The following is a 115343-nucleotide window of genomic DNA, read 5'->3' as shown; positions in this document are numbered from 1 at the left end:
AGAAGGGCTGGTTCAAGGGGTAGGGAGCTTGCTTGCGCAAATGAAAAAAGCCGGAGACCGGGCATCGTAGCCCTTATCTCCGGCTATATTTCGTTACGCTTCGGCGCAGCGCGCTCTGAACTGTTCGGCGGCAGCGACCATGTTGCGCAGGGAAGCGACTGTTTCTTCGACGCCTCTCGTCTTGAGCCCGCAATCCGGGTTGATCCAGAACAGCTCCGGCTCCAAAACGGACAGTGCGCGTTCGATCGTGCGGGCCATCTCGTCAACGGCCGGCACCCTCGGGCTGTGAATGTCGTACACGCCCAGACCGATGCCCTGATCGTACGTGTGCTCGTCGAAGCTCTGCATCAGCTCGCCGTGGCTGCGCGACGTTTCGATGGAAATGACGTCCGCATCGAGAGCGCGGATCGCGTCGATAATGTCATGAAACTCACAGTAGCACATATGCGTGTGAATTTGCGTCGTATCCTTCACGGCGGCGGAAGTCAAGCGGAAGGCATGAACCGACCAGTCCAGGTAATGCTGCCAATCCTGCTGTTTCAACGGCAAGCCTTCGCGCAGCGCAGGCTCGTCGATCTGGATCATGCCGATGCCCGCGTTCTCCAACGCTTCCACCTCCTGGCGCAGCGCCAAGGCGATCTGATAGGAGACTTGCTCCCGGGAAATATCGTCGCGGACGAACGACCAGTTCAGGATGGTGACCGGACCGGTGAGCATGCCTTTGACGGGCTTGCCCGTCAGCGACTGCGCATAGACCGTTTCTTCCACCGTCATCGGTCGGACGAATTCGACGTCGCCGTAGATGACCGGCGGCTTGACGCAGCGGGAGCCGTACGATTGAACCCAGCCGTTCCGGGTGAACAGGAAGCCGTCCAGCTTCTCGCCGAAAAACTCCACCATGTCCGTCCGTTCGAATTCGCCGTGTACCAGCACGTCCAAGCCGAGCTCTTCCTGAATCTTGATCCAGGTTTGAATTTGCTCCTGAACGAAGGTCCGGTACTGCGCTTCGTTCCATTCCCCGGTTCTCCAGTGTTTGCGCGCTTGTCTCACTTCCGGCGTCTGCGGGAAGCTGCCGATCGTTGTTGTCGGCAGGAGCGGAAGCTGGAATTTATTTTGCTGGAGAATATGGCGCACGGAATAAGGGCTCTGTCTGGCCGATGATCCCCCGGCAATATGTCGGGTAGCCGCACGGACGGTTGACCGGTTGCGGAACGAAGAGGCGTTCAGCTCCCGAACGAGCCGTGCGCTTGCTTCCAGACCGGACCGTACGGTGTCCGTTCGATCTCCGGCCGCCGCCTTGCTCAGCAGAACGACTTCGTCCAGCTTCTCGTCGGCGAAGGCCAGGAAGGGCAGAAGGTCGGCGTTCGCCTGCTCTTCCGTCCGGGTCGTCACCGGAACGTGCAGCAAGCTGCTGGAAGGCTGAACGATCAACGTCCCCGACGGGACGAGAGCGGACACCTCATCCAGCAGCTGCAGTTTAGCTTCGAGGTCAGCCAGCCATACGTTGCGTCCGTCGATCAATCCGACGCCCAGCGCTTTGTCGGCCGGGAATCCATGCGCGCGCAGGGCGGCGATATTCCGGTCCGCCCCGTGGACGAAATCGAGTCCGATGCCTTGCACCGGCAGGGCGACCGTCTGCTCGTACTGCTCGACAGAATCGAAATACGTCTGCAGCATCAGCTTCAGTCCGGGAGCGGCTGCGTGCAGCTGCGCATAAATGTCTGCGATTCGCTCCATATCGGTCTCGGATAAAGACGTAACCAGAATCGGCTCGTCGATCTGTACCCATACGGCGCCTTCCCGCTCCAGCTCAGTCAAAATTTGTTTGTACAACGGCAGGAACAATTCGATCAAGGCGTCCAGCTGCTCCGGCGCATACCCTTTGGACAGCTTCAGGAACGTATACGGTCCAATCAGGACCGGCTTCCCGTCGATGCCGAGCTTACGCTTCGCTTCGCGGTAAGCCTCCAGCGGCTTGTTCACGGTCAGTACCGGGGTCAGACCGTTCAATTCGGGCACGATGTAGTGATAGTTTGTATTGAACCATTTGGTCATCTCGCACGCCGGAGCGCCTTGCGTTCCGCGGGCCATGGCATAATAGGTTTGAAGCGGAACAGGACCTCCGTCGTAAGCAAAACGCTTCGGAACGAGCCCGAACATCGTCGCCGTATCGAGCATATGGTCGTATAACGAAAAATCGCCTACCGGAATCAGCCCGATTCCTTTTTCCTGCTGAACCTTGAGATGCGCCAAGCGGAGCGTTTCCAGCCCGCTTACAAACTGCTCCTCCGGCAATTTGCCCGCCCAGAACGATTCCAGAAGCTTTTTCCATTCCCGTTTCGCGCCGATGCGCGGGTACCCGATATTGCTGCTTACGATCCGACTCATGTTTAAAAGCCCCCTCAAGTTTTTTGACTTCCATGTTAATTATGAACATACAAAAAAAGGCATCTTTACCCTGAAGCGAAAAAGGATAAAGATGCCCCTCGTCTAATACCCACGGCGGCTGCCATCTTTAACACATCCCTATCTCCCGTAGGTAAAAGCAGTGCTGTCAGAACAGGCAGGTCTCCTGGCTCCGGAATCATGGTCTTGCGCCGGCCTTCCCAATCCGAAGATCAGTGGCTAAGTATGGCGTAAGACTCCTCCGTTACAGTGGCGGGACCGCGCCGGTATTTCACCGGCTTCCCTTTTAAGCTCCGATACGCGAACGTAGAGGAGCACCTGTTCCCACGATATTCACTTGTGATTCTGTATCAATATACAACTAAACCGATCGATGAGACAAGTATTATTTTTAAGCGGCGATAGTTCTGGCGACGACGGGGCCGCTTGTTTACTGCTAAAGAGCGCCTGCGGACATATAGCCGGATTGCAAAAAAGCTTTCATCGCTTCGATGCTGCGGGGTGGGGCATGGCTTTTGCGGACGGCGGCCGGGAGCGCTTGCCAAAGCTCCAGCAGCATAGGCGGCTCCAGTCCGAGGCGGCGGAGCTTCGCTTCGTCGGCAAACACTTCGTGCGGCGGTCCCGCCATACAGCATGCGCCTTGGTCCATGACCAGCACCCAATCCGCCCAAGCGTAGGCGAGATTCATATCGTGGGTCGCCATCGCTACCGTAATTCCCTGTTCTTGGGCAAGGTCCAACTCCTCCAGCAGCTGCCGCTCGGACAAGCGGTCGAGGTAAGCCGTCGGCTCGTCCAGCAGCAGCAGTTCGGGCTCCAGCACGAGCACGCCCGCCAGCGCGACGCGCTTCTTTTGCCCCAGACTCAGCTGGTGGAGCGGGGTGTCGGCGAGAGGCTTCAGCCCCATAGAGAGCAGCATCCGCTCCGTGCGGACGGCAATCTCGTCCTCCGGGAGTCGGGCATTGCGCAAACCGTAGGAAACGTCTTCGTATGGCGTATTCAAAATCAGCTGCTGCTCCGGGTCCTGGAATACAAGACCAACCTGCCGGCGAAGCTGCAGTAGGTCGTCGCGGCGGTACGATAGAGGCGCGCCCTTCAGCTTCAGCTGTCCCGAAGCGGGGCGGTGGATGCCAATCGCATGCAGGAAAAAGGTCGATTTGCCGGATCCGTTATGGCCGCAGATCGCCGTCTTTTTTCCTTGTGGTATCGTTAAGGTCAAGCTGCGCAGCGCTTCCTCCCGGGTGCCCGGATAACTGTACCGGAGGTCCAGCGCTTCCAAAATCGGTTTCATTCGATTCCCCTCCAGCGGAGCCAACACTCCAGCAGCAATAAGATCGCGACGCCGATGCCGCTTTCGAGGCGGTATCGGACGGGAACCGCGCCGGCCCGGTAAGGGGCCGGACGGATTTCCTCGGTAAATCCTCTGGAGACGAGACCGTGCGACAATCCTTTGTAGCGGTGCATCGTCTTGGCGAACAGCCGGACGATCAGCAGCGCCGTGTCGTTCAGCCTGCCGCGAAAGCCGTTGTGTCCTCCGCGGGCCCGCTGCGCGGTATACAGATCGTGCGCCGTCTCCGTCAAAATAAACAGGAAGCGGTAGGTGATCATCATAAGCTCAAGCGCCAGAGCCGGAACCCGCAGCCGTTTCATCACTTGAAACAGTTCGGCCACTGGGGTTGTAAACATGACGAACGACACGGCCGACAAGCAGGCCGCCGCCCGCATGAACAATGCCGCAGCCGTATGCAGTCCTGTCTCCGTGACGTAGACCGACCCGTACGGCCGGGACCAGAGAACGAACACAGAGGAGCCGGGAGCGGCGGCGCTTCCCGGCTGGATCTCGAAGAGCAGGGCAGGCAGGCTGGCGATAAAAAACAAGCAGGCCGTTCCCAGCATAACCAGATGAGCTTTCAGCGGAATTCGGGCATACCGGACGACCCACACGATCATCCAAGCAAAGATTGCCGCTTGGACGGGGGGATGCGACCCGTACGACAGCATGAACAGCGCGGCCGCGAAGCCGCATTTCCACATCGGGGACATGCCGCGCAGCCGGTTGCCGTAAGAAAGCGAATCAATGAGTCGGATCATTGCGGTTTCGACTTGGATGCCTTACCCCGGAACAGGCCGATCACGTACCCGATAAATCCGGCTCCGATGGCGGCCTGCAGTGCGAACAGCATGCTTTCGGTTTCGGGCGGCGGCTCCAGCAGCGACGAGAACCAGGGCTCGTAGGACGGCTGGATCGTCTTGATCATTTCTTCGGCGGCGCCATCCGCGCCGCCGAACTCCGCATTCACGAAGAGCAGCGGCAGTACGGCCAGCAGGACGACGCCGGCAAGCAGCAGGATGTTTTTGGTTCCGGTTTTCACAGCTCGCGCGCTCCTTTCATTTTGCGCTGCAGCAGCGACAGCTCTTCCGAGTTGTGGGCCTGCAGCCAGTTCCAGATTAATACGGTCAGCAGCCCTTCGCTGATCGCCAGCGGAATTTGCGTTACGGCGAAGATGCCGCCGAATTTGAGCAGCGAGGCCGCCACGCCGCCTTGCTCGGCGGGAAAAGCGAGCGCCAGCTGAAGCGACGTTACGATATAGGTGGACAGGTCGGCGAGCGCCGCCGCCGTGAAGATGGACAGCTTCTGCTTGCCGGTCGACTTCATCATTCCCTTGTACACCATGTAGCCTACGAACGGACCCGCGACGGCCATGGAGAATGCGTTGGCCCCGAGGGTCGTCAGCCCGCCGTGGGCAAGCAGCAGCGACTGAAACAACAGCACGATGGAGCCCAGCACGCTCATCGGCAGCGGACCGAACATGACCGCTCCGAGTCCCGTGCCCGTCGGATGCGAGCTGCTTCCCGTCACAGATGGAATTTTCAGCGCCGACAGCACGAAGGTAAAGGCGGCGGCCAGACCGAGCATAATTTTCAGCTCCGGCGTTTCCTTCGTTATTTTTCTGAGCGCCCGCAGCCCGAGAATGAAGAAGGGCAGAAAGGCGGCCCACCAGAAAACGGCCCAGCTGAACGGCAGAAATCCTTCCATAATATGCATGGCGTATGCGGATTTGGGCGCGTTCAACGACAAATACAGCGTTAAACCGCTTACCAAAAGCAGGGTGCCGATCGTCTTTTTCTTGTTCATAATCCTTCCTCCTGAACGATACTAAGGTAATCAAAAAAAAGACCGATCCTGTAGGATGGGTCTTGGGTACGCACGCCGATAAACGACAATGCGCGCAGGTCATTGTTCGGCTATGTTCGTACACCTCTCCTTTCCGCGAAGGGCTTCGGGTGCATCCATAAGGTAGGTCTCCTGGCTCTCGGATCGTCGTGTTCTTTCGCCTTCCCCGACGGTGAATCGAGTGACGTCATGGAAAGAAAACTCCCCGAATACAGTGGCGGGACCGCTCGGGATTTGCACCCGATTCCCTGTTACCCTTTGCTCTGCGCAAAGGCACCTTATCGATTTCGTTATGCGGTTGTATCGATGCTTGAAGAAAAAATAGTTCGCTACAAAACTATTCGCTACAAACAGGACATTTCCTTTCAAACGTCCAAAAATATTTTACTCGTAGCATCCTTCGGTCGATTTGCGGAATGTTTTGAACTGATTCGCATCATGCCCGAACCATACTTGGGACTTCGTTCGGTTGGCCAGCGTGCGGATTTTCTCCACCGCGCTCCGGTAACCGAGCGAATCGTACAAAATGCCCGGCGGCTTGACCGGCGGGCCGAAGCTTTCCGCCGTATAGACGGCATCGGAAGCGAGGATGATCCCGCCCGTTTCCGGCATATCGACGTGCAAGCCTAGCATGCCCCAGGCATGGCCGCTTCCAAAGTTAAGAATCTTGATGCCTTCGGCCAACTCCAGGTTATCTTCACTGCGCTTGACCGTTTTCCACTGCAAGTGGTTTTTGATCCACGCGTCGATGTCTGCCCAAATATAGCCGCCTTTTTTTTCGTTGCGGGCATAGGACTGCAGCGCGCCGTTCAGCTCGTCCTCATGAACGATAATCGTAGCGTTCGTGAACATCTCCAGGCATCCGGCATGATCCAGATGCAGGTGGGAAGCAATGACGTACTTGATGTCCTCGGGTCTTACTTTCAGCTGCTCCAGCCGGTTGTGCAGATAGCATTCCTCGCTTGCCGTCCAAGGGAACAACTGCTGGGTCGAGCGGGTCCAGCGTCCTTCAGTGCCCATCGAGTTCGGGTTACAGGACGTATCGAACAAAATTTTCCCTTCCGGATGATCGATCAATACGGTATAGATTGGAAATTCCACGAACTGCGTCTGCGCGTTGGGATTGCTGATCGTCGCCGGATTGTGCATGGATATCAGCCAGTTTTTGTCCATGCTCATCCGGCCGTTGTCCATCACATACAGCTTGGGCCGGGCTTTCATTCGATTTGACATGTTCATTCCTCCCATTCTTAAAGAAATATATTCGCTTGTTTACTCGCTCATGCTTTCTGTATGAGGGGAGCGTTTCCAGTAAATTTTGAAAAAAATCTTGACTGACGCATTCTTATTGTCTAATATAGTTTAAGATTGTTTATTAAGAATGATTCTCAATATCGTTTGATTGATAATGAAAATCATTATCGAATTATTTACTACTAAACTTATTGTTAGGAAACGTCATGAGAAAAACTTATTTGGTCCTTGCCCTGATTGTTTTATCCGTTGCTTCTTTATTCATCGGCGTGAAAGATTTGACGCTAACCGATATCGTGCAGTGGAACGAGGAGAAGGTCGAGGTGCTGATGATCAGCCGGTTCCCGCGTTTGATCAGCATTCTGATCGCCGGCATGAGCATGAGCATCGTGGGCCTCATTATGCAGCAGCTCAGCCGCAACAAATTCGTCTCCCCGTCGACCGCGGGCACGATGGATTCGGCCAGTCTGGGCATCCTGGTCGCCCTGCTGATCTTTACGGAGGCGACTCCGCTGCAGAGGATGTCCGTCGCTTTTATATTTTCGCTGGCCGGTACATACCTGTTTATGAAAATTCTCGACCGGGTGAAATTTAAGGATGCGATCTTCATTCCGCTCGTCGGTCTTATGCTCGGCAATCTCATCGAATCGATGACGACCTTTTTCGCCTATAAATACGATCTGATTCAAAGCATGTCGTCGTGGCTGCACGGAGACTTCTCGGTTGTGCTGAAAGGCCGCTACGAGCTGCTGTACATCAGCATTCCCGCCACGGTGCTGGCTTACTTGTTCGCCAATAAGTTTACGGTCGCGGGGATGGGCGAGGATTTCTCCGTCAACCTCGGATTGAATTACAGACAGGTGGTCAATATCGGACTTGTGATTGCGGCCCTGGTGACTTCGGTGGTCGTGCTGACGGTCGGCATGATTCCGTTTCTGGGCTTGATCATTCCGAACATCGTCACGATTTATCAAGGGGACAACCTGAAAAAAAATCTTCCCCATACCGCTTTGCTCGGAGCCGTCTTCGTTCTGGCCTGCGACATTTTCGGGCGGGTGATCATTTATCCGTATGAGATTTCGATTGGATTGACCGTGGGGGTTATCGGAAGCGGGATTTTTCTTTACCTGCTTATGAGGAGAAAGAAATATGAGCAATAAAGTCAAGTTAACCTTGCTTGCCGTGGTCGCGGTGGCTTTGGTTGTGCTGTTTATGGTCATACAGTCGGGTGGCAACTGGGATTACATTCTTCCCAGCCGAGGCAGGAAGGTGCTCGCGCTGCTGCTTACCGGCTTCTGTATCGCCTTCTCGACGATGGTGTTTCAGACGATTACGAACAACCGGATTTTGACGCCCAGCATGATCGGGCTCGATTGGCTCTATATGTTGCTCCAAACCGCGATCGTCTTTATTTTCGGCGCAGCTAGCATAACGATGATCAGCAATCAATGGAACTTCGTTCTGTCCGTCGGATTGATGGTGCTGTTCGCGCTTCTGCTCCATAAGCTGATGTTCCGCAGAGAGGGAACGAACATTTATTATTTGCTGCTGGTCGGACTTGTTCTTGGAACGTTGTTTCAAAGCTCGTCTTCGTTCATGCAGATGCTGATCAATCCCAACGCGTTCATGGTTTTGCAAGGCAAGCTGTTTGCCAGCTTCAGCAGCGTCAACTCGGATCTTTTGACGATCTCGGTCGTCGCGGTGCTGGTCATTACGCTGTATTTCAAGAAGCTTCTGACCTATTTGGATGTGATCTCGTTAGGCAAAGAGCATGCGATCAATCTGGGCGTGCCTTACGACAGCATCGTGAAACGGCTGCTGATTGTCGTTGCGATTTTGGCTTCGATCGCTACCGCTCTGGTCGGGCCGATTACGTTCTTCGGTCTGCTTGTCGCCAACGTCACACACCAATTTTTGCGCACGTACCGGCACAGTCAGCTTATTCTCGGAGCGGTCCTGATCGGGATGATCGCCTTGGTCGGCGGACAGTTGATGGTGGAACGGGTGTTCACCTTTACGACCACGCTCAGCGTCATCGTGAATTTCATCGGCGGGTCTTACTTTCTATATCTTCTGTTGAAGGAGAACAAATCGTGGTAGAAGTACGCAACGTAACGAAAACCTACGGGAACAAGCGCGTCGTCGATCAAGTCTCCGTCAAGGTCAACAAAGGAAGCATCACCGCTTTTATCGGGCCGAACGGCGCCGGCAAAAGCACGCTGCTGTCCATGATGAGCCGCCTTCTGACTAGGGATGAGGGAGAAGTGTGGATCGAAGGCAAAGAAATTGGGCAGTACAAGAGCGGCGAGCTGGCCAAAAAAATCTCGATTCTGAAGCAGTCCAACCACATCGGCATCCGCTTGACGGTTCGCGAGCTTGTCAGCTTCGGCCGCTTTCCTTATTCGCAGGGCAAGCTGACGAAGGAGGATTGGACGTTTGTCGATGAGGCTATCCGCTACATGGAGCTCGAAGACATGCAGCACAAGTATATCGATCAATTGAGCGGCGGCCAGCGGCAGCGGGCTTACATCGCCATGGTCATCGCGCAGAATACCGAGTACATTTTGCTGGATGAGCCGCTCAACAATCTGGACATGAAGCATTCGGTCCAGATTATGAAGGTGCTGCGGCGGCTGGTCGACGAGCTGGGCAAGACGATTGTCATCGTGATCCATGACATCAATTTTGCCTCCTGCCATGCTGATTACATCGTGGCGCTCAAGGACGGGAAGCTGGTCCGCGAAGGCCCGACGGCGGAGATCATCGAGGAGTCCGTGCTCAAGGACATTTACGATATGGATATCCATATCGAGGATATCAACGAGAACAGGATTTGTGTGTATTTTGCTTAGCCGATTGTCCAAGGGACGCCATACCGTCCTTTGCAATAAATATTACGATTATCGAGGTGGTCAAAGATGAAAAAATTTTCATGGATGCTCATGATCGTGCTGCTGGCCGTTATGGTTGCGGCGTGCGGAACGAACGGTTCGGGCAGCTCCAATAATGCGGCAGGGGGCGCCAACAGCGGCGGCGATGCGAAGAACGCGAACACGGCCGCCGCAACGAAAGACAACGAAGAGCTGACGGTTAAACATAAGCTTGGGGAAACGAAAGTCAAGAAAAACCCGAAAAAGGTCGTTGTGTTCGACTTCGGCACACTGGATTCACTGGATAAATTGGGCGTTGATGTGACCGGCGTTCCGTCGAAAAACCTGCCATCCTATTTGTCCAAATACAAGGACAGCAAGTATACGAACGTAGGCGGCCTGATGGAGCCGGACTTCGAGAAGATCAACCAGCTCAAGCCCGATCTGATTATCATCTCCGGACGGCAATCGTCCAAATACGATGAGTTCAAAGCGATCGCTCCGACGATCTTTATGGGCGTAGACGACAAAAGCTACATGAAATCGTTCGAAGACAATGTGAAGCTGCTCGGCCAAATTTTCGGCAAGGAAGCGGCAGCGGAGAAGGAGTTCGCCGCCATCGGCGACTCCATTAAGAAGCTGAAAGAAAAAGCGTCCGCTGGCGGCAAAACCGCATTGGTCATCTTGACGACCGGTGGCAAGACCAGCGCTTACGGCCAAGGCTCGCGATTCGGCATTATCCACGACGTATTCGGCTTCACGCCTGCAGACAAAGATATCAAGGTGGAGACGCACGGTCAAAGCGTAACGTTCGAGTACGTGGCGCAGAAAGACCCGGACTATCTGTTTGTCGTCGACCGCGACGCCGTTGTTGGCAAAGGAACGCCGGCGAAGCAGGTCGTGGAAAATGAGCTGACGAAGAAAACGAAAGCCTACAAAAACGGCAAAATCATTTATTTGGATTCGAACTACTGGTACCTGTCCGGCGGCGGCTTGCTTTCCGTGGCCGAGATGGTGAAAGAAGCGGAAAAAGCGGTGCAATAACCGCGCCCGCCGCCATAACACTGCAGCATGAACAAACTCCCTTTGTTGCCACCGGCGATAAGGGAGTTTGTGCTGTTAAGTGAATAATTATAGTGCCGGGCGTCAACCCTATCTTCATCTTGGCAGGTGGAGGTTTGGCGATGAACCGGGAAGAAGAAGAAGGGTATTTCGAACATTTTACGAATAACAGCATTACGACGCCTCCGGATCAGGAGGATATGGCAGCGACCGATGGTATCAGCGAATTCGTGGAGCAGGTGATGGACAGCCTCGCCGGGGAAGCGGACAATTCCAGTTCGGAGCGGGCGCACTCGTCGTCGGAGTAACATAGGTTCAATACACGTCCGCGAAAGCGGCTTTTCCCGAAAGGGAGGAGCCGTTTTTTTCGCGTTTTATCGCGGGTTTGGAGCATGCAGCAAAGCCTATTTTGCATATACTGTTATAAAACAGATAAAAAATTTAAAAAACAGTATTGAACAGTTTGGTATGTTGTTATATAATAATCTCATCAAACAAAAACACTGTACTATAATAATAACAAATGGAGGTAGTTCACATGAATTGTCCGATATGTCACGGTCATGGCGAAATTGAATCCCCTAATTTTCATTCCGGCGGCGTATCTAAGAACGACGAAAAGCAAACTCCGGAATACCGGGACGCTTTCGGCACGAAGGTTACCATTTGCTTCTGGTGCTGCGGCAACGGCTACGTAGAAAGCCACGAGTAGTCCGCAACGATTTCAATCGTTTATTACATCGTAATCACTCATATGACTCATAACCAATTTCAGGAGGGCAAAAGGGATGACAACCACTAATCGTAAAACGCAATCGGAACAGCTTCGGCAAAAATGGAGTTCCAAACGGTATGAGGGAGTACGGCGCCCTTATAGTCCGGAAGACGTACTTCGCTTGCGAGGCTCGGTACTGATCGAGCACACGCTGGCGCAGCGGGGAGCGGAGAAGCTGTGGAAGCTGGTTCATACGGAGGATTACGTTCATGCCCTTGGCGCCCTGACAGGCAATCAAGCTCTCCAGCAGGCGAAGGCCGGACTGAAGGCCATTTATCTCAGCGGCTGGCAGGTGGCGGCGGACGCCAACCTGAGCGGCCAGATGTATCCCGACCAAAGCCTGTATCCCGCGAACAGCGTACCTGCCGTAGTCAAGCGGATCAATCAGACGCTGCAAAGAGCGGATCAGATCCAGCACGCGGAGGGGAAAGAGAACATCGACTTTTTCCTGCCGATCGTGGCCGACGCCGAAGCGGGCTTCGGCGGACCGCTCAACGTCTTCGAATTAATGAAAGCGATGATCGAAGCGGGGGCGGCGGCTATTCACTTCGAGGATCAGCTCTCCTCGGAGAAGAAATGCGGACATATGGGCGGCAAGGTGCTGCTGCCTACCCGGCAGGCGGTCCGCCATCTGATCGCCGCCAGACTTGCCGCCGACGTTATGGGCGTCGATACGATGATCATCGCCAGAACGGATGCAAATGCGGCCAAGCTGCTGACCAGCGATATCGACGATAACGACAAGCCGTTCCTGACAGGCGAGCGTTCGCCGGAAGGCTTCTATTATGTCAAAGACGGGCTGGACCAAGCCATTTCCCGAGGCCTCGCGTACGCTCCTTATGCCGATATGGTCTGGTGCGAAACGGCCGAGCCGAATCTGGAGGAAGCACGGCGGTTTGCGGAAGCGATCCACGCGAAGTACCCCGGCAAGCTGCTGGCGTACAACTGCTCGCCTTCGTTCAACTGGAAGCGAAAGCTGGACGATACGACGATCGCGGCGTTCCAGCAGGAATTAGGAAAGATGGGCTACAAATTCCAATTCGTGACGCTGGCGGGCTTCCATTCGTTGAACCACAGCATGTTCGAATTGGCCAGAGGGTACCGCGACCGCGGAATGGCCGCCTACTCGGAGCTGCAGCAGTCGGAGTTCGCCAGTGAGCGTTACGGCTACGAAGCGACCCGGCACCAGCGCGAGGTCGGAACCGGCTACTTCGATGAAGTGTCGCTTGTCCTGTCCGGAGGCGATTCCGTGACGACGGCGCTCACGGGTTCTACCGAAGCGGAACAGTTTGCGGGCTAAGGAGGCCAAGGCGATGACTTATCATGCGGTTTCACAAGGCGTGCTGCTGAAGGGCCGAATGCATAACCCGGCTTATTTTGAAATCTTGACTCCGGACGCGCTGGCATTTGTGGCGGAACTGGAGAAGAAGTTCGGTCATCGGCGTCTCTCCTTGCTGAAACAGCGGGAAGAGCGGCAGGAGAGGATCGATGCGGGAGAGCTGCCCGATTTTTTGAAGGAGACGGGGGATGTTCGCAGCGGGGATTGGCGCATTGCGCCGATCCCGCCCGATCTGGCCGACCGCAGAGTCGAGATCACCGGGCCTGCCGGCGACCGGAAAATGGTCATTAACGCGCTGAATTCCGGCGCGAAGCTGTATATGGCGGATTTTGAAGATGCAAACTCGCCGCAGTGGAGCAATTGCATCGAAGGACAAATCAACATGCGGGACGCCGTGCAGCGAACGATTCGCTACGAGTCCCCGGAAGGCAAAACGTATGCGTTGAACGAACAGACGGCCGTACTGAAGGTCCGCCCACGGGGCTGGCATTTGGAAGAGAAGCACGTATGGATCGATCAGCGTCCAATGTCGGCGGGACTATTCGATTTCGGCTTGTTCTTCTTCCACAACGCGCAGGAACTGCTGGATCGGGGGAGCGCCCCGTACTTCTACTTGCCGAAGCTGGAAAGCCATCTGGAAGCGAGATTGTGGAACGATGTCTTCACCTTTGCCGAGCAGAAGCTGGGCATCCCCGCAGGCACGATCAAAGCGACGGTGCTGATCGAGACGATTCTGGCGGCTTTTGAGATGGACGAAATTTTGTATGAGCTGCGGGAGCACAGCGCAGGCCTCAACTGCGGACGTTGGGACTATATTTTCAGCTACATTAAAAAGCTCAGAAACCAGGAGCATGTCATTTTGCCGGACCGCGGCCTGGTGACGATGGAATCGCCGTTCATGCGGGCCTATTCGCTGCTCGCGATCCAGACGTGCCACAAGCGGGGAGCGCCCTGCATCGGAGGTATGGCCGCGCAAATTCCGATCAAGGACGATCCCGAAGCCAACGAGGAGGCCATGCGGAAGGTCCGTGCGGATAAGACGCGCGAAGCGACGCAAGGGCATGACGGAACCTGGGTCGCCCATCCGGGCCTTGTGCCGGTCGCCCGGGAAGTGTTCGACCGCCTAATGCCGGCGTCCAACCAGATCGACCGGCAGCTGACGGACATCGAAGTGACCGCCGCCGACCTGCTCGAAGTTCCGCAGGGGCCGATTACGGAAGCCGGCGTTCGTACGAACATTCATGTCGGTCTTCACTATTTGGAAGCGTGGCTGCGGGGCTACGGCGCGGTGCCGATCCGCAACCTGATGGAGGACGTAGCCACCGCGGAAATTTCGCGGGCGCAGTTGTGGCAGTGGATTCATCATCCAAAGGGCATTCTGGAGGACGGGCGCAAAGTAACGGCCGATCTGTTCCGAGAGCTGCTTGAAGAAGAGCTGAAGGCGATTCGGGAACGCATTGGCGCCGACCGGTTCGAGCAAGGACAATACATGCTGGCGAAGACGCTGTTTAGCGATATGACGTCGTCCCCGGCCTTTGAGGACTTTTTAACGATCCCAAGCTATGCGCATTTATAAGAATGGAGGAGAAGGAATATGCTTCAATCATCGACGAAGTTTTACGAGCAGCTTCCCGCCAAATGCTGCAGCCGCTGCGGCGAAACGGTAGAGGAGATGGCGGACTGCCATCACACGGAGTGCTATAAATGCTCGGAAACGGTATTTTATCCGCTGTCGCCCATCTTTCTGAGCATGTACAATTCGGCGATTCAAGAGTAGCGGGCCGTATCGACTCGCACAAAGCAGCTCCTTTCCTGCGCGGAAGGGAGCTGCTTTGTGTGAAGATGAAAGTCGTCGCCGAGGAAAAACCGCGTTTGGGCTGCAAAATCCGCAGCGGTGACGGTATGCCCGTGCTTGTTCATAAAGACAAGGTGGTCCCGGATCAGCCGGGGCTCTATTTTTGTGTATCCGCTTATAGTATAATTGTTAAAGATTGTTACGTTGTCAACTAGGCGGGTGAAGCGATGCAGGAAGAGACGCTGACCAAGCATGAACAGATCATTCGATATATTGAGGAATTGAGCATAGGAACGCACATCTCCGTCCGTAAAATTGCTCAGGCCCTCGAAGTCAGCGAGGGAACGGCCTACCGCGCGATGAAGGAAGCGGAGACGTTGGGCTATGTCAACACGAAGGACCGTACGGGCACGGTGCGGGTGGAGAAAAAAGAACCGCAGCCGATCGACAAGCTGACGTTCGCCGAGGTAGTCAACATTGTGGACGGCGAGGTGCTCGGCGGCACGAGCGGCCTTCATAAGTCTTTGAATAAATTCGTGATCGGGGCGATGCAGCTCGAAGCGATGAAACGCTACATCGAGCCGGGCAATCTGCTCATTGTCGGCAACCGTACCCAGGCGCATCTCTATGCGTTGGGGCAGGGCGCGGGCATACTCGTGACGGGCGGCTTCCAGACGCTGGACGAGGCGAAGGAGCTGGCCGACGAGCTCGAGCTGCCGATTATCAGCACCAGCTACGATACGTTTACCGTGGCGACGATGATCAACCGCGCGATTTACGACCAGCTGATCAAGAAAAAAATCATGCTCGTCCACGACATTATCCGGACCGATGCCCGGGTCTATTCGCTGCGTGCCGAGGATACCGTCTCGGACATGCAGCATTGGATGGACGAAACCGGGCATACCCGCTTTCCGGTCGTGGACGAACGGAACAAGCCGATCGGCATGGTGACGGCGAAGGACGTCGTCGGAGCCGAAGCGGGACAGCCGATTCACCAGCTCATGACGCTGGACCCGCTCACCGTGGGCGACCAGGCGCCCGTCGCTTCGGTCAGCCATACGATGGTGTGGGAAGGCATCGAGCTGCTGCCCGTAGTAGACAAGGACGGAAAAATGGTCGGCGTGATCAGCCGTGACGATGTGCTTAAAGCGATGCAGTATTTGCAAACGCAGCCGCAGCATGGGGAAACTCTTGAGGATCAAATCTGGTCCGGGATGGAGAAGGCGCGGGGCAAGGACGGCGAATTTTATTACCGGGGAACCGTAACCGCCCAAATGACCAATCCGGTCGGGACGGTGTCGGAAGGCATTTTGACGACCCTGATGAGCCAGGTTGCGATCCGCACGATCCGGGAACAAAAAAGAGGCGACTTGATCGTGGACAGCTCCTCGAATTATTTTCTGCTGCCGATCCCGATCGATAGCGTGATCGAATGCGTGCCGAACGTGCTGGAGATGAGCCGCAAGTACGGGAAGATTGAAGTGGACATTTTTTGCGACGGGAAACGAATGGCGAAGTCGACGTTTACTTGCCGTTTGACGGATTGAAGGTTATGAACATGCAAGCCCCTTGACCGTAATTCAGGTTAAGGGGCTTGCTTTTTTTGGCAGAGGTCTGGGCCTGTCGTTTTAAGCGAGCACTTTCTTGAACTCTTGAGTGAGCAGCGGGACGATCTCGAACAGATCGCCGACGATGCCGTAATCGGCGATTTTGAAGATCGGCGCTTCCGGGTCTTTATTGATCGCGATAATGACGCGCGACTGGCTCATCCCGGCCAAATGCTGGATGGCGCCGCTGATGCCGCAGGCGATATAAACCTCCGGCGTTACGACTTTGCCGGTCTGTCCGATCTGCAGCGCGTAGTCGCAGTAGCCTGCGTCGCAAGCGCCGCGGGAGGCACCGACGGCGGCGTTCAGCGCTTCGGCCAGCGGTTCAAGCGTGCGGAACCCGTCGGCGCTCTTCACGCCTCGGCCGCCGGATATAACGATTTTCGCTTCCGTCAGATCGACTTTCCCCGACGCTTTGTGCACCACGTCCTTCACGACGGAACGCAGGTCGGCAGCGGGGGAGAATGGAGTGGCCGCCATTTCCGCTTGCGAGCCGGAGACGGCCTCGGCGGCGGGCACGTTATTCGGCCGAATCGTCATGACCATCGGGCCTTGGGTAAACCGTTTCTTCTCGAACGCTTTGCCTGCGTAAAGCGGACGCGTGAAGGAAAGGCCGTCGCCCGTCTTCTCCAGCGCGATGACGTCGGAAATTTGCCCGGCCTGCAAGTGTGCGGCGATCTTGGGCGCCAGGTCGCGGCCGATGGCGGTGTGGCCGAACAGAACGGCGTGCGGATTCGTCGTGTCAAGAATGCCAGCCAATGCGGAGAAATAGGTCTCCGGATTATAGTGAGCGAGCTCTGCGTGGTCGACGGACACGACCTGGTCGACGCCATAGCCCGACAGTTCCTGGGCAAACGCGGACAGTCCGTGGCCGAGAAGCGCCGCCACGATCCGGTCGCCGTCGTCTTTGGCCAGCCGGGCCGCTTGAATCGTTTCAAAGGTAACTTGACGGAGCTTGCCGCCCCGGATTTCCGCAAAGATCACATAGGTTTTGCTCATATCGATTTCCCTCCCTTTGGCATTAAAGCGCTTTGGCTTCCGTACGAAGCAGGTGAACGAGCTGCGCGACTTGCTGCTGCGGATCGCCCTGCAGCACTTGTCCCGCTTTGCGCTCCGGCGGGAGTGAGAGGGTATCGCGCGCCGTCTTCGAGGCGATGTCCGCTTCGGTTAAGCCCAAGTCATCCAGCGTTAGCTGCTGGAACGGCTTTTTCTTCGCTTTCATGATGCCGGGCAAGGAAGGATAGCGGGGCTCGTTCAAGCCTTGCTGCGCCGTGAACAAGGCAGGCAGCGCGACCTCCAGCGTCTCGGTGTCCCCTTCGGCGTCACGCTGCGCCGCCGCTCGGCCGCCGCTCAGTTCCAGCTTCACGACGGAGGAGACGTGCGGGATGTTCAGCAGGTGGGCGACGCGGATCGCAACCTGTCCTGCGCCGTGATCGACGGAGAAATTGCCGCCGAGCACAAGATCGTACGATTGCTTCCCGAGGTAAGCCGCAAGCACCTTGGACACGGCGAACTCGTCGCCGGAGATGCGCTCGTCCGAGATCAGCACCGCTTCGTCCGCGCCCATCGCCAGCGCAGTCCGGAGCGCTTCGGCGCAGCGCTCCGGACCGATCGAGACGACGATAATGCTGCCGCCATGCTCTTCCTTCAGCCGGATCGCTTCCTCTACGGCATATTCGTCGTACGGATTGATGACGAATTTCGCCCCGTCCTCGGATACCTCGCCGTCACGGATAACGATTTTTTCCTCCGTATCGAACGTTTGCTTCATCAATACATAAATGTTCATAAGTCCAATGCCCCTCCCATACAAAATAAAGACAATATAACGTATTAAGCCTTCAACCCTTGTATGAAAAACTCTACGGTTTTATCGACCTGCGCCGTGAGCGAATATTTACGGCCGGCGATCAACCATGAAGTGACTACCTCGTCCATGGAGCCAAACACGAGCAGGCGCGTCAGCTTGACGTCCAGGTTGGCCCGGAAGATGCCTTGTTCGATGCCTTGGCGCAGCATCTTTTCGATCAGCTCGATATACGTTTTGACGACAAGGCCGATTTCCTTGCGCAGCGCCAGCGAGCTTTGCCGCAGCTCGATTTGGGTGACGAACGCCAGATCGACGTTTTGCTCCAGCATCGTGTAGTGGATCTCGCAAATTTTGCGCAGCGCCTCGTCCGCAGAGTCCGTCTCCTTGATGCTGCTGTGAAATTGACCGACTAGGTCGCCCAATTTTTTTTGGAAGAGAGAAATAAGAATGTCTTCCTTGTTTTTAAAATATAAATAAATCGTTCCGTCTGCTACGCCGGCTTCCTTGGCAATCCGGGAAACCTGCGCGTTATGATAGCCGTTTTCGGCGATGACTTTCAGCGCCGCATCCAGTATCAAATTGTGCTTCTCCATTTTTTTGCTTGCCATCCAATCACCACCATGTTATTATTCAGTCAGAAACTGAATGAGTATTCATTCATTTCAATTTCATCTTATGAGAAACGCTGCTGCTTGTCAATGTGTTTTGCTCATAAGATTTTTATGGGGGCCTAATGTTATCGCTTTCAAACAAGCATGCCACAGCTTGGACCTAATCGGACGGAAAGGATGGATATAACAAATGATGTGGCTCATCGTGAACCTGCTTGCCTTTCTTGCTGTAACAGCGTACGCAATCCGCCTGTTTTGGAAAGCCGTGTCTCACCGCTACGTTTATATGAAGCTCGGGCAGCCCGTAGATTTCCGGCAGCAGGGCAAGGAGCGGCTGGGCGAGTTTATGGCCGAAATATTCGGCCAGAAGAAGCTGCTGAAGGACAAAAAAAGCGGAATCATGCACTTTGTTATTTTTTACGGCTTCATCATCCTGCAGTTCGGTGCTCTGGATCTGATCGTGAAGGGGCTGCGCGGAGGGGCAAGCGTATCCTTCCCCGGGTACGCCGTCTTCGGTCTGCTGCAGGAAATTACGGTATTCTCGATCCTCGTGGCGATGGGGTATGCAGTCTACCGCCGCTATGTGGAGAACCTGCCCCGCCTGAAAAAAGGCTGGAAGCCGAGCATCGTCGTCTTCTTTATTTTCGGCTTGATGCTGTCCGTGTTGCTGTCGCTCGCCTTCGAGCGGCTCTGGCTTGGCTCGCATACAAGCGCAGCCTACACGCCGATCTCCTCCGCGATTGCGGCGGCGTTCGAAGGCTTATCCGGCCAGACGGCGGCGGTGCTGTTCTATGTATGCTGGTGGCTCCACCTGCTGATTTTGCTGGCATTTCTCGTATATGTGCCGCAATCGAAGCATTTTCATATTTTGACCGCGCCTATTAATATATGGTTCCGCCGCAAGGAGCCGGTAGGGCGGCTGAAAAAGCTGGATCTGGAAGACGAAGAAGCCGAGTCGTTCGGCGTCGGCAAGATCGAGGATTTTACGCAGAAGCAGATGCTGGACTTCTACGCCTGCGTCGAATGCGGGCGCTGTACGAATGTGTGCCCGGCCTCGAACACCGGCAAGACGCTTTCGCCGATGCACTTGATCGTCAAGCTGCGCGATCATCTGACGGAAAAAGGCACGGCGGTGACGTCCAAGTCCCCGTGGGTGCCGGAATACGCGTTCTCCGCTGCGGGGGCCCATTCGATGGCGGCGGCCGAGCCGGGCGTCCGGTGGGAGACCGAAGGGATCACCGATATTCGTCCGACGCTGGCATGGCAGCAGAACGCATGGAAGGTGCGGGAGAAGCCGGCAGAGGAAGCCGAGCTGATCGGCGATGTGATGACCGAGGACGAGATCTGGTCCTGTACGACATGCCGCAACTGCGAAGACCAATGTCCGGTCGGCAACGAGCACGTGGACAAAATTATCGATCTGCGCAGGCATCTCGTCCTGATGCAGGGCAGCATGCCGCATGAAGGCCAGCGCGCGATGCAAAATATCGAGCGGCAGGGCAACCCGTGGGGACTCAGCCGCAGCGACCGGGTGAAGTGGACCGGGGAAATCGACGGCATTGCGGTTCCGACGGTCAAGGAAAACCCGGATTTCGAGTACTTGTTCTTCGTCGGCTCGATGGGCTCCTATGATTTGCGCAGCCGCAAAATATCGCGGGCGTTTGTCCGGCTGCTTCACGAGGCCGGCGTCAGCTTCGCGATTCTCGGCAACGAGGAGAAAAATTCCGGCGACACGCCGCGCAGGCTTGGCAACGAAATGCTGTTCCAGCAATTGTGCGCGGAAAATATCGCCGTTTTCGAGAAATATGGCGTCAAAAAAATCGTCACCGCTTGTCCGCATACGTACAACACGCTCAAAAACGAGTACCCGGACTTCGGGCTGGAGGGCGTGGAGGTGCTTCACCATACGGAGCTGCTGGACCGGCTTATCCGGTCGGGCAAGCTGACGCCGCGCCATGCGGTGAACGAGCGGATCACGTATCACGATTCGTGTTACCTAGGCCGCTACAACAACGTTTACGAGCAGCCCCGCAACGTGCTGCGTGCGATCCCCGGCGTCGAGCTCGTCGAGATGGAGCGCACCCGCGAGAACGGGATGTGCTGCGGAGCGGGCGGCGGCATGATGTGGATGGAGGAAACGTCGGGCAAGCGCGTCAATCTGGCGCGGACCGAGCAGGCGCTCGAAACGAACCCGACGGTCATCAGCAGCGCGTGCCCGTTCTGTCTGACGATGATGGAGGACGGCACGAAGATGAAGGAAGCGGAAGACCGCGTCAAGGCGAGAGATATCGCCGAAATACTGGAGCAATCCGTATTCGGCGAATCCCATATACAACCGGCGAACGATGCAATCGGCGTGGGCGGATCATAAGACCGGCCTCCGCTGTCCCCGCAAGGCGAATGCTTAGTGGGGACGGCGGGTGCTGATAGGTTACGCAATGAAATTCGCCTGCCCGGCTGCAAGACGCCGCCGAATGCTTTACTCACACGTTTGTTCAAGCAATCTATATCAAAAACGTATTGGGAGGTAAGCAATATCATGATGAGATCGATACGCAAAGCAGCCGTCATCGGGTCGGGTGTCATGGGCTCCGGCATTGCCGCTCATCTGGCAAACGCTGGAATTCCCTGCCTGCTGCTCGACATCGTTCCGAAGCAGCTGACGGAAGAGGAAGCGGCCAAAGGGCTCACGCTGGAGCATCCTGCCGTGCGCAGCCGATTGGCTGTTCAAGCGATAGCCAAGCTGAAAAAGACGAAGCCCGCGCCGCTGTACGACGCTACTTTCGCAGAGCGCATCACGCCGGGCAATCTGGAGGATCATTTGGCGCAAATTGCGGACGTCGACTGGGTCATTGAAGTGATCGTCGAAAATTTGGACGCCAAGAAACAACTGCTCAGAAAGATTGAGGCGCACTGGAAAGAAGGCACCGTCGTCAGCTCGAATACGTCCGGCATTTCGATCAATGCCATGTCCGCCGAATGCGGCGAAGCGTTCAAGCGCCATTTTCTCGGCACGCACTTTTTCAATCCTCCGCGTTATATGAAGCTGCTAGAGGTGATTCCAGGCAAGCATACCGACCCGGCCATCGTCAGCGGCATGAAGCAATTTTGCGAGAACCGCCTCGGCAAAGGCGTCGTACTGGCTAAAGATACGCCGAACTTCATTGCCAACCGGATCGGTACGTACGGGCTGCTCGTCACGCTGCAGGAAATGCAGGAGAAGGGGTACCGCGTCGAAGAGGTGGACGCCGTGACGGGTCCGGCGCTCGGCCGCCCGAAAAGCGCGACGTTCCGAACGCTCGATCTCGTTGGACTCGACACCTTCGTGCACGTGGCGAATAACGTATATGAGAACGTCTCGGACGAAGCCGAAAAGGCCGTGTTTGCCGAATCGCCCGTGCTGCGCGGCATGGTGGACAAAGGCTGGCTCGGCGAGAAGTCGGGACAAGGCTTTTATTTGAAGAAAAAAGGGCCGAACGGCAGCGAAATTTTGTCGCTCGACTTCTCGACCATGGACTATGTGCCGCAGAAAAAAGCGGCATCCGCCTCGCTGGAAGCGGCGAAGCTGGCGAAGGGCGCGCGGGAGAAAACGAAGGCGCTGCTCGGAGCGGGCGACCGTTATTCCGAGCTGGCGTGGAACATTTTGAAGAAGGTGCTTGTGTACTCGGCCGCCAAGCTCGGTGAAATTGCCGATTCGATCCGCGAAATCGACGAAGCGATGAAATGGGGCTTCGGTTGGGAGCTCGGTCCGTTCGAAACGTGGGACGCCATTGGACTGGTCCGGTCGGTCGAGCGGATGGAAGCGGAAGGTACGACCGTTCCCGGCTGGGTGAAGGAGTGGATCGCGCAGGGCAACACGTCGTTCTACAAGAAGCAGGAAGGCGCAACGTTCTATGTACACGGCGGGCAGCATAAGGAGCTGGAAACGGCGCCGGAGGTCATCTCGCTGCGCAGCCTGAAGGAACAGAACCGCGTCGTGAAATCCAACAGCGGCGCCAGCCTGATCGATCTTGGCGACGGGGTCGCGTGCCTCGAATTCCACTCGCCGAACAATGCGATCGGGGCGGACATTTTGACGATGATCCAGCAAAGCCTGAACGAAGTGCGAAGCAACTACGACGGGCTTGTCATCGCCAACCAGGGGCGGAACTTCTGCGTGGGCGCGAATCTGATGATTTTGCTTATGGAAGCGCAGGACGAGGAATGGGATGAAATCGACAGCATCATCCACCAGTTCCAGAACACGATGTACAAGGTAAAACGGTTCGAAAAGCCGGTCGTGGCGGCGCCGCACCGGATGGCGCTTGGCGGCGGCGTGGAGGCGTGCATGCCGGCGGATCAGATCGTCGCTTCGGCGGAGACGTACTTCGGCCTGGTGGAGGTCGGCGTTGGCCTGATTCCGGCCGGGGGCGGCTGCAAGGAGATGGCGCTTCGCATAAGCCAGCATGCCGCGCATCCGGACGCCGATCTGCAGCCGTACTTGAACCAAGCGTTCGAGACGATCGGCACGGCGAAGGTATCGGCCAGCGGCCACGATGCGTTCAAGCTGGGGCTGTTCAAGCCGGCGGACCGGGTCGTCATCAATCAGGACCACTTGATTCACGAAGCGAAGCAGTCCGTTCTGGGTATGGTGAAGGCAGGCTACGAGCCGGTTCGCGAAGAAAAAATCCGCGTCGCGGGAGCCGACGGCAAAGCGGTGCTGCAGCTCGGCGCTTATTCGATGCGGCAGAGTGGCTATATCAGCGATCACGATGTGAAAATTGCCAATAAGCTGGCGCACGTGCTGGCCGGAGGCGATGTGCCCGCAGGCTCGCTGGTGACGGAGCAGTACATGCTCGATCTGGAGCGCGAGGCGTTCCTGAGCTTGTGCGGCGAGCAGAAAACGCGGCAGCGCATACAGCACATGTTGTCCAAAGGCAAAGCGCTGCGCAATTAATAATCCCGGGAGAGGTGAAACCCATGAGAGAAGCTGTAATCGTATCGGTTGCCCGCACCGCGGTCGGCAAAGCGAAAAAAGGCCAGTTGGCCCAAACGCGCGCGGAGGATATGGGCAAGGCCGTGCTCGAAGCCGCCGTGGAGCGGGCGCCTGGTCTGAAGAAAGAGGATGTCGAGGATATCATTATCGGCTGCGCGATGCCGGAGGGCGAGCAAGGGCTGAACTTTGCCCGCATCATGTCGCTCTATGCCGGTTTTCCGGTGACCGTTCCGGCGCTCACAGTCAACCGGTTCTGCTCGTCCGGCCTGCAATCGATCGCCTTCGCGGCAGAGCGGATTATGCTCGGTTCAGCCGACGTGATCGTTGCCGGCGGCGTCGAGAGCATGAGCCACGTGCCAATGACCGGATTCAAGCTTTCGCCGAATCCGAAGATCGTGGAACAAATGCCGGAGGTCTATATCGGCATGGGCCATACGGCCGAAAATGTCGCCGAACAGTTCGGCATTTCCCGTGAGGATCAGGACCGGTTCTCCGCGCGTTCCCACGAAAAAGCGGCGGCTGCAATCCGCGACGGGAAATTCCGTGACGAAATCGTTCCGGTGCAGACGCAATGGACGCAAGTGGGCGACAACGGGAAGGTCAAAAGCGAGGCGTTCGCGTTTGATACGGACGAAGGCGTCCGCGCCGAAACGACGGCCCAAGTGCTGGGCAAGCTGAAGCCGTCCTTCAAGCTGAACGGTACGGTAACGGCAGGCAACTCGTCGCAAATGAGCGACGGCGCGGCCGCAGCCGTAGTGATGAGCAAGGAGCGCGCGGAAGCGCTCGGCTTGAAGCCGCTCGCGACGTTCCGTTCGTTCGCGCTGGCCGGGGTGGACCCGGAAATTATGGGCGTCGGGCCAGTGGAGGCGATTCCTAAAGCGCTCCAGATGGCTGGCCTTTCGATCGGCGACGTCGATTTGTTCGAAATCAACGAGGCGTTCGCGTCCCAATGCGTGCACATCATCCGTCAGCTCGGCTTGGACGAAGAGAAGGTCAATGTGAACGGCGGCGCGATCGCGCTGGGTCACCCGCTTGGATGCACGGGCACGAAGCTGACCGCGACGCTGATTCACGAGCTGCGCCGTCGGGGCGGCGGCATCGGCGTCGTCTCCATGTGCATCGGCGGCGGCATGGGCGCGGCCGGTGTGTTCGAGGTTCATGCAGGCTAAACGAAAATCCCAAGAAACGAAGGAGAGATTCGGACATGAGCAAAATGATCAGCAAAGTGGTCGGCGGAAGCTTTATTATCGAAGATATCGATTTTACCCGGGTCGTGACCCCGGAGGACTTTACGGAAGAGCATCGGATGATCGCGCAGACAACGGAAGACTTCGTCGCCGGCGACGTTGCTCCTCACGACGAGGAGATCGAGAAGCTCGATTACGAGTTGTCCGTAAAAATGCTGCGCAAGGCCGGGGAGCTCGGCCTGCTCGGCGCCGACGTGCCGGAAGCGTACGGCGGGCTCGGCCTTGACAAGGTCAGCTCGACGCTAATCAACGAACGGCTGACCAAGGCTTCTGCTTTCGCGCTGACCGTAGGCGCGCACGTCGGAATCGGCACGCTGCCAATCGTGTATTTCGGCACCGAAGCGCAGAAGAAAAAATATTTGCCGCAGCTTTCGACCGGCCAGAAAGTCGCCGCCTACTGCCTGACGGAGCCATCCTCCGGCTCCGACGCGCTGGGCGCCAAGGCGACGGCAGTCTTGTCCGAGGACGGCAGCCATTATATTTTGAACGGGACGAAGCAGTTTATTACGAACGCCGGCTTTGCCGACGTGTTCATCGTGTACGCGAAAGTGAACGGAACCGACTTCAGCACGTTCATCGTCGAGCGGACGATGGAAGGCGTGAGCATCGGACCGGAAGAGAAGAAGATGGGTATCAAAGGCTCGTCCACATGCCCGCTCATTCTGGAAGATGTGAAGGTGCCGGTAGAAAACCTGCTGTGGGAGGCTGGCAAGGGCCACCTGATCGCCTTTAACATCTTGAACATCGGCCGCTTCAAGCTTGCCGCAGGCTGCGTCGGAGCCGCCAAGGATTCGATTGAGCTTTCGGCCAAATATGCCAACGAGCGGACGCAGTTCGGACGCAAAATTTCGTCCTTCCCGCTCATCGGAGCCAAGCTGGCCGACATGAACACCCGTACGTACGTGCTGGAAAGCATGGTGTACCGGACCGCAGGCTTGTTCGACGAAGGCTTGAGTGAAGTCGATCATGGCAGCGCCAACGTTGGGCAGCAATCGGCCAAGGCGATCGCCGAGTATGCGCTGGAATGCTCGATCAACAAAGTGTTCGGCTCCGAGACGCTGGACTTCGTGGCCGACGAGGGCGTGCAGATTCACGGCGGCTACGGGTTTACTCAGGAATACCGGATCGAGCGCATTTACCGGGATTCCCGCATTAACCGCATTTTCGAAGGCACGAACGAAATTAACCGGCTGCTGATCCCCGGAACGCTGATCAAGCGCGCCATGAAGGGGGAACTGCCTTTGATGCAAAAAGCGATGGGGCTGCAGTCCGAGCTGCTGTCTCTGGTGCCGGGGCAGACGTTCGAAGGAACGCTGGAGCAGGAGAACCACTTGCTGGCTATGGCGAAAAAAATATTTCTTATGGTCGGTGCGCAAGCGGTGCAAAAATATCAAACGAAGCTGGACCAGGAGCAGGAAATTTTGAGCCGCCTGGCCGATATCATGATTTCCGTCTTCACGATGGAAAGCGCGCTGCTGCGCACGAAGAAGCTGATCGCCGCAGGCGGCGAAGGAAAAGCCCTGAACGCCATCGACATGACGACCGTCTTCTTCCACGAATCGTTCGCGCGGATTGAGGAATGGGCGAAAGAAGCGCTGGCCGCGATGGAATCCGGCGACATGCTGCGCACCCAATTGTCCGTCCTGAAAAAACTGACCCGCAAAACCCCGATCAATGCGATCGAGATCAAGCGTGAAATCGCTTCTCGCGTCATCGAAGCTGAAAAATACGTAGTTTAAGCTTGAAACCTGACAAATGGGGTGGTCGAACTTGTCCGACAAGCCATGGTTAAGACATTATCCTGTCGAAGTACCATCGACCTGCGAATACCCGAAGCAAAATTTAGCGCATTTTTTGGTACAAACGGCTTCGGACTATCCGAACCATACGGCCTTATACTTTTTGGGCAAAAAAATATCGTACCGTCAACTGCTTCAATCCGTTTACCGCTTTGCGAACGCCCTTGCGAACCTGGGCGTTCGCAGGGGGGACCGGGTCGCGGTAATGCTGCCCAATTGCCCACAGGCGGTTATCGCCTACTACGGAACGATGCTGATGGGCGGCATCGTCGTCATGACCAATCCGATGTATATGCCGCGGGAGCTGGAGTACCAGATGAAGGACTCCGGCGCCCAGGCCATCGTTACGCTCGATCTGCTGTATGAACGCGTCGCGAAGGTGGTCCCGCTGATCGGGATCAAGCATGTGATCGTCACTTCCATCAAAGACTATCTTCCTTTTCCCAAGAACGTGCTTTATCCGTTAAAGGCCAAAAAAGACAATCTGAAACGCGACGTTGTCTATGGAAACGGCGTCGTTGCGTTTATGGAGCTGCTGGAGCAGGCGACGGTAACGCCTCAGGAGGCGAAGGTCGATGCCGACCGCGATCTGGCGCTGCTTCAATATACCGGCGGCACGACCGGTATTCCGAAGGGCGTCATGCTGACGCACACGAATCTGATCGCCAATACGATGCAAAGCCGGCTTTGGTCGTACCGTTCGCAAATTGCGAAAGAAACGTATTTGGCGGTCCTGCCCTTTTTCCATGTGTTTGGGATGACGGTGCTGCTGAATCAGTCCATTTATATGGCAGGCACCTTGATTTTGCTTCCCCGCTACGAGGTCAATCAAGTGCTGCAAACGATCGACAAGCTGAGGCCGACCATTTTTCCCGGCGCGCCGACGATGTATATTTCGCTCATTCATCATCAGAATATTAAGCGTTTCGACTTGTCGTCCATCCAGTTCTGTATCAGCGGCTCGGCTGCTTTGCCGCTGGAAGTGCAGGAATCGTTCGAATCGATTACGGACGGCAAGCTGATCGAAGGGTACGGCTTGACCGAAGCGTCCCCTGTGACGCATGCCAATAACATTTGGGAGAAGCGGAAGCTGGGCTCCATCGGGATTCCGTTCCCTGATACGGAGGCCCGGATCGTGAACCCGGAGACAGGCGAGGAACTGCTGGTAGGCGAAATCGGAGAGCTGACGGTCCGCGGCCCGCAGGTCATGAAGGGCTACTGGAACAAGCCGGAGGAAACCGCGAAAGTATTGAAGGACGGCTGGCTGTATACGGGAGATTTGGGCCGAATGGACGAGGAAGGGTATTTTTACATTTTGGACCGGCGCAAGGACATGATTATTGCGAGCGGTTACAATATTTATCCGCGTGAGGTAGAAGAGGTATTGTACGAGCATCCCGATGTCGAAGAGGCGGTCGTCGCCGGAATCATCGACACCTACCGCGGAGAAACGGTCAAGGCGTATATCGTGCTCAAGCCCGGGGCGAAGGGCGATGCCGATGCGTTCAAGGCTTGGTGCAAGGAGCGGCTTGCGGCGTACAAGGTGCCGAAGCAGTACGAGTTCCGGGACAGCTTGCCGAAAACGATCGTCGGAAAAGTGCTTCGCCACAAGCTGGCGGAGGAAGAAGCGGAGAAGCTCAAGAAAAACGGCTAGGACGCTACATTTTATTTTCCGGGAGGGCCTGGTATGGACAATCAAGCATCGGCATTTCTCAACCGCCTGGAACAAGCGGCACGCGGATCGTTCTGGGAACATATCGGAGCCCGGATCGATACGTTCGCTCCGGATCGGGCGTCCGTATCGCTGAGCATCCAGCCGCATCATCATAATTTGATTGGCATTGCTCACGGCGGCGTTCACGCTACGCTGCTCGATTCCGCCATGGGGCTGGTCGCCATGGCAGTGAAGCCGAACGAGAACGTCGTCACGACGAACCTGAATCTGCATTATTTGGCCCCGATCGCCCAGGGGGAGATGAGAGTCACCGCCGAGATCCTACACAGCTCGGGACGGATGATCACCATGCAAGGGCATGTGTATGACGAAGATGGGCAGCTCTGTGCCTTCGGCACCGGAACGTTCCGTATCGTCGAATGGCGGGGGAACCAGTAACCGGATCGGTACGGCCCTATCATTTGGGAGGAAGGAGAGTAGGACGGCAAATGTCGGTTAAGGAATGTTTAAAGGAGATGGTAGAGCGGATGCAGGCGAATCCGGAGCCGATCCAGCCGCTTCATTACGTGTATCAGTTCGATCTGGACGAAAACGAGCCGTTTCAGGTCCGCTTCGATTCCGGCACCGTCGAAGTGCTGGAAGGAACGCCCCATCCGGCCGACTGCACGCTGAAGCTGTCGGCGTCCAATTTCGTTAAGCTGCTTCGCAACGATTTGAACACGACGATGGCGTTTATGCTCGGATCGCTCAAAGTGGACGGACGTGTAGGCTTGGCTTTGAAGCTTCAGGAAATTTTGAAGGCGTATTGAATCGGCGGCCGCCCCCGGCATTTCACCGGGAGGCGGCTTTCTTTACATCTCTTATTTTTCCGATATAGGCAGAACGGTAGAATATTTAATTTCTCTTAACGCCAGACTCGTTTGAATTCGCGCTATGCCGAGCTTATTTAGCTTTCGGATAAAGCTTTCCAATTCCTTGCGGTCTTTGTTCGTTACCTTTAAAAGATAGTCATACTCGCCTGTTAAACAATGACACTCCAATACTTCAGGCATGGAGCTTAATGCCTTCTCCAGAACTTCCAGTTGTTCGGCTTGATGGATATTCGTACTCATAAAAATAAAGCACAATAAATCAAAGCCGAGCTTCTCCTGATTTAAGATTGCAACTTGGCGCTTGATAAACCCTTCACTTTCTAAACGTTTTACCCTTGCATGTGTAGCTGGCGGAGACAAGTTCACCCGTCTTGCAAGCTCGGCATTACTAAGTTGTGCTTCTTTTTGCATCGTATCCAAAATTTGAATATCGACATCATCCAAGACTTTACTTACAAAAGATTCCACGCAGTCTTCTCTCCCTTTACAATTATTCGGAAAACAGGACGGATTCAATTTGGAAAACGAATATAATTCAATAAAATGGCATCTTTGACTTGTATTATTTTGAATTAACTACATCTTACAAAATGATACGCTTTTCAATCAATAAAAATGGTATGATTATTAGTGAATTCAATGTAAATGTCATTGTGCACAATGGCTTCCATTTTTCGCTGTAACGGTGAAAATTTAAAGGAGCTAATGACATGCCGAATAAGTATGTGTTGCTGCTGCTTTTAACAAGCTTGCTGTGGGGAGGAAATTTTGTAGTTGGAAAATCGCTTGTTGGTCATGCTTCACCGATGACTTTGACGAGCATCCGATGGATGATTGCCGTTTTGTGTCTGTTCCCACTCGTCTGGTGGAAAGAAAAAACAATATTCCCCTCGCGGGCCGCCCTTCTTCCGTTGTTTTTGATGGGAGTTACAGGCGTTGTGCTATTTAACCTCTTTCAATTTATGGCGTTGGAACGGACAACCGCGACGAATGCGGGGTTAATTTCCACATTGAATATGATTTCGATTTCCGTTTGTTCCTTTTTGTTTCTAAAAGAAAGAATCAATGTTCTTCAAATATTTTCTATGCTTTTTTCGCTTGTTGGCGTGATTCTTGTTCTTACCAAAGGAAATCTCGATCTGCTTCTGTCTCTTCATTTTAATACGGGCGATTTATGGATGATGGGTTCCGTATGTGTGTGGGGAATCTATTCCGTTTGCAGCAGATGGGTCATGAACAAGACATCGCCCATGAAGTCTACACTTTACTCCGGGATATTCGGACTTATCGTTCTTCTTCCGTTTAACTTCTCCGACTTCACCGTGTCCGACATAAACCTTTCGTTTATTCAATCGATTTTATATACAGGCGTAATCTCTACCGTAGTTTGTATCGTATTTTGGAACATCGGGGTCCAAAAATTAGGCGCGACAACAGCCGGAATGTTTTTGAATTTTAATCCGGTATTCACGGCGGTGTTGGCGTTTATATTTTTAGGAGAACAAATGACGTGGAACCAAGGGATCGGGGGCTGCATGGTGATCATCGGATGCTATTTGTTCTCAGCCTTTAAAACAAAAGCGGTCCCGGAAAGCAATAAACGGCACGATCTTGCTCATTAGCAAACCAGCCAGCTACGGACATAACGAAAGCTAAGCGGTCGTAGTAAAAAAGGGATTCACATAGTTGGAGATAACCAATATGCGAATCCCTGAACCGCCGGATACGCGGTATGCATTTATCCGTTCAAGCTTTTTTCTATGCGCTCCAAAGCCTTTGCTAAAGTCTCTCTGGGACATGCAAAATTAAGCCGTTGAAAGCTTTCGCCGCCGGAACCGAAAATATATCCGTCATCCAATGCTATTTTTGCATTTTTTTGCATGAGCTGCTGCAGCTCCGAGTCAGTATAGCCAAGGGCTCTAAAATCCAGCCATGCCAGATAGGTCCCTTCAGTCGGTATAAGCTTCACTTTAGGCATTCGCTCCCTCAGGAACTTCTCAATAAACTCTAAATTCGCTTGAAGATAGTGAAGTAATTGTTCCAACCATTCTTCCCCATCATGATAAGCTGCAATTTGAGCTACGGATGCGAAGACTCCCGGGTCAATATCAATTGCTGCAAGCTTATGGTTCAACTCTTCTCGAATCGTTTTATTAGGAATAATGATGTCGGAAATATGCAAACCTGCCAGGTTGAATGTTTTCGAGGGTGAAGTGCAAACGATAGAGTTCATTTTAAAATCTTCAGAAATGCTGGCGAACGGAATGTGACGATGAGGAAGGTAAATTAAGTCTGAATGAATTTCATCCGAAATGACCAGCACATTATGTTTTAAACAAATTTCACCCACCCGTTTTAGTTCGTCATATGACCATACACGTCCGACCGGGTTATGGGGGCTGCAAAGAAACATTAGTTTCGTGCGAGAGTCTTGAGCGATTTTTTCTAATTCTTCAAAGTTCATTTTGTACTCGCCATCGGTGAGCACTAGCGGATTGTTTGCGATTTGACAGCCATTGTTGGTGATAATCTTGGCAAAAGGGTAATAGACAGGGCTTTGAAGGATCACTTTATCGCCAGGCCGGCAAAACGTTTCTACAATAAAATTAAGTGCGGGTATGATTCCTGGAGTAAAAAGAATCCATTCCTTCTGTATGCTCCAACCATTTCTCTTTTGTTGCCAATGAACGGCAGCCTCCAAAAAAGCATCGCTTTTATGCCCATATCCAAAAATTCCATGCTGTGCCCGCTTTATAATTGCATCAATTATCGGCTGCGGAACTTTAAAGTCCATATCTGCTATCCACATCGGAAGGCTATCTTCGTCTCCGAAGTTCTCTTCTAAATACTTCTTTGACCATTTGATGGAATCGGTTTCTCTGCGGTCAATAATTTCATCGAAGTTATACGTTGTCATGATAGCTCCTTTTTCGTGTTTAGGATTCATATAAAAATCAATTATATCAGCGCAAATGATAACGTTCAATATTTGCCGTAGGCATCATTTCTTAGGGCCAGGGCCTTTTGACATCTTCCATGATTTACAAACAAATATTGACAAAAGAAAAATCCATGCTATGATTCAATTATTAACACCATTGGATTAATTATAGATGTTCAATTCATTTTAACCGCTTTCAGTTTGGTGATCCGCATTTTTATGCCTAACGATGATCAAGGATTAGAGCTTGTCAAGACTTTAATTAACATGGGTGGAATAAAGAGGTTTCGGCGTATGAAAAAAATTGTGAAGCACGATCAAGACGTCATCCGACAGCATAACAAGCAGATGATCCTTGATATTATCAAGGAAAAACGGCCCATTTCGCGGGCGGAAATCACGAAGATTACCAAGCTCAGTCCGACCTCCGTCGGGCGCATTGTCGGCGAACTGTGCGAGCAGGGGCTCGTCCGGGAAACGGAGCTTTCGTCCGGCGGTGTCGGGCGCAAGGCGATTATGCTCGATATCGATCCGCAGGCCGTCTTTTCCATTGGCATCGATATCGGCAAAAATATCGTACGCTTCGGCATCATGGAGTTTAGCGGCAAGCTGCTGTATGAGCTTCTGGTCGGGCATACCGCCATCGACACGGAAGCCGGACGCACGATCGATCTCATTGCCGACACGATCAACCGGCTGGTGAAGGAGCAGGGACTGGAAAGTTCGAAATTGATCGGCATCGGCATCGGCGTGCCCGGCGTTATCGATCACGAGCGGGGTGTCGTGCAGTTTTCGTCGACCCTTGGTTGGAGAAATGTGCTGCTTGCCCGCCATATGAAGGAGCGGACGGGGATCGACACGGTGATCGACAACGACCTGAAGGTCAAAATATTGGCCGAGTACTTGTGCGGCTCCGCCCGGGGCTCCAAGAAAACGGCGTTGATCGAGCTTGGCACCGGGGTCGGCTCTTCGCTCATCATCGACGGGGAGATTTTTCGCGGCGGCTCCAATAGTGCCGGGGAGCTCGGACATACGACGCTCGATCCGAACGGCAATTTATGCGAATGCGGCAAGCGGGGCTGCCTGCAGACGTACATCGATGAATCGGCGATTTTGCACGAAGCGAACCGGATCGTCGAGATCGGCGATATCGGACAACTGTTCGAAGCGGCCCGCAGCGACGAGAGCTGGGCAAAGGAAATTATATCGCGGACTTCGCTGTATATCGGCATTGCGATCAACAACATCGTGTGCATGTACAACCCCGACGCCGTCATTTTGAGCGGCAACATGGTGGAGAATTATAGCGATATTGTCCCTCTGATCGAGGAGCAGTGCGCACAGGTCGTCTGGGAGCCGTTCCGGGGCGGGTTCAAAATCCTCGCTTCCGATTTGAAGGAGCAGTCCATCGTCATTGGCGCGGCATCGCTTGTGCTGAATAATTACGTGAACCAAAGCTGAGCGCCGCCTCCCGCAAAGGGAGCAAGAAGGCAAAATATCCGCTTTACTTTTTAAGGTCGCAGCCGTATAATAACTTTAAAATGTTGCCCCAGCGCAAAAATGATGCGCCAATACAAAAATGAAAATCATTCTCACTACCATGCTGTTCCCTAATTAGGGAACAGCATGAGTCATTTTTAGGGGAATAAAAACGATAGTCATTCTCAATGAAAAAGGAGTTGCTGAACATGATCCACTCGGTAGATACAGCCCAACCTATCGACAAGCCGGAAGTAAAGAGGAAGAAAGGCCATATCGTTTCCGTGCTGTCGCGTTACGGCGAGGCGATCGCCGCTTTGGCAAGCGGCGTATTGATTGCGGCCGCCTGGGTCGCGGGGCACTCGTCCCCGTCCTTCTCGATATGGCTTTATTGCTTCGCGTTTCTTATTGGAGGATTCGTCAAGGCCAAGGAAGGATGGCTCACGCTTGTCCGCGAAAAGGATCTGGATGTCAACCTACTCATGATCGTCGCGGCCATCGGCGCAGCCAGCATCGGTTACTGGATGGAAGGAGCGGTATTGATCTTTATCTTCTCGCTCAGCGGCGCCTTGGAGACATTCACGATGGAGAAGAGCTCCAGAGATATTTCGTCCTTAATGGATTTGAAGCCGGAAACGGCCATCGTGTGGGAAGAAGGGGCGGAAAAGCGGGTTCCCGTCGAACAGCTGCGGATTGGCGATCTGGTGCTGGTCAAACCGGGCGAGCGCCTTCCCGCCGACGGGATCGTCCAAGAAGGAAGCTCGGCCGTCAACCAGGCTTCGATTACCGGCGAGAGCATTCCGGTGGATAAAACGGCGGGAGACGAAGTGTTCGCCGGCACCCTGAACGGTCAGGGCGCGTTGTTTGTGCAAGTGACAAAATCCAGCGAGTCGACGCTTTTCTCGAAGATCATCCGTCTGGTTCAAGAAGCGCAAAGCGAAATGCCGAAATCCCAGCGGTTTATCGAACGCTTCGAACGCATGTATGCCAGAGTTATCATTTTGGCGACGCTGCTTCTCATTGCGCTCCCGCCGTGGCTGTTCGGCTGGAGCTGGAACGATACGCTTTACCGGGCGATGGTGTTTTTGGTCGTAGCCTCGCCGTGCGCGCTGGTCGCTTCCATCATGCCGGCGATGCTCTCCGCGATATCCAACAGCGCAAGAAAAGGGCTGCTGTTTAAAGGCGGCGCCCATTTGGAGCGTGCATCGCACATTCGCGCCATTGCGTTCGACAAAACCGGCACCTTAACGTACGGCAAACCGTCGGTGACGGATTTCCTGACTTACCAGGCGTGGAGCGAAGAGGAACTGCTGCGGATAGCAGCTTCCGTTGAAAGCTTATCCACGCATCCGATTGCCAAAGCCATTGTAGACAAGGCCGAACAATTGTCGCTGGAACTGGAGCGGCCTTCCGATTTTCAGGCGCTGGCCGGGTGGGGCGTTCAAGCCGGGTTGGCCGGGGAATTCTGGAAAATCGGAAAGCCGGGCTTCTTTGAAGAAGCCGGGATTGACGGGCAGGTTCTCTCCGATGTCTGCAAGCTTGAGCAGGAAGGAAAAACCGTCGTCTTGATTCAAAACGCCGCCGGCATTGCTGGGATTATCGCTCTTCAGGACGCCATCAGGCCGCAAGCCAGAGAGACCGTCGCCAAGCTGAAGGAACTGGGCGTGCAAGTCGTCATGCTGACGGGGGACCAACGGCTGACGGCAGAGGCGATTGCCAGAGAGGCTGGAATCGATCAGGTGTATGCCGGGCTGCTCCCGGAAGACAAATTGAACATCGTCAAAACCTTGAAAGAGAAGTATACGCACGTCGCCATGGTTGGAGACGGGATCAACGACGCTCCGGCCTTGGCCGCGGCATCCGTCGGCATAGCGATGGGGGCGGCAGGCAGCGATGCGGCGCTGGAAACGGCCGATTTGGTGCTGATGAACGACGATTTGGACAAAATCAAGGAAGCGATTGTTTTGGGAAGACGCACGACGCGAATCATCAAGCAGAACATCGCTTTTGCCGTTACGGTGATCGCCTTCCTGATTGCCGCCAATTTTTTCAAAGGAATTCCACTGCCGCTCGGGGTCGTAGGCCATGAAGGAAGCACGATTCTGGTCATTTTGAACGGACTACGGCTCCTGCGCTCCTAAGCGGCTGCAATGGATGCAATGGTGTGATCCGGGCTGCGGCCGGACCGTCGCCCCCTGCGAAAGCAGGGGGTTTTTTGTTGCCTTTCTAGCGAATTCGTGCCTTCTTTCCGACGATCGTAAAAAACAATTGTATTTTTGAAAAAATGCGCTACAATGATGATAATGATTATCATTTTTACAACGGGAAGACAAGGGAGAGAAAAAGGATGGATCTGTTACTTCCGATCATTACGGCCGTGTTGGTTATCTTGGGAAGCGTCTGCTTGTTCATCTCCATTGAAAATGACCGGCGCGTCCGCGAATTCCGCTCGAACGGACTCACCTCGCGGCGGATGCGGGAATCGGACGATCCGTCCAAACGAAGCAACGAGAGCTTCGCTTAAGCCGATCCGGAAGCTTTGGTCTTACACTTGACCATAGAACAACAATAAATCGCTGCCACCGGGAAACCGGTGGTTTTTTGCGCTGGCCCCGAAGCCAACACGAAGCGGGCGGTCGCCTCGATGGAAATGGGCGTGAACGAAACGTCCAAAGGAACGGCGTCGGCGGTCTCCTCCGGACGCTTAAAGATTCTAAAGCCCCTTTTTCCCGAATAAGCTGTAGTGTGGAGTATTCGGAACGGGGAGGAATGAAAATGAAGCGAATCACGGCACGGCGGATCGGATGGGTCATCTTTGGCTGCATGCTGGCCTCCGCCGCCGTGTTGCTGTATCTTCAAATCATAGGCGAGCTGATGTTTGGAATCGCGCTGGTGGGCATAACGTTTGCGCTATCTATGGGCCTGTTGTGGATGTCCGAGCTTGAAGACGAGGCGGCTGAACGTGAGAAGAAAGAGGGCCGTACAAGCCGGTTCGAGCGATCAAGGTAAAAATTGTGATGACCTACTTCAATGACAGCGCTTGCGAAATCGTGTGATTTGATTTACAATTCGATTATGAAAACCATAAAAAAATAGCATGAAGGCAACGGTGCCTTTGGATTGGAGAACGCTTTCGCACGTTCTTTGGTCCGGGGCGCCTTTTTGTCGTCTTTTGATGTATGACAGCGGAGGTGAACCTAGTGAAGCAGCCGATTCGAGCCGTGCCGCTGGCCGTCCGCATCATTCCGAATGTGGACCCGGAGCTGGCCCGGAAGCTGGAGCTGAAGCCGGACATCCGAAGTTTGGGGATACTAACGTCGAGTATCGACGACGTCGGCTATACGGCGCTGGACGAGGCGACCAAGAAAGCGGCGGTGGAAGTGGTATATGCCCGTTCCTTTTACGCGGGGTCGGCGCATGCCTCGGGCCCGCTGTCGGGGGAATTTATCGGGATGCTGGGCGGCCGGACGCCGGACGAGGTAAAAAGCGGGTTGGACGCGGCGATCGCTTTGATGGAAAACGGCGCGTGCTTTTATTCCCTGAACAGCGAGGGTACGCATGCGTACTACGCTCACGTCATTTCGAGAACGGGTTCCTACTTGTCCCAGGTGGCGGGCATCGCCGAAGGCGAGCCGCTCGCATATTTAATCGCGCCGCCGCTCGAAGCGGTGTACGGCTTGGATGCTGCATTGAAGGCGGCGGACGTCAGACTGTGCCAATTTTACGGCCCGCCGACGGAGACGAACTTCGGCGGCGGTTTGCTGACGGGCAGCCAGTCCGCTTGTACCGCGGCGGCGAGCGCTTTTGCCGATGCGGTTCTCAGCGTCGCGCGAGAGCCGAAATAATCTGGTTAACGAAAGCGGGTGATGGAGATGACACAGTCGAGAACAGCGCTGGGACTGATTGAGACGATCGGCGTACCCGCCTTGATCGCTGCGGCCGATGCTGCGGCGAAGACGGCGGACGTCCGAGTTATGACGTTTGAAAAAGCGGATGCAGGACTCATTACCGTATATATCGTAGGAGATGTCGCTTCCGTCCGGGCGGCCGTAGAGGCAGGCGGAGAAGAAGCCCGCAGGGTAGGCAAGCTGGTCGGGACGCACGTGATTCCGCGGCCGGATCTTTCCGTTTCAGCGATGCTGGAAAGCATATGGCGAAAGAACGCCCCGGCGGAGCCGAAGCCGTCTGCGGAGCCGTCTGCCGACGAGGCGGCAGCGGACGAAGCGGCGGGCCTTTCCGGGACGGGAGACGGGGATGCAGTATCCGCAGAGGCGTTGGCCAAGCTTTCGCTCCAGCAGCTGCGGGAGCTTGCCCGCAATACCCCCGGATTCCCGTTGAACGCTTCCGGCATCGGCACGGCGGCGAAGGCCGAGCTGATCCGGCTGCTTACGGAGAAGAAGGACTGAAGGGAGTGAGAACCCGATATGAAGCTGGACGCCGATTTGCAGGCGATACAGGATGTGCGCAGCCTTCTGCAGGAAGCGAGTCAGGCCCAGAAGCTGCTGGAAAAAATGACCCAGTCGCAGATTGACGACATCGTCGCTGCGCTGGCCCGGGCGGCCAAGGCGGAAGCCGTACGGCTGGCCGAAATGGCTGTGGAAGAGACCGGGTACGGCAAAGTTGCCGATAAGACAGCTAAAAATCTTTTCGTCGCCCGAAACGTTTACGAGTCGATGAAAGACATGAAGACAGTCGGGATCGTGCGCAAGGATGACGAGCGCAAGGTGTGGGAGGTGGCGCAGCCGGTCGGCGTTGTCGCCGCGATCATCCCGTCGACCAATCCGACGTCGACCGTTATGTTCAAGTGCATGATCGCGCTGAAGGCGCGCAATGCGATCGTCATCAGCCCGCATCCGTCGGCGCTGCGCTGCTCGCAGGAAGCGGCCAAGGTGATGCGTCTGGCGGCAGAAAAGGCGGGGGCTCCCGCCGGTTTGATCCACTGTTTGTCGAAGCCCTCGGTCGAGGCGAGCAACGAGCTCATGCGGCACAAGCGGACGGATGTGATCCTGGCGACCGGCGGCACGGCGATGGTCAAGGCCGCTTACAGCTCGGGCAAGCCCGCGTATGGCGTCGGGCCGGGCAACGTCCCGGTGTACGTGCACCACAGCGCGAACCTGTCCCGCGCGGTCAGCTTGATTTTGCAAAGCAAGACGTTCGATTACGGCACGATTTGCGCTTCGGAGCAAGCGATTGTCGCCGACGCGTCGATCAAGCCGCAGCTCGTCGAAGAGCTGAAGCGGCAGGGCGCTTATTTTCTGGACGAGGAGCAGAAGCGCAAGGTCGGCTCGATTTTGACGATCGGCAAAGGGTTGAACCCGAAGGTCGTCGGCCGGTCGCCGCAGGTGATCGCAGAGATGGCGGGCTTTACCGTTCCGCCGGAGGCGCGGGTATTGATTGCGGAAGAAACGAACGTCGGACATGAGTACCCGTTCTCCGTGGAGAAATTAAGCCCGGTGCTGGCGCTCTACACCGTAAAGGATTGGCTGGAGGGCTGCAGCCGCTGTATGGAGCTGCTAGAGCTCGGCGGACTCGGGCATACGCTCGGCATTCACTGCGAGAACGAATCCGTTATCGAAGCGTTCGGGCTGGAGAAGCCGGCCTCGCGCATCGTCGTCAACTCGGGCACGACGTTCGGCGGCATCGGCGCTACGACCGGCATTACGCCGTCGTTTACGCTGGGCTGCGGCTCGTTCGGCAACAATATTACGTCGGACAACATCGGTCCGCAGCATCTGCTCAACATCAAGCGTGTCGCCTTCGGCATCCGCGAGATGGATATTGCCCCTGCGGCGGCGCAGGCGGTAGAGCGGACGATGGAAAAGCTTCAGCCGGAAGCCTCCGGCAATCCGGGGATTTCGCGGGAGGATGTTCTGCAGATCGTCCGCAGCGTGCTGTCTGAATTGCAACTGGAAGCCAAGTAAATTTAATCCGGTAAGTTCAATCCGATAAGTTCAATTTTGAATCATCGACTAAAATTTTATTCCAGGGAGGAATAGACAATGGCAGGAGAAATGGCGGCACTCGGAATGGTAGAAACGAAAGGACTCGTAGGATCGATTGAAGCGGCGGATGCCATGGTGAAAGCGGCCAATGTCAAGCTGATCGGAAAAGTGCATGTCGGCGGCGGTTTGGTGACGGTGATGGTACGCGGCGATGTAGGCGCAGTGAAAGCGGCAACGGATGCCGGGGCGGCAGCCGCGGAAAAAATCGGCGAGCTGGTCTCCGTACACGTTATTCCGCGTCCTCACACGGATATTGAATTCATTCTGCCGAAGCTTGAAGGCTAATCCCTATGGCGCTGATTACGGAAACGAGTCTGCGCAGCCGGCTGGCGCAGGGGCTCCCAAATCCGTATCCGATTGCGGCCGGGGACCTGCTGACGCCGGCGGCCAATGATTTTCTGAAAAGCCGGGGCATCGCCATCCAGCGTCTGAAGGCCGAAGCTCCGGCGGCCTTGCCTGCGGAGCCGGCGCCCGAAGCGCTGCTCCTTCCCGTCGGCGTCTCGGGCCGGCACGTGCATTTGTCGCCGGAGCATGTCGAGGCGCTGTTCGGCGAAGGGTACCAGCTTACCCCGCTGAAGGAGCTGTCGCAGCCCGGACAATTTGCCGCACAGGAAACGGTTACGCTGATCGGTCCGAAGGGCGTTTTGCAGAACGTGCGCATTCTCGGGCCTTCGCGCGGGGCGTCCCAGGTGGAGATATCCCAGACGGACGGCTTTGCGCTCGGCGTGAAGCCCCCGGTCCGGCTGTCGGGCGATCTGGAAGGCACACCCGGTATCACAGTGGCCGGCCCGAAGGGCGCGGTCGTGCTGGCGCAGGGCTTGATCGTCGCCAAAAACCATGTCCATATGTCGCCTGACGACGCTCAGAGGTTTCAGGTGTCCGAGGGGGACCGCATTATTCTGCAAACCCGCGGCGACCGGCCGCTGGCGTTTACGGACGTTGTGGTCCGGGTGAATCCGCGTTACGCGCTTGACGTTCATCTCGATACGGACGAAGCGAACGCCGCTCAACTGAACACCGGAGATACGGTGCAAATGATCGGCAAAAACGGCGTGTTCACGCGTGCGGAAAGGGGGTAGCGAAGGATGGAGATCAAACCGATGATCGAATCGATCGTCCGTGAGCTGGTGCAGGCGATGCAGGCGGAGCAGATGAAAAAGCCCAAAGTGCTGTATCTGTTTTGCGACAGCACCGCGCACGAGGCGTTCACGGACCATTTTATATTGCTCAAAAACAGCGGAATCTGCTACGATCTGCTGTTTCTAGACGGAGAAACATCTGCATGGCTCGGCCTGCACAAAATCGAAAGCAGCGGTCCTGGCAAAATTATTGCCGCCGACGAGTATGCGCCCGCGCCGCTGGAGCTGCCGCTTGAATACGATGGAATCGTCATTCCCGAGATCGATGTGGATAACGCCGCACGGGCTGCGCAGGGGCTGAAAGGGACGGTGAAGGCGGAGATTTTGTTTTCCGCGCTCGTCTTGAATAAGTTCGTGCTGATCGGGGACGATATACCCGGATTGAAACGGGCGGACCGGCGTACGCTGAAAACGCTGACGCTGCCGAAGCCTTACGTCAAGCTGTTCGAGCGGTACAAGCGCGAGCTTGCGGCCCTCGGCGCGGAGTTCGCTCCGCAGAAGCTGCTGGCGGAAGCGGTCGTGCGCAAATGCGGCGCGGCGCAGCGCCAGACGGGCAACGATGCGTCGGCTAAGGGCTCATCGTTGCCGGAAGCGGCCAGCGCTCACGCTGGAGCCGCGAACGGCCGTGCGGCAGCGGCAGGCAGCGCCGTGTTCGAAGGCAAGCTGCTGACCGCCGAATGGGTGAAGCGGCAGACGGATACTGCGCCGGACGTGCGGAAGCTGATCCTTAGCAAGGGAACGATCGTTTCGCCGCTGGCAGCGGATTTGCTGAAGGAAAAAGATGTCACGGTCCAGTATGCGGATAAAGGGTGAGTTCCTATGTTTATGGGGAAAGTGATCGGCAGCGTGTGGGCCACACAGAAGGAAGAAGGCATGGACAACCTGAAGCTGATGGTCGTCCAGCCGATCGATTTCAAGGACCGCGAAGCGGGGCAGCCAGTCATCGCCGCAGACCGCATCGGAGCGGGCGTCGGCGAGAAGGTGATTATATCCCGGGGAAGTCCGGCCCGCGTGCTGTTCAGCGGCAAAATGGTGCCCATCGACGCCATGATCGTCGGTATTGTGGACAGCTTCGAGGTCGGCGACGACAGCGGAGGTTAGGAGGGGACGTATGGAACAGGACAAACAGCGGGTCATTCAGGAATACGTGCCGGGTAAGCAGCTCACCCTGGCACATGTCATCGCTAACCCCGATCCCGTGCTGTATACGAAGCTCGGGATCGAGAAGGCGAGCGCGATCGGCATTCTGACGTTGACGCCGACGGAAACGGCGATCATCGCAGCGGATATTGCCACGAAAGCCGCGAATATCGATATCGGCTATTTGGACCGCTTCACCGGCTCTCTGGTTATCGTGGGAGACGTATCCGCGGTCGAAATGGCGATCGAATCGGTCAACAACTTTTTGCACGAGAAGCTGAAATTTTCCATCGCTCCTTTGACGAGGTCGTAAGCCATGCGTAAAGTCATGATCATCGGCGCCGTCGGCGCCGGCAAATCGACGTTGGTCAAAGCGCTGATGGGCGAGCAGGAGCCGGCGGTCAAAACGCAAAGCCTCGTGTTCCGCGACTGGCTGATCGATACGCCCGGCGAGTACAGCGAGAATCCGCTCTACTATCGTTCGCTGATGGCGACATCGTATCAAGCGGCGGCGATTTTGCTCATACAGGATGCGACCCGCAACCGGAACTATTTTCCGCCCGGCTTTGCCGAGGGCTTTCCGATTCGCGCCATCGGGGCCGTCACGAAAATCGATCACCCGAAGGCCGATCCGGACCGGGCAGTCTCGCTGCTCCGGTCATCGCTGCCTAAAGGGGAGATCCTCTTGACGTCGGCGGCCGGCGGCGATGGCATCGCAGAGCTGAAGGAGCTGCTGCTGGGCATCGTGAACCGATAGCTTCGAGCGTGTAGCAACGGGTACAAAAGGAAAACCTGCCGGGAAGCGCAACATACCGGAAGAAATTTACCATGTGTAAGGGCTTTCTTCGCAGCGCGGTTTGTGTGACAATAAAATCGGTGCATGTATAAATCAATACGTCGTGAGGGATTGCTTATGCCATCGATTGCCGAACTGTGCGCGGAGCGCACCCTGTTATCTGTAGAAGAAGTGAAAGTTATTATAGATTTGTCGCAACATTTGCAATTGTTCGCCGACGTGTTCCAGTCGGACGTGTTCATCGACTGTCCGCTTGCGGATCAGGGTACGGCGCTTGTCGTAGCCGAGGCCAAGCCGACAACGGCCCCGTCGCTTTACCATTCGTCGGTGGTCGGTCTGCACGCTTATGCGCACAACGAGCCGGCCGTCATGTTTTGCCTGCTTTCCGGCCAGCCGGTCATCGGTTCCCGGGGGATATCCCAGGAGCAGATCGCGATGCGGCAAAATGTCGTTCCGATCCGCGCCAAAACCGGCCGCGTGATCGGTGTGCTGATCATGGAGCAGGACATTTCGGAGATCGTCGAGCAGGAAAAAAATGTGGAGCGGCTTCGTGAAACGACGGAGCAGCTCAGCGAAACGCTGCTTGCGGTCGCTTTATCAGAAAGCAGCGTCCAGTCGCTCATGCACGAGGGCATTGTGCTGTTCGACGGACAGGCGCATGTGACCTATGCGAACCCGCGCGCCCGGAAAATGCTGCAGGAGATCGGGCACAGCGGCGCTCCGGAAGGCTCAAGTCTGGTCGAGCTGTTTTACGGCAGGCTCGATCACGCTTCGCTGCTTGCGCCAGCCGGAATCGTCCGTCAAGAGCTTGTGATCGGGCATGTCGCGCTGGAGCTGAAAACCGTCTCGATCAACCGGCAGCAGCAGGGCGCCCTCGGGCTGATGCTGATCCGGGACATCTCGGACTTGAAGGAAAAAGAGAAGCAGCTTGTTATTAAATCGGTTGTCATCAAGGAGATTCACCATCGGGTCAAAAACAATCTGCAGACCGTTTCCAGCCTGCTCCGGCTGCAAATGCGCCGCACGAAGCTGGACGAGGTCGAGAAAATATATCGCGACAGCATCAACCGCATCAACAGCATCGCCGTTATCCACGAGATGCTGGCCTATGACGGGCTGGAAACGATCCAATTCAACGATGTGCTGGATCGCATCGCCAAAAACGTCGTCTCCTCCACGGCCAAGCCGGATCAAGTGATCCGCATCGCCATTTCGGGGGACACCCTGACGCTGCCGTCCGACATCGCCACCACGCTGGCGCTCGTCTCCAACGAGCTTGTGCAAAATTGCGTGACACATGCGTTCGTCGACCGCGAACAGGGAGACATTCGGATCTCGCTGTATGGCAGTGGGCAGATCGTCCGCATGGAGGTAGCGGATAACGGCATCGGGCTGCCCGCTGCAGGCGATAGCGCCGACCGGAAAGGCCATCTCGGCTTGAAAATTACGGAAACGCTCGTGCGCGAAAATCTCGGAGGCCTCCTGCAGATGGCTTCCACCGGGGAAGGCACACAGGTCACGATTACGTTTCCGCTTTTCCCGGCGGAGCCGAAACCGGTCTAAGCGCCCGCCCCACAAGCGGCGTCTTATTCGCCGGACTTATTAAGGAGGTGTCAGGATGAAGAACTCGATCGTCGTCGTGGATGACGACCCGATCATTCGAATGGATATCCGCGAAATGCTGGAGGAAGAAGGTTATGCGGTGGCAGGGGAAGCGAAGAACGGCGAGGAAGCGATCGAGCTCGTCGCCGCGCTCAAGCCCGACCTAGTTATCATGGATGTGAAAATGCCGGTGATGAACGGCATCAAAGCGTCCCGCATCATTCGCAGTCTGCATGACACGGAAACGTCCGTCCTGCTGCTGACGGCGTACAGCCAGAAGGAGCTTGTGCAGGATGCCCGCAGTGCGGGGGTTGCCGCCTATTTGGTCAAACCGGTGTCGGAGGAGGATTTGATCCCGGCGGTCGAGATTGCGCTCAGCCAGAAAGAAAGAATCGACTCGCTCAAAAAAGACCTGGAGCAGCTCAAGCAGTCGATTGAGGAGCGGAAACGGATCGAGAAGGCGAAAGGGATCGTCATGAAAACCTTCGACCTGGATGAAGAAGAAGCGTACCGGAAAATGCGCGCCGTCTCGATGGCGGAAAGCATGCCGCTGATCAAGCTGGCGGATGGAATATTGAAGGACGGGCCGAAGCGCTGGCTTGGTCCTTGAAAGAGCGGTGAGCGGACGCATGGAGCCACAATGGATTACCAGCGTAGGCATCGATATCGGCACGAGCACGACCAAAATGATCGTCAGCCGTCTGAAGCTGGTGCGGACGTCAGGCGCGCTCAGTCTTCCCCGCTTTGACATCGCACAGCGGGAATTGATCTACGCGAGCCCGATCCACAGCACGCCGCTGCTCGGCGAAGACGAGGTAGACGCGGATCGGATCTGGGCCATTTTGACCGAGGAATACGAGCGGGCAGGTGTCCGGCCGGAAGAGTTGAAATCGGGCGCGGTGATCATCACCGGCGAGACGGCGACGAAATCGAACGCGCGCCGGATCGTGCACCTGTTGGCCGAGCGGTCCGGGGATTTTGTCGTCGCGACGGCCGGGGCCGATCTCGAAGGGCTGCTTGCCGGCAAAGGCGCCGGAGCGGACCGACGCTCGCTGGAGGTGCGCGGCGCCGTCGCCAATATTGATATCGGCGGAGGGACGGCCAATGCGGCCGTGTTTTACCGGGGAAAAGCGGTCGGCACGGTGACGTATCATATCGGCGGACGCCTGATCGAGCTGAACGCCGGGGGAACGGTGACGAGCGTTTCGCCATCGATCCGCCCGTGGCTGGCGGCTGCCGGATACCGGCTGGAGCCGGGGCATACCGTCAGCTATGCGCTGCTTGAGGACCTGTGCCGGGCAATGAGCCTCGCCATGCTCGACGATTTGGCGGGCATGACGGCTCCCGAAGAGCGCGATGCGGTTCGCAAGCTGACGCTCGGCGCTCCGCTGTCGCAGGTGCCGCCGATTGAAGAATGGACGGTATCCGGCGGCATCGGGCGGCTGATGGAAGAAGCGAAGCCGCAGAGCTTGGCCGAAGCCGCCAAGCACGGCGATATCGGACCGCTGCTGGCGCATACGCTTAAAGCATGCGCCGCGCGATACCCGATCCGGTTGGCGGCGCCCGATCAAACCGTCCGGGCGACGGTCATCGGAGCGGGCATGCAGAGCACGGAAATCAGCGGAGCTACCGTCCATTTGGACCCTTCGCTGCTGCCGATCCGCAACCTCCCGGTGAGCAAGCTGGAGCTGACGCTTTCGCTGCTCGAACAGCCGGCCTCGCTTGCCGCGGCCGTCGGGCAGACGATGCAGAGCGGCGCAGCCTTGTTCGAGCGGGACGCTTCGCCGCCGTTCGCGCTGGCTTTGGCCGGGCTCGAGCATTGCGGCTACGCTTCGCTCCAGCGATTGGCCGACCAGTTGACCGCAAGCTTCACGGACTATTTTCCGGACAGCCGGGTGATGGTCGTTGTTTGCGATACCGACATCGCCAAGGCGCTCGGCCAATCGCTCGAAAAACGGTTAAAGGAACGGACGAAGATCGTGTGCATCGATCAGATCAAGGTCGAGCATGGCGACTACATCGATTTAGGGGAACCGATTGCGGGCATTATGATTCCCGTGGTCGTCAAGACGCTGGCGTTTCACGGCAGAGAGGGGGACCGACGTTGAAGCTGAAAACCGCTTTACTCGGCAAAACATTTCAATTTCGCGATTTAAAAGACGTGATGGCCAAGGCTAACGAAGAAAAATCCGGAGATCAGCTTGCCGGTATTGCGGCCGAGGATGCCAAGGAACGGATGGCGGCCAAGATGGTGCTGTCCGAGCTGACGCTGGCGGACATTCGCAACCATCCGCTGCTGCCGCCGGAAACCGATGAAGTGTCACGGATCATCGAGGAAGGCGTCAACGAGAAAATCTTTATGGAAATCCGCAACTGGACCGTAGCCGAGCTGCGCGAAACGCTGCTGCGGCACGAGACGGGCAACTCCGAAATACGCCGCATCAGCCGGGGGCTTACCAGCGAAATGGTGGCGGCCGCCGCCAAGCTGATGAGCAACCTCGATTTGATGCAGGCGGCGTCCAAGATGGAAGTGACAACCCACTGCAACATTACGATCGGGCAGAAGGGCGTTCTCGCCGGCCGGGCCCAGCCGAATCACCCGACGGATAACATCCAAGGCATGAAAGCGTCTTTGTTCGAAGCGCTAAGCTACGGAATCGGGGATGCCGTTCTTGGCATCAATCCCGTCATCGATTCGGCGGACAGTGTGAAGGAGCTATTGAACGCGACCAAAGAAGTGATGACCAAGTGGCAAATTCCGACCCAAAACTGTGTGCTCGCACATGTGAAAACGCAGATCCGGGCGATCCGGCAGGGCGCTCCCGCCGACATGATGTTCCAAAGCCTGGCGGGCACCGAAGCGGGCAACAAAGCGTTCGGTATCGACGTGGCGCTGCTCGACGAGGCAGACGACCTGATCCGGCGCGACGGAACGGGAACCGGTCCGAATCTGTGGTACTTCGAGACGGGGCAAGGCTCCGAACTGTCCGCCGAGGCGCATTACGGCATCGACCAGGTGACGCTCGAATCGCGGTGCTACGCACTTGCCAAGAAATATAACCCTTTTATGGTCAACACGGTTGTCGGCTTCATCGGACCGGAATATTTGTACGATTCGAAGCAGGTCATCCGCGCCGGACTGGAAGACCATTTCATGGGCAAGCTGCAGCAGCTGCCGATGGGCGTGGACGTCTGCTACACGAACCATATGAAAGCGGATCAGAACGATATGGAAAATTTGTCCGTGCTGCTGACCGCCGCCGGCGTCAACTTCGTCATCGGCGTGGCTATGGCGGACGACTGCATGCTGAATTACCAGTCCACGAGCTTTCATGATATCGCCACGCTGCGGGAAATGATGGGGCGGCGCCCCGCGCCGGAATTCGAACGCTGGCTGGTCAAGATGGGCATTATGGAAAACGGACGCCTGACCCCGCTGGCCGGGGACCCGACACTGTTTATGTAACCATTCGTACAGCGCTGCGAGAGGAGGAGAGAAGCGATGACCATTTCATTAGACCGACTTGTCGACCAAGTGATGGCGGAGCTGGAGAAGAAGCTTGGAGCGGGCACGGTCGGCCTGCCAGGCGAAAAAGATGCGCTGGCTTATAAAGGCACATCGGACGCCGTCGATTCAAGGCAGACGAAGGAAGACATGGGCTCAAGCACGGTTAGTGGAAGCAAGGAGCATGCTCGCCAATCTCCTGCGATGGACAACGGTTCCCTCGCGGAGGAACCGGGCGCCCTTGGCTTCGGCGATGCGGCGGCGTATAATGTCCCGAACCCCAAGTGGGCTGAGGGCATGAACGAACTGCTGGCCAACACGCCCGCGCGGATTGGCGTATGGCGGGCGGGAACGCGGCCGCTGACCCGGGAAATGCTCAAATTCCGCTGCGATCACGCCGCTGCCGTCGATTCCATTTACGGCGAGGTCAATCAAGCGGTGCTGGACGAATTCGGCATGTTTACCGTGGAGACGCGCTACGGGAACATCGAAAATTATTTGAAGCGCCCGGACATGGGCCGTATCGTGACGGACGAGGGCGTAGAGCTTATCCGCAAAAAGTGCGTCATGAAGCCGCAGGTGCAGGTGGTCGTCTCGGACGGCTTGAGCGCCAACGCGGTCGATGCCAATTTGCACGACGTCTATCCGTCCTTGCTGGATTCGCTCGAGGCTTACGGCTTGAAAACCGGCACCCCGTTTTTCGTGCGCGGCGGGCGCGTTGCCGTCATGGACCAGATCGGCGAGCTGCTGCAGCCGGAGGTGCTCGTTCTCTTGATCGGCGAGCGGCCCGGACTCGTGTCGTCGAAATCGATGAGCGCCTATATGTGCTTCCGGCCCCGGCAGGGAACGGTGGAAAGCGATCGCACCGTCGTCTCCAACATTCACCGCGGCGGCACGCCTCCGGTCGAAGCGGGCGCGCATATCGGCACGATCCTGAAGAAAATGATTGAACAGCAGGCAAGCGGAGTCCGCTTAGAAATCTAACAAATCCGGCGTCCCGTATCTGCCGCAGATGAAAAATAAAAAGCGATTCGGCATCGCAGCCGTTCCTTTTCAATCATTTCGACAGGTTCAGAACAGCAAGCCTTGCTCGACTTTGCCGACCATGCCTTCGATCCACCGCAGTTCGGCTTCCAGCCGCGCCGAGAAGAGCCGCAAATTTTCGCTTAAATAATGCGGAGAATTGGCGGGAAAAAGGTTGAATTCGGCGGTGGCTTTAAAGCTCTCGATATCGGCGCGGAGCAGGTTAATTCGATGACGGAAGGCACCGAGCAGATGATCCTTCGAAATGCGGTTCATGAACATCAGCGCGATATGGAACGAATCGCACTCCGGCTTGTATTCCCATATGGCCTTGTCCAGCAGCCGCTCGAATTCCTGCCTTCCCTTCTCGGTTACTTGGTAAGCGATTCGGGCAGGTCCTTTTTTATTTTCGATGGTTTTCTCGGAGGAGGCCGTTTCCGCAAGCCCTTCGGAAGCCATTTTATTCAGCGCAAAATAGATGGACCCGTAAGCGATGTTCGCCCACTTGCCGGCATGCCAAATTTCTAACTCCTTGCGCACATCGTATCCGTGAATCGGTTGACGTTTAAGCAGAACGCCCAAAATAAGCAGACGGGTTGACGACATGATTCGTGTCCTCCGTTAACAAAATAAAAAAGACATCAATGCGCCAGGCGCCGAAACGGAGTAAGCTTCGAGGGCAGGGCGCAATTATGTCTCTCCAATGGATTGGTAGATAATTCATAATTTCGATGTAAAAAGTTGGAATACGATTCATATGTATCATATCTGTGCTTGTTTTGGTTGTCAATGCCAAATTTGCTGTGTAAACCTTACGCGGCAAAGGCGGAAAAGAAAGCAGCGGCGTTTTTCAAGTGCAGCTTAAATGGTTTAAGAGCAACCGGGTCATTCTGGCGACGCATGTTGTGCCGCACGGGAGCTGCCGCACGCTTTTACGACGATTGAGATCGGCTGAGTTTGCAAAAAAACTTGAGTCTGCGCCCGTTTCCCAGTATATTGGGGATATCCATATTTCACGGGGGGAGAACATGAGTCGAAACGACGAACTTACCGGGTATGGCCGCCATCATCTCCAGATGGAATCGTACGGAGCGGCCGCCTTTTGCTTTTATCGGGCTACAAAAGAAAACGAATTCAACGGAAACGCGTGGAACGGATTGATTCTTTCGCTGAGTCTGATGCGCCGGGAGGAAGAGATCCGCACGGCGCTCGCCCGCTTCGCCCTGCAGCCGGGACTGGATTTCGACCGCGACCTGCTGACCTTCGTCTTCATGATGTGGCAGCAAAATCCGCGCGCTTTGGCCGAATGGCTTCGCCGCGTCGTGCAGTTCAACGGCATCCCCGAAAAGGACAAGCTGGCGTTCACGGAAATTGCGGAGGACGCCGAACAGGCTTACGTGGATCTGGTCGCGAAATACGGTGCGGAATCGTTGCACAGTGGCGGCATGCTGACGCTTGAAGAGTATGCGGTGCGTCCAATTCAGTTGGACTGGCTGCTGGAAGCGCCGGTCGATACGATTTACGAGCAGCTGCAGTGGTGGCTTGAGGATAAGGATTCGGCGCTCGCTGCGGTGCGCCTGCTTTGCATGCTGCCCGACACGCGAAGCGAAAAGCTCCTGCGCCGCGTCTGCCGGAACGTCGCCATCGAGCCGAAGGTGCGGACGCACGCGCTTCTGGCGCTCCGCTGGCTCGGCGTCCGAGGCAACGCGCGGCTGTACAAGTTCAACGAGTCGTTCGTTATTGACTTGGACAACCCGAAGCCGGAGCTGACCATTTCCGTTCCGGCCGTTTACAAGCCTGCGCTGGACCGCGTGAAGCTGTGGGCGGCCAAAGAGAAGGGGCTCGTGACGTCCGAAGTGTACGAGCGGTACGCTTCGACGGACGAGGTCCAACTGCCGCCCGAGATCGTCGAAAAGATGGAAGAAGCGGAGGTTCCGCCGCTTCTGCAGGAAGTGTCGCATGCGCTCATACGCGCGGCCCACGACGAATACTACCCGCTGGTGCCGACGATCAGCGGCACGAGTCAATGGAGCGCCGCCCTGCTCATGCTGATGAAGGATTATGCCGTCGGCATCGGGGAAGGGTGGCCGTACGGCGAGCCGGAGCAGGACGAAACGGCGAAGCAGCACCGCAACTGGCTGTTGAGCGCGAGCCCGGATTTTTATCCGAGCATCGAGGAAGTGCGCAAATTGAAAGAAAGCTGATCCTCGCGAATGTGTCCGTCGCTTATGAAGGCGGGATGGCAGCTTCTCATGCAGCATATTCCATGTGGGAAGGCGGGGCAGGGAACTAACCGACGGGCGCAAAATACTAATCGCTACAGACCTGACCGCCCGTATGGATTAACGCATTCGTGTCCCGCTATTTTTTGAATCGTTTCAATGGCAAAACGCCAGCCGATATGACGGTTGGCGTTTTTGGTTTGTGTTGGCGAATGGAAGAACGCCGGACGGTCAACGCGCGTCGGGCAAGCTTTCGTTTATTTGTCCGTCAGGTGTGCTATACTTGTTATATTGCCTGCTATCGATTTCCGAAAGGATGGTTACCATGTTTACAAGTATATTGGTTGCTTACGACGGTTCTGAGTTGTCCCAAAGAGCCTTGACTAAAGCGAAAGAGCTGGCGGGAGAGTCGAACGCCAAGCTTGAGGTCGTACATGTTCTGCATCATCCCGTTGTCGTCATCGGCGAAGCGGTCGTATCTCCTCCGCGAAGCTACGTGGCTGAGTACATACAGCAAGCCCAATCACTCATCGACCAAGCGGACCGGGAAATCGCCGGGCTTCCGAACGCGAAAGCCAGCTTGCTGCAAGGTCAACCCGCGGACTCTGTTTTGGATTATGCAGGGGAGATCGGGGCGGATCTCATCGTGATCGGAAGCCGAGGTTTGTCCGGCCTCAACGAGTGGGTGCTTGGAAGCGTGAGCCATCATGTCGTGCAGCATGCCCAGATTCCCGTCCTTGTCATTAAATAGGGGCAAAACGCGTTCATGACCGGCAGTTGTGAGAAATAAAGCTTTTGATAGACCGGGACAATAGGAGTACACATTCTTCATATTTAATTTATCGGAAATCTACCGGATCGCCGGAGACCGGAGCCTGAGATGAAGGCTGCCAGGTCTCTTTTTTATTCCGGGGTACAGCGCCGCCGCGCAGTTATTCATCCTGATACAGGTCGGTCGACAAGTACCGCTCGCCCGAATCCGGCAGCAGCACGACGATCGTTTTTCCCTCATTCTCGGGCCGGATCGCCAGCTCCGTAGCGGCAAAGGCTGCGGCGCCCGACGACATGCCGACCAGCAGTCCTTCCTGCTGCCCCAGCAGCCTGGAAGTCCGGTAAGCATCGTCCGTGCGCACTTTGACGATCTCGTCGATGACGGACCGGTCGAATACTTCGGGTACGAAGCCCGCGCCCAGCCCCTGGATCTGGTTAGGCCCGGGCTTGCCGCCGGACAGTACGGGCGAATCGTGCGGCTCCACCGCAACGATGCGTACGGCCGGATTGTGGCGCTTCAGCACTTCGCCGACGCCCGTCACCGTTCCGCCGGTCCCGACGCCTGCGACAAAAATATCGACTTTGCCGTCCGTGTCCGCCCATATTTCCTCTGCCGTCGTCTTCCGGTGGATCGCCGGATTGGCCGGGTTATTAAACTGCTGGGGGATGAACGAATGCGGGGTTTCCGCCGCCAGCTCGTCCGCTTTGCGGATCGCGCCCGGCATCCCTTCGCCGCCCGGCGTCAGCACGACCTTTGCGCCGAGCGCCTTCAGCAGATTGATCCGTTCCCGGCTCATCGTATCCGGCATGGTCAGGATCAGCTTATAGCCCCGGGCGGCCGCTACGGAAGCGAGGGCGATGCCGGTATTACCGCTTGTCGACTCGATGATGACGGATTCCTGCGGACGAATAAGTCCCCGCTCCTCTGCGTCGATGATCATGGCGTAGCCGATCCGGTCTTTGACGCTCCCGGCCGGGTTGAAAAATTCCAGCTTGGCCAGCAAGGTCGCTTTTAGTTCTTGTTTTTTATGATAATTGGACAATTCCAGCAAAGGGGTATTTCCGATCAGATCCGTTAAGTTTTTCGCGATACGGCTCATCTGTATTCCTCCATTCATTCCGATTAACCCTATTCTTTTAATTACAATATATCATGATACTGCAACAACGCTCGCGAGGTCAAACGACGCCCGGACGGCAAGGCTGCTGCAGGGGGAGCTGAACGAAGCGGGGGCGCTCGGCTGTGAGTCCGGTACCTGTCAATGGGCATGCATGTCCGGCGATTTTGAAGTCGCGATTGAAGAAGGCGCTACATGGCTCGGGCTTCGGCTCTGTCCTGTGCAAGCAGGAAGGTCAAGCCCGACGCAAAAGCGGCAACCCCGTAAGGCGGCATCGTCATGCCCTCGGAGTTGCCGCTATTATTTTCTGCCGGCCGGGTTATCCCAAATGAAGCTCCTTCATTTTGTTGTACAGGGTTCCCCGGGAAATGCCTAACAGCTTGGCTGCGGCGCTCTTGTTGCCGAGCGTCTTCGCCAATGCGTCTACGATTAACGATTTTTCCTCTTCCTCGGTATTCCTCGTTTTTAATATTCTCAAATGCTGGTCGGGCTGCTCCGCGTTGGGCTTGTCCAGCTGCGGCTGCTCCTTTTGCAAATGCGGAGGGAGATTGGTCATCGTAATGCGTTCGTTTTCGCTGAGAATCAGGCATCGTTCGATGACGCTCATCAGCTCGTTGATATTCCCCGGCCAATCGTAATTGGAGAATGCCAGCATAACTTCGGGATCAAGCTGCGGAACCGGCTTTTGATATTGCAGCGCAAATTGCCTGACGAACGTTTGAACCAGCGAAGGGATGTCTTCCTTTCGCTCGCGAAGCGCAGGCAGCGCGATGGAAATGACGTTCAGCGCGTAATATAAATCGGACCGGAACAGCTGCTTTTCGACCATCTTCTGCAAATCCTGATCAGTCGCCGCGATAATGCGGACGTGCACCGGAATCGGCGAAGTCCCGCCTGTCCGGACAACCGTTTGCGTCTGAATATATTGCGACAGCTTTGCTTGAATGTCGGGCGGCAGCCGGTCGATCTCGTTCAGGAACAGCGTACCTAGATCGGCCAATTCCAATTTTCCGGCGCTGCCGGTCGGGTTGCCCGAGAATGCGCCTCCCTGAAAGCCGAAAAGCTCCGTTTCCAGCAATCCGGCCGGAATGGAACCGCAATGCAGCGTCATGAACGGCTTGTCGGCCCGCGGGCTGGCTTGATGGATCACTTGGGCGAGCTGTTCCTTACCCACCCCGGCTTCCCCAATGACCAGCAAAGGATTTTCAGCCCCGGCCACTTTTCGCGCCAGCCGGATCGCATTGCCGATGAGCTCGCCTTTGCCCTTGATGAAGGAAAAGGGGTCCTCTTGGCTCGCTTGTTCGTCGAAGCGCGCCATATGGGTCGAAGAAAGCTCATCGTTCAGGCGGACTAGTTGGGTGATGTCTTGCTCCGTGGCAATCCCGCCGATAATTTGGCCCTTATAATCCACAACGGGAGAAGCGTTAACGAGCACGTGATTGCCGGGACGCGGGCGGTGATACGTATTGCGGATCATCCGGCCTTCATCCAGCATCCGGAGCACCATAAGCGCTTCCGGCTGGAAATGCTCGCCGATGCGTCTGCCCAATATATCTTTCTTCGCGATGCCGTACGTCTCTTCGGCGACGGTATTCCAGCAGATTACCGTGCCGGTTTGGTCGACGACCGTGACCGCATCGGTTACCGTTTCGGCCAGCGTGAAGAAGTAGGAGGCAAGCCGCTGCTGTTCTTTATAAACGAAGGTCAGCAGCTCGGCCATATAGCTGTAGCCGACCACCGTTCCGTCCGCTTCCCGAAAGACGACAGGCCGCTGGGTCGCGGCAGGCAGCCCCATGAAGCTTTGATAGTTCCCGGCGGATGCCTCCGAATAAGGGAGTACGGGAGATAATAGATTCAGGCTGCCGGGCAATTCGTCAACCGTTTTATCGTGCCCGTACTCGAAAAGCCAAAGATCCCCGGTAGTAAACAAGTAAGCGCCGTTATCCTTCAGGATGCAGACAGCGGTGTCCTGACGCAGGCGTGTCGAAATTTCGCCGATTGTCGAATGAAGAGGAAGCATATGCAGTTGTCGATGAATAGGTAATTGTTCAGCATTGAACATAGGCGGCCTCGCATAGGTTTTATAATTAAATTAACATGAAAGAGAACGGGTTACAACTGAATGCAAGCGGTCTTTTGGATTATTTCCCGTATAAAACATGTTCATTTTTGAACATAAAAACAAATAATACAAAGTTTTTTCATCAATAGTATGTACAAAATAATGAATAGTATGTATAATTGGTGCGGTAAAGATGAAAAAAATGAAAATTAAGACAAATAAAGTAATATGAAAGCGATTTTGTAGAATGGTGCCGTCTCATAGAAGAATCTCTGCAAACTTTAACTACATGCCATTCATCCGTTTCGAAACTTCATTGCGAAAATCCACTATACTCCATCGGTTGAACCAACCTTCTCTCCGACACCACGCTGCTCATCAAGCCATTCATGCTTTGTTGCCCATACTTGATGTACCCATTTGCTTTAATCTTGCGCTGCTTTGCTGTGTGATGGTAGCGGAAGCTTGCTGAGAATCCCATACAGAAGGTTTTGAAAAGATTGCTTTATCGCTTCATACAAAATAAAGTCTCGGGAGGTCGTCTAAACGATGAAAAAGCAAACGTCAATTGGAATTGGGGCCGTTATTTTAGGAATGTTATCGCTTACAGCATGCGGAGGAAATCCCGACGGAACGAAGCCTGCGACAGGTGCGGCAGAAGGGTTGGCCTCGGGCAAGGAAATTAAAATCGGAATGATGTTCCCGTTAAGCGGCAACGAGGCCAAAATGGGCCAGGACATGAAGCAGGCGGCAGAACTGTCGGCCGACGAGATCAACGCCGAGGGCGGAATTAACGGCAGCAAAATAAAGCTTGTCGCTCAAGACGACGCTTGCGATCCGCAGACCGCTACGGCTGCCGCCAACAAGCTCGTATCCGAAGGCGTAACCGCCGTCGTCGGCGGCTATTGCTCCGGTGCGGTGATCCCGGCCACCGGCGTGTTCCATCAAAACGGCATCCCGATGGTCGTTACGGCCGCCGACTCGCAAAAAATCGCCGATCAGAAATTTCCGGAAATCTTCATGATCAACGGCACGGGGCTGCATCAGGCGCAGGTGGCGACGAAGCATATGGTCAATAAGAGCGAAGCGAAAAAAGTTGCGATTATTCACGACAACTCCGCTTTCGCCAAAGACTTGGCGGAAGTGACGAAGAAGCAGGTGGAGAGCGCCGGTTCGAAAGTCGTCGTATTTGACGCCGTGAACCCGGACGAAACGGACTTCTCCTCGCTGGTGTCCAAGCTGAAGCAAGCGAAGCCGGACGCGACGTACTGGACGGCGTACTATAAGGGTGGAGGCCTGTTCATTAAGCAGTTCAAGCAGCAAGGCGTTTCCGGCATCATTGGAGTCGGCGACGGAGCGAACGACAAGATGCTGATCGACATTGCCGGTAAAGATGCGGCAGAAGGTACGTTCATCACCGGCAGCCCGGCGGCGGAATTCCTGCCGGAGGCGAAGAAATTCATCGATGATTATAAAGCCAAGTTCTCCCAGGAGCCGGGTCCGTACTCCGCTCTGCAATACGATGGAATCAAGGTGATGGCCAATGCCATCAAGCGCGCAGGCTCCACCGACAAGAAGGCGATTACCGAAGTTTTGGCCAAATCCGATTTGAAAACGCTCACCGGACAAGTTTCCTTCACCCCGCAGGGCACGTTGAAGAAGTCCAATTTCGTTGTACTGCAAGTCAAAGAAGGCAATTTCGCTCCTTCGAAGTAAGATCGAACGTTGAAGCTCAAACGCGCGACATGCGAGGATCGTGCCGCGTATTTTTCAAAAAGGAGCGGTCCGATGGAATTTCATCTTACCACCGACATTTTTGTGCAGCAGTTGATTAACGCTTTGATCGTAGGTTCCTTTTATGCCTTGATCGCGCTTGGTTATTCGATGGTATACGGCATCATTAAACTGCTCAATTTTGCGCATGGCGATCTGTTCATGGTCGGCGCTTTCGTCGGCTACACGGTATTGGCCAAGCTGACCGGTACGGGAGAAAGCTTGCTGGGGTTGGGATTGGCTTTTCTCATCGCGATGGTCGTCACCGGATTTTTAGGGATGGGAATCGAACGGATTGCCTACAGGCCGCTGCTGAAGGCTCCCCGTTTATCGATATTGATTACCGCGGTAGGCATGTCACTGGTGCTTGAAAATACGATTATGGCGGCTTATGGCGCCAAGCCGTATATTATGCCCGTAACGCTGCCGACGGCTGGGTTCTCGCTGCTCGGCGCCAAAATCACGTATGCCCAGATCGGAATCATCGCCGTCTCGGCACTCCTTATGGTCGCTTTGCAGCTGTTCGTCCACCGGACGATTTACGGCAAGGCGATGCGAGCGATTGCGATCGATCCGACGGCCAGCAGTCTGGTTGGCATCAACGTGACGAAAGTGATTTCGTTGACGTTCTTCGTCGGCTCTTTCTTGGCCGCTGCCGCCGGCATGATGAATGCGAGCTATTACGGCAGCCTTACGTTTACGATGGGCTTTATTTTTGGCATGAAGGCCTTTACGGCCGCCGTCATCGGCGGAATCGGCAGCATTCGCGGGGCAATGCTCGGCGGCTTGACGTTGGGCGTGCTGGAGACGATCGGCACGTACCAATTTGGCGGCGAATGGAAGGATGTTTTTGCGTTCTTCATTCTCATCGCTCTGCTGGTTGTCAAACCGACGGGCATTTTAGGCCAAAAAGCGACGGAGAGGATGTAGCGTATGGAAAATGCGACGAAGCAAACCGTTGTTTTAAATCGCCCCAAAATCAATGCCAAATCGTCGGCGCTCGCGGCGCTGATGGTGCTGGCCGCATTTTTCCCTTTCTTCGCCGGGCCTTATTGGCTGGACGTCGGCTTTCTCGCCGTGTTCTATATCGTTCTGGGGCTCGGACTGAATGTCGTTGTCGGCTACGCTGGGCTGCTAGACCTCGGGTATTCCGCATTTTTCGCGGTCGGCGCTTACACGACGGGCATTTTCATGACGCAGTTTCAAATGAATTTTTTCCTGGCCCTTGCGCTTAGCGGAATATTCGCCGCCGTGGCCGGCCTCATTATCGGGGCGCCGACCCTCCGGCTACGCAGCGACTATCTGGCGATCGTCACGCTGGGCTTCGGTGAAATTGTCAAAATATCGGCCAAAAATCTCGAATTTACCGGCGGAGCCTCCGGGATTTACGGCATCCTAAGCCCATTTCCTGCTCCGACGACTTTCCTGGGCGTTACGATCAACAACCTGACGTACTGCTATTGGGCGATACTGATTTTGGCGGTCGTTGCGATCGTGGCTTCCAAGCGGCTCGGGCAATCGAGAATCGGGCGTTCCTGGGCGTACATCCGGGAGGATGAGGACGCGGCGGAAGCGATGGGCATTAACCGGGTGCGCAGCAAGCTGGCCGCTTATTCGGTGGGAGCCTTTTTCGGCGGACTGGCCGGCGCGGTGTTTGCGGTCAAAATGACGGCAATCGCGCCCGAAAGCTTCAACTTTATGCAGTCGGTCATGATTTTGCTGGCCGTGGTCTTGGGCGGTCTGGGCCGGATTTCCGGCGTCGTGATCGGCGCGATTATCGTCATCGTTCTTCCCGAGTCGCTTCGGGATCTGAATAAGCTCATTCATTTGGATGTCGATATCGAACGTTACCGTTTCCTTGTCTTTGGCGTCGCGCTGGTGATCCTGATGATTTTCCGCCCGCAAGGACTCGTTCCCGAGAGCCGGGGTAAAGAATAAGCAATCCGAGGTGAGCGAAATGGCGAATATGCGAATTTCCAATCTGCATCTCCAATTCGGCGGATTGACGGCCGTGAACAATCTGAGCTTCGACATTCCGGACAATGCCGTGATGAGCGTCATCGGGCCGAACGGAGCCGGGAAAACGTCTTTGTTCAATATGATTACGGGCTTTTACCGGCCGACACGCGGCGAAATTTTATTCCACGGCGTGAATATCGTCGGGAAGAAGCCGAGCCGAATTACATCGATGGGCATGGCCCGCACGTTCCAGAACCTGCGCGTATTTCCGAACCTGACCGTGCTGGAGAACGTGATGGCCGGTATGCACTCCAGAACGAAGCAAGGGCTGGTGGGAGCGCTGCTGCGCACGCCTGGTCATCGCAAGGAAGAAGCCTGGATTCGGCAGGTGGCCGAGGAGTGCATCCGTTTTGTCGGGATTGAAGCGTACACCGACAGGCTGGCCAAGAACCTGCCTTACGGGGCCCAGCGCTATCTGGAAATTGCGCGCGCCTTGGCGATTCAGCCGAAAATCCTTTTTCTGGACGAGCCGGCAGCGGGCTTCAACTTCAGCGAAAAGCGGGATTTGATCGGTCTGATCGGACGAATCCGCGAAGCTTACCGCATTCCCGTCGTCTTGATCGAGCACGATATGGGGCTGATCAACAAAGTCTCCGATCACATGATGGTGCTGAATTACGGGCAAAAGCTGGCGGAAGGCACGCCGCAGGACGTGCTGAACGATCCCCGGGTGATTGAAGCCTATCTGGGCAAGGAAGAGGAGGATGAGGCGGTATGAGCATCATTCTCGACGTGAAGCGCATGGAAACCTTTTACGGCAAAATCCAGGCGGTCCGCGGTGTCGATTTTACGGTGCAGCAGGGGGAAATCGTCGCGCTGCTTGGGGCCAACGGCGCGGGCAAAAGCACGATTCTGAAAACGATATCCGGGCTGATTCGTCCGGCTCGAGGCAGCATCGCATTTATGGGCGAAGACGTGACGAAAAAAGAGCCTCATGCGATCGTGCAAATGGGCGTCGTACACGTGCCGGAGGGGCGGAGGGTGTTCGGAGGCCTCACGGTGACGGAGAACCTGGAGCTCGGATTTTTCATCAAGAAGAGGGACAGGGCGAAGCTGACGCAAAATCTGGACATGGTCTTTCAAATGTTCCCCCGGCTGGCCGAGCGCCGCAAGCAAATGGCGGGAACGCTAAGCGGCGGGGAGCAGCAGATGCTGGCCATCGGCCGGGCTCTCATGTCGGAGCCTAAGCTGCTGATGCTGGACGAGCCTTCCATGGGGCTTGCCCCGATCGTCGTCATCGACATTATGAAGATCATCAAACAGATCAACCAACGGGGGGGCACGACGATTTTACTGGTCGAGCAGAACGCGAAGGCGGCGCTCAAATTGGCGCATCGCGGCTACGTGCTGGAAACGGGCTCCATTACGATGGAAGACAGCGCCGCTAACCTGCTTGCGGACGACAACGTGGTCAAGGCTTACCTTGGGGTTCATTGATGGCTCGTTCTTTTTCCGTCCATGCTGTACAGCCTGTTTGTTTTTATCATTGCCGCATTGCTGTTGATTGTGTTTAATGTGTTCAAAAATGGACAAGTTAATCAAAATAAACAAAATTATTGTTAAATATATGTACAAATTCGTCTTTTAATTGTATAATTTTAATACGGATAACGTTTTCATTAGACAACAATGCATGATTCTAGAAGGAGGATTCGGTATTCCATGGAAGTGCTCATGCGGAATATGTTTCAAGCGATAGGAAAAAACCGCTCCGCGAATCAATTGGCAAAACGGTACGGATTACGCTTCGGCGCGGCCCGCTTCGTCGCAGGCGAAACGATCGCGCAGTCGATTGAAGTGGTTCGCAAGCTGAATCAGTCCGGCCGGGTCGTCACGTTGGACCATTTGGGCGAATTTATTTCCACCGAGGCCGAGGCCATGGAATCAACCGAAATGTGCCTGCGAACGTTGGACGCGATCGCGGAATCGGGCGTTCAATCCAATCTTTCCCTGAAGATGACTTCGCTTGGGCTGGATATCGACAAAGAGCTGTGCATGAGCAACATGCGCAGGATTTTGGACAAAGCCCGGGAATACGGCAATTTCGTGCGGATCGATATGGAGGATTACGCCCATTGTCAAGTGTCGCTTGATATTTACCGCGAGCTTCGTCAGACCTATGATAATGTCGGCATCGTCATTCAGGCGTACTTGTTCCGCACGGAGCAGGATATACAGGATTTGAACGAGCTTCAAGCGAATTTGCGTTTGGTGAAGGGGGCCTACAAGGAGTCTCCGAAGGTGGCCTTCCCGGAAAAGAAAGATGTCGACGAGAATTACAAGAAGATCATCAAAATGCACCTGCTGAACGGAAACTATACGGCGGTTGCGAGCCATGACGAGAACATGATCTCGTTTACGAAGCAGCTTGTCAAAGAGCACGGCATTCCGAACGACCGCTTCGAGTTTCAGATGCTTTACGGGATTTGCGAGGAATTGCAAAACCGGCTGGTCAGCGAAGGCTACAAGGTGCGCGTCTACGTTCCGTACGGGATCGATTGGTTCGGTTACTTCATGCGGCGGTTGGCGGAGCGTCCTGCGAATGTCTGGTTTGTGCTAAAAAATATGTTTAAATAATTCATTCCGATCATGGAGAGGGGACTAATCGATGAATACGTTGACAAATGTTACGCCTTTTGTAAATGAGCCTTTTACGGATTTCAGCAAGGAAGAGAACAAGAAGGCGATGGAAGCCGCGATCGCCAAGGTCAAGGCCGAGCTTGGTCGGGTTTACCCGCTGCATATCGGCAGTAAAAAAGTGATGACCGAAGCGCAAATCGTATCGATTAACCCGGGAGACAAGGATGAAGTGATTGGACGCGTCAGCAAAGCGGACCAGGCTTTGGCCGAAGAAGCGATGCAGGTGGCTTTGCAGGCGTTCGAATCGTGGAAACGAGTTCCGGCTGCGGAGCGCGCGGACTATTTGTTTAAAGCGGCGGAGCTGATGCGTCAGCGCAAACATGAGTTTTCCGCGCTGATGATTCTGGAATCCGGCAAAAATTACGCTGAGGCCGATGCCGATACCGCGGAAGCGATCGACTTCATCGAGTTTTATGCCCGGGAAATGCTGCGTCTGAGCCGTACTAACGAAACCCAGCCTTTGACGAAAATCGCGGGCGAGACGAACAACCTGACGTACATTCCGCTTGGCGTCGGCGTCGTGATTCCTCCGTGGAACTTCCCGCTGGCGATTTGCGTAGGTATGACGACGGCTGCCGTCGTATCCGGCAACACCGTTCTGCTCAAGCCTGCGTCCACGACGCCTGTCATCGCCCATAAATTCGTGGCGTTGATGGAAGAAGTGGGACTGCCTGCCGGCGTCATTAACTATATTCCGGGCAGCGGCGCGGAAGTCGGCGATTACTTGACGACGCATCCGAAAACGCGCTTCGTCAGCTTCACCGGCTCCAAGGAAATCGGGCTGCGCATCAACCGCTTGGCGGGGGAGACGGCTTTGGGGCAAATCTGGATCAAGCGCATCGTTGCGGAAATGGGCGGAAAAGACGGGATTGTCGTCGACGAAACGGCCGATCTTCAAGCGGCGGCCCAAGCGATTGTCGCTTCGGCCTTCGGCTTCCAAGGCCAGAAATGCTCGGCCGGCTCGCGCGCGTTTATCGTCGAGTCCGTGTACGACGAAGTGGTCGAGAAGGTCGCCGAATTGACGAAAGCCCTGCAAGTCGGGCTGCCGGAAACCAACGCCCCGGTAGGACCTGTTATCGATCAAGGCTCCTACGACAAAATTTTGAATTACATCGAAATCGGCAAGACGGAAGGCAAACTGCTTGCCGGCGGCGGCAAGGCGGAAGGCAACGGCTATTATATCGAGCCGACGGTATTTGCTGACGTGGACGGCAAAGCGCGAATCATGCAAGAGGAGATTTTCGGTCCGGTGCTCGCCATCGGCAAAGCGAAGGACTGGAAAGAAGCGATTGCGCTGTATAACGATACCGAATTCGGCTTGACAGGCGCATTCTTCTCCTCGGACGAAGAGCGGATCGAGGAAGCGCTGGAAACGATGCACTGCGGCAACCTGTACATTAACCGCAAGTGTACCGGCGCTTTGGTCGGTGTACATCCGTTCGGCGGGTTCAACATGTCCGGCACGGATTCCAAAGCGGGCGGCTACGATTACTTGCTGCTGTTTACGCAAGCCAAATTAACCTCCCGGAAAAACTGATCTCCTGCCGACGAACGTAAAAGCGCAGAAGCCTATCGCATTGCAAGGCAAAACGAAGCCCGGTACCGATTAAGGTGCCGGGCTTTTTACTAGTGGACGCGGCCATCGCGCCTTACGTACAATCATAAATGACATACCCTTTTTCTTTCTTACTAGGAGATAACCTTTGACGCGTCTTTGTGTTGACGGATTCCCCAGAGCGTGAACAAAATGCCAACCACCGTCACCAGAGCGGCGGTGTATGGAACGGCGCGAAGTCCTCCGCCAAGCTGCATGTCGATCACCACGCCCCCCAGATAAGCGCCCAAGGCATTGCCGAGGTTAAAGGCTGCGATGTTCAGCGTAGAAGCCAAAGTGGGCGCTTCCTTAGCCGTATTCAGCATATGAAGCTGCAGCCCCGGTACGCTCCCGAATGAGGCTATGCCTAAAATAAACAGGGTGATTAACGTCAGGATCTTATGATGATCCGTCAGCCCGAACAGGGTGAGAACAGCTGCGAGCAGAACCAGAATCCCCATGAGCGAGGGCAGCAGCTTCCGGTCCGCCAGTTTTCCTCCGTAAATATTGCCTATCGTAATCCCGAGGCCGAACAAGACAAGAATGTACGATACCGAACCCGGCGAGAACCCGGTGATGTCCACCAAAATTGGTGTGATGTAGGTGAAGGCCGTAAAAACGCCTCCGAACCCAAATACCGTCATCAGCAGCGCAACATGAACCGTGGGTCGGCGCAGCACGCCGAGCTCTTGCTTCAAGCTCGATTGGGCGGCTTTCACCTTGGGCACCAGCAGGATGACGCCAAGCAGTGCCACGAAGCCGATCGCGGTAATGGCCCAGAACGTCGAGCGCCATCCATAGGCTTGGCCCAGGAACGTCCCGATGGGGACACCCAGGATGTTCGCCAAGGTCAACCCGGTAAACATGATGGCGATAGCGCCGGCGCGCTTTTCCTTCGGAACCAGGTCGGCCGCGACGACGGAGCCGACACCGAAAAAGGAGCCGTGCGTCAACGCAGCCACAATGCGGGCCACCATCAAAACCGTGTAATCCGGCGCGAGCGCGGCGAGCGCGTTCCCGGCGATAAAGATCGCCATGAGCAGGAGCAAAAGCGTTTTACGCTGCATCTTGTGCGTAGCCATCGTGATGAACGGAGCGCCCAGGGCGACTCCCAGAGCGTAGCCGGTAATGAGCAGGCCGGCTGCCGGAATGGAGACTTGAAGATCCGCCGCTACTTCCGGAAGCAATCCCATGATGACGAATTCCGTCATCCCGATGGCAAACGCGCCTACCGTTAGGGCGTATAAAGCCAAGGTTGAGCCTTTGTTCAATGCCGCTATCGATTGATTCTCTACACTATGCGATCCCAAGAAAGTCCCTCCTGACAAGTAAGGAAGGCGATTTATTCGTTATCAGCCTTCCTCCCGGTTGAAATCGATAGTCTAGATTTTAAATCGAGATCACACATAAAACAAATTATGAAATAACGATTCATTCATAAATTTATTTATAATTCGTTTTCGTGGATAAGCTTCATCAGCTCGTGAATTTCGGGCAGATGCTTATGCTTCATTTTATAGGCGAAAAAGATTTCGTTTTTTACGGACAAATCCCCGTAGATCACTTTGGTCCGCTCGCTCATCGATTTTTCCAGCAGGTAGGTAGGCATCATGCTTAAACCTTCGCCGATCTCGATAGCTTTTAAAATGATATGTAAATTAGGAATGACATGGACAGGCTTAATAAGCGGGCGTTTTTTAAAGTGCTCTCTCCAAAACCTTCGTATAATCGGCAGCTCCAAGCCGTAGCTGATCCAATTTTGGGCGGCGAGCCACTGTTCTCTTCGCTTCAGACTATCCGTTTCAAGCACTTCCAGCCGGACAGGGGCTATCACGACAAACTGTTCGTCGTACAGCTTCACATACTCAATTCCCGGGGTCACAACCTTTTTGGATGTAATGAGGATATCTACTTTATCTTCCTTTAGCAGCTCCAGCAACTGATCGGCCGTTCCGAACTGGTTAATGGTGCAGGTGCTTAGCTTAGGAAGCCGGGGAATAACTTCTTCAAGATAAAATTCATGCGCCGACCCGATTCGGATCGTTCGAAGACTCGGCAGGGAAGCGGATTTGAATCCCATCGTCGTTTCCTCCAGCGATTCGATCAGAGGCGCCAGCTGCGAGTACAGCTGTTTTCCTCTTTCCGTCGGGATGATTTTTCTTGAAGTTCTTATAAATAAGGGTTCCCCAACCTCCGCTTCCAGGGAAGCTAAATGCTGGCTCATGGCCGGCTGCGTCATGATGCGGGATTTGGCGGCTTCCGACACCGAGTTATGCTTGTAAATCGCAATAAAGCTTCGATACCATTCAAAATCGACCATGTTATCAGTTCCACCTTACTTTCATCGGATCTCTATACATTGTGTGAAGTCCCGCTATCATTTTAACCAATATTACGGAAAGGCGCGCTAGAAAAATATTTTCCGGATAGCCGGCAGCTGCAGGCAGACAAAAAAATTCCCCGTACCGATCGTATTGTGTCCCTCTGCTGAATACGAATAGTAGTAACATGCTTCGCAAAGGAGAAGACCATGATTACTTATGTTGTTCAACGGGGGGATTCCCTCTATTCGATTGCGCAAAAGTACGGGACGACGTACCAAGCGATCATGATTTTGAACGGATTGACGTCAACGGCTTTGCAGGTCGGACAAAGGCTCCGTATTCCTGTCTATACGGAGGCCATTGTTAATGCGAACACGGCGAACATCCGCAAGTATCCGGGAACGACATCGCCTCTCATCGACCAGATGGACCGGGGAGCCAGACTGCCGGTGACGGGAATCGAAGGCGACTGGGTGCAGGTGCGGCTGTACGACGGAAGAATAGGTTGGGTGCTCCGGGACCTTGTCCGGGTCGTTCCTCACGGCGGGGAACGCCCGGTGCAGCAGGTGCTGGGCTTTTACACGGAGAAGGAAGGTCCGACGCTCCCCAGCTCGCATCAGGTGTTCGTGGAGCATACCGCGCAGCTGTCCGCTGTGGGCATGTTTCATTTCCGCATCAACCGGGCCAATCCGACGGAAATTGAGAAATTTCCGGCAACGTTCACCGACGCCTACATGCGGCAGGTCGTGGATCACGGGCATCGCCACAATGTAAAAATGCTGCCGACGATACATAATTTGTTGTACGAAAGAGGGCATCAGGAGGTCAACAAGGAAGTCATCCGCGGGATGCTGGCTACACCGGATACGCGCAAGGCGTTCATCACGAACGTGATCGCGCTGATTCAGCGTTACAACTTCGACGGGGTCAACATCGACTTCGAGGATGTTCGTTTCGAGGACCGGGAGCGTCTTTCGGCCTTTTACCGGGAGCTCGGCAGCGCTTTGCGGGATCACGGCTATTTTTATTCGGTCGATACGCCGTCGCGCACCTCGGACGAACCGACGAACCCGTTCTCGGCGCCGTTCAACTATTCCGTACTGGGCCAGGTGGTCGACGAGCTTGTGGTCATGCTGTACAACGAGCATGGCTGGCCGGGAAGCGGCCCGGGGCCGGTCGTCTCGATCGGCTGGATGGAAAGCGTGGTCAAATACGCGCTGACCAAAATGCCCGCCTCCAAAATTACGGCCGCCGTGTCGGTGTTCGGCTTCGATTTCAACTTAACGACGGGACGCAACACGTATGCGACCTATTCCATGGCGATGAATTTAGCCAAAAAATATAATAAAGAAGTCATCTTCGACGAGAAAACGCAGACGCCGATGTTTGCATATACAGATGAATCCGGCAACAAGCACGAGGTTTGGTTTGAAAATGCGGCCAGCATCCGGTCGAAAATGCAGCTTGCCGATCGTCTGGGCATTCGAGGCATCGCTTTGTGGAGACTCGGTATGGAAGATCCCGGCATCTGGACCATGATGGAAAACGAATTCGTCATTCGCAAGAGCGCGACATAGACACGTTGGAAGCCCATAAACAAAACAAACCCGCCTTCGGGTCCGTGCGGACTGCGGCAAGGCGGGTTTTGCTGTTCTTCAGGGAAGTCAGGACTTGGCGCGGCGCTGGCGGAGAAGCTCGACCAACTGTGCGGGCTCATTCGTAATGATGCTGTCGACGCCGAGCTTCAGCATGCGGTTCATCGTCTTCTTGTCGTTGACGGTCCAGACGAACACTAGCTTGCGATGCTGCGCGGCGAGACGCATAAACTCTTTGTCGACCAAAGGATAAGCGGCGCTGAGCACTTCGTAGTTACGGTCCGTAAACAGCGCTTCGCGCTTTGCGGATTTCTGCCCTACGATCAAGCCGGTTCGAATGCTTGCATTGAGCTGCTTTACTTTGCGCAAAAGCGCCGGATCGAACGACGTTACCGTACAGTCCGCCGTAAATTTGCGGCGCTCGATAATGTTGACTGTTTCCTCGGCCAGCCGTTTTTGATGACCGTTATTTTTAAGCTCGATGTTGAGCTTGATTTTGCCTTGGGCGATCTCGATGATTTCTTCCAATGTCGGGACGCGTTCTTGGCGAAATTGCGGGTGAAACCAATCGCCGGCGCTCGCTTGGCGCAGCTCGCCGTACGGGATTTCCCACATGGGCTTGTTGATTCCCGCCGTCCGTTTGGCGCTATCGTCGTGCATCAGCACGATCACCCCGTCGGCCGTCTCCTGAACGTCAAGCTCGGCATAGTCCGCGCCGTCCTTGATCGCTTGGCGAATCGAGCTCGCCGTATTCTCGGGTGCGGCATGCGAGCTGCCGCGGTGCGCGGTAACGAGGCCGCTATTATCTGCGCGCGTAGCAGGCGTCGAGCCTGTGGCGGCAAAGTTGACGGCAAATACAACGGCAAGCACCAGCATGAATTTTTGCATAAAGCAGCCTCCTGATGAAATAAAGTGCACGGGACGGCACGAAGCTCCAAATCGGCATCGTACAGCGTCCTCTATATAGACGATCCGGGTTCGACAAATTCCTCATATCCGGGCAAAAAAAGATTAGCATATTTCGGTTAGATAAAAATTAGCTTGTCCCGTCGTTTTGGACGGCATGCGCTAACGGTTTCTTAACAATTGCGGATGGAAGGCGCGAGAGGAAGAGAAAAAAGGGTCCGCCAGCGAACGGATTTATATCCGGTTGGGAGAAATGTAGAAATGCGATCATATGTTTGGTATAATGAGGAAGCTCTTGGCCGGGCCGCGACAACACAGAATAATAAGGAGGATCTAAGAATGCTGCAAAAAACGCACAGCGTCGCCGGTATGCTGGCCGCGGAAGGGGTACTGGTGCACTTTCAGGTGCCGCTTCTGTCCTGGGAAACCGCCGCTGCGCTTCTGATTGGCTGCTTGGCAGGGCCTTTGGCCGACATCGACAAACCGGGATCGACGATGGCCAAAGTATTTTTTCCGCTGTCGTTCGTGCTGCGGCTCACGAACGTCCGGCATCGGACGATGACGCACTCCGTTCTATTCCTGTTCGCTATTGCCACGCTGCTGACGCCGCTTCCGGAACTGCTGTTCTGGAGCTTTTTGCTCGCGTATGCGTCACACGCCTTTATTGATTTGTTTAATTACCAGGGAGTCGAGCTGCTGTGGCCCATCAAGTTCAAGTTCCGGCTGCTACCGAAATTTATGGCCATCGAAACGGGTTCGTACAAGGAAAGCGGATTCCGCTACTTTCTGATGCTGCTCTGCATTGCGCTGCCGGTCTTCTACAATTGGGACACCGTCTCCGATCTGTTCTGAATGATCCATTTTTGTTCGTAAAGGGGCATACCAATGAATATCCACGACTATATCAAACAAGGCTTTGAGACTTATTATGAGCGCTATAATCAAGTTACTGAGGAAGGTTTCGGCAGATGGATGAGGCCAGGGGTCCCGGATGAAATGAAAGCAGCGGATTACGGTGATGATAAAGATGAATGGTCAATTTGGAAGCTGGTTCCTTCTGTTGTGAGTGAAGACGATATTGGCGCACTGGAAAAAGAATTTGGGCTGACGTTTCCAGAATGGTACAAGGCTTTCATTTCTACATATCATCATTATTTTGACGTAGTACCCGAACAAGGGATAGATAAGCCGTTAGATGGTATTAAAAACATGTATAATCCATTACTATGCAAGTTAGGGTACCTCCCATTTTCATGGGATACAGAGTACGGCGAAATATTATGTATCGATCTAAAGGAACTCCCGGATGAAGATCGTTGTGCCATCTATCAGATTGAGCATGAAGTCTTATTTGATATGGACGAAACAACTACCGAACGTGATGAGCTTAAAGCCTCGTTAGAATTTCTATATCCTAATTTCAAGACGTATTTTGATCGTACTTTTTTAGAGGGGTAAAGATAGGAATTGTCGGTGATTATAACCGGTAAGTTCTGTAACAGTTGACCACTAAGCGAACGGCTTCAACACGTAGAGAAAGCCAAGCCACCCTGAAAAAGGGCGCTTGGCTTTTGCTGTCTCTTGGCTTTTTCTGTCTATAGATCAGTCGCCTCCGCCACCGCAGCTGGACGAAGAGGAGCAGCTTGAAGAGGATGAGCAGCTTGAGGATGAGCAGCTTGAGGACGAGCAGCTTCCAGACGAACCGCTGCCGCTGCCGTCGTCGTCGCCGCGGTTATCGGACCAGATGCCGCTGCCGCAGCCGCTGGAGGAAGATTGGTGCCCCGCCTCGCGCTTGGCTTCTTCCTCGGCTTCTTCCTCCGGGAGTAGCCCCTGCATCTGTTCTTCGAAGTTGGTCCATTCCGTGACCGAATAGAACAGCATCGCGCCGGCCAAATACGGCATGAAGGAAGGGCCGTGCGATTCGGAAGGCCGCTCCGCGTAGGTCGGATTAACCGCCGCCTGCCGCAACTGGTCCTTCGCCTGCTCGATTAACCATCGGACCGTTTGCCCGATTTCAGGGAATTGGACCGCCGCTTTGTGATTGAACCACCGCTGCTCAAGCTCCGCCTCGCTCTCCGAGCTCAGCGCGTCGATCCGCTGTCGATCGAGCGGGTAGCGGAAAAAGCTTCCCCAGATTTCCCCCGTAAACGGCGTAGCCGCAAATAGGTGCGCGTACACCCAATCGAACCAGGCGCGCCCGCCCGGGTCCGGCCTGCCGTCCGTATGCGGCGCATGGTGAATCGTCGCGCCGAGCAGCGTTTCTCCAAAGCGCTGGTACTCCCGGGTGAACATCAGCATCTCGTGCCAGATGTCGTCCACCGCTTCGCTGAACATCGGCACCTCTTTCATCACGGCCGTCATCAAAAAGTATCGTTTCAGCTCCAGTAGCTTCCATTCGTATTCGTCCTCGCTCATGGAGGGATATTTGTCGAGCACCCGCTTCCGCAGCCGGTCGCCGTATTCCGCTTGCAGCACTTGCTCCAGCCGGTCTGCAGCCGGCTTCAGCGGAACGCCGGGCTGAAGTCCGAGTCCGGCCGGTCGCGGCTCGCTCCGGTAATCCGGCTTTGCCGGCGTTCGCGCAGGCAGTGTCGTCCTGCGGACCGGCCCCGGCCGGCGCTGGTTCGTTCTTCCGGATTTGGAAGTAGCGGCAATGATCAGCACAACGATGATAACAAGGATAAAGATAAAGATAACGGACATAGGGTACCTCCCTGAGGCGTGATGACCATATTATACCATAGCCGGCCCGGACACAGCTCCTTCGGAGGTCCTGATTTTGGAAGCTTTCTCCGCCGACAGCTCACCCGATTGCAGCCGGTACATTTGATAATATCTTCCCCCAAGCCGCATCAGCTCGTCGTGTGTCCCGCTTTCTTTAATTTCACCCCGGTCGAGGACAAGGATTTGATCCGCTGCTTTGATGGTCGACAGCCGGTGCGCGATGATAAAGGTGGTCCGGCCCTTCTTCAGCACCTCCAGCGCCGCTTGAATAATGGCTTCCGTTTCCGTGTCGATGCTGGCTGTAGCTTCGTCCAGGATGAGAATCGCCGGGTCGAATGCCAGCGCCCGGGCAAACGAAATGAGCTGCCGCTGACCCGCGGAAAGCGTGCTGCCTTTCTCGACGACAGGCTCGTCGATGCCTCCGGGCATTGCGGCGAACATCTCGTATGCGCCGACATCGCGAAGCGCCCGTTCCACCTGCTCCCGAATAATGGAGGGATCGTCCAGGCTGACGTTCGAGGCGATCGTTCCGGTGAACAGGAACGGGTCCTGCAGCACGATCCCCATATGCTGGCGGAGCAACTGCTGCGGAATGTCCCGGATATCCCGGCCGTCGATGAGAATTTGTCCTTCCCGGACCTCGTAGAACCGGAACAGCAGGTTCAGGATCGAGCTCTTGCCGGAGCCGGTATGGCCTACAAGCGCGAGAGTCTCGCCCGAGCGGGCGCGGAACGTAATGTTTTTGAGCACGTCCTCGCCGGGCTTGTAGGCAAACGAGACGTTCTCGAAGGCGACATTTCCTTTATAGCGCTCCAGTTTGCCTTCGGCTACTTCGGTACCTTTCTCGTCCAGCAGCTCGAACACGCGCTCCGCCGACACAAGGGCCGTTTCCAGATTGCTGAGCTGGTTCACGATGCCGACGATCGGCTGGAACATCCGGTTCATGTAATCCACGAAGGCGTACAGCATCCCGACCGTGACAAGCGTGCCAAGCCAGCCGCCGCCGAACATCCAGATGACGGTCAGAAAAATAACGTTTCGGATGACGCTCACCAGATTATGCGAGGTGATCGAATTTAAGCTGAGCAACTTGTTCTTGTACTTAAAATACTGCTCGTTATGCTGCTCGAACTCTTCAAGCGTTTCCTTCTGCCGGCGGAACGCCCGGATGATCGGCATCCCTTGAATCGATTCGTTGATCATTCCATTGATGTCGCTGAGTCTGGAACGGATCGTATGGTTGTATTTAGAGGCGAAACGGCGGTATACAACGATCCACACGTAAAGGATCGGCACCAGTGGAAGTGCGATCAGCGCCAGCTTCGCATCGAGAAAGAACAGCGTGCCGAGAATGGCCGCCATGTAGACGATACCGGAAAAAAAGTTCGACAGTACGTTGACGTACAGCTCGCGGATCGATTCGGTATCGTTCGTAATACGCGACACGACTTTGCCTGCGGGCAAGTTATCGAAATAGTTAACGGGCAACCGTCCGACTTGGGCGAACACGTCTTTGCGGATCTTCTGAATGATCCGGTTGGCGGTTGTCTGCAGCAGGTACTTCTCCCCGTAGACAAGCAGAGCGCTTAGCACGATCAGCCCGAAATAACAGGTCGCCAGCACGACGAGCCGTCCAAATTCCGGTTCGTAAAAGGCATAAAGTTGAGGCGTCATCAGCTCCCGCACCGGATAGACGGCCTGCCCGCTATCGCCGACCACTGTCAGTTCGTTCTCTTTCACGCTGCGCTGACCGTCGAAGCGAAGCGGGCCGTCGACGAAATAGTAGCCGCGCCCGACCTGCAGCACCCGGACTTCGCGTCCCTTTGTTTCGCCTTCCGCCCAGCGGTCTTGCCGTTTGTACGCCTTGCCATCGTAGACGACGGCGTCTTTGCTTCCTTCGGCCGCCTCGTACCAGGGGTATTCCACGCCGAGAATATGGCGATCGATCATTTGTTTGGCGACAAGCGGTCCGGCCAGCTCCGCGCAGACAGCTGCGGTCAGTAGGATGAGCGCAATCAGGATCGGCCGCTTGAACAACGCCGCATAGCGGTATAACCGGATACCGGTTTGTTTCATGAGGAATCACCTTCGTTTCCGCTGTGCGGACGGATCGCTATTCCGGAGCGATTTCGTCCGCTTCGCTTATTTTGAACGGGGATCTACGCCCCGATATTCGCTTCGAGCTGCTGGCGGTCGTACTGCTCCTTGTACCAGTCTCCGGCCTGAAGCAGCTCTTCGTGGGTGCCTTCTTCCGCGATCCGCCCTTCATCCAGCACGACGATCCAGTCGGCATGCTGGACGGCCGACAGCCGGTGAGTGACGATCAGCGTCGTCTTGCCTGCGCGTTCCTGGCGAATCCCCGTGATGATTTCCGCTTCCGTCTTGGCGTCGACAGCCGATAGCGCATCGTCGAGCATGAGAATTTCGGGATCGACGATCAAGGCGCGGGCGATGGACACGCGCTGTTTTTGACCGCCGGATAAAGCGACGCCCTTTTCGCCGACCAGCGTTTCCAGACCTTCGGGCAGGAAGTGCACGTCCTTGGCGAACGAGGCGAGCTCCAGCGCCCGCTGCACTTCCGTTTCGTTCGCATGGCTGCGGCCGAACGTAACATTTTCGCGGATCGACCGCGAGAACAAGATCGGCTGCTGCGGCACATAGCCGATCCAGCCTTGAAGCGTATCGGGATCGATCCGGTCAGCCGGCACGCCGGACAGCCGGACCGTTCCCTGGCCGGAAGGGTATTCGCGCAGAAGCTGCTTGAGCAGCGTCGTTTTACCGCTTCCCGTCCGGCCCACGATTCCGAGCGTCTGACCGCGCTCCAGCTTGAACGAAATATCCACGAGATTATCGCCAGGAGAAGAAGGATAGCGGAACGTCACGCGGTCGAATACGATGCTTTCCGGCACGTCGACCGGGACGGGATTCGCCGGGTCTTCCACATCCGGCTCGTACGCGAGCGTTTCGTTGACCCGATCCAGCGAAGCGTTGCCCCGCTGCATGAGGTTGATGAGCTCGCCGATCGCGAACATCGGCCAAATCAGCATGCCGAGGAAGACGTTGAACGAAACCAGCTCCCCGAGCGTAATTTCGTTGTGGAACACCAGATAAGCGCCGTAGCACAAACCGATCAAATAGCTGATGCCGACCAAAATTTTCACCGTCGGATCGAACAGCGCATCGACGCGGGCGACGGCGATATTTTTCCGGAACACGTCGTCCGAGATGCGGTGGAACCGTTCCTCGCTGGCCTTCTCCTGCACGAAGGCGCGGATGACCCGAACGCCGCCGATCGTCTCCAGCACCTGGTCGTTCAACTGGCCGAACGCGTCTTGCGCGCTTATGAAGCGCTCGTGGATCCGCTTGCCGAACCTGCTCATCAGCAGCGCCATGAGCGGCAGCGGCAGCAGAGAAGCGAGCGTCAGTTTCCAACTAATAGACACCGCCATCATGATTAAGATCGTCAGCATGTACAGGCTGGAGTCGATCAGAGTCAGTACCCCGAAGCCTGCGGTCGCCGAGACGGCATTCAGATCGTTCGTTGCCCGGGCCATCAAATCGCCCGTCCGGTTGCGTTCGTAGAACGTCGGCGTCATCTTGGCGAAGTGACGCATCAGACGCGAGCGGAGCAGACGCTCCAGCATGAAGGCGCCGCCGTACAGCTGATACATCCAAACGTAAGTAAGCACGTAACACAACAGACCTACTGCGGCCCAAAAGCCAAGCACCTGATAAAGCTGCGCACCGGTCAGCGTCCCTTGATGAATGCCGTCGATGGAATAACCGATCAGCTTCGGGGGAATAACCTCCAGAATCCCGGCGAATAGCAGCAGCAGGATCGCGGAAGTGTATCGTTTCCAGTGCATGGCGAAAAACCAGCGCAGCTTTTTTAATACGATAAACATGTGAATGTACTCCTTTCCTGTTCTATAAAGAATGGTTATGCGGCGGCGTTTGGAAACCGACGCCAAAAAAGGCATGCCGCTCGTAAGCGATATGCCTTAATACATCCGTATCCAAGGGATGCTTATCTGTTCGCAACAAACACCTTACGCGGGTTATTAACTGCTGCGGACCGATAAAAAAGGCGCACGATTACGAGAGTGCGTAACCATGCGCCGCGTGTACGGAAGAAATTCGCAGAACGGCGAACGAGCCGTTACGATTCCAGCGCGGAGTGGCTGCACCGAACAATCCGGTTGTCCAGAAGATGTACGCGAAATTTTTCGTCTCCAGCGAGCATCATATGGCAGCCATCCTTTCTTTGGGAATAATCTACAAATGTCACTGTACCATTGGGCGGCTTGTACTGTCAACGGGAAAAACAATTATAATCGATTTGGGACAAAGGGCTCGAAAAAAGACAAGATCGAATCCAAGCGGAGACTTGAGTTTCCAACCGTCCTGAATTACATTGAAGTTGGCAGGGTTCGTTGACGGCTTGATTTCCCTGCGACTACAATAGAATGGAACGTTGCCTGAAACGTCTGCGGAGCCGGAATGCTTTGATCCGAGAGGCTGCAAGCGCCGACAACGTGAACCGATCGGAATTTGATAAAACGGACGGAGGATGGACATGAATAAACTGGATGCCGTCGCCATCGGAGAGCTGCTGATCGATTTTACGCCAGCGGGCGTGTCCGGGCAGGGGCTGCCGCGGTACGAGCAAAATCCCGGCGGCGCGCCGGCCAATGTGATGGCAGGGCTGACCAAGCTTGGCAAACGGACGGCGTTTATCGGCAAAGTCGGCGAGGATGCGTTCGGCCGTTTTTTGACGGGGGAGCTGGAGAAGCACGGGGTGGATACGGGTGGCATGGTATTTACCTCAGAAGCCGGTACGACGCTGGCTTTTGTCAGCCTTGATGCCAGTGGAGACCGTTCGTTTAGCTTTTACCGTAATCCTGGGGCGGACATGCTCCTGCAGGAGTCGGAGATCGACTGGAAGCGGATCGGGGAAGCCGCCTTGTTTCATTTCGGCTCCGTCTCGATGACGCACGAGCCTTCGGCTTCGGCGACGCTCCAAGCAGCTGCCTTTGCCCGCCGGGAAGGCAAGCTCGTCTCCTTCGATCCGAATCTTCGACCGCTCTTGTGGCCGGATTTGGACCGTGCCAAGCGGCTCATTCTGGAAGGCCTGATTTACAGCGACGTCCTGAAGCTCTCCGAGGAGGAACTGCATTTTCTGACCGGCGAGCGGGACTTGGAGGCGGGTACCCGGCAGCTCCAGGAGCAGTACGGCACTCCGCTGATCTTCGTAACGCTTGGGCCGGACGGCAGTTTTTATCGTCAGGGTGAGCGGACGGGCCGGGTGCCGGGCTTCGCGGTAAATGCCGTTGATACGACCGGCGCGGGCGACGCGTTCTTCTCGGGCGCATTGTTCCGGTTGATGGAATCCGGGAAGCGTCCGGACGAGCTGACGGAGGCGGAGCTTGACGAGGTGTGCCGCTCGGGCAATGCGGCCGGCGCGCTTACGACGACCCGCAAGGGAGCCATTCCCGCTCTGCCGTCCCGGGAGGAACTGGACCAACTGATTCGCGGAAGTTGACGGGACAAGCATGGAAACGTTTTATTTTTCGATGTCAAGCCCTTTCAACCATTGGTAAATTGAGATACAATAACGTATGGAGATGACACTGCTTGTAAGTTCATCCCGTTGCAACTTATCGCAGCCATAAAGGGGAGACAGGTCATGACCAGCGCGCAATATCGGGTGGAAAAAGACTTTTTGGGCACGAAGGAAGTACCGGTCCATGCTTACTATGGAGTTCAGACGATGCGGGCCGTGGAAAACTTTCCGATTACCGGATACCGGATTCATAAAGAGCTGATTATCGCCATGGCGACGGTCAAAAAAGCGGCGGCTATCGCCAATATGGAGATCGGACAGCTGAATCCGAACCTCGGGAAGGTCATCGTTCAGGCGGCCGAGGAAATCATCGCCGGACAATGGCACGATCAATTTATCGTAGATCCGATTCAAGGCGGGGCGGGCACGTCGATCAACATGAACACGAACGAAGTCATTGCCAACCGAGGCATCGAGCTGCTCGGGGGCGAGAAGGGCAACTACTTTACGCTTAGTCCCAATACCCATGTGAACATGGCGCAGTCGACGAACGACGCTTTCCCGACGGCGATTCATATTGCCGTTCTGACGCTGCTCGATCAGCTGCTTGAGGTGATGAACGAGCTGCATGAAGGCTTTGAGGCTAAAGCGAAGGAATTCGATAGCGTTATCAAAATGGGCCGGACGCATTTGCAGGACGGCGTGCCGATCCGTCTCGGCCAGGAGTTTGAAGCTTACCGCCGGGTACTTGCGAGAGATATCAAGCGGATTACCCAGACGCGTCAGCACTTGTACGAGATCAATATGGGCGCGACGGCTGTCGGCACCGGCTTGAACGCCGACCCGCGCTACATAAAGCGCGTGGCGGAGCTGCTGGCTGAATTGAGCGGCTTCCCGCTGGTCAGCGCGGAGCACCTCGTCGATGCGACGCAGAACACCGACGCCTATACCGAAGTGTCTGCGGCATTGAAGGTGTGCATGATCAACATGTCGAAGGTGGCGAACGACCTGCGGCTGATGGCTTCGGGACCGCGTACCGGCTTGTCCGAGATCAGTCTGCCAGCGCGTCAGCCGGGCTCCTCGATCATGCCAGGCAAAGTGAACCCGGTCATGTGCGAGGTCGTCAACCAGGTTGCATTCCAGGTGATCGGCAACGACCATACCATCTGCTTGGCTTCCGAAGCGGGGCAGCTTGAGCTGAACGTCATGGAGCCGGTTCTGGTGTTTAACCTGCTGCAATCGCTCAGCATGATGAGCCAGGTGTTCAAGGTGTTCAAAACATACTGCCTCGACGGCATCCAAGCGAATATCGACCACTGCAAAGAGTACGTGGAGCGGAGCGTCGGCGTCATTACCGCGCTGAACCCGCATCTGGGCTACGAGCCGGTGGCGAGAATCGCCCGCGAGGCGATCGAAACCGGCCGCTCGGTCCGCGAACTCTGCCTCTTGTACGATGTGCTGCGCGAAGACGAGCTGAACTTGATTTTGGACCCGTACGAAATGACGAATCCGGGCATCGCGGGCGCATCGCTGCTCGAAACGCATCGGGACGAAGAGAAGAAATAACGGAAGGACGCTTCCGTCAGGTCGGTTAGGCGACAAGCGCCGCTGTCTCAAGGGACGGCGGCGCTTGTTTTTTGCAATGAGCAGATCTGGCTTATGAGCCAATGTTGATGTTGATTTGATTCGAAGGGGCCTTTTTCAAAGCCACCAATAAAATCATCCCGATGATGCAGGACGTGCCGATCCACTGAAAATATCCAAACGGCTCTTTCAGCCAAAGAACCGTGGTTAACACAGCCGCCAACGGCTCCAGACTGCCGACAAGGCTTGATTCTTTGGGGGAAAGAGTTTGCAAGCTTTCGATATAAAACCAAAAGGCGAGCATGGTACCGAATACGATCACGAATACCAGGTATAAGAAGGCTTCTAGCGGCATGCCGGCAAAATCCGCCTGCCAAGGCGGATGGATAAAGCTTAAAGCGGCGCTTCCGATGATCATACCCCAGCCGACAATAACAAGCGAATCGTACTGCTTCAACAAAGGAACCGCATATACCGTATAAAACGCTAACGTTACCCCCGACAATACTCCCCATACAATGGCTGGCGTCGGCACCGATAATTGAGAGACGGAGCCGTTGGTTAATAACAAAAAGCAGCCGACTAAAGCAAGGGAAACGGTTACTAGGTCTTGGCGTGTGAAAACCGCTTGTTTTCGCAGGACGAGATAAATAATAATCATGACCGGAGCCAAATATTGCAGCAGCGTGGCTACGGCGGCATTGCCGTGCTGGATCGAAGCCATATACGTATATTGAACCGCAAGCGTGCCAAACAGCGCGAAAATAACCAGGCGCAGGGCTGCTTTTCTGTTTTTCCAGACACCGAATATTTGAGAGCGGTCTTTTGTAAACAATTGCACGGCTAAAAGTAAAATACCGGCTACAAGCAATCGTGTTGTGACCAGCCAATCGACCTCGATGGCGTAGTGTTGAAAGAGCTTTTTGGCGACGGTGCCGCTTATTCCCCATAAGATCGCTCCGGTTATGACGAGAAATAATCCTCTTCTTCCAGCAGGACTATCCATAAAAGAGTCTCCACCTTTTCATCATGCGAATCAAAAATTTCAAGATAATGTTTCTCCTCATTTCGTATTATCGCAAGATTTTTATATTTTGTATATCCATTGTATGGTAATTTAACAAAAAAAACGCCTTTCTATAGAAATCACGATCACCGTATAGCTATCATATGTTTGAAATAAATGATTGAAAAAATCAAAATTATGATTTATATTATCATTAATAAGACGAAAGGGGTAATATTGTGAAGCCATTCGGTCAATATACGTATCCTGAAATTTCAGCACAGGCGGAGGCGCTGAATGCGGCGCTTGCACAGCTTCAGCAGCAAGGAGACTGGGTGCAAAAGCATCTCCTCGATTCGGAAACGGACGAGACGGTGTTCATCGGCAGCGGCTCATCCTATTATCAAGCCTTGGCGATGGCGTCCGTTTATCGGGCATGGCTGGGCAAAAGTGCAACGGCCTATCCTTCCTCGGAGGTGTTCCTATTCCGCGAGCAGACGCTCCCTCCGAACCGCAATTATTTGGTTATCGGTGTATCGAGATCGGGCGAATCGACGGAGGTGCTGCTGGCGCTGGAAGCCGTGAAGCCGCTTCCTAACGTGAAAGTCGCGGGTATCACCTGCTACGAAGAGAGCAGCATGGCGAAGCTGGCGGATTGTCTAGTGTCCCCGCTCGGTAAAGAAACGAGCACCGTCATGACGAAATCGTTCAGCAGCATGACGTTTTTGATGCACGCGGCGATCGCCAAGGCGGCGGGCAAGCAGGATCAATTCGAACAGCTTGCTTCGGTCGCGCAAACGGACGATCAAGTCGTCAAAGCCGCCGACGCTTTCATTAAACCTTTGGTCGACACGAACGATTTTCAAAAGGTCATTTACCTCGGTATGGGCACGTACTATGGCATTGCGCTGGAGGCGAGCTTGAAAATCAAAGAAATGTCCTACGTCTGGACGGAAGCGTATGGTACGCTGGAGTTCCGCCACGGTCCCAAGTCGATTGTGGAGCCGGGCACGCTTGTCTGCGTGCTGCTGTCCGAGAAAGCGCGCGATTACGAGCTGAAGGTCGCCAAGGAAATGCAGGAGTACGGCGCATTCGTGCTGCTCGTCACGGCGAAGGCCGGGGAAGATACCGCGTTCGCGGATGCGGTATTCGAAGTCGGCGGAGCGGAGATGAGCGACGATGCCCGCACGGTGCTTTATTTGCCGGCGCTGCAATATTTGGGCTTCTATACGGCCATGAAACGCAATGTGGACCCGGATATGCCCCGCAACCTGACGCAAGTGGTCAAAATTTAGCCGGAAGCGAGATGACATCGATATGCCATTAGTATCATCCACCTCATTGCTTGAAGCGGCCCGCGCGGGCGACTACGGAATCGGCGCATTCAACGTGCATACGCTGGAGATGCTGCAAGCGGTCGTCGACGCCGCAGAAGAAACCGGATCGCCTTTAATTCTTCAATCGACGGTAGGGACGGTCAAGCATCTCGGTCCCGATTATATCGCAGCGGCAGCCACGGTTGCAGCCAACCGTTCCCGGGTGCCGATCGCGCTTCATCTGGACCATTGTACGGACTTTGCAACGATCGTGCAGTGCATCCGGGCCGGATACACGTCGGTGATGATTGACGCCTCGATGCTGCCTTTCGAAGAAAACGTGCGCTTGACGAGGCAAGTCGTCGAAGTGGCGCGCGCCGCCGGCGTTAACGTCGAAGCCGAGCTTGGCAAAGTGGGTGGCGTTGAGGACGATATCGTCGTGGCCGAACACGAAGCGCTGATGGCCGACCCGCAGGAGTGCGCCGAGTTCGTCGAGCGGACCGGCGTCCACACGCTGGCGCCTGCAATCGGCACGGCTCACGGCATTTACAAGGGCGAGCCGAAGATCGATTTCGACCGTATCCGGCGCATTGCCGACATCGTTCCGTTGCCTCTTGTGCTGCACGGCGGCTCCGGCATCCCGGAAGAGCAGGTGAAGCGCTGCGTCTCGCTCGGCATGGCTAAAATGAACATCGCCACCGAGATCCGCATCGTCTTCTCCGACGCGATCAAGGCCGTGTTTGCGGACAACCCGCAGGAGAACGATCCGCGCAAATATATGATTCCGGCCAAGAAGGCCGTGAAAGAAGCGGCAATTGAAAAAATGCGGATGGTCGGCTGCATCGGCAAAGCCGGAGACCTCCGATGATCGTCACCGTCACCTTGAACGCGGCCATCGACAAGACATATCATTTGCCTGCGCTGGCCGCAGGTCAAGTCTCACGGGTGGACCGCGTGTATGCGGAGCCGGGAGGCAAAGGGATCAATGTCGCCCGCGTCATCGCGCTGCAAGGCGTTCCCGTACTGGCGACCGGATTTGCCGGCGGCAGCAACGGCGATTTTATCGAACGCGGATTGGCGCGGCAGGGCATTGCGCACGACTTCGTGAAGATCGAGGGCGAATCCCGCATCTGTCTGAACATCATGGATCAAGACGGCGTGTCGACGGAGCTGCTGGAGCCGGGACCGACGATCGCCGGGCAAGAGATGGAGGCGATGCGGCAAAAACTTGCGCAGCTTGCCGTGCGGGCGAAGGTCGTCGCTTTCAGCGGCTCGCTTCCTACCGGCGTGCCAAAGTCCTTTTATGCGGAATTGATCGAGATCGCTCAAGGGCAGGGCGCCGTCGTATTTTTGGATACGAGCGGGGAAGCGTTGATGCGGGGCGCGGAAGCGAAGCCTTACTTTATCAAGCCGAACGAGGACGAAGTCGCGCAATGGCTCGGTCATTCGATCGAGGACGAAAATGCGCTGATGCAAGGCTTGCTGCGGCTGAATGAGACCGGCATTCCTTGCATCAGCGTATCGATGGGAGCGCAAGGCTCGCTTGCCGCTTTTCACGGCGTCTGCTACCGGGTGCGTGCCCCGAAGGTCGATACAGTGAATGCGGTCGGCTGTGGGGACGCTTACGTGGCAGGGATGGCCATCGGCGTCTCTCAAGGGCTTCCCGTCGAGGAGTGCCTCAGATTGGCGACCGCTTCCGGAACGGCTAATGCGTTGACGGCTCGGGCGGGCTACGTCGAGCCGGAGGATGTCAAGCGGCTGCTCGACGAAGTCGTCGTAGAGCTGATAGGGTAGCCGCAGAAAATTCATAAGAAAGGCAGAACCGACATCGATCGGCCTGCCCTCTATTATTCGCTGGAGTCGCTTTGTGGCTCCTTTTTTAGTTCTAGTCGCAATAAAGCTGGTCCAACCAATAAATCCCCGTCGGCTGCCGATCTTTATCCGCCACCTCGACCAGACTGACGCTAGAGCTGTGGGCTAGGCTTCTCAGCGAGTCGCCGGTGGCCCGGCCTTCGATTTCGATGATGCGAAATTTAGTGAATCTGGGATGCTTTTCGAGCAGTGACAAATCTTTCAGATCGTCGCCAAACCAGATAACCGTAAATTCCTCCCCGTCCTCCGTTTTTCCAATTGCATAAACCTGGGAGATTTGGAGGCTGTATATCTCGGCCAGCTTTTTCGGATCCGAGGTAGCGGAATTCTTAAAGGTAGCGGCAAACGGCCAGAAGCTCTGCTCCGACAAGCTTTCCACCCGCTGAGCAGCGCTCTTCCGGTATTGCTCCAACGTTTCCTTGGAATAAATGTTCGTATAGTCGCCTTTTACGGTTTTAATGTTTTTTTCATCCACATGCGATATGGAAGAAGCAGCGAGATTTTCCGGAGCCGACTTGAAATTCGAGTTTGTTTCACTGACCTGCTTCCACTCTATGCGGGCGAGCTGATCCTTGGTATCGGACAAATCGTTGATTGTGCCTCCGGGCTGTCCGAATCTTTGCAGCGAGTGCAGGGTCAGGCTCGGCTTATCGTTGCCATCTCGGGAGCTCCACCCTGTGTATAAGGTATACGATTTATTCGGATTCAGCCGGTCTCCGCCCAGCATCGATACGATGACTTCGTCTCCCGCATTTTCTCCCCCGGTATTCAGATCGACCTTTACCCCAGGCAGATTGGTCATGATGACTTTAGGCTTCAAAGCATCGGAGGCGTCGGTTTGAAAGGCCAAAGCGGGAATGTTGCGGAAAATGTCCTGCTTTTGAAACGCTTGGATCTGTTCTTTGGTCCACTCGGCGCGAACCTTTGTCGTCATAAAGTCTTTCCCGACTTTATAGGCTTCCAGTTTTGCTTTGGCCGGCAAATCCGCGTTCGCCGCCTTTGAATTCGTAAATTCGCTCTGGTAAGCGAAGGCCCCGGTGCATAAGAAAAGCTGCATAGCCAATGCCGCCGAGACTACGGTCCGTTTCTTCATCTTCTTGGAATACCTCCTCGAATTTTGCTTTTTGCTCATGGAAAAAAGACCATTAACTGCCAAGCACCTTCCTTCTTTATAAGACGCAGCATAGCTTCAAAAAGTTTCAAGTTTTATACAAAGCAGCCGGGGCCATCGAATTGGAGAAGGGAAGAGGCCCGTGACGGGCGAATAGGCGGCTTGCGCGTTGGAGCACACTAAAACGGCGTGTGACTTCATCACGAAAGAGTAAGGATGATGGGCGTTGAGAATATCTCTTTTTCTCCTGATGCTTTTGTTCAGCGCTTGGCCGATAGAAAGCGCACTCGGAGAGGCGCCGAAGCCTTCGACAGAGACGTTGCCCCCGGCCGGTTTGGAGGAAGAAGGCGTATATTTGTTGATCGATAAATCGGAGAACCGGCTGACCGTCATCGTGAACGGGAGGGCAGCCTACGGCTTTGCCGTTGCGACAGGACGGACAAAGGAGCTGACGCCGTCAGGGACGTTCCATATTGTGACCAAAATCGTGAAGCCGTGGTACGTGCGTAAGCAAATTCCCGGAGGGGACCCGCGAAATCCGCTGGGGACGCGTTGGATGGGCATTAACGTTCCGGGCTCGGGAGGTTACCGTTACGGCATTCACGGAACGAACCGGCCATACTCGATCGGCAGCAGCGCTTCGTCGGGCTGCGTCCGCATGCACAATAGAGATGTCGAGTGGCTGTACCGCCACATTCCGCTCGGTACGGCGGTCATCATCCGGGATTGAACGGGCTTGCCCAACTTTTTTTAAAAAGGTTGGAATAAAAACATCGCGGCCGGCACATACTACAATCAACGGTGAAAAGAGAGGTGTGGTTCCGTTGAACAGTTCAACGAGAAATACCGTGGAAGTTGCTTCCGAATCGAGATAGAAGCGGAGGGATGTGCCAAAGACACGTTAGAGTAGTACACGTACTGCGATCGTGAATGAGGTAAGACCCGAGCTTGAGGCGAGGTTCAAGGCAAAATACCAAAATCGTTCACCGTTGGAAAGGACTCCGCAAGGGGTCCTTTTTCCTGTTATCGGTCTGATCCGGCAAGAGCTTCAAACGGACCGTAAGTCCGTTTCTCGGTTCCATCATGCTTACATTATCTGACACACGCAAAAGACGACCCCTGCGCCGTGCAGAAGGCCGTCTCTTATGATGATCGAAGAACCGAAATCAGGCCGCAGGGTCCGGCTTGCCGAGAAACTTCCAGAATACCCCACCTAGCAGATCCTCGATATCGCGGCGGATCTCCTCTTCCTCCAGCCGCCAGCCGGCGTCGAACAGGTCGCCGTATTTATCGCAGAGCACTTTGCCGATAATCGCGCGCGAATGATCCCATTTGTACAGGAGCTGATCCAGAATACGGCAATCCGAGTGCTGTGGAATGACGCTGCCGCCAAGCAGCTCAAGCCGCATCCGCGTAATCTCCTCGATCAAGCTCGGGTTGTTCAGAAACCACCAGCAGCCGAACACGAGCAGGTTGCGGTTTTTCCGCGCGGTGACAGCCAGCTCGTGCTGGTTTTCCCGGGACAACATCGTGACCAGAAATTTCACGTCCTGATACTTGCTGACGATTCGCTCGACCGCGCCGATGTCGCTTTTGCCAAGGCTGTCGCCCGCATCCTTCAGGAACGGATTGACCTTGCGCTTCACGCCGATCATCATCGCAAACGGAATTCCCGCTTCCCGTGCAACCGGCACGATACACTCATCGATGATGCGGACACGCGCGGAATCCTCCGGATACGCAAAATCGTTCGGCAGCGAAACGGCCATATACAGCGGGTTCATCCGGGCAATCCAATCCTTCAGGAAACGGCGGACTTCGGCGAGCGTGCCACCGGACAAGTCGGCGTCAACCTCATAGCCCTGCTCCTTGAGCTTGCTCCAGGAGCTATCCCACAGATTAAGCAGCGGATCGATCCGCAGCGCGGCCAGGAAGCGGGGGTCCTGAGGTGCACCAGTTTCCCATTTCCCGCGTTCGTAAGCATCGAATGGATCGTTGGTCATGACGACCGTCTTCACGTTCGCCAGCTTCAAAATGCGGTCGATGTAGTCGCTGGCGCTGACGCTGCGGAAATACGCGCGGTACTCCTCCAGATCGCGCTTCGCCAGATCGAAGCCGAGCCGGTTCAATACCGTGACGACGCCGCGGCACGATTCGCTGTAGGGCGAATGGTCGATAAACAGCGTCTGCCAGATCAAGTCGGCCTGCTCCTGTTTGGACAGCTGCCAGAAAGCGTCATAAGATATATCCGGGCGGAAACGGAACGTTTCGGCGATCAGATAATGGTACGTCAGCAGCTCGTCTACTCCCCACAGCAGCAGGTCTCCGAACGATTCGGCAAACAGATGGGTATGAATATCGGTGACCGGGGTGGCGTGCACCGTTTCGGTCACAAAGGCAGTCAACTGCTCCTTGGTTGCAATCGTCATGATATCGGTAGTCCTCCCGAAAATCGATTAATGTTCACGTGAACAATGGATTTATTATAGCACTTATTTGGACTTTAGGATAGAGATGGGCTTTTGTCCTGTGCCATTTATTTTAACCGGGCATAGCATGAAGGGACGATTGCAAACCATCTGGATAGGGGCGAATGCCGTTGGGATTTTTCACTTCCATGCTGCTCATTCTGATCTTGTTTATTTTGCTGCTGATCGTTTTGATGGTGTTGGCTTGATGCCAATCGCTGCATATGAACACCGGCGCAGGAATACAAAGCGCAGTAAAAACAGCCCGGGAGCCGTTTGGAAGAAACGGACCGGGCTGTTTTCGCCATGCCTTAAAACCCTTTATATTGGGGCTCCTCATTCTCGAGCTGCTGCACACGCGAGCTGACTTGGTCAACGATTTGCTGCGTTTGCTGCGCGCAATTTTGGAACAGCGTCTTGGCTTCCTGATTTTGCGTGCCCAGCGCGAACGTTTCCAGACTGGCTTGCGCGCTTTTCAGCGAAGCCAGCGTCGTTTTCACTTGGCTTGCTACGGTCATCGTTATCACCTCCACAACCGATAATGTGCGCGATTCAAGGAATACTGATGAATGTCAATAACTACCTGCCATAACTATTCCGTTTCGGCAAATAATTTAATTACACCAAGAAAGCTAAAGCTCGTGCGGAAAAGGAGAGGAATTCGTTGCAGGATTGGATGCACATTTTTTTTCGGGCGCTTTTGACGATCGCGATCTTGTTTTTGATGACCCGGATTTTGGGGAAAAAACAAATATCTCAATTGACCTTCTTCGAATACATAACGGGAATTACCCTTGGCGAAGTTGCGGGGTTTATGTCCACGGACGTCGAGGCGAACTACATGCACGGCTTTATCGCCTTGCTGCTCTGGTTCGCGGTTCCGCTACTGCTGGAGATGCTGACGCTGAAAAGCAAACGGCTGCGGGACTGGTTCGAGGGAAAAGGAACGGTGTTCATCAAGGAAGGCAAAATTCTCGAGGATAATTTGAAAAAAGAACGCTATACCGCCGACGAGCTGCTGGAGCAGCTGCGGACCAAAAGCGTGTTTAACGTGGCCGACGTGGAATTTGCCATACTGGAACCGAGCGGGGATCTCAGCGTGCTGCTGAAAAAAGAAAATCAACCGCTCACGGCGAAGCATCTCGGAATCAAAACGGCGCCTGAACGCGAGTCGCAAGCGGTCATTATCGACGGCAACATGATGGACGAGCCGCTGGCCACCGCAGGATTAAGCCGGGAATGGCTCTTGACGGAGCTGGAAAAAATAGGTGTGACCTTAGAGAACGTGTTCATCGGTCAAGTAGACGCATACGGGGGGCTGCACGTCGATTTGTACGACGACATGCTTCTAGTGCCTGACGATGTGTCAAAGCCGCTGTTGTTTGCAACGCTCAAGAAGTGCGAAGCGGACTTGTCGCTGTATGCTCTGGCGGTTAAGAACGAGAACGCGAAGCACGTGTACGAGAGGTGCGTGGAGCAAATGAACCGTATCTTGGAGCAGGCCGAGCCTCTGTTGAAGCGATAAAAACCATGCAGGAGGAGGAGCGAGCATGACCACAAAGTCCAAAATGAAAAAGTTGACCTGGACCCAGCAGGAATATCAGGAATTCGCGAAAAAGCGAGAACCGGCGCGTCCGGTGTTACAAAACTGCATTCGCGCTTTTAGTGCCGGAGGGTTCATCTGTCTGATCGGACAATTCGTGACTCAATTCTTTATATACTGGTTCGGTTTTACCGATAAAACGGCGGCGAATCCGACGGTAGCGGTCATGATCTTCCTGTCCGTCGTTCTAACCTGCCTCGGCGTATACGACAAAATTGCCCAATGGGCGGGGGCCGGCTCGGCCGTTCCCGTAACCGGATTTGCCAACTCGATGTGCTCCGCGGCGCTGGAGCATAAAAGCGAAGGCTACGTGCTGGGCGTCGGAGGCAACATGTTTAAGCTGGCGGGTCCGGTTATCGTCTACGGGACGGTATCCGCATTTGTTATCGGGCTCATCCACTGGCTGTTTGGATTGGGGGTCAAATGAGATGCTGAAGGGAGCCCAAAGCTGGGAATTCAAGAAGCGGCCGGTCATCCGGGGGACGGCTACGATCGTCGGACCGGACGAGGGCAGCGGGCCGCTCGGCAACGAATTCGATATCGTGCACGCGGATACGACGATCGGGCAGGACAGCTGGGAGAAGGCCGAGAAAAAAATGCTGGAGGAAGCGGCGAAGCTGGCCATCGAAAATGCGTGCTTGACCAAAGAGCATATCCAGTTCTATGTCGGTGGTGACCTGCTGAACCAGATTATCAGCAACAGCTTTGCGGTCCGCACGATGCAAATCCCGTACCTCGGCATCTTCGGCGCTTGCTCGACTTCGATGGAGGGACTTGCCGTCGCGTCGCTGATCGTGGATTCCGGCTTCGGCCATCATGTGATGGCCGGCACCTGCAGCCATAATTCTACGGCGGAAAAGCAGTTCCGCTATCCGACGGAATACGGCTCGCAGAAGCCGCCGACCGCGCAGTATACGGTAACGGGCGCGGCTTGCGCCGTCTTGGGGAATCACGGTTCCGGACCGGTCGTGACCGGTGCGACGATCGGCCGCGTCATCGATATGGGCATCAAGGACCCGTTCAATATGGGGGCTGCGATGGCCCCGGCGGCGGTCGATACGCTGCAGGCGCATTTTCGCGATTTTCAGCGGGAGCCGGGTTATTACGATTTGATCGTGACCGGGGATTTGGCGAAAGTCGGCTACGAAATCGCGTGCGAGCTGCTGGAGAAGCACAAGGTGCCGATACATCAAACGTCCTACAAAGACTGCGGCCTGATGGTTTTCGACCGGGAGAAACAGGACGTGCAGGCCGGCGGCAGCGGGTGCGCCTGCTCCGCCGTCGTCACCTACGGGCATATTTTGAAGCGTTTGAAAAAGGGGGAGCTGAAGCGGGTGCTCGTGGTGGCGACGGGAGCGCTGCTGTCTCCGCTTTCCTTCCAGCAAGGAGAAAGCATTCCCTGCATCGCCCATGCGGTAGCGATCGAAAGCGAGGTGCGTTAGACTATGGATTGGATGCAGTTTGTTTGGGCGTTTATCGTCGGCGGGGCCATCTGCGTCATCGGACAGCTGCTGATGGACGTGATGCGGCTGACACCGGCGCATACGATGAGCGCGCTGGTCGTCGCAGGCGCGATCGTTGACGGCATTCCGATCGGCAATAAGAGCCTGTACGACCGGTTTATCGAGTTTGCCGGGGCCGGGGCGACCGTGCCGATCACAAGCTTCGGCAATTCGCTCGTTCATGGCGCGTTAGCTGAGCTTAAACTACACGGCGTCATCGGCATTATTACCGGCATCTTCGAGGTGACGAGCGCGGGCATCTCGGCAGCCATCATCTTTTCGTTTCTTGCGGCGCTTGTGTTCAGGCCGCAAGGCTGAGCGGACTTTAACATCATGCCCGGATCGATCCGTCCGTGTGTGCCCCGGCGACTCTCCGGGGCTTTTTGCATTTCGCCGAAGAAATTCATCGATTTTACACGTATCCCCCGTTTTTTGAATCCTGTACAATAAAAGAATAGATGTTTGCGTTTCCTTGTTACATTTTGTTGCAAATCGGAGTAACTTTTGCCATAGGGAACCGTTTTTGACAACTTTATTTCCCTCTCTTACGTATATACTTTGTATGATAACATTTCGAGGAGGCCCGGACGATGGAAACGATGATACGAGAAGATATTCAAGCCTTGAAGCGCATACAAGCGAACTTGGCATCCTGCATCCTCGGCAAAACGGACGAGATTGTGCTGCTGATGACCGCCATGCTGGCAGGAGGCCATGTGCTGCTTGAGGATGTGCCCGGCACCGGCAAGACGGTGCTGATCAAAGCGCTTGCCAAATCGATCCGCGGCCAGTTTCGCCGTATTCAATGCAATCCCGACCTTCTTCCTACCGATATTACGGGGGTTTCGATCTATCATCCGAAGGACGAGGTATTTATTTTCCGTCCCGGACCGATCATGACGCATATTTTGCTGGCGGACGAAATTAACCGGGCGACGACCAAGACGCAATCGGCGCTGCTCGAAGCGATGGAGGAGCGCCATGTGACGGTAGACGGGGAAACGTACGACCTGCCGAAGCCGTTCCTGCTGCTGGCAACGCAAAATCCGATTGATTTCGAAGGCACGTACATTTTGCCGGAAGCCCAACTGGACCGGTTTATGATGAAGTTCAGTCTCGGTTACCCGGATGCGGATACGGAAACGAAGATGATTTTGGCGCAAAGCGTCGTCCATCCGCTCGAAGAGCTGGAGCCGGTCGTGGACAGCGACCAGATTTTGGCGATCCAGAAACAGGTCAAGCAGGTGCATCTCGACGAAGCGGTTGCCGCTTATCTGGTCGCCGTCACCCGCAAGACGCGCGAGCACGGCTCGATCTACCTCGGCGCCAGCCCGCGGGCGACGCTTGCGCTCGTGCAAGCCTCCAAAGCGCTTGCCTTAATTCACGAGCGCGATTACGTCATCCCGGACGATATTAAATTTTTGGTGCCGTACGTGCTCGGCCACCGGATTTTGCTGACGGCCGAAGCCCGGATGGAGGGGGCAACGGTGCTATCCGTTCTGCAATCGGTCGTGCAGCAGGTGAAAGTGCCGGTTCGTTGGGAGAAGTGAGCATGACGAAACCTTCCTTCGTTCACAGGCTCCCGTTCAGGCCGCGGTTCAGCCGCAAATTTTGGGCGGTGGCGACGGCTTTTGCCGGAAGTCTCGGCTTCTTGCTGTTTCAGGGCGGCAAGCTGGCTTTAATGCTGTTCGTGATGATGACGGTTCTGAGTGTGTATTTGCTGCTGGGGCAGTGGAGCGGCATTAAGCGGACCCAAGGGGTACGCTCGCTGTCCAGCGGCGATTATGGCTCCCTGCTGCCGGCGGGCAGCTCGCTCGGCGTCACGATTCAACTGCACATTCCGGGTATATGGCCGATCCCTTATTTGTTTATCAAGGACCGCTTGGTTCACAAAAGCGGACGCGAGCTGGCGTTCGAAGCGACGGTCGTTCCCGACTGGCGGCGGCGCGCGGAATGGGAATACCGGACCCCGGCGATGCGCCGGGGGCGCTATACGTTCGGGCAGACGGAGTGCGTGACCGAGGACGTCTTCGGCTTGTTCGAGCACAAGGGCGGTCTGGAGCTGCCCCAGAGCGTCGCCGTGCTGCCGCAGACGGTGCAGATCCGGGAATGGCAGCAGTACAACCAAATGATGAAAGGAACGAGCCACCATTCGTCCACGACTCGGGCCGTCCGGGAGACGACGCAGATCAACGGGGTTCGCGAATATATTTACGGAGACCGCCTCTCCCGCATTCACTGGAATGCGACCGCCAAGACCGGCACTTGGAAATCGAAGGAGTTCGAGCGCGAATCGCTGCCCAAATCGTATCTGTTTCTCGATCGGGTGGGGCAAGCCTACGGGGACCCCGATCAGTTCGAATTGGCCGTATCCGTAGCCGCGTCCTTGTTTCAATACGGTTCCGAACGGGGGCTTGCGCTTGGGCTCGTCTCCACAGGCGCAGACGACTTTTATCTCGAGCCCAAGACCGGGCAAGCGCTGTATCAGGCGGCGCAGCAGCATTTCATCGATGTGGAAGCCGATGGCGCCCTTGACATTCGCCATGTGCTCAAAACCAAAGTGCATCAGCTGGTGCCCGGCAGCTTCGTTACGCTGATCAGCCCGATGTCCGGCGAACCGATGCTGCAGGCGCTTGCCTGGCTGAAGCAGCAGCAGATGAATCCTTGCCACCTTTGGATCGGCGGCGCCCGCGGCAAAGAGGCCTGGGTCAAAGATTTGTATGCGCGGGGCGTTCCCTGCTATGCCGTCAGGCAGCTGTCGGAGCTGCCCGGCCTGTTGGGAGGTCGGAAGGGATGAAGCGGCAGCGAATGTGGCTTAAGCGTCTGCTGTGGGACGAATGGCCGCACCGATTGTCGGTGCTGTTGTCTGGCTTGATTTTGCTCCAGTTCGTGTACTGGTTTGCCAAAGAAGACGGCTTCTGGCTTCCGGAGACGGTCGTCATCGTGAAGCTGACGCTTCTGGCGATCTTTGCGTTCGAGCATTTGACGCGGCTGCATTGGATCGTTCGCGGCATTTTGCAGCTTGCCTCCGTCGTGGTCATTAACGTGCTCGTGCTCGAGCAATTTGAAGTGATCGCGCCGATGAAGGCGTCCAGCTTTTTGAACTCGAAGCTGTTCTTGAATCTGTACGAGCTTACGCCGTATTTGTGGTTCGGCATGGGCGCCTGGGTCGTGTACGTGACGGTCATTTGGTGGGTGGAAGTCAAGTGGCGGGTCTATATTCTGCTGGTGGTCAGCTTGCTTGCGCTCTGCATCCGCGACTCGTTCTCGTCCATCTATCTGTGGCCGCAAGTGGCCGTGATCGTCGGCTGCGGGCTGCTGCTGCTCATTCTCAATCATTTCGCGCAGCTGCGGCGCAAAGATCCGACCGCTTGGCGGCATTTGGCGGAATATCCAGCTTCCATCGCCATGACGGCCGCCTCTTTAATCGGGGTGACGGTGCTCGCCGGATCGCTCATGCCCGAGGTCGGACCGATGCTGACCGACCCGTATACCGCTTGGCGCGCGTCCCAGGGAGAGTCGATGGCCTTCACTACGGGCAAAGGCGTCACCGTATCCCCCAGCGAGGCGATGGATTCCTCGTCGGGCTATAGCCGGAGCGATGCGAATCTGGGAGGCGGCTTCCGGTTCGACTATACGCCGGTCATGAAGATAGAAACGGATCACCGCGCTTATTGGCGGGGCGAGACGCGATCGCACTATACCGGCAAAGGCTGGGAGGAAAGAGACAGCGAGCGCGGTCCGTGGAACGCGATCAGGCCCGAAGCTTCGCTTCCGGCGGATGCCCGGTTGGCCGGCTCCAAGTCGAAGACGGTGGAGGTGAAGCAAACCGTCACGCTGATGTCGGAACAGCAGTATCCCGTACTGTTCGGAGCTTACTCCATCCAGAAAGTAATGGGGCTGAACGGCGTGAATAACGGCTTCGAGCCGCTGCAGTGGTCGGCTCCTCAATCCGAGATCCGCTACAGCGAGCGCCAGCCGTATCCGCAAACGTACACGATCGTCTCGCAAATGCCGGTTGTCAATGAAGAAGCGCTGCGGAAGCTGCTTCTTGCTCCGCTCGGACCGGATATGGCGGAATTCGTCCAGCTGCCAGGCAGCGTGCCGGAGCGGGTCCACAAGCTGGCCGCGGATCTGACGAAGGATGTGGCCACTCCGTATGACAAAGCGAAGAAGCTGGAGCAATACTTGCGGACGAGCTTTCCATATACGAATAAACCCGATGTCAGCAAGGGTCAAAGCCGGGATTTTGTCGACCGGTTCCTATTTGAGATCAAGGAAGGCTATTGCGATTATTATTCTACCGCGATGGTGGTGCTCTCCCGCTCAATCGGGCTGCCGGCGCGCTGGGTCAAAGGCTATGCGTCAGGGACGCCCGATTTTCAGCACACGGAGCTGCAAAGTTTCGCCCCCAACGAGCTGCTGATGGACCCGGACGGCGGCGGAGTCTACACGGTCCGCAACTCTGACGCCCACTCCTGGGTCGAGATCTATTTCGACGGCTACGGATGGATTCCGTTCGAGCCGACGGCAGGCTTCGCGATGCCGCGCGCCGTGCTGCTGGAAGAAACGTCCGCTTCGCCGGCGGAGCCTCAGCCTGCCCCGAAGCCGGAGACGAAGCCGGCCGAGCCTGCCGTCAAAACGCATCATGCGGCAGCTTGGAGCATTACCGCCGCCGCGATCGCCGTTGCCGCATTTCTTGTCTGGAAGCTGCAGGTTGTCGAGCTGCTGAAGGAACGCGCGCGCCGCCGCCGGGCTTCGCTGCTGAAGCAGAAGGTCATTGTGGAATGCGAACGCCTGCTGCGCATTTTCCGGCGCAAAGGCTATGTGCGCGAGGAGCACGAGACGCTGCGCGAAGCGGTGCGCCGCTGGTCCCGTCAGAGCCGGGGGATGAGCGAAGAGTTGGAGGCCGTGCTTCACGTATTCGAGAAGGCGAAGTACGGTAAAGCGGAAATCACGGAGGAAGACTGGAAACAAACGAATCAAATCGTCGAACGCTTGCGTTCGCAGCTGTAAATGTTAAACGATCGGCAGACCGCGCCTTTGCGGAGGGCGGTTTGCTTTTTTGTTCGCTATTTTGCAACAAAATGGACAGTTATGGTATAGTTTGACGTATACAGCCTAATGTCTCTCGAGGTGAATTCTTTGCTGAAAAAGCTGATTCCGCGTCAACAAGTCAATACGATATTTGACATAGATCTTCAAGCGTTATGGGAGCAGGGATACCGCGGCATCATAACGGACTTGGACAATACGCTGGTAGGAGCCAAAGCGCCTCTTGCCACGCCGGAGTTGCTGGATTGGCTGAAAGTCGTGGGACAAATCGGCTTTCAGGTCGTCATTGTGTCGAACAACCAGCGCAACCGGGTAACCAAGTTCGCCGAGCCGCTGTCCCTGCCTTTCATTTATCGCGCCCGTAAGCCGACAAGCGCCGCGTTCCGGCGGGCCATGAGCATCATGAATCTGCGGGCGGAGCAGACGGTGGTCATCGGGGATCAGATGCTGACCGACGTGCTGGGAGGCAACCGGATGGGGCTTTATACCATCCTCGTCAAGCCGATTTCTCTTGCGGACGAGGGCTTTTTTACGAAGGTAAACCGAAGGATCGAGAAGGCCGCATTAACTATAATGAAAAGGTAGGGAACGTATGACGGCCCATAATCAACACTCCGAAAACAACCACTGCGCGGGCTGCGGCGTAGCGCTCCAAACGGAGCAGCCGGATCAGCTCGGCTATGTCCCGGCTCAAGCGCTTGCGCGCACGCCGATCATTTGCCAGCGGTGTTTCCGCATCAAAAATTACAATGAAGCTTCGGGCATTACGCTTAATCAGGACGATTTTTTGCGGCTGCTCACCCATGTCGGGGGAACGGACTCGCTGGTCGTGAACATTGTCGATATTTTCGATTTCGAGGGCAGTATGATTTCCGGTCTGGCGCGGTTTGTCGGCACGAATCCGGTCATTCTGGTCGTGAACAAAATCGATCTGCTCCCCAAAGTAACGAACTATAACCGGATCGTGAACTGGGTGCAGAGACAGGCGAAGGAAGCGGGACTCCGGGTCGTGGAAGTCGTTCTGTGCTCGGCGAAAAAAAATATGGGCTTCGAGCGGGTTATCGAAGCGTTGGAGCTGCACCGCAAAGGGCGCGACATCTATGTCGTCGGGGCGACGAACGTCGGCAAATCGACGCTCATCAACCGACTTATTCGCGATTACAGCGATTTGGACGCCGAGCTGACGGTTTCGCAGTATCCGGGCACGACGCTCGACCTCGTGCGCATTCCGCTGGACGACGGTGCCTCGATCATCGATACGCCGGGCATCGTGTACAAGCATCGTCTGACGGAGCTCGTCAGCAAGAAAGATTTGATGAAGGTCATGCCGGACAGGCCGATCAAGCCGCTGGTGTTCCAGTTGAACGACCAGCAGACGATCTTCTTCGGCAGCTTTGCGCGCTTCGATTTCGTGCAGGGCGAGCGGCAGTCGTTCACGTTCTACGTCTCCAACGCGCTTGAGGCTCACCGGACGAAGCTGGAGCGGGCGGACGAGCTGTACGAGGAGCACCGGGGCGTACTTCTGTCGCCGCCAAGCCGGGAAGAGCTGGAGGATCTGCCCAAGCTGACCAAGCATCCGATCCGCATTCCGAAGAACGCGAATCTGGACGTTTCGGTCTCGGGACTCGGCTGGATCAAAGTCAACGGCGCCGCCGGAGCGGAACTGGCCATCCACGTCCCCAAAGGCGTGAAGGTCGCGGTTCGGGAATCGGTCATTTAGCGGGGAGCGGGAGGAACGGACGAGAATGAGCAAGCATAAACTGGATAGCCACACGATTTTGTACGGAGTGTTCGGCGATCCGATCCGGCATTCCAAATCGCCGATCATGCTGAACCGGGCATTCGAAGCGGCGGGAGTCAACGCGGCTTACGGAGCGTTTCACATCTTGCCGGGCACGTTGAAGGACGCCGTGGCCGGCATCCGGGCGCTGCAATTCCGCGGAGTCAACGTAACCATTCCGCACAAGGTCGAGGTCATGTCCTATTTGGACGAGATCGACGAAGGAGCCCGCGCCATCGGAGCGGTGAACACCATCGTCAACGAAGGCGGCAGCCTGATCGGCTACAATACCGACGGCATCGGGTATATGCGTTCGCTCCGCGAAGAGACAGGCATCTCGCTGAAGGGTCGCAAGGTTCTAATGATCGGCGCAGGGGGAGCGGCGCGCGGCGTCGGCTACGCGCTGGCCCGCGAAGGCGCGGAGCATATCTACATCGCCAACCGCACCAAGGAGAAGGCGCTAGACCTCGCTTCGTCGATGAGCGAATTCGGCAGCGTATCCGGCCACGGCCTGGACGAGATTCCGAAGCTTGCCGGAGAGGCCGCTTTGATCGTCAACAATACGCTGCTCGGCATGCATCCGAACGTAGACGAAGTGCCGATGGACATTTCGCTGATTCGCCCTGAGACGGTCGTCAGCGATCTGGTGTACAACCCGCTGATCACCCGTTTCCTGCGCGAAGCCCGCGATCAGCGCGGCGTGGTCATTCACAGCGGCCTCGGCATGTTCATTTACCAAGGCGCCTACGCCTTCGAATATTGGACCGGCCAGCCTGCTCCGATCGCCGCCATGCGCGAAGTGGTGGAACAATCTTTCTCGGAGCCGGAGCATTGATTTCAAATTGTTTTGAGCGCTTAAGTATGGATTAGGCATTTGGCAAGGATTTGTTTTGTGGATTTTGGGTTTGTCGGGGTTTTGGAAATTTGCCGTCCAGGGAGCTTCATGACAAAGTCATGAGCCCCTGACGCCCGGTTTGCGCCTTGCGCCGACCGAGAGCTTCATGACAGCGTCATGAGGCGGCTCCTCCCCCGTAGTCCCAGAAAAACCACACGACGCAACGCAGCGCACCCTGGGCATAACGTATGGAGAGAACGCCGCATGTGAGCGTGTCCCGAAGGGACGAAAGCGTTCCTACGCCGACGCATCTTCAACGCCGGCCCCGCAGCAGGCACGCCCCTTTCGGGTGTCCAGAGGGCGCAGCCCTTTGGGGTCCTCCCTACTAGGGAGGATTTAGGAGGGTGCTACTTTAGGAGGGACAAACATGTTAACAGGCAAACAAAAACGGTATTTGCGCTCGTTGGCGCATCATCTGGACCCGATCTTTCAGGTCGGTAAAGGCGGAGTAAACGATCATCTGATCCGGCACATCAGCGAGGCACTGGAAGTCCGCGAGCTGATCAAAGTAACGGTGCTCAACAACTGTACGGAAGACCGGAGCGAAGTAGCCGAGCAGCTGTCGAAAGGTTCCGGCGCGGAACTGGTTCAGGTGATCGGCAAAATCGTCGTGCTCTACAAGGAATCCCGCGAGCATAAAACGATTGAGCTTCCGGTTTAAGCCTACGGCGTCGGAAGCGGCATTTCAGCTAAAAAGAGGGGGATGACGGATGAAGGTCGGTCTGATGGGCGGCACCTTCGATCCCGTTCATATCGGGCATTTGATTGCCGCCCAAAGCGTTTGCGAGAGGCTCAAACTCGATGAAGTATGGTTTATGCCGACGAACGTGCCTCCGCATAAAGAACAATCGCCCGGGGCTTCCCCGCGGCAGCGGCTGGAGATGGTCGAGCTTGCCGTCGAGGGGCACCCGCACTTCCGGGTATCGGATATGGAGCTGCGCAAAGGCGGCGTATCGTACAGCATCGAGACGGTAACGATGCTTCGGGCGCAGCATCCCGGTTATCGGTTTACTTATATTATCGGAGCCGATATGGTCCGATATTTGCCGAAGTGGTACAAGATCGACGAGCTGGTCCGGCTGGTTTCGTTCGCCGGATTGCAGCGGCCGGGCTACGAAACGGGCTATGAAGGGCTTCCCGATGCCATTCGGCAATCGGTGCAGCTTGTGCCGATGCCGCAAATCGAGCTGTCGTCCACGTTAATCCGGCAGCGGCGGGCTTCGGGGCGATCGGTGCGTTACATGGTCCCGGACCAGGTAAATCATTATATCGAGGTGAACCGTTTGTATGAAGCGTGAGGAAATGATCGAATCGGTTCGCTCCCAGATGCCGGAGAAGCGCTGGAATCATACGCTTGGCGTTATGGAAACGGCGGTGCAACTGGCGGAGCGCTATGGGGCGGACCCGGAAAAGGCCGAACTGGCCGCCATCCTTCACGACGTCTGCAAATATTGGCGTGTGGACGAGCAAGCGCGTATCATCCGGGAGAACGGATTGCCTCAAGATTTGCTCGATTACGACAAAGAGTTGTGGCATGCCCATGCGGGCGCGTGGATTGCCCGGGAGCAGTACGGCGTAAGCGACGAGGAGGTATTGGATGCGATCCGTTACCACACCTCGGGACGCGCGCGGATGACACTGCTTGACAAGGTCGTTTGTCTGGCGGATTATATGGAGCCGGGCCGGGATTTTCCGGGCGTGTATAATATTCGCCAAAACGCCGAACATAGTTTAGAGAAGGCACTCATAACCGGCTTTGACGGAACGATCCGTTTTTTATTGGATAAAGGCAAGCGAATTTATCCGCTGACCTTCGAAGCTCGCAACGGACTGATCCGGGAGCTGGAGGAACGCGGAGAATCGGTATGATTCACTTACAGGAGGAAACGATATGACCATTCAACCGGATGAGCTTATGCAGCTCGTGGTCGATGCGGCCGAAGACAAGAAAGCGATGGACGTAACGGCATTAAACCTGCGCGGGATTTCTTTGATTGCGGATTACTTCGTCATTTGCCACGGCAATTCCGAAACGCAGGTGCAGGCAATCGCGACCGAGATTAAGAAACGTTCGGAAGAGCGCGGCGCACGAACTCGCGGCCTCGAAGGCATGGACACGGCCCGTTGGGTGCTTGTCGACTTGGGCGACGTCGTCGTTCACGTGTTCCACCGCGACGAACGCGAATATTACAACATTGAGCGGCTGTGGTCCGACGCGAAAGTGGTCGAACGGGTATGAGGCTGGAAGCCGGAACGATCCGACGTTTGGACGTGGCGAGAGAAATCTCGCCGCACGGCTTTTTTTTGACGGACGGCACGCAGGACGTGCTGCTCCATTACAGCGAAGCCATCGGGGAAGTGAAACCGGGGGAGCAGGTCGATGTATTCTTGTTTCACGACACCGAGGACCGGCTGGCCGCGACGATGCGCAAGCCGCTCGTAACGCTCGGAGAGGTTGCGCTTCTCGAAGTGGTCGACATTCATCCGCGCTTCGGCTGCTTTCTCGAAATGGGGCTCGGGCGTCATTTGCTGCTTCCTTTTAAAGAGCTCCCTGAGCTTAAGGAGCTGCGTCCCGAAGTCGGAGACCGCGTGTTCGTCGTACTCGCTCACGACCGGCAAGGACGGCTCGTCGCCAAAGTGGCCGGAGAAGACCGGCTTAAGCTGCTGTGCTTCGATGCTCCGGCAAGCTGGCGCAGCACCTGGGTCGACGCCCGCGTCTACAAGCCGCTGCAAATGGGCTCGTTCATCGTTTGCGACGGCGGCGTGGTAGGGTTCGGCGTCATCGGCTTTATTCATGCGTCCGAAAGAACTAGGCTGCTTCGTCTTGGCGAACAGGTGAAGGTGCGCGTCACGTTCGTACGTGAGGACGGCAACGTCAACTGCTCGATGCGCGAGCGTAAGGAAGTCGGACGCGACACCGATTCGGAGAAGCTGCTGGCCTTCCTGAAAGAGCGCCCGAATCAGGCGATGCCGTATTCGGACGAAACCCCGGCCGATTTGATCAGCCAGCGCTTCGGCATGAGCAAATCCGCCTTCAAGCGCGCCATCGGCAAGCTGATGAAGGAAGGCCTGGTTTATCAGGAAGGCAGCTGGACATATTTGAAAAAAGAAGCGGCATCGCAGCCGGCATCCGAATGAAGACCCTTCGGAGCCGGCCTTTGTCTGTTCGGTGAAGGAGGAGCAAGCCGTGGCTTACGAACAATTTTCCTATTTATACGACCGGCTGATGGAAGATATGCCCTATGACGATTGGCTCCGCTTTGCGCGGGAATGCTGGGATAAGTTCGGGACACCACGAAGCGTGGTTGATCTGGGCTGCGGCACCGGAAGCATCGCGGTCCCTTTGGCGCAGCTCGGCTACGAAGTCGTCGGCATCGATCTGTCGGAGGACATGCTGTCCATGGCCAGTCAAAAATCGGAAAGCGCCCAGCGGAGCAAGCCTTTTCCTGCAGGAGGAAGCGTGATGTGGCTCCAGCAGGACATGCGCGAATGGGAGCTTGGCCGCACGGTCGACGCGGTCATCTCGTTTTGCGATTGCTTGAACTATTTGCTGGAGGAGGAAGACATCGAGCGGTCCTTCAAGCAGGTATACGATGGGCTTGCTCCGGGCGGGGTGTTCGTGTTCGACATGCATACGCAGAGCCAGCTTCAGAGCTATGCGGAATCGCAGCCGTTTTTCTTGAACGACGACGACGTCGCCTACATCTGGACCTGCGATTTCGACCCGGGCCGCTGTGAAATCGAGCATGAGTTGACGTTTTTTGTGCGGGAAGGGGATGCTTGGGCGGAAGGATCTGATGACGCCATGACGGAGCGTTATCACCGGATCGAGGAGCTGCATGTGCAGCGGGCGTATTCGCTCGATTGGGTGCAGGAGCGGCTGCGTGCGGCCGGATTTTCTGAGACGGCCTGCTATGCCGACTTTTCGTTCGAATCGCCGACGGACGATACGCAGCGGGCGTTTTTTGTGGCCGTGAAGTAGCGGGATTGAGCATGAGGTGGAGGGAAATGGGCGAGAATGCCTCTCGTTAACGTGTTAAGTGGATAATCAGTTGCAGCAGGCACAGGATCATCCCCCATAGCGGGAGCGACAGCATGACCCCGTTGACGAATCCTTTCATGCGGCTCATCCTCCGTAAGCTTCGAATAGAAAACATTTATTACAAAGTATGGCCAAGTTGTGGAGGATGTAACCGGGACGGGCCCGTTTGCGATGGGTCCGTCGGCATTTTATCCCACAGCTCCGGGAAAATCGGGGGCCCAGCTTGACACGAAGGAATCGTTTTTCATATAATGAAACCTAATTGGAGCATATATGCAAAAGGCCGTGACAAGAACTAGTAACTGCAGCGCTTTCTTTCAGAGAGCCGGTGGCAGGTGGGAACCGGTAGAAGCAGCAGCGAACTCATCTTCGAGCCGTTTGGCCAAAAGACCGCAACCGAGCGCAAGCTTCGCCGGTCACAGCCGCAAACGTCCCCCGCGTTAAGGGGAGAGTGGACCCGGGCAAAGCATGCCTGAGTCAACTAGGGTGGTACCACGGGAAATAAGCCTCTCGTCCCTAGCGTTGCGCTAGCGATGAGGGCTTTTTTGTTTGAATCGAAGGAGGTCTACACAATATGGCACAGGAAACTAGAGAACAGCAAGGGTACAACCCCTTGGCGATTGAACCGAAATGGCAGCAATATTGGGAGAAGAACAAAACGTTCAAGATGCTGGACTACGAGAGCAAACCGAAATTTTACGCGCTTGACATGTTCCCGTATCCATCCGGCGCAGGCCTTCACGTCGGGCACCCAGAAGGCTACACGGCAACGGACATCGTATCCCGTTATAAACGGATGCGCGGCTATAACGTTCTGCATCCGATGGGATGGGACGCCTTCGGCTTGCCGGCGGAGCAGCATGCGCTCGATACGGGGCAGCATCCGCGCGACATCACGTTCCGCAATATCGATAATTTCCGCAGACAGATCAAGTCACTCGGCTTCTCTTACGATTGGGACCGCGAATTCAGCACGACCGATCCCGAATATTATAAATGGACGCAATGGATTTTCGTTCAACTGTATAAGAAAGGTCTCGCCTATGTGGACGAAGTGCCAGTGAACTGGTGTCCGGCGCTCGGTACGGTGCTGGCCAACGAAGAAGTCATTGACGGCTTGAGCGAGCGCGGCGGCCATCCGGTCATCCGCAAGCCGATGCGTCAATGGGTGCTGAAGATTACCGAGTATGCGGAGCGCCTGCTGGAGGATCTTGAGGAGCTCGATTGGTCCGAAAGCATCAAGGATATGCAGCGCAACTGGATCGGCAAGTCTACGGGTGCCGAAGTGACGTTTGCCATCGACGGACACGGGAACGATAGCCTGAAAGTATTCACGACCCGTCCGGATACGCTGTTCGGGGCCACCTATTGCGTATTGGCGCCCGAGCATGAGCTTGTAGCCCGCATTACGACGCCGGAGCAAGCTCAAGCGGTGAAAGATTATCAGGAACGTGCGGCCCGTAAAAGCGACTTGGAGCGCACCGATCTTGCGAAGGAAAAAACGGGCGTCTTCACCGGCGCTTATGCGGTTAACCCGGTTAACGGCAGCAAGGTACCGATCTGGATCGCCGACTATGTGCTGGCCGGATATGGTACAGGCGCGATTATGGCAGTGCCGGGGCACGACCAGCGCGACTGGGAATTCGCGAAGCAGTTCGACCTTCCGATTGTGGAAGTAGTGCAGGGCGGCGATGTAAACAAAGAAGCGTACGCCGGCGACGGCGCGCACGTCAATTCCGATTTCCTGAACGGCTTGAATAACGAGCAGGCTGTCGCGCGAATGATCGAGCACCTTGAAGCCAATGGCAAAGGCCAAGGCAAAGTAACCTATCGTCTCCGCGACTGGCTGTTCAGCCGTCAACGGTATTGGGGCGAGCCGATTCCGATCCTCCATCTGGAGGACGGCACGATGAAAACCGTTCCGGAAGATCAGCTGCCGCTGCTTCTGCCGGAAGTGGACGAAATCAAGCCTTCCGGCACGGGTGAATCGCCGCTTGCCAATGTGACGGATTGGGTGAACACGGTAGATCCGGAAACCGGCCTCAAAGCGCGCCGCGAGACGAACACGATGCCGCAGTGGGCGGGAAGCTGCTGGTATTACCTGCGCTTTATCGATCCGAAGAACAAGGACGAGATTTGCTCCAAGGAGCTGCAGCGCAAATGGCTGCCGGTCGACCTGTACATCGGAGGCGCGGAGCATGCCGTGCTTCACCTGCTGTATGCCCGTTTCTGGCACAAAGTACTGTACGACCTCGGCGTTGTGGAAACGAAAGAGCCTTTCTACAAGCTGGTTAACCAAGGCATGATTCTCGGCGAGAACATGGAGAAAATGAGCAAATCGCGCGGCAACGTCATCAACCCGGACGAAATCGTAGGCGAGTATGGCGCGGATACGCTACGTATGTACGAAATGTTCATGGGGCCGCTGGAAGCAACGAAGCCTTGGAACGTGAACGGCGTAGAAGGCACATTCCGCTTCCTGAGCCGCGTTTGGCGCTTGTTCGTCGGCGAAGACGGAGGGCTGAGCGCGAAAATTACAGAAGACGGCGATGCGGGCAGCGAAGCGTTCAAGCGGACCTGGCACCGCACGATTAAGAAAGTAACCGAAGATTACGAGGCGCTGCGCTTCAATACGGCGATCAGCCAGCTGATGATCTTCGTCAACGAAGCGTACAAGACGGACCTTCTGCCGAAAGCGGCGATGGAAAATTTCGTGCAAATGCTGTCTCCAATCGCGCCGCACTTGACGGAAGAGCTGTGGGAGAAGCTTGGTCGTTCCGGTACCGTTGCTTATGAGGCATGGCCTGTATACGATGAAGCATGGACGGTCGACAACGAAGTGGAAATCGTCATCCAAGTGAATGGCAAAATCGCCGACCGTGCCACGATCGCGGCGGATGCCGACGAAGCGATGATGCAGGAGTTGGCGCTTGGCTTGGCCAAAGTCAAGGAAGCGATGGCGGGTAAAACCGTTCGCAAGGTGATTGCCGTCAGAGGCAAGCTTGTCAATATCGTCGTAGGGTAAAAAGCAATGTCGTTCGGGAAAACAAAAAACCGCACTCTGGAATCGGAGCACGGCGGTTCATATCGGAAAAGGACGTGAAAGCATCGCGTTCTGTTCGGCCTATGGGCTGAAAAAACGGGCTTTCACCTTTTCCACATCTTCATCGTATTTAGCATGAGTTGTGCGGATCAGGTCGTCAAAGACCCCGCACAACTCTTTTTGCATTATGCGGAGACCTTCTGCGGTAATGCCGCCGGGAACGGACACCCGCTGCTGCAGGGTAGCGGGCGTAAAGCCTCCGGTGGTCAGCAGCCTGCCGGTGCCGAGCGTCATCTCGGCCGCAAGCTGCGTGGCCTCCGTCTCGGAGATGCCGGTGGCGGCAACGGCGGCCTCGACGAATTTTTGCACGAAAAAGGCCAGAAACGCCGGGCCGCAGCTTGTAATGTCTGAAGAGACGCGCGTATGCTCCTCACGGATGCGAATGGGGGCGCTAATGTGGGACAGAAGCAGCTCCAGCCGCGCTTGATCCTCGTCGGTCATCCGGTCTCCGTAAATACACAGCGTCGCGCCGCTGAGCACATAGTTGGTAATGCTTGGAATGACCTTTGCGATTTTGCAGGGGAGCAGTTCTTCCAAATGACGAACTTGTACCGGGCTTGTAATGGAAACGACGACCGTTTCGGGAGCGACCATATCCCGGATGTCGTCGATGACCGCTTTGAATTCCATCGGCTTAACGCATAGAAAAAGAATCCGGGCTCCGGCTGCAGCTTCTCTATTGGAACGGGTTGTTTGCAGGCCCGGGTAGCTTTCCGCTAACTGCTCCGCTTTGCGGGCGGTGCGATTGGTCACAACAAGCTGCTCCGGGCTGACTGCGCCGGATTGAATGAACGCTTCGATGAGAATACTGCCCATGCTGCCTGTTCCGATAAATCCTATTTGCATGACCATCCCCCCTGACTGGATTGCAGCCTTCTACATGGATATGAGGCGGTGCGTAAAACCATGCATTCGATTTTTCGATCAAGATTCGATGAAGAAACGAGGTGGAGGCATGCCCCATTTTTCAGAAAAAGCTTTGGTTCGTCTTGCCGTCCTGGCACTCGTCGCTGGCGTTGTCATTCTACTGCTGCTTTGGCGTCCTTGGACCTCGGACGGCGTACCGGCGGGCTTTAAGGCGGCGGACGAGGAAATGAGAAAATTGCTTCAGGAGCAGAACGAAGCAAAGCAGGCGAGCGCGCTTCCGGGCGATGCGAAGTCACAGAAGGGAGAAAAGACCGCTACGGCGGAGCCGAAAGGGAACCCGGTCGCGGAGAAGGCTGGCGCAGAGTCATCGGCAAAGCCTCCTGCAGCGGACGTTCCGCCGCAAGAAGCTTCTGCCGCCGGGACGGCTTCCGAACCGGCGAAGGCGGCTGCCGGGAAGCCGGTGGTAAGCGCTCCGGGCAAAATCAATTTGAACACGGCTACCGCCGAACAGTTTGACGAGCTCCCGGGTATCGGGGCCAGTCGGGCCCAAGCGATTGTCGCGCTTCGCAAGAAACTCGGTGGTTCGTTCAAATCTGTGGACCAGCTGCTGGAAGTGAAGGGAATCGGCAAAAAAACGCTGCAAAAAATAAGGCCTCTCGTCACTTTGGAGCCTTGAGTCGGCCAAGTCATGCAATGATGTCTGAAATTGTTTTGCGGAGAAAGCTTTCGTTTTGCTGCGGAATGTGCGAAAATAGGTACGGTTATCCATTATTTCTGTTGATTATAAGGAGGATGCAGTATGTCAGAAGAGCGCAAGCTTTCTTTGGAAACGTTGGCCGTTCACGCTGGACAGGAGATTGACCCAACGACGATGTCCCGAGCAGTTCCTTTGTACCAGACGACGTCCTATGGATTTCGCGATACGGATCACGCCGCTGATTTATTCGCTCTCAAAGAGCCCGGCAACATCTACACGCGCATTATGAATCCGACGACCGACGTGTTCGAAAAACGCGTTGCTGCGCTCGAAGGCGGGGCCGCGGCTCTGGCGACGGCATCCGGTCAAGCGGCCATCACGTACTCGATACTTAACATTGCCGGAGCGGGCGACGAGATCGTTTCATCGTCCAGCCTGTACGGCGGTACCTACAATTTATTTGCAAACACACTGGCGAAAATCGGAATTAAAGTGCATTTCGTCGATGCGAGCGATCCGGAAAATTTCCGGAAAGCCATTACGCCGAAGACGAAAGCCGTGTTCGCGGAGGCGATCGGCAATCCTAAGGGCGATGTGCTTGACATTGCTGCCGTAGCGGCTATTGCGCATGAGAACGGCATTCCGTTGATTATCGACAATACATTCCCGAGCCCATATCTTTGCCGACCGATCGAACATGGAGCGGACATTGTCGTTCATTCCGCGACTAAATTTATCGGCGGACACGGCACCTCGATCGGCGGCATTATCGTCGACGGCGGCCGTTTCGACTGGAAAGCCAGCGGCAAATTTGCCGGTCTGACCGATCCGGACCCGAGCTACAACGGAGTCGTGTATACCGATGCTGTCGGGCCGATCGCTTACATTATCAAGGCGCGTGTGCAGCTTCTGCGCGATATGGGCGCTACGATCTCGCCGTTCAACGCGTTCCTCCTGCTGCAAGGTCTCGAAACGCTTCATCTTCGCATGGAGCGCCACAGCTCAAATGCGCAGAAGGTTGCCGAATTCCTGGAAAAGCACGAAGCTGTGGATTGGGTGAGCTACGCGGGCCTTCCGAGCCATTCGTCGCATGAGCTGGCGAAAAAGTATTTGCCTCAAGGCCAGGGCGCCATCATGACGTTCGGCATCAAAGGCGGTGTGGAAGCAGGGCGCAAAGTGATCAATGCGGTAAAGCTGTTCTCCCATTTGGCGAACGTCGGCGATTCGAAGTCGCTCATCATCCATCCGGCCAGCACCACGCATCAGCAGCTTAGCGAGCAGGAGCAGGCGGCGGCAGGCGTAACGCCGGGCATGATTCGTCTGTCCATCGGGACGGAAGCGATTGACGACATTATTTACGACTTGGATCAAGCGATCCAGGCAAGCCAGAAATAGAGCCGGAAAACATAAAGGAGCTTGAGCAGCATGATGGCACGTAAAGATTGGGATACGTATTTTATGGACATCGCCTATATGGCTTCCACCCGCTCCCAATGCAGCCGAAGGCATGTTGGGGCCGTCCTGGTGCAGGGGAAGAAGCTGCTCGGCACGGCGTACAACGGTGCTCCGATGGGCGTGCCGGATTGCTCGGAAGCGGGCTGCATGCTCGTGGAAGAGTATGAATTGGTCGCATCGGACGGCAAGGAGCAGGTGGTCAAGAAGCAGCGCTGCATCCGGACGATCCATGCGGAGCAAAACCTGCTGTTGTTTACGGACCGAGAGGACCGCGAAGGGTCCGTCGTTTATGTGACCGATCAACCGTGCTGGACGTGCGCGAATATGCTCGCGAACAGCGGCGTGTCGGAAATCGTGTTCCACCGGCCGTATCCGAAGGACAGCGACAAGGTGCGAGCGCTGATGGAGCAGCGTGGAATGACGTTCCGGCAGCTTGATAATTACGAGCCTCCGGCCGGAACGGTCAGCGAAGTGAAAAATTAGAACGATCCAAAGCTTAGGAGGAAGAACCTCTTTTTGGGCGTGCGTCAGCATGCGTCCGGAAGAGGTTCTTTTTTTGTTGCTGGAAGGAGGAGCGGATGTCTCAAAGACCGATCGTTGCGTTCGCGGTTTACTGGGGTATAGGCTATGCCATTACGGTGATCGTGCGGCTGCCATGGATGAATCTGTGGCTGGCTGTGGCTGCAGGAATGCTGTATTGCGCCGCGATGATCATAAGACCAAAGGGGACCGTTTGGCTCCGCAGTCTGTTGATCGTCGCGGCAGCGGCGGGCATATACGGCGACCATGATGCCCGAAACCGGAGCTTGGTCGAATTGCAAACCGATGAAGTAAGCGGCGTGCGTTTTCAAGGGCGGATCGTGACGCCGGTTTCAGTCGACGGAGACCGCGTTTCCTTTCAAGCGGAAGCCGAGTCCGTAGCGATTCCCGAACATGGTGTGCCGCGGGATGGCGGCAAGGGCGAGCGGATGCAGTTTTCGATCCGCTTGCTTGCCCGGGAGGAGCAGGAAACGGTCAGAGGTTGGGAGCGGGGCCACCGGATCGAGCTGGACGGAACGCTGCGCCGCCCGGCGGAAGCGCGTAACTTTGGCGGCTTCGACTACCGGAACTATTTGCGGCTGCAGCATATTCATTGGCAGATGACGGCAAAAGGGACAGCGGGACTCACTGTAACGTCACCGGAATCCGGCGAGTGGGGTGGCTGGCTTGCCATGCGCGGCATCGACCGCTTTCGGGACCGGCTGGCGGGGCAGATCGACCAATTGTTCCCTCCGGATCAAAGCGGCTTTATGAAAGGCATGCTGATCGGCCTGACGGATGAGATCGAACCGAAGCAATTCGAGCAGTTTTCCCGGCTGGGCTTAACCCATATTATCGCAATCTCCGGTCTCAACGTCGCTATTTTTCTGGCATGCTTGATCTGGCTGCTGCGCCGCTTCGGATTGACGCGGGAAACGGTTCTGCTTACCGCGCTGGCGCTAATGCCGCTGTATATCGCCGTCACCGGGGCTTCGCCTTCGATCGTCCGCGCTGGCATAATGGCGATGATCGGCTTGTATGCCGCTTACCGGAACCGGCTCAAGGACGGGCTCCACATCGCGCTGATCGCGGGAGTCGGCATGCTCGTCTGGAATCCGTATTATTTGCTGGATGTCAGCTTCCAGCTTTCGTTTCTCGTGACGTTGGGGCTCATTCTCGGCGTTCCGCAAATGAACAAGCTGCTGCCGGTAAAGCGTGCGAAGCTGAGGGACGCGCTTTCGATTACTGTTGTCGCGCAGCTGATCTCGTTCCCGCTGTCGATTTATTATTTCAACCAATTTTCCCTGCTGTCGTTCGCTGCCAATTTTGCGCTGGTTCCGGCGTTTAGCGTATGGGTGATGCCGGGCGGGACGGCTGCAATGCTGCTTGGTTTCCTTTGGGAGACAGGAGCGGGCTGGCTCGGGTGGTTAATTGCCAAGACGAACGAGCTTCTGTTTTACGTGGTGGAGCAAGCGAGCAAGCTGGATGCTTTCCAAACGATTTGGCCGAGCCCTTCGCCAGTATGGATATTGGCTTATTACGGGCTGCTGTGCGCGGCGCTTGTACTGCTGCAGCCGTTTGCGGCCAAGGATGAGTCGGCTGCGCCCGAACCGATGCTTTATGGAGTAAAAACCAACAAGCTGCCGTTTCTAACCCGACAAACGATGAATCGGTACGTCCTGCTGCCCGCCAGCTTGCTTGGCTTTGCGGGACTGCTCTGGTACGGCTACGATCCTGAACGCGGAACAGCGGAAGGACGCGTGCAGTTTTTGGATGTGGGGCAGGGGGATAGCATCCTGATCCAGACGCTCCCGGGAGGCCATACGATCTTGGTGGACGGGGGAGGAACGGTCTCCTTCCGTAAACCGGAAGATGCGTGGAAGGAAAGGAGAAACCCGTACGAAGTAGGCCGGAAGCTGCTGGTGCCGTTGCTCAAAAAACGCGGTGTGCAGCAAATCGACGAGCTGATTTTGACGCATCAGGATGCCGATCACTTCGGCGGCTTACAGGCGGTGCTCGAGCACATTCCGGTGCGGCGATTTTTGTTTAACGGGACTTTGAAGCCGCTGCCGTCCGTGGAAAAGCTGTTTCAAACCGCATTGGAAAAGGGAACGGAGCTGGTCGAGGTGGAGGCGGGAGATACGCTGCAAGTCGACGCCGGCACGGCGCTTCATTTCCTGTATCCGCTGCCGGAGGGAGAGCGGGAGGGAGTACGTGTAGAGCGGGATCAAAATCCGAGCTCTATCGTGTTTTTAATGGAGATGGCGGGTACTCGCTGGCTGTTCACAGGCGATATCGGGCGGGCCGAGGAGCGAAAGCTGCTCGACCGATGGTCGGCGGTATCGCGGGGACTGTTTCAAGAGGAGGCGCTGGCTCCTGCCGCCCGTGAACCTGCGTCGCCACCGGGGGCGGCAGCGCCGGTACCGGTAGTATACAAGCCTGTCGATGTGCTGAAGGTGGCCCACCACGGAAGCAAGTCGTCCACGGCCGATGAGTGGCTGAACGCCTGGAGGCCCAAGCACGCGGTCATCTCCGCCGGGGTGAATAATATGTACGGGCATCCGAACCCCCAGGTGCTGGATCGGCTGACGTCGTATGGTATAAGCGTACAGAGGACGGACAGGGACGGGGAGGTGCAGATGACCGTACGTGGCGGTAAAATTTATACGCGAACGAAGCTCCGGCCCTGAAAGTATGGCGGGAACGGGCCTCCCACTGTACGCCATAACGCGACGAAAGCCGCCCGGTCCATGCGATGATGGGGCCGAGCGGCTGTTTCGCTGCGGAAAAGCTATTGAAAGTGTGGCCCCCGTTACGAGGCGGCATTGACCGAAGCGACACTGCGGGAACGCCTGCGGATATAAGCATACACGGTAAGGACGACGATCAGCTCCGAAAGCGGAATGGAGAGCCAAATTCCAGTCGTTCCCATGAAATGGGGCAAGGTGAACAGCAGGGCGACCATGATCAGCATCTCACGCGCTATGGTAATCCAAGTCGCCATTTTGACTTGGTCGGTCGATTGAAAGTACGTCATCATGACAAAGTTGACGCCCATGAACAAATAGGCGGTGAAAAACAGACGTATACCGGTAACGGCTAATTCATGAACCTCTCGGGTAAACGAACCGAACAAAGAGACGATGCTGTCCGCCGTAATCAAGCCGATCAGAAACACGCTCACCCCGATGCCGATCGACGTTTTTACCGCGAGGCGAATCGTTTCCCGCTCCCGGGCCTGCTGCTTCGCGCCCCGATAGTAGCTAATCAGCGGCTGAATGCCTGATCCCATACCGATGAACATCATCAGCATCACGCCGTGCACGTAATTTACAATGGAGAAGGCCGAAACGCCTAACGTGCCTGCCCACCGGACCATCGCCATGTTGTAGCCTGCCGTAAAGACGGCGATGCCCAATTCCGCGACGAAGCTCGGAAAGCCGATGGTGAACGTGCTTTTGGCCAGCTTCCACGATAAACGCAGCTTGACGAAGCGGAGCGTTCTGTCCTTGCGCAGAAAATGCGTGAACAGCACGCACGCCCCGATGGTCGATGCGCCGATAAGCGCCCATGCGGACCCGGCTACGCCGAAGCCGAGAACAAACAAGAACACGTAATTTAGCACGATATTGCTGACGGCGTTGGCGATCAGAGAAATCATCGCCAGATTCGGATTGCCGTCATTCCGGACAAAGATGCTGAACGCATTTTGAACGGTGATGACGAAACCGAAGGTCAGCAGCACGTTCATAAATTCCATCGCATAAGGCATCGTCTCGTTGTTGGCTCCGAGAAACAACGCCAGCTTTTCCCGGAACAAATAAGCAATCCCCGCCACTATGAGCGTCAAGCTGAAGATGAGCGTAAGCGAATGAGTAAAGATCGAGCGTGCCTGCGCCGTATCTTTGGCGCCTAACGATCTGGAGTACAGAGCCGCGCCGCCGATGCCGACCCACAGCGATATAGCAAAATAAATCGAAAATAACGGAAAGGCGACGTTAACCCCTGCCAGCGCCACTTCGCCGAGCCGCTGTCCGACGAAAATGCCGTCAATCACGACGTTAATGGACATCATAAACATACCGACAATCGACGGGACCAAATAACGGACGAATACTTTGCCTACGGAATCGGATTCCAGGTCTGATAGTTTGCTGTTTTCAATTTGCATATTACACCTCTAGCTATTTTCTCTATAAAGTATTCCTTTCCACAACAAGGAAAAGGTTGTTTCGGCCGCTTCGATAAAATAATCGGGGCTGTCGAAAATCAGTTTGGTGGTCAAGCCTTCGTAAATCGTATGCACGGCGAGCGCGCCTTCCTTCGGATTGACCCGAAGAGTCGAATCGAGCTGAAAAGCAAGCTCCAACTGATGAAGCAAATGATGCGAATACAATTCGTACATCGTGATGCATAGTTCTTGCAGCGGCTCGGGGGGCATAAACGCCATCAGAAACATCAGCTTCACATTCCGGTTGGTCGCGTAGCGGTCTTTCATCTCCTCAACGAAGGTGCGCAGCAGCGCCCGCAGCGGCTCTCCCTTATGCTCGTGAAAGAACGTGGTCAAATAGGCGATTTCCTGCTTCATTGCGTTCTCGTGAATTTCCACGACCAAATTTTTTTTGTTCTCAAAATGAGCGTACATCGACTGCTTCTTAATCCCTACCTCTCGGGCAATATCCGCCAGCTTCGTGCCCTCGTAACCGTATTGCAGAAGATGCCCCACGGCGGTTTTTTTGATCTCTTCTCTTCGGCTCATCGTACCCACCTTGGCTTCATATAACTTTGTTTACCTTACCCAAGTCAGGTAAATACATCTGTAATATTATCATATTTCCAGCCATTTTCAAACAAAAAACTTACTTCAGTCAGTTTAACAATAAAAAAACAAGTCTTGAATCTCGGCCTGGGGTTTGCTATATTTTTGTTTGTGGGGCTTCCGGTTTTAACGGCCGGAGCCGTCGCGGGTGGGTGAGGGTTAACTAGAACCGAGGATCGGTTATGATTGTTTCGCAGCGATTTAAAGCAAGCCTGTTGGTATTGACCGGCGCTGCATCGTACGGGATATTGTCCACTTTCGTCAAGCTGGCGTATAAGGACGGTTTTTCGCCCGCCGAGGTGACGGGCAGCCAAGTGTTTTTCGGCTTTGTGGCTCTATGGCTTCTGGGCATTCCTTTCTGGGGCTACATGAAGAAGATGCCGAGGATCGTCTTTCTGAAGCTGCTCGGCAGCGGGGTGTTTACGGGCCTGACCGGCGTCTTTTACTACTACACGCTGCAAACGTTGAGCGCGTCGTTCGCGGTGCTGCTGCTGTTCCAATTCACTTGGATGGGGCTGCTCGCGGATTGGCTGTTGCAAAAGAAAGCGCCGAACCGGTTTCAGCTCATCGGCGTTGTAGTCGTGCTGGCCGGCACGCTGTTCGCCTCCGGTTTTCTCGAAGGCAGCATGCCGCAGCTCAGTTGGACAGGAATCGGGCTTGGGCTGCTTGCGGCCGCAAGCTATACGCTGACCGTCTATTTCAGCGGTAGGGTCGCGACAGAGGTGCCTGCGATTTTACGCAGCTCGTGGATGTTGACGGGGGCGGTTATCGTCGTGTCGCTTATTTATCCGCCGACGTTTCTGTGGAGCGGCGCGCTGACGAACGGCCTGTGGGGATGGGCGGTCATTCTCAGCCTGTTCGGCATGATCCTTCCGCCGTACTTGTTTGCCAAGGGCGCTCCGCACCTCAGTACGGGCGTAGCCTCTATCATCGGGGCGATCGAGCTGCCTGTCGTCATTGTGTGCTCCAGCCTGCTGCTTCACGAGCGGACCGGCTTGCTCCAGTGGCTCGGCATCGGCCTTATTTTTGCCGGCATCGTCGTATCTGAATGGAAAAGCAAGCACAATAGCCAAAGCGAACGGAAGCTTGCGGCCCCCGAAACGGACAGGCCGCGATAAGCGACCGGCAGCGACCGTTTTATGTAAATCAAAAAGAGGCATTCTTCCAAGTAGACCAAAAGCTGCTTGAAAGAAGCCTCTTTTTTGTATGCTGGGTACAATCATCCTTCCCGGTATTGGCTTAGCCGCAGCAGCGTATTGGCTGCTTCGCTCATCAGCTCAGCGATCAGCTTGCCTGCGGGCCGAGTCCTACTCAAGCGCAGCGCTTGCCCGGCCCAGAGCGACATATATTGCGGGTTATTTTCGTTCGCCGCTGCCTTCCGGATGTCTTGCGTTAATTTATTTTGAATGGGGTACTCGGGAATGGAGCCCGGATATTGCTTCATCTCCGAAATAAATTCATTTTTGATCCCCCGGGCCGCCTTTCCCGAAAAAGCAACAGTCACCGTCGTGTCCTCTTCGCCGCTTTGAAGGATCGCACGCTTGTGCTGCTCGTGGGCGCCGCTTTCGTCGCAGGTCAGAAAAGCGGTGCCCATCTGCACGCCGGAAGCGCCCAGAGCCAGACTGGCAACGAAACCGCGACCATCCATAATGCCTCCCGAAGCGATGACGGGAGTGCGGACTTGGGCGACGATTTGAGGGACCAGCGCCATCGTTCCCACCAGTCCGTCCTCGTAATGGCTCAAGAACGTGCCGCGGTGTCCGCCGGATTCGCTGCCTTGGGCAACAATAAGATCGATCCCTGCCTCCTCAAGCGCCAGCGCTTCGCGCACCGTGGTCGCGGTCCCGATGAGCTTGATGCCTCGGCTTTTCAGCTTGTCGATAAGCTTCGGCGCAGGAATGCCGAAGGTAAAGCTGAACATGGGCACGCGTTCGTCCAGAACGACTTGAAGCTGCTCTTCAAACGTTTCTTGAAACTTAGCGGGCATAATCCCCGGCGCAAGGTTCAGCCGTTCCCGGTAACGGTTTAACCACTCGTTCATGCGCGCTGCGGTCTCATTGGACGGACCGAACGACTCGGGAGTGAATAAATTGACGGCAAAAGGGCGATCTGTCAGACGGCGGACATCCTCGATGGCGCGTTTGATTTGCACGGGCGGGAGATATCCGGCGCCAATCGTCCCCAGACCGCCGGCTTCCGACACGGCGGCTACGAGCTGCGGAGTCGTCGGTTCCCCGGCCATACCGGCTTGTATGATAGGATAGGAACATCCGACGATGTCTGTCATCGGAGTAGAAAACATGGTACAGCACTCCTTCCAAATGATGACGGCATATCTAAACCTGCTATGTTCTCATCATAAGCAATCTGTTTTGTCACGTAAAATCGCAATAGTCGATACCCGTCATCTCTAATTAAGATGGCTGGCCAAGACCGTCAGGTAATAGAAAGCGATTCTTCATCTCATTCAAAAATAACTTGTAGGCTTGCGACAAATAGGCGTCCTTACGGCGGATAAATACCGTTTGAACCCGTCCGTACCGTTTCGGGATCGGATAGGAGCGGACGAGGCCTTCCTTAGTATTACCCTGCACGATCGATTCGGGAAGCAGGGAGACGCCAAGTCCGGCGGCAACGCAGCCGACAATCGTTTCCAAGGTGCCGAATTCCATAATTTTAACGGGCATGACGCCTTCCTCCTGAAGCCAGCCAAGCAGCTTGGCCCGGTAGGAGCAGCCGGAACGAAACACGAGGACGGTCCGATCCGTCAGTTCCCTTGGAGAATCGAGCTGTGGACGCAATACGTCCGTGACGAGGACAAGCTTTTCCTCGAAGACGAGATCCTGCAGCAGCTCGGGATGTTCTACGGGTCCCATCACAAACGCTCCGTCCAAGCTATAATCGAGCACTGCCTGAATCAATTGCTGAGACGGCCCGGTTACGAAAGATAAATCGACCTCCGGGCACATCCGGTGGTAATCGGCCAGCAAATGGGGCAGTCTGACGGCGGCAGTCGTTTCCATCGAGCCGATCGACAACGGCCCGGTCGGCGTCGACGCATCTTGAACCGCTTTGCGCGCCTCTTCCAATAAGCGCAGCGCTTTGTCGGCGTACTCAAGCAGCGTTTTGCCGGCAGGCGTCAGCGTAATGCCCCGGTTATGCCGGTAAAAGAGCGGGGCGCCAAGCTCTTTTTCGAGCTGCTTGATTTTGGTGGTGACGTTGGATTGCGCATAGTTTAGCTGCTGGGCGGCCTTGGAGACGCTGCCGCTCCGCGCGGCGGCTTGAAATACTTGAAGAGCTGAGGTATCCAGCGGCATGATCGGTTCCTCCTCTGATATATAAAAAAATGATAGATCATATCAAAATCATTTTATTTACATGATATCAGGTTGCGTCTATATAAGTTGAACTAATGAATTCATTAGAATTAGAACCTAACACA

General features: G+C 55.5%; 106 protein-coding genes, 1 pseudogene, 2 riboswitches and 1 other annotated feature (1 of these 110 running past the window's edge). Of the genes and pseudogenes, 77 read left to right on the top strand and 30 right to left on the bottom strand.

Annotation, left to right across the window (positions count from 1 at the left end):
* On the top strand, positions 1-23 hold the 3' end of the coding sequence (locus BLO51_RS04310) for a response regulator (RefSeq protein ID WP_090667569.1). It extends 625 nt beyond the left edge of the window; only the last 23 of its 648 coding nucleotides appear in the window; its start codon lies off the left edge, out of view; its stop codon occupies positions 21-23.
* A 70-nt stretch (positions 24-93) separates the two neighbouring features.
* On the opposite strand, the gene metE is transcribed toward BLO51_RS04310, so the two are convergent.
* The 6 genes from metE to ahlS all read right to left on the bottom strand — a co-directional run bounded on the left by metE (position 94) and on the right by ahlS (position 6811).
* Positions 94-2388, bottom strand: a complete 2295-nt coding sequence (gene metE / locus BLO51_RS04305) for a 5-methyltetrahydropteroyltriglutamate--homocysteine S-methyltransferase (protein WP_090667295.1) — start codon at positions 2386-2388, stop codon at positions 94-96.
* Between the two features lie 157 nt (positions 2389-2545).
* A riboswitch (cobalamin riboswitch) is annotated at positions 2546-2743 on the bottom strand.
* Positions 2744-2842: 99 nt separating this feature from the next.
* On the bottom strand, positions 2843-3694 hold the full coding sequence (locus BLO51_RS04300; RefSeq protein ID WP_090667292.1) for an energy-coupling factor ABC transporter ATP-binding protein: 852 nt from the start codon (positions 3692-3694) through the stop codon (positions 2843-2845).
* Positions 3691-4494, bottom strand: coding sequence for a cobalt ECF transporter T component CbiQ (cbiQ, locus tag BLO51_RS04295; protein ID WP_090667286.1), 804 nt, complete (start codon positions 4492-4494; stop codon positions 3691-3693). The genes BLO51_RS04300 and cbiQ overlap by 4 nt, the downstream gene beginning before the upstream one ends.
* A complete protein-coding gene (locus BLO51_RS04290) occupies positions 4491-4775 on the bottom strand; it encodes an energy-coupling factor ABC transporter substrate-binding protein (protein WP_090667283.1) in 285 nt (94 codons plus the stop codon). Before BLO51_RS04290 ends, cbiQ begins: the two co-directional genes overlap by 4 nt.
* Entirely contained in the window at positions 4772-5539 is a 768-nt protein-coding gene (locus BLO51_RS04285; protein ID WP_090667280.1) for an energy-coupling factor ABC transporter permease, read from the bottom strand. Before BLO51_RS04285 ends, BLO51_RS04290 begins: the two co-directional genes overlap by 4 nt.
* Before the next feature lie 144 nt (positions 5540-5683).
* Positions 5684-5874, bottom strand: a riboswitch (cobalamin riboswitch).
* Positions 5875-5962: 88 nt separating this feature from the next.
* Entirely contained in the window at positions 5963-6811 is an 849-nt protein-coding gene (ahlS, locus tag BLO51_RS04280) for an AhlS family quorum-quenching N-acyl homoserine lactonase (RefSeq protein WP_090667277.1), read from the bottom strand.
* A gap of 227 nt (positions 6812-7038) precedes the next feature.
* Between ahlS and BLO51_RS04275 the strand changes: the two genes are divergently transcribed.
* The 9 genes from BLO51_RS04275 (at position 7039) to yhfH (ending at position 14655) form a co-directional block, all read left to right on the top strand.
* Complete coding sequence (locus BLO51_RS04275; protein WP_090667274.1) at positions 7039-7992, top strand: ABC transporter permease; 954 nt, start codon at positions 7039-7041, stop codon at positions 7990-7992.
* Entirely contained in the window at positions 7982-8932 is a 951-nt protein-coding gene (locus BLO51_RS04270) for an iron chelate uptake ABC transporter family permease subunit (RefSeq protein WP_090667271.1), read from the top strand. Before BLO51_RS04275 ends, BLO51_RS04270 begins: the two co-directional genes overlap by 11 nt.
* Complete coding sequence (locus tag BLO51_RS04265; protein WP_090667268.1) at positions 8926-9684, top strand: iron ABC transporter ATP-binding protein; 759 nt, start codon at positions 8926-8928, stop codon at positions 9682-9684. The genes BLO51_RS04270 and BLO51_RS04265 overlap by 7 nt, the downstream gene beginning before the upstream one ends.
* A gap of 66 nt (positions 9685-9750) precedes the next feature.
* Positions 9751-10746: a siderophore ABC transporter substrate-binding protein gene (locus tag BLO51_RS04260; protein WP_090667265.1), complete on the top strand. Its 996-nt coding sequence runs from the start codon at positions 9751-9753 to the stop codon at positions 10744-10746.
* 140 nt (positions 10747-10886) lie between these two features.
* On the top strand, positions 10887-11072 hold the full coding sequence (locus BLO51_RS04255; protein WP_090667262.1) for a hypothetical protein: 186 nt from the start codon (positions 10887-10889) through the stop codon (positions 11070-11072).
* A gap of 230 nt (positions 11073-11302) precedes the next feature.
* Entirely contained in the window at positions 11303-11476 is a 174-nt protein-coding gene (locus tag BLO51_RS29060) for a hypothetical protein (protein ID WP_167670103.1), read from the top strand.
* Positions 11477-11552: 76 nt separating this feature from the next.
* Positions 11553-12839: an isocitrate lyase gene (gene aceA, locus BLO51_RS04250; protein ID WP_090667259.1), complete on the top strand. Its 1287-nt coding sequence runs from the start codon at positions 11553-11555 to the stop codon at positions 12837-12839.
* A gap of 13 nt (positions 12840-12852) precedes the next feature.
* Complete coding sequence (aceB, locus tag BLO51_RS04245; protein ID WP_090667255.1) at positions 12853-14454, top strand: malate synthase A; 1602 nt, start codon at positions 12853-12855, stop codon at positions 14452-14454.
* Between the two features lie 18 nt (positions 14455-14472).
* On the top strand, positions 14473-14655 hold the full coding sequence (yhfH, locus tag BLO51_RS04240) for a protein YhfH (protein ID WP_090667252.1): 183 nt from the start codon (positions 14473-14475) through the stop codon (positions 14653-14655).
* A gap of 62 nt (positions 14656-14717) precedes the next feature.
* On the opposite strand, the pseudogene BLO51_RS31110 reads toward yhfH, so the two are convergent.
* A pseudogene (locus tag BLO51_RS31110) lies at positions 14718-14825 on the bottom strand (MerR family transcriptional regulator); the annotation flags it as partial.
* A gap of 75 nt (positions 14826-14900) precedes the next feature.
* Here BLO51_RS31110 and BLO51_RS04230 point away from each other — a divergent pair.
* A complete protein-coding gene (locus BLO51_RS04230; protein ID WP_090667245.1) occupies positions 14901-16223 on the top strand; it encodes a DRTGG domain-containing protein in 1323 nt (440 codons plus the stop codon).
* Positions 16224-16304: 81 nt separating this feature from the next.
* On the opposite strand, the gene BLO51_RS04225 is transcribed toward BLO51_RS04230, so the two are convergent.
* From BLO51_RS04225 to BLO51_RS04215, 3 genes are read right to left on the bottom strand one after another with little or no spacing between them, the layout of a single operon-like run.
* Positions 16305-17282 carry an electron transfer flavoprotein subunit alpha/FixB family protein gene (locus tag BLO51_RS04225; RefSeq protein WP_090667242.1) on the bottom strand — a complete coding sequence of 326 codons (978 nt, stop codon included), beginning with the start codon at positions 17280-17282 and terminating at the stop codon, positions 16305-16307.
* A gap of 22 nt (positions 17283-17304) precedes the next feature.
* Positions 17305-18072 (bottom strand): electron transfer flavoprotein subunit beta/FixA family protein, encoded by a 768-nt coding sequence (locus tag BLO51_RS04220; RefSeq protein WP_090667239.1) that lies wholly within the window; start codon positions 18070-18072, stop codon positions 17305-17307.
* A 44-nt stretch (positions 18073-18116) separates the two neighbouring features.
* Positions 18117-18701, bottom strand: coding sequence for a fatty acid metabolism transcriptional regulator FadR (locus BLO51_RS04215; RefSeq protein WP_090667236.1), 585 nt, complete (start codon positions 18699-18701; stop codon positions 18117-18119).
* Positions 18702-18897: 196 nt separating this feature from the next.
* Between BLO51_RS04215 and BLO51_RS04210 the strand changes: the two genes are divergently transcribed.
* The 7 genes from BLO51_RS04210 to BLO51_RS04180 all read left to right on the top strand — a co-directional run bounded on the left by BLO51_RS04210 (position 18898) and on the right by BLO51_RS04180 (position 29209).
* Positions 18898-21075, top strand: a complete 2178-nt coding sequence (locus tag BLO51_RS04210) for a (Fe-S)-binding protein (RefSeq protein WP_090667566.1) — start codon at positions 18898-18900, stop codon at positions 21073-21075.
* A gap of 168 nt (positions 21076-21243) precedes the next feature.
* A complete protein-coding gene (locus tag BLO51_RS04205) occupies positions 21244-23640 on the top strand; it encodes a 3-hydroxyacyl-CoA dehydrogenase/enoyl-CoA hydratase family protein (RefSeq protein WP_090667233.1) in 2397 nt (798 codons plus the stop codon).
* A 23-nt stretch (positions 23641-23663) separates the two neighbouring features.
* The gene (locus tag BLO51_RS04200; RefSeq protein WP_090667230.1) at positions 23664-24848 is read left to right on the top strand and encodes an acetyl-CoA C-acyltransferase; all 1185 of its coding nucleotides are present in this window, start codon (positions 23664-23666) and stop codon (positions 24846-24848) included.
* Positions 24849-24883: 35 nt separating this feature from the next.
* Positions 24884-26665, top strand: a complete 1782-nt coding sequence (locus tag BLO51_RS04195) for an acyl-CoA dehydrogenase family protein (protein ID WP_090667227.1) — start codon at positions 24884-24886, stop codon at positions 26663-26665.
* A gap of 16 nt (positions 26666-26681) precedes the next feature.
* A complete protein-coding gene (locus tag BLO51_RS04190; protein WP_090667223.1) occupies positions 26682-28379 on the top strand; it encodes an AMP-binding protein in 1698 nt (565 codons plus the stop codon).
* Positions 28380-28412: 33 nt separating this feature from the next.
* Positions 28413-28838: a PaaI family thioesterase gene (locus BLO51_RS04185; protein WP_143006818.1), complete on the top strand. Its 426-nt coding sequence runs from the start codon at positions 28413-28415 to the stop codon at positions 28836-28838.
* 50 nt (positions 28839-28888) lie between these two features.
* Complete coding sequence (locus BLO51_RS04180) at positions 28889-29209, top strand: SCP2 sterol-binding domain-containing protein (RefSeq protein ID WP_090667220.1); 321 nt, start codon at positions 28889-28891, stop codon at positions 29207-29209.
* A gap of 51 nt (positions 29210-29260) precedes the next feature.
* On the opposite strand, the gene BLO51_RS04175 is transcribed toward BLO51_RS04180, so the two are convergent.
* Positions 29261-29740 carry an Lrp/AsnC family transcriptional regulator gene (locus BLO51_RS04175; RefSeq protein WP_090667217.1) on the bottom strand — a complete coding sequence of 160 codons (480 nt, stop codon included), beginning with the start codon at positions 29738-29740 and terminating at the stop codon, positions 29261-29263.
* Between the two features lie 242 nt (positions 29741-29982).
* Here BLO51_RS04175 and BLO51_RS04170 point away from each other — a divergent pair, with 242 nt between their 5' ends.
* The gene (locus BLO51_RS04170) at positions 29983-30894 is read left to right on the top strand and encodes a DMT family transporter (RefSeq protein ID WP_090667213.1); all 912 of its coding nucleotides are present in this window, start codon (positions 29983-29985) and stop codon (positions 30892-30894) included.
* A 116-nt stretch (positions 30895-31010) separates the two neighbouring features.
* Here the strand turns inward: BLO51_RS04170 and BLO51_RS04165 are convergent, their stop codons facing one another.
* On the bottom strand, positions 31011-32258 hold the full coding sequence (locus BLO51_RS04165) for a MalY/PatB family protein (RefSeq protein WP_245719523.1): 1248 nt from the start codon (positions 32256-32258) through the stop codon (positions 31011-31013).
* 249 nt (positions 32259-32507) lie between these two features.
* Between BLO51_RS04165 and BLO51_RS04160 the strand changes: the two genes are divergently transcribed.
* From BLO51_RS04160 to eutC, 18 genes are all read left to right on the top strand, one after another.
* Entirely contained in the window at positions 32508-33674 is a 1167-nt protein-coding gene (locus BLO51_RS04160; RefSeq protein ID WP_090667207.1) for an ROK family transcriptional regulator, read from the top strand.
* Between the two features lie 227 nt (positions 33675-33901).
* A complete protein-coding gene (locus BLO51_RS04155; RefSeq protein WP_090667563.1) occupies positions 33902-35833 on the top strand; it encodes a heavy metal translocating P-type ATPase in 1932 nt (643 codons plus the stop codon).
* Positions 35834-36039: 206 nt separating this feature from the next.
* Positions 36040-36216, top strand: coding sequence for a hypothetical protein (locus BLO51_RS29050; RefSeq protein ID WP_167670101.1), 177 nt, complete (start codon positions 36040-36042; stop codon positions 36214-36216).
* A gap of 251 nt (positions 36217-36467) precedes the next feature.
* Positions 36468-36701, top strand: coding sequence for a hypothetical protein (locus tag BLO51_RS04150; RefSeq protein WP_090667204.1), 234 nt, complete (start codon positions 36468-36470; stop codon positions 36699-36701).
* 191 nt (positions 36702-36892) lie between these two features.
* Entirely contained in the window at positions 36893-37537 is a 645-nt protein-coding gene (gene eutL / locus BLO51_RS04145) for an ethanolamine utilization microcompartment protein EutL (protein WP_090667201.1), read from the top strand.
* A 27-nt stretch (positions 37538-37564) separates the two neighbouring features.
* Entirely contained in the window at positions 37565-38098 is a 534-nt protein-coding gene (locus tag BLO51_RS04140; protein WP_090667560.1) for a BMC domain-containing protein, read from the top strand.
* 18 nt (positions 38099-38116) lie between these two features.
* Positions 38117-39613 carry an acetaldehyde dehydrogenase (acetylating) gene (locus tag BLO51_RS04135; RefSeq protein WP_090667198.1) on the top strand — a complete coding sequence of 499 codons (1497 nt, stop codon included), beginning with the start codon at positions 38117-38119 and terminating at the stop codon, positions 39611-39613.
* Between the two features lie 78 nt (positions 39614-39691).
* On the top strand, positions 39692-39979 hold the full coding sequence (eutM, locus tag BLO51_RS04130) for an ethanolamine utilization microcompartment protein EutM (protein WP_028552846.1): 288 nt from the start codon (positions 39692-39694) through the stop codon (positions 39977-39979).
* Between the two features lie 5 nt (positions 39980-39984).
* A complete protein-coding gene (pduL, locus tag BLO51_RS04125; RefSeq protein ID WP_090667195.1) occupies positions 39985-40773 on the top strand; it encodes a phosphate propanoyltransferase in 789 nt (262 codons plus the stop codon).
* 6 nt (positions 40774-40779) lie between these two features.
* Positions 40780-41646 carry a hypothetical protein gene (locus BLO51_RS04120; RefSeq protein ID WP_090667192.1) on the top strand — a complete coding sequence of 289 codons (867 nt, stop codon included), beginning with the start codon at positions 40780-40782 and terminating at the stop codon, positions 41644-41646.
* A gap of 6 nt (positions 41647-41652) precedes the next feature.
* On the top strand, positions 41653-41934 hold the full coding sequence (locus tag BLO51_RS04115; RefSeq protein ID WP_090667189.1) for a EutN/CcmL family microcompartment protein: 282 nt from the start codon (positions 41653-41655) through the stop codon (positions 41932-41934).
* A gap of 10 nt (positions 41935-41944) precedes the next feature.
* Entirely contained in the window at positions 41945-42286 is a 342-nt protein-coding gene (gene eutS / locus BLO51_RS04110; protein WP_090667185.1) for an ethanolamine utilization microcompartment protein EutS, read from the top strand.
* Between the two features lie 3 nt (positions 42287-42289).
* Positions 42290-42730, top strand: coding sequence for a EutP/PduV family microcompartment system protein (locus BLO51_RS04105; RefSeq protein WP_090667182.1), 441 nt, complete (start codon positions 42290-42292; stop codon positions 42728-42730).
* A 156-nt stretch (positions 42731-42886) separates the two neighbouring features.
* Entirely contained in the window at positions 42887-44332 is a 1446-nt protein-coding gene (locus BLO51_RS04100; protein WP_090667178.1) for a sensor histidine kinase, read from the top strand.
* A 55-nt stretch (positions 44333-44387) separates the two neighbouring features.
* Positions 44388-44981 carry an ANTAR domain-containing response regulator gene (locus BLO51_RS04095; RefSeq protein WP_090667176.1) on the top strand — a complete coding sequence of 198 codons (594 nt, stop codon included), beginning with the start codon at positions 44388-44390 and terminating at the stop codon, positions 44979-44981.
* Positions 44982-45000: 19 nt separating this feature from the next.
* A complete protein-coding gene (locus BLO51_RS04090; RefSeq protein WP_090667172.1) occupies positions 45001-46479 on the top strand; it encodes an ethanolamine ammonia-lyase reactivating factor EutA in 1479 nt (492 codons plus the stop codon).
* Positions 46476-47837, top strand: a complete 1362-nt coding sequence (locus tag BLO51_RS04085) for an ethanolamine ammonia-lyase subunit EutB (protein ID WP_090667169.1) — start codon at positions 46476-46478, stop codon at positions 47835-47837. The genes BLO51_RS04090 and BLO51_RS04085 overlap by 4 nt, the downstream gene beginning before the upstream one ends.
* Positions 47838-47873: 36 nt before the next feature.
* On the top strand, positions 47874-48860 hold the full coding sequence (gene eutC / locus BLO51_RS04080) for an ethanolamine ammonia-lyase subunit EutC (protein ID WP_090667166.1): 987 nt from the start codon (positions 47874-47876) through the stop codon (positions 48858-48860).
* Positions 48861-48947: 87 nt separating this feature from the next.
* Here eutC and BLO51_RS04075 read toward each other — a convergent pair whose 3' ends face one another.
* Positions 48948-49505 (bottom strand): PadR family transcriptional regulator, encoded by a 558-nt coding sequence (locus tag BLO51_RS04075; protein ID WP_090667163.1) that lies wholly within the window; start codon positions 49503-49505, stop codon positions 48948-48950.
* A gap of 422 nt (positions 49506-49927) precedes the next feature.
* Between BLO51_RS04075 and BLO51_RS04070 the strand changes: the two genes are divergently transcribed.
* Both BLO51_RS04070 and BLO51_RS04065 read left to right on the top strand, forming a co-directional pair.
* Positions 49928-51103 carry a hypothetical protein gene (locus BLO51_RS04070; protein WP_090667160.1) on the top strand — a complete coding sequence of 392 codons (1176 nt, stop codon included), beginning with the start codon at positions 49928-49930 and terminating at the stop codon, positions 51101-51103.
* Between the two features lie 343 nt (positions 51104-51446).
* Positions 51447-51872 carry a universal stress protein gene (locus tag BLO51_RS04065; protein ID WP_090667157.1) on the top strand — a complete coding sequence of 142 codons (426 nt, stop codon included), beginning with the start codon at positions 51447-51449 and terminating at the stop codon, positions 51870-51872.
* A 181-nt stretch (positions 51873-52053) separates the two neighbouring features.
* Here the strand turns inward: BLO51_RS04065 and cysK are convergent, their stop codons facing one another.
* Together cysK and BLO51_RS04055 are read right to left on the bottom strand one after the other, a co-directional pair.
* A complete protein-coding gene (cysK, locus tag BLO51_RS04060) occupies positions 52054-52992 on the bottom strand; it encodes a cysteine synthase A (protein ID WP_090667154.1) in 939 nt (312 codons plus the stop codon).
* Between the two features lie 337 nt (positions 52993-53329).
* Positions 53330-55072, bottom strand: a complete 1743-nt coding sequence (locus BLO51_RS04055) for a sigma-54 interaction domain-containing protein (protein WP_090667151.1) — start codon at positions 55070-55072, stop codon at positions 53330-53332.
* 549 nt (positions 55073-55621) lie between these two features.
* On the opposite strand from BLO51_RS04055, the gene BLO51_RS04050 reads away from it, so the two are divergent.
* The 7 genes from BLO51_RS04050 to pruA all read left to right on the top strand — a co-directional run bounded on the left by BLO51_RS04050 (position 55622) and on the right by pruA (position 63041).
* On the top strand, positions 55622-56788 hold the full coding sequence (locus tag BLO51_RS04050) for a branched-chain amino acid ABC transporter substrate-binding protein (RefSeq protein ID WP_090667147.1): 1167 nt from the start codon (positions 55622-55624) through the stop codon (positions 56786-56788).
* Between the two features lie 72 nt (positions 56789-56860).
* Positions 56861-57775, top strand: a complete 915-nt coding sequence (locus tag BLO51_RS04045) for a branched-chain amino acid ABC transporter permease (protein WP_090667144.1) — start codon at positions 56861-56863, stop codon at positions 57773-57775.
* Positions 57776-57778: 3 nt separating this feature from the next.
* The gene (locus BLO51_RS04040; protein WP_090667140.1) at positions 57779-58783 is read left to right on the top strand and encodes a branched-chain amino acid ABC transporter permease; all 1005 of its coding nucleotides are present in this window, start codon (positions 57779-57781) and stop codon (positions 58781-58783) included.
* A gap of 19 nt (positions 58784-58802) precedes the next feature.
* A complete protein-coding gene (locus tag BLO51_RS04035) occupies positions 58803-59582 on the top strand; it encodes an ABC transporter ATP-binding protein (protein WP_090667137.1) in 780 nt (259 codons plus the stop codon).
* Entirely contained in the window at positions 59579-60301 is a 723-nt protein-coding gene (locus BLO51_RS04030; protein ID WP_090667134.1) for an ABC transporter ATP-binding protein, read from the top strand. Before BLO51_RS04035 ends, BLO51_RS04030 begins: the two co-directional genes overlap by 4 nt.
* A 225-nt stretch (positions 60302-60526) precedes the next feature.
* The gene (locus BLO51_RS04025) at positions 60527-61441 is read left to right on the top strand and encodes a proline dehydrogenase family protein (protein WP_090667131.1); all 915 of its coding nucleotides are present in this window, start codon (positions 60527-60529) and stop codon (positions 61439-61441) included.
* Positions 61442-61472: 31 nt separating this feature from the next.
* The gene (gene pruA, locus BLO51_RS04020; protein WP_090667128.1) at positions 61473-63041 is read left to right on the top strand and encodes an L-glutamate gamma-semialdehyde dehydrogenase; all 1569 of its coding nucleotides are present in this window, start codon (positions 61473-61475) and stop codon (positions 63039-63041) included.
* Positions 63042-63193: 152 nt separating this feature from the next.
* Here pruA and BLO51_RS04015 read toward each other — a convergent pair whose 3' ends face one another.
* Both BLO51_RS04015 and BLO51_RS04010 read right to left on the bottom strand, forming a co-directional pair.
* Positions 63194-64408 (bottom strand): MFS transporter, encoded by a 1215-nt coding sequence (locus BLO51_RS04015; protein ID WP_090667125.1) that lies wholly within the window; start codon positions 64406-64408, stop codon positions 63194-63196.
* Between the two features lie 137 nt (positions 64409-64545).
* Positions 64546-65418, bottom strand: coding sequence for a LysR family transcriptional regulator (locus BLO51_RS04010; RefSeq protein WP_090667119.1), 873 nt, complete (start codon positions 65416-65418; stop codon positions 64546-64548).
* 210 nt (positions 65419-65628) lie between these two features.
* On the opposite strand from BLO51_RS04010, the gene BLO51_RS04005 reads away from it, so the two are divergent.
* Entirely contained in the window at positions 65629-66999 is a 1371-nt protein-coding gene (locus tag BLO51_RS04005; protein WP_245719521.1) for a glycosyl hydrolase family 18 protein, read from the top strand.
* An 87-nt stretch (positions 67000-67086) separates the two neighbouring features.
* Here the strand turns inward: BLO51_RS04005 and BLO51_RS04000 are convergent, their stop codons facing one another.
* A complete protein-coding gene (locus BLO51_RS04000) occupies positions 67087-67905 on the bottom strand; it encodes a glycerophosphodiester phosphodiesterase (protein WP_090667116.1) in 819 nt (272 codons plus the stop codon).
* Positions 67906-68262: 357 nt separating this feature from the next.
* Here BLO51_RS04000 and BLO51_RS03995 point away from each other — a divergent pair, with 357 nt between their 5' ends.
* Entirely contained in the window at positions 68263-68775 is a 513-nt protein-coding gene (locus BLO51_RS03995) for a metal-dependent hydrolase (RefSeq protein WP_090667113.1), read from the top strand.
* 33 nt (positions 68776-68808) lie between these two features.
* Positions 68809-69381, top strand: a complete 573-nt coding sequence (locus BLO51_RS03990) for an SMI1/KNR4 family protein (protein WP_090667110.1) — start codon at positions 68809-68811, stop codon at positions 69379-69381.
* Positions 69382-69525: 144 nt separating this feature from the next.
* On the opposite strand, the gene BLO51_RS03985 is transcribed toward BLO51_RS03990, so the two are convergent.
* From BLO51_RS03985 to BLO51_RS03975, 3 genes are all read right to left on the bottom strand, one after another.
* Positions 69526-70623, bottom strand: coding sequence for a glycine-rich domain-containing protein (locus BLO51_RS03985; protein ID WP_090667107.1), 1098 nt, complete (start codon positions 70621-70623; stop codon positions 69526-69528).
* Between the two features lie 30 nt (positions 70624-70653).
* Complete coding sequence (locus tag BLO51_RS03980; protein ID WP_090667104.1) at positions 70654-72720, bottom strand: ABC transporter ATP-binding protein; 2067 nt, start codon at positions 72718-72720, stop codon at positions 70654-70656.
* A gap of 83 nt (positions 72721-72803) precedes the next feature.
* On the bottom strand, positions 72804-74549 hold the full coding sequence (locus BLO51_RS03975) for an ABC transporter ATP-binding protein (RefSeq protein ID WP_090667100.1): 1746 nt from the start codon (positions 74547-74549) through the stop codon (positions 72804-72806).
* 671 nt (positions 74550-75220) lie between these two features.
* Here BLO51_RS03975 and BLO51_RS03970 point away from each other — a divergent pair.
* On the top strand, positions 75221-76186 hold the full coding sequence (locus BLO51_RS03970; RefSeq protein WP_090667096.1) for a PfkB family carbohydrate kinase: 966 nt from the start codon (positions 75221-75223) through the stop codon (positions 76184-76186).
* A 144-nt stretch (positions 76187-76330) separates the two neighbouring features.
* On the top strand, positions 76331-77773 hold the full coding sequence (aspA, locus tag BLO51_RS03965) for an aspartate ammonia-lyase (RefSeq protein ID WP_090667093.1): 1443 nt from the start codon (positions 76331-76333) through the stop codon (positions 77771-77773).
* Positions 77774-77864: 91 nt separating this feature from the next.
* Here aspA and BLO51_RS03960 read toward each other — a convergent pair whose 3' ends face one another.
* Entirely contained in the window at positions 77865-78797 is a 933-nt protein-coding gene (locus tag BLO51_RS03960; protein ID WP_090667090.1) for a DMT family transporter, read from the bottom strand.
* A gap of 239 nt (positions 78798-79036) precedes the next feature.
* Here BLO51_RS03960 and BLO51_RS03955 point away from each other — a divergent pair, with 239 nt between their 5' ends.
* From BLO51_RS03955 to pfkB, 3 genes are read left to right on the top strand one after another with little or no spacing between them, the layout of a single operon-like run.
* Positions 79037-80092, top strand: coding sequence for an SIS domain-containing protein (locus tag BLO51_RS03955; protein WP_090667087.1), 1056 nt, complete (start codon positions 79037-79039; stop codon positions 80090-80092).
* A 22-nt stretch (positions 80093-80114) separates the two neighbouring features.
* On the top strand, positions 80115-80981 hold the full coding sequence (gene fba / locus BLO51_RS03950; protein WP_090667085.1) for a class II fructose-1,6-bisphosphate aldolase: 867 nt from the start codon (positions 80115-80117) through the stop codon (positions 80979-80981).
* Entirely contained in the window at positions 80978-81907 is a 930-nt protein-coding gene (gene pfkB, locus BLO51_RS03945) for a 1-phosphofructokinase (protein ID WP_090667083.1), read from the top strand. The genes fba and pfkB overlap by 4 nt, the downstream gene beginning before the upstream one ends.
* A 91-nt stretch (positions 81908-81998) precedes the next feature.
* Here the strand turns inward: pfkB and BLO51_RS03940 are convergent, their stop codons facing one another.
* The gene (locus BLO51_RS03940) at positions 81999-83078 is read right to left on the bottom strand and encodes a hypothetical protein (protein WP_090667081.1); all 1080 of its coding nucleotides are present in this window, start codon (positions 83076-83078) and stop codon (positions 81999-82001) included.
* A 250-nt stretch (positions 83079-83328) separates the two neighbouring features.
* Between BLO51_RS03940 and BLO51_RS03935 the strand changes: the two genes are divergently transcribed.
* Complete coding sequence (locus tag BLO51_RS03935; RefSeq protein WP_425415797.1) at positions 83329-83826, top strand: L,D-transpeptidase; 498 nt, start codon at positions 83329-83331, stop codon at positions 83824-83826.
* A 436-nt stretch (positions 83827-84262) separates the two neighbouring features.
* Here BLO51_RS03935 and BLO51_RS03930 read toward each other — a convergent pair whose 3' ends face one another.
* Together BLO51_RS03930 and BLO51_RS03925 are read right to left on the bottom strand one after the other, a co-directional pair.
* Complete coding sequence (locus BLO51_RS03930) at positions 84263-85525, bottom strand: hypothetical protein (RefSeq protein ID WP_090667077.1); 1263 nt, start codon at positions 85523-85525, stop codon at positions 84263-84265.
* A 350-nt stretch (positions 85526-85875) separates the two neighbouring features.
* Positions 85876-86082 (bottom strand): DUF1657 domain-containing protein, encoded by a 207-nt coding sequence (locus BLO51_RS03925; RefSeq protein ID WP_036676992.1) that lies wholly within the window; start codon positions 86080-86082, stop codon positions 85876-85878.
* A gap of 146 nt (positions 86083-86228) precedes the next feature.
* On the opposite strand from BLO51_RS03925, the gene BLO51_RS03920 reads away from it, so the two are divergent.
* The 17 genes from BLO51_RS03920 to leuS all read left to right on the top strand — a co-directional run bounded on the left by BLO51_RS03920 (position 86229) and on the right by leuS (position 103466).
* Positions 86229-87089, top strand: coding sequence for a DUF421 domain-containing protein (locus tag BLO51_RS03920; protein ID WP_090667075.1), 861 nt, complete (start codon positions 86229-86231; stop codon positions 87087-87089).
* Between the two features lie 25 nt (positions 87090-87114).
* Complete coding sequence (gene spoVAC, locus BLO51_RS03915; protein ID WP_090667072.1) at positions 87115-87594, top strand: stage V sporulation protein AC; 480 nt, start codon at positions 87115-87117, stop codon at positions 87592-87594.
* 1 nt (position 87595) lies between these two features.
* Positions 87596-88609, top strand: a complete 1014-nt coding sequence (gene spoVAD / locus BLO51_RS03910; RefSeq protein ID WP_090667070.1) for a stage V sporulation protein AD — start codon at positions 87596-87598, stop codon at positions 88607-88609.
* Positions 88610-88621: 12 nt separating this feature from the next.
* A complete protein-coding gene (gene spoVAE / locus BLO51_RS03905) occupies positions 88622-88987 on the top strand; it encodes a stage V sporulation protein AE (RefSeq protein WP_090667556.1) in 366 nt (121 codons plus the stop codon).
* A gap of 272 nt (positions 88988-89259) precedes the next feature.
* Complete coding sequence (locus tag BLO51_RS03900; protein WP_090667068.1) at positions 89260-90219, top strand: AAA family ATPase; 960 nt, start codon at positions 89260-89262, stop codon at positions 90217-90219.
* A 2-nt stretch (positions 90220-90221) separates the two neighbouring features.
* Entirely contained in the window at positions 90222-91466 is a 1245-nt protein-coding gene (locus BLO51_RS03895; RefSeq protein WP_090667066.1) for a DUF58 domain-containing protein, read from the top strand.
* The gene (locus tag BLO51_RS03890; RefSeq protein WP_090667064.1) at positions 91463-93685 is read left to right on the top strand and encodes a transglutaminase TgpA family protein; all 2223 of its coding nucleotides are present in this window, start codon (positions 91463-91465) and stop codon (positions 93683-93685) included. Before BLO51_RS03895 ends, BLO51_RS03890 begins: the two co-directional genes overlap by 4 nt.
* A gap of 108 nt (positions 93686-93793) precedes the next feature.
* Positions 93794-94309, top strand: a complete 516-nt coding sequence (locus tag BLO51_RS03885) for a YqeG family HAD IIIA-type phosphatase (RefSeq protein WP_090667061.1) — start codon at positions 93794-93796, stop codon at positions 94307-94309.
* A 7-nt stretch (positions 94310-94316) separates the two neighbouring features.
* Entirely contained in the window at positions 94317-95444 is a 1128-nt protein-coding gene (gene yqeH, locus BLO51_RS03880; protein WP_090667059.1) for a ribosome biogenesis GTPase YqeH, read from the top strand.
* A 25-nt stretch (positions 95445-95469) separates the two neighbouring features.
* Positions 95470-96339 carry a shikimate dehydrogenase gene (gene aroE / locus BLO51_RS03875; protein WP_090667057.1) on the top strand — a complete coding sequence of 290 codons (870 nt, stop codon included), beginning with the start codon at positions 95470-95472 and terminating at the stop codon, positions 96337-96339.
* A 427-nt stretch (positions 96340-96766) separates the two neighbouring features.
* Positions 96767-97060 carry a ribosome assembly RNA-binding protein YhbY gene (gene yhbY, locus BLO51_RS03870; protein ID WP_090667055.1) on the top strand — a complete coding sequence of 98 codons (294 nt, stop codon included), beginning with the start codon at positions 96767-96769 and terminating at the stop codon, positions 97058-97060.
* Positions 97061-97109: 49 nt separating this feature from the next.
* A complete protein-coding gene (locus tag BLO51_RS03865; RefSeq protein ID WP_090667053.1) occupies positions 97110-97697 on the top strand; it encodes a nicotinate-nucleotide adenylyltransferase in 588 nt (195 codons plus the stop codon).
* Positions 97687-98268, top strand: a complete 582-nt coding sequence (gene yqeK, locus BLO51_RS03860) for a bis(5'-nucleosyl)-tetraphosphatase (symmetrical) YqeK (RefSeq protein ID WP_090667051.1) — start codon at positions 97687-97689, stop codon at positions 98266-98268. The genes BLO51_RS03865 and yqeK overlap by 11 nt, the downstream gene beginning before the upstream one ends.
* Positions 98269-98290: 22 nt before the next feature.
* Entirely contained in the window at positions 98291-98638 is a 348-nt protein-coding gene (rsfS, locus tag BLO51_RS03855) for a ribosome silencing factor (RefSeq protein WP_090667049.1), read from the top strand.
* Positions 98635-99537 (top strand): CvfB family protein, encoded by a 903-nt coding sequence (locus tag BLO51_RS03850; protein WP_090667047.1) that lies wholly within the window; start codon positions 98635-98637, stop codon positions 99535-99537. The genes rsfS and BLO51_RS03850 overlap by 4 nt, the downstream gene beginning before the upstream one ends.
* A 49-nt stretch (positions 99538-99586) precedes the next feature.
* Positions 99587-100381: a class I SAM-dependent DNA methyltransferase gene (locus BLO51_RS03845; RefSeq protein ID WP_090667045.1), complete on the top strand. Its 795-nt coding sequence runs from the start codon at positions 99587-99589 to the stop codon at positions 100379-100381.
* Positions 100382-100717: 336 nt separating this feature from the next.
* Positions 100718-100962 (top strand) — a binding site (T-box leader).
* Between the two features lie 53 nt (positions 100963-101015).
* On the top strand, positions 101016-103466 hold the full coding sequence (leuS, locus tag BLO51_RS03840) for a leucine--tRNA ligase (RefSeq protein WP_090667043.1): 2451 nt from the start codon (positions 101016-101018) through the stop codon (positions 103464-103466).
* A gap of 99 nt (positions 103467-103565) precedes the next feature.
* Here leuS and comER read toward each other — a convergent pair whose 3' ends face one another.
* Complete coding sequence (gene comER, locus BLO51_RS03835) at positions 103566-104390, bottom strand: late competence protein ComER (protein ID WP_090667041.1); 825 nt, start codon at positions 104388-104390, stop codon at positions 103566-103568.
* Between the two features lie 109 nt (positions 104391-104499).
* Here comER and BLO51_RS03830 point away from each other — a divergent pair, with 109 nt between their 5' ends.
* From BLO51_RS03830 to BLO51_RS03815, 4 genes are all read left to right on the top strand, one after another.
* Positions 104500-105087, top strand: a complete 588-nt coding sequence (locus BLO51_RS03830; protein ID WP_217266684.1) for a ComEA family DNA-binding protein — start codon at positions 104500-104502, stop codon at positions 105085-105087.
* A 123-nt stretch (positions 105088-105210) separates the two neighbouring features.
* Complete coding sequence (locus BLO51_RS03825) at positions 105211-106503, top strand: homocysteine synthase (RefSeq protein ID WP_090667037.1); 1293 nt, start codon at positions 105211-105213, stop codon at positions 106501-106503.
* 30 nt (positions 106504-106533) lie between these two features.
* Entirely contained in the window at positions 106534-107046 is a 513-nt protein-coding gene (locus tag BLO51_RS03820; protein WP_090667035.1) for a deoxycytidylate deaminase, read from the top strand.
* Positions 107047-107141: 95 nt separating this feature from the next.
* Entirely contained in the window at positions 107142-109772 is a 2631-nt protein-coding gene (locus tag BLO51_RS03815) for a DNA internalization-related competence protein ComEC/Rec2 (RefSeq protein ID WP_090667032.1), read from the top strand.
* A gap of 122 nt (positions 109773-109894) precedes the next feature.
* On the opposite strand, the gene BLO51_RS03810 is transcribed toward BLO51_RS03815, so the two are convergent.
* Together BLO51_RS03810 and BLO51_RS03805 are read right to left on the bottom strand one after the other, a co-directional pair.
* Positions 109895-111253: an MATE family efflux transporter gene (locus BLO51_RS03810; RefSeq protein ID WP_090667030.1), complete on the bottom strand. Its 1359-nt coding sequence runs from the start codon at positions 111251-111253 to the stop codon at positions 109895-109897.
* 9 nt (positions 111254-111262) lie between these two features.
* The gene (locus tag BLO51_RS03805; protein WP_090667028.1) at positions 111263-111841 is read right to left on the bottom strand and encodes a TetR/AcrR family transcriptional regulator; all 579 of its coding nucleotides are present in this window, start codon (positions 111839-111841) and stop codon (positions 111263-111265) included.
* A 242-nt stretch (positions 111842-112083) separates the two neighbouring features.
* Here BLO51_RS03805 and BLO51_RS03800 point away from each other — a divergent pair, with 242 nt between their 5' ends.
* Entirely contained in the window at positions 112084-113019 is a 936-nt protein-coding gene (locus BLO51_RS03800; RefSeq protein WP_090667026.1) for an EamA family transporter, read from the top strand.
* Between the two features lie 101 nt (positions 113020-113120).
* Here BLO51_RS03800 and BLO51_RS03795 read toward each other — a convergent pair whose 3' ends face one another.
* On the bottom strand, positions 113121-114203 hold the full coding sequence (locus BLO51_RS03795; RefSeq protein ID WP_090667024.1) for an NAD(P)H-dependent flavin oxidoreductase: 1083 nt from the start codon (positions 114201-114203) through the stop codon (positions 113121-113123).
* Positions 114204-114315: 112 nt separating this feature from the next.
* Complete coding sequence (locus BLO51_RS03790; RefSeq protein ID WP_090667553.1) at positions 114316-115212, bottom strand: LysR family transcriptional regulator; 897 nt, start codon at positions 115210-115212, stop codon at positions 114316-114318.
* Positions 115213-115343 lie beyond the last annotated feature (131 nt).

It is taken from the genome of Paenibacillus tianmuensis (assembly GCF_900100345.1).
In the GTDB taxonomy this organism is placed as follows: domain Bacteria; phylum Bacillota; class Bacilli; order Paenibacillales; family NBRC-103111; genus Paenibacillus_G; species Paenibacillus_G tianmuensis.
This window is presented reverse-complemented; position numbering and strand designations above follow the sequence as displayed.

Bases quoted from the DNA above. Each gene is read 5' to 3' on its own strand.
- BLO51_RS04065 (WP_090667157.1), top strand. From the start codon at position 51,447: ATGTTTACAAGTATATTGGTTGCTTACGACGGTTCTGAGTTGTCCCAA.
- BLO51_RS04230 (WP_090667245.1), top strand. From the start codon at position 14,901: ATGCAGGAAGAGACGCTGACCAAGCATGAACAGATCATTCGATATATT.
- BLO51_RS03900 (WP_090667068.1), top strand. From the start codon at position 89,260: ATGGAAACGATGATACGAGAAGATATTCAAGCCTTGAAGCGCATACAA.
- fba (WP_090667085.1), top strand. From the start codon at position 80,115: ATGCCATTAGTATCATCCACCTCATTGCTTGAAGCGGCCCGCGCGGGC.
- BLO51_RS03925 (WP_036676992.1), bottom strand. From the start codon at position 86,082: ATGACCGTAGCAAGCCAAGTGAAAACGACGCTGGCTTCGCTGAAAAGC.
- BLO51_RS04300 (WP_090667292.1), bottom strand. From the start codon at position 3,694: ATGAAACCGATTTTGGAAGCGCTGGACCTCCGGTACAGTTATCCGGGC.
- BLO51_RS03795 (WP_090667024.1), bottom strand. From the start codon at position 114,203: ATGTTTTCTACTCCGATGACAGACATCGTCGGATGTTCCTATCCTATC.
- ahlS (WP_090667277.1), bottom strand. From the start codon at position 6,811: ATGTCAAATCGAATGAAAGCCCGGCCCAAGCTGTATGTGATGGACAAC.
- metE (WP_090667295.1), bottom strand. From the start codon at position 2,388: ATGAGTCGGATCGTAAGCAGCAATATCGGGTACCCGCGCATCGGCGCG.
- BLO51_RS04190 (WP_090667223.1), top strand. From the start codon at position 26,682: ATGGGGTGGTCGAACTTGTCCGACAAGCCATGGTTAAGACATTATCCT.
- BLO51_RS04095 (WP_090667176.1), top strand. From the start codon at position 44,388: ATGAAGAACTCGATCGTCGTCGTGGATGACGACCCGATCATTCGAATG.
- BLO51_RS03995 (WP_090667113.1), top strand. From the start codon at position 68,263: ATGCTGCAAAAAACGCACAGCGTCGCCGGTATGCTGGCCGCGGAAGGG.
- BLO51_RS03885 (WP_090667061.1), top strand. From the start codon at position 93,794: ATGTCTCTCGAGGTGAATTCTTTGCTGAAAAAGCTGATTCCGCGTCAA.
- BLO51_RS04105 (WP_090667182.1), top strand. From the start codon at position 42,290: ATGCGTAAAGTCATGATCATCGGCGCCGTCGGCGCCGGCAAATCGACG.
- BLO51_RS04030 (WP_090667134.1), top strand. From the start codon at position 59,579: ATGAGCATCATTCTCGACGTGAAGCGCATGGAAACCTTTTACGGCAAA.
- aroE (WP_090667057.1), top strand. From the start codon at position 95,470: ATGAGCAAGCATAAACTGGATAGCCACACGATTTTGTACGGAGTGTTC.
- BLO51_RS04010 (WP_090667119.1), bottom strand. From the start codon at position 65,418: ATGGTCGATTTTGAATGGTATCGAAGCTTTATTGCGATTTACAAGCAT.
- BLO51_RS04205 (WP_090667233.1), top strand. From the start codon at position 21,244: ATGATGAGATCGATACGCAAAGCAGCCGTCATCGGGTCGGGTGTCATG.
- BLO51_RS04210 (WP_090667566.1), top strand. From the start codon at position 18,898: ATGTGGCTCATCGTGAACCTGCTTGCCTTTCTTGCTGTAACAGCGTAC.
- BLO51_RS04215 (WP_090667236.1), bottom strand. From the start codon at position 18,701: ATGGCAAGCAAAAAAATGGAGAAGCACAATTTGATACTGGATGCGGCG.
- BLO51_RS03825 (WP_090667037.1), top strand. From the start codon at position 105,211: ATGTCAGAAGAGCGCAAGCTTTCTTTGGAAACGTTGGCCGTTCACGCT.
- spoVAC (WP_090667072.1), top strand. From the start codon at position 87,115: ATGACCACAAAGTCCAAAATGAAAAAGTTGACCTGGACCCAGCAGGAA.
- cbiQ (WP_090667286.1), bottom strand. From the start codon at position 4,494: ATGATCCGACTCATTGATTCGCTTTCTTACGGCAACCGGCTGCGCGGC.
- yhfH (WP_090667252.1), top strand. From the start codon at position 14,473: ATGCTTCAATCATCGACGAAGTTTTACGAGCAGCTTCCCGCCAAATGC.
- eutS (WP_090667185.1), top strand. From the start codon at position 41,945: ATGGAACAGGACAAACAGCGGGTCATTCAGGAATACGTGCCGGGTAAG.
- BLO51_RS04050 (WP_090667147.1), top strand. From the start codon at position 55,622: ATGAAAAAGCAAACGTCAATTGGAATTGGGGCCGTTATTTTAGGAATG.
- BLO51_RS29060 (WP_167670103.1), top strand. From the start codon at position 11,303: ATGAATTGTCCGATATGTCACGGTCATGGCGAAATTGAATCCCCTAAT.
- BLO51_RS04225 (WP_090667242.1), bottom strand. From the start codon at position 17,282: ATGAGCAAAACCTATGTGATCTTTGCGGAAATCCGGGGCGGCAAGCTC.
- BLO51_RS03830 (WP_217266684.1), top strand. From the start codon at position 104,500: ATGCCCCATTTTTCAGAAAAAGCTTTGGTTCGTCTTGCCGTCCTGGCA.
- spoVAE (WP_090667556.1), top strand. From the start codon at position 88,622: ATGCAGTTTGTTTGGGCGTTTATCGTCGGCGGGGCCATCTGCGTCATC.
- pruA (WP_090667128.1), top strand. From the start codon at position 61,473: ATGAATACGTTGACAAATGTTACGCCTTTTGTAAATGAGCCTTTTACG.
- BLO51_RS03890 (WP_090667064.1), top strand. From the start codon at position 91,463: ATGAAGCGGCAGCGAATGTGGCTTAAGCGTCTGCTGTGGGACGAATGG.
- BLO51_RS04195 (WP_090667227.1), top strand. From the start codon at position 24,884: ATGAGCAAAATGATCAGCAAAGTGGTCGGCGGAAGCTTTATTATCGAA.
- BLO51_RS04260 (WP_090667265.1), top strand. From the start codon at position 9,751: ATGAAAAAATTTTCATGGATGCTCATGATCGTGCTGCTGGCCGTTATG.
- BLO51_RS04170 (WP_090667213.1), top strand. From the start codon at position 29,983: ATGCCGAATAAGTATGTGTTGCTGCTGCTTTTAACAAGCTTGCTGTGG.
- BLO51_RS04140 (WP_090667560.1), top strand. From the start codon at position 37,565: ATGACACAGTCGAGAACAGCGCTGGGACTGATTGAGACGATCGGCGTA.
- BLO51_RS04150 (WP_090667204.1), top strand. From the start codon at position 36,468: ATGAAGCGAATCACGGCACGGCGGATCGGATGGGTCATCTTTGGCTGC.
- BLO51_RS03975 (WP_090667100.1), bottom strand. From the start codon at position 74,549: ATGTTTATCGTATTAAAAAAGCTGCGCTGGTTTTTCGCCATGCACTGG.
- BLO51_RS03970 (WP_090667096.1), top strand. From the start codon at position 75,221: ATGAATAAACTGGATGCCGTCGCCATCGGAGAGCTGCTGATCGATTTT.
- BLO51_RS04005 (WP_245719521.1), top strand. From the start codon at position 65,629: ATGATTACTTATGTTGTTCAACGGGGGGATTCCCTCTATTCGATTGCG.
- BLO51_RS04100 (WP_090667178.1), top strand. From the start codon at position 42,887: ATGCCATCGATTGCCGAACTGTGCGCGGAGCGCACCCTGTTATCTGTA.
- BLO51_RS04070 (WP_090667160.1), top strand. From the start codon at position 49,928: ATGAGTCGAAACGACGAACTTACCGGGTATGGCCGCCATCATCTCCAG.
- BLO51_RS04040 (WP_090667140.1), top strand. From the start codon at position 57,779: ATGGAAAATGCGACGAAGCAAACCGTTGTTTTAAATCGCCCCAAAATC.
- BLO51_RS04035 (WP_090667137.1), top strand. From the start codon at position 58,803: ATGGCGAATATGCGAATTTCCAATCTGCATCTCCAATTCGGCGGATTG.
- BLO51_RS04200 (WP_090667230.1), top strand. From the start codon at position 23,664: ATGAGAGAAGCTGTAATCGTATCGGTTGCCCGCACCGCGGTCGGCAAA.
- eutM (WP_028552846.1), top strand. From the start codon at position 39,692: ATGGCAGGAGAAATGGCGGCACTCGGAATGGTAGAAACGAAAGGACTC.
- leuS (WP_090667043.1), top strand. From the start codon at position 101,016: ATGGCACAGGAAACTAGAGAACAGCAAGGGTACAACCCCTTGGCGATT.
- BLO51_RS04025 (WP_090667131.1), top strand. From the start codon at position 60,527: ATGGAAGTGCTCATGCGGAATATGTTTCAAGCGATAGGAAAAAACCGC.
- BLO51_RS03800 (WP_090667026.1), top strand. From the start codon at position 112,084: ATGATTGTTTCGCAGCGATTTAAAGCAAGCCTGTTGGTATTGACCGGC.
- BLO51_RS04255 (WP_090667262.1), top strand. From the start codon at position 10,887: ATGAACCGGGAAGAAGAAGAAGGGTATTTCGAACATTTTACGAATAAC.
- aceB (WP_090667255.1), top strand. From the start codon at position 12,853: ATGACTTATCATGCGGTTTCACAAGGCGTGCTGCTGAAGGGCCGAATG.
- BLO51_RS03895 (WP_090667066.1), top strand. From the start codon at position 90,222: ATGACGAAACCTTCCTTCGTTCACAGGCTCCCGTTCAGGCCGCGGTTC.
- eutC (WP_090667166.1), top strand. From the start codon at position 47,874: ATGACCATTTCATTAGACCGACTTGTCGACCAAGTGATGGCGGAGCTG.
- comER (WP_090667041.1), bottom strand. From the start codon at position 104,390: ATGCAAATAGGATTTATCGGAACAGGCAGCATGGGCAGTATTCTCATC.
- yqeK (WP_090667051.1), top strand. From the start codon at position 97,687: ATGAAGCGTGAGGAAATGATCGAATCGGTTCGCTCCCAGATGCCGGAG.
- pfkB (WP_090667083.1), top strand. From the start codon at position 80,978: ATGATCGTCACCGTCACCTTGAACGCGGCCATCGACAAGACATATCAT.
- BLO51_RS04000 (WP_090667116.1), bottom strand. From the start codon at position 67,905: ATGCAAAAATTCATGCTGGTGCTTGCCGTTGTATTTGCCGTCAACTTT.
- BLO51_RS03960 (WP_090667090.1), bottom strand. From the start codon at position 78,797: ATGGATAGTCCTGCTGGAAGAAGAGGATTATTTCTCGTCATAACCGGA.
- BLO51_RS03940 (WP_090667081.1), bottom strand. From the start codon at position 83,078: ATGAAGAAACGGACCGTAGTCTCGGCGGCATTGGCTATGCAGCTTTTC.
- BLO51_RS03850 (WP_090667047.1), top strand. From the start codon at position 98,635: ATGAGGCTGGAAGCCGGAACGATCCGACGTTTGGACGTGGCGAGAGAA.
- BLO51_RS04180 (WP_090667220.1), top strand. From the start codon at position 28,889: ATGTCGGTTAAGGAATGTTTAAAGGAGATGGTAGAGCGGATGCAGGCG.
- yqeH (WP_090667059.1), top strand. From the start codon at position 94,317: ATGACGGCCCATAATCAACACTCCGAAAACAACCACTGCGCGGGCTGC.
- BLO51_RS04075 (WP_090667163.1), bottom strand. From the start codon at position 49,505: ATGTCGTCAACCCGTCTGCTTATTTTGGGCGTTCTGCTTAAACGTCAA.
- BLO51_RS04135 (WP_090667198.1), top strand. From the start codon at position 38,117: ATGAAGCTGGACGCCGATTTGCAGGCGATACAGGATGTGCGCAGCCTT.
- rsfS (WP_090667049.1), top strand. From the start codon at position 98,291: ATGACCATTCAACCGGATGAGCTTATGCAGCTCGTGGTCGATGCGGCC.
- BLO51_RS03985 (WP_090667107.1), bottom strand. From the start codon at position 70,623: ATGTCCGTTATCTTTATCTTTATCCTTGTTATCATCGTTGTGCTGATC.
- BLO51_RS29050 (WP_167670101.1), top strand. From the start codon at position 36,040: ATGGATCTGTTACTTCCGATCATTACGGCCGTGTTGGTTATCTTGGGA.
- BLO51_RS03810 (WP_090667030.1), bottom strand. From the start codon at position 111,253: ATGCAAATTGAAAACAGCAAACTATCAGACCTGGAATCCGATTCCGTA.
- BLO51_RS03990 (WP_090667110.1), top strand. From the start codon at position 68,809: ATGAATATCCACGACTATATCAAACAAGGCTTTGAGACTTATTATGAG.
- BLO51_RS03980 (WP_090667104.1), bottom strand. From the start codon at position 72,720: ATGAAACAAACCGGTATCCGGTTATACCGCTATGCGGCGTTGTTCAAG.
- aspA (WP_090667093.1), top strand. From the start codon at position 76,331: ATGACCAGCGCGCAATATCGGGTGGAAAAAGACTTTTTGGGCACGAAG.
- BLO51_RS04160 (WP_090667207.1), top strand. From the start codon at position 32,508: ATGAAAAAAATTGTGAAGCACGATCAAGACGTCATCCGACAGCATAAC.
- pduL (WP_090667195.1), top strand. From the start codon at position 39,985: ATGGCGCTGATTACGGAAACGAGTCTGCGCAGCCGGCTGGCGCAGGGG.
- BLO51_RS04155 (WP_090667563.1), top strand. From the start codon at position 33,902: ATGATCCACTCGGTAGATACAGCCCAACCTATCGACAAGCCGGAAGTA.
- BLO51_RS04055 (WP_090667151.1), bottom strand. From the start codon at position 55,072: ATGTTCAATGCTGAACAATTACCTATTCATCGACAACTGCATATGCTT.
- BLO51_RS04285 (WP_090667280.1), bottom strand. From the start codon at position 5,539: ATGAACAAGAAAAAGACGATCGGCACCCTGCTTTTGGTAAGCGGTTTA.
- BLO51_RS03930 (WP_090667077.1), bottom strand. From the start codon at position 85,525: ATGACGATTGCAACCAAGGAGCAGTTGACTGCCTTTGTGACCGAAACG.
- BLO51_RS04120 (WP_090667192.1), top strand. From the start codon at position 40,780: ATGGAGATCAAACCGATGATCGAATCGATCGTCCGTGAGCTGGTGCAG.
- cysK (WP_090667154.1), bottom strand. From the start codon at position 52,992: ATGAGCCGTATCGCGAAAAACTTAACGGATCTGATCGGAAATACCCCT.
- BLO51_RS04115 (WP_090667189.1), top strand. From the start codon at position 41,653: ATGTTTATGGGGAAAGTGATCGGCAGCGTGTGGGCCACACAGAAGGAA.
- spoVAD (WP_090667070.1), top strand. From the start codon at position 87,596: ATGCTGAAGGGAGCCCAAAGCTGGGAATTCAAGAAGCGGCCGGTCATC.
- BLO51_RS04220 (WP_090667239.1), bottom strand. From the start codon at position 18,072: ATGAACATTTATGTATTGATGAAGCAAACGTTCGATACGGAGGAAAAA.
- BLO51_RS04275 (WP_090667274.1), top strand. From the start codon at position 7,039: ATGAGAAAAACTTATTTGGTCCTTGCCCTGATTGTTTTATCCGTTGCT.
- BLO51_RS04270 (WP_090667271.1), top strand. From the start codon at position 7,982: ATGAGCAATAAAGTCAAGTTAACCTTGCTTGCCGTGGTCGCGGTGGCT.
- yhbY (WP_090667055.1), top strand. From the start codon at position 96,767: ATGTTAACAGGCAAACAAAAACGGTATTTGCGCTCGTTGGCGCATCAT.
- BLO51_RS04090 (WP_090667172.1), top strand. From the start codon at position 45,001: ATGGAGCCACAATGGATTACCAGCGTAGGCATCGATATCGGCACGAGC.
- BLO51_RS03820 (WP_090667035.1), top strand. From the start codon at position 106,534: ATGATGGCACGTAAAGATTGGGATACGTATTTTATGGACATCGCCTAT.
- BLO51_RS03805 (WP_090667028.1), bottom strand. From the start codon at position 111,841: ATGAGCCGAAGAGAAGAGATCAAAAAAACCGCCGTGGGGCATCTTCTG.
- BLO51_RS04045 (WP_090667144.1), top strand. From the start codon at position 56,861: ATGGAATTTCATCTTACCACCGACATTTTTGTGCAGCAGTTGATTAAC.
- BLO51_RS03865 (WP_090667053.1), top strand. From the start codon at position 97,110: ATGAAGGTCGGTCTGATGGGCGGCACCTTCGATCCCGTTCATATCGGG.
- aceA (WP_090667259.1), top strand. From the start codon at position 11,553: ATGACAACCACTAATCGTAAAACGCAATCGGAACAGCTTCGGCAAAAA.
- BLO51_RS03815 (WP_090667032.1), top strand. From the start codon at position 107,142: ATGTCTCAAAGACCGATCGTTGCGTTCGCGGTTTACTGGGGTATAGGC.
- BLO51_RS04185 (WP_143006818.1), top strand. From the start codon at position 28,413: ATGGACAATCAAGCATCGGCATTTCTCAACCGCCTGGAACAAGCGGCA.